We start from the raw sequence: 115,068 nt of genomic DNA, 5'->3' as shown, positions 1-115,068 counted from the left end.
GCCCGGTTCGCCACCGGGCGGCCCAGGATCCTCTACTGCGACCACGCCTTCCACGGCCTGACCACGGGCTCGTTGTCGGTGAACGGGGAGGGCGGGTTCCGCGACGGCTTCGCCCCCCTGCTCCCGGACACGAAGATCGCCCTGGGTGACCTGGGAGCCCTGGAGCGGGAGCTCCGCAAGGGCGACGTCGCCGCCTTCGTCGTGGAGCCGATCCAGGGCAAGGGGGTACTGGAGGCCCCGCCCGGGTTCCTGCTCGCCGCGCAGGAACTGCTGCACCGGCACAAGGCGCTGCTGATCGCGGACGAGGTGCAGACCGGCCTCGGACGTACCGGGGACTTCTACGCGTACCAGCACGAGCCGGGCGTGGAACCGGACCTGGTGTGCGTGGCCAAGGCGCTGTCGGGCGGCTACGTGCCGGTCGGCGCGACCCTGGGCAAGGACTGGATCTTCAAGAAGGTCTACTCGTCCATGGACCGGGTGCTCGTCCACTCCGCGAGCTTCGGGTCCAACGCGCAGGCGATGGCGGCCGGGCTGGCGGTGCTGTCGGTCATGGAGGACGAGGAGCTCGTCGCGCACGCCCGGGCCACGGGTGACCTGCTGCGCGGGCGGCTCGCGGCCATGGTGGACGAGTACGAGCTGCTGCACGAGGTGCGGGGGCGCGGGCTGATGATCGGCATCGAGTTCGGCCGGCCGTCCTCGCTGGGGCTGCGCAGCCGGTGGACGATGCTGCAGGCGGCCCGCAAGGGGCTCTTCGCCCAGATGGTCGTGGTGCCGCTGCTCCAGAAGCACCGGATCCTCACCCAGGTCTCCGGGGACCACCTGGAGGTCATCAAGCTCATCCCGCCGCTGGTCGTGGACGAGCGGGACGTCGACCGGTTCGTCGGCGCCTTCCGCGCGGTCATGGACGAGGCGCACGGCGGGTCCGGGCTGATGTGGGACTTCGGCAGGACGCTGGTGAAGCAGGCCGTCGCCCAGCGCTGACGGCCCGCTCCGGGCGGTCTACTCCAGCAGTTGGTCGCGCAGCCGGCCGAGGGTCTCGGGCTTCAGCCCGAGGCCCTCCGCCAGGTAGGGGTCCACCCCGCCCCAGGTCTCGTCGATGGTCTCGAACGCGGCGACCAGGTACTCGGCACGGGCGTCGAAGAGCGGCGCGAGGAGCTCCATCACCTCGGGGGAGCGGGCCTCGTCGGACGCGCCGCTGCGGCGCACCCGGTAGCGGCGGTGCGGGGCGTTTGACTCCAGGTAGTCCGCCACGATCGCCTCGCGCCCGACGCCCAGCGCGAGCAGGGTCACGGCGATCGACAGGCCGGCCCGGTCCTTGCCGGCCGCGCAGTGCAGGAGGGCGGGGACGCTGTCCTCGGCGAGCGCGTGCACGACCCGGCTGTGCTCGGCGGTGCGCTGCTCGATGATCCTGCGGTACGAGTTCGTCATCCGGGCCGCGGCCTTGCCGTCGCCCAGGATCGCGCGCAGCTGCCCGAGGTCGCCGTCGCGCACCAGCCGCCAGAACTCCCGGCCGTCGGCCGGATCCGAGAGCGGGATGTTCACGTTCCGTACGCCGGGCAGTTCCACGTCCGGCCCCTCCAGCGCGTGGTCGGCGCCGTTGCGGAAGTCGAAGACGGTGTGGAGGCCGAGCGAGGCGAGGAACTCTGCATCGGTTTCGGTGGCATGTGCGAGATGTCCGCTTCGGAAGAGTCGTCCCGTCCTGACCCTTCGTCCATCAGAAGTCGGCAATCCGCCCACATCACGGAAATTGCGCACTCCGGTCAGCTCCGGCTCCTGTATCTGCTGGGTCACGTGAGCTCCTCCGCTTTCTGGTGAGACATCTGTCCGAATTGAGCTGGTTGGCGCCAACTTGCCATATCCGGAGGCGAGATCGGGCACGTCCCCGTGAGCCAGATCATACGGTGACCGTGAGTGCCTGATCGCGAATGCCGAATGGCCCCGTCAGGGGGGTTGTTGACGGCGGGTAATGGACGGAGGGTGACCGGAATTTCGCCGATTCCCCATCCCTGTGATTCCGTCAGGAAATTCGTGGCTTGTTCCCTGCTGGCGCAAGGGATTACCTTCGCGATCGATCCGGGTGGATCGCCGAATCCTGCCGCCGCCCGGAAACCGCACCCGACCATTCGTGCGGCAGGAGCGGGGGAACCAGGTAAGCCGCTGTTCCGGAGATCTTTTCGCCGGGACGGCTCGGGGTGAAGACGTACATGTGCCGTTCATGTACGTCCGGACATCTCCAGTCCGAACCCGACAGCTCACCTCGCAGGCGCCGGAGAGGAATTCGCCATGCCTGCAAAGGGTAAGCACCGCCGACCCAAGTCCCTTTCGATATCGCGCGGTTTCGCCGTCGCAGGCACCGGCGGCGCGGCCCTCGCGCTGCCGCTGATCGGCGCGGCCGGCGCCCACGCGGGCGGCTCGCCGGCCGCCGCGACCGCGGTGGCCCCCGCGGTGGCCCCGCAGCTCCCCGTAGCACTGCAGGCCGCGCCCGCCGCCGCCGTGCAGAGCGCGCCGAGCGTCTACACGGTCGTGCCGGGCGACTACCTCTCCAAGATCGCCGCCGAGCGGCACCTGTCCGGCGGCTGGGAACAGCTGTACGCCGACAACCGCGAGGCGGTCGGCGCCAACCCGTCGCTGATCCACCCCGGCCTGAAGCTGAACCTCGGCGGTGCGGCCGAGGCGGCTCCGGTGGAATCCGCTCCCGAGGCCGCTCCCGAGGCCGAGGCCGCTCCGCAGTCCGCCCCCGAGGCGGCGCCGAAGGCGGCTCCCAAGGCGGCTCCCAAGGCGGCCCCGAAGCCGGCCGCGAAGGCCCCCGCGCGGCCGGACCCCGCCGCCGAGGCTCCCGCCGGGCAGCAGTCGGCCTCCGGCTTCGTCGCCCCGCTCGGCGGCGGCATCTCCACCCAGTACAAGGTCGCGGGCAGCATGTGGTCCTCCGGTTACCACACCGGCGTCGACTTCATCGCGAGCTCCGGTACCACCGTCAAGGCCGTCGGCGCGGGCACCGTGGTCTCCGCCGGCTGGAGCGGTGCGTACGGCAACGAGGTCGTCATCCGGCACGCGGACGGCAAGTACTCCCAGTACGCCCACCTGTCCCAGTTGTCCGTCTCCTCCGGCCAGAGCGTCACCGCCGGCCAGACCCTCGGCCTCTCCGGCTCCACGGGCAACTCCACCGGCCCGCACCTCCACTTCGAGATCCGCACGGGCCCCTCGTACGGCTCCGACATCGACCCGCTGGCCTACCTCCGCTCCAAGGGCGTGAGCATCTGACGGCACCCGCCGTCGGAGCACGGACACGCGTGAGGCCGGGACCCGAGGGGGGTCCCGGCCTCATGTGTACTTATTCCTTATCCCCCACGTGGTAGAGATCACGGTCCGTCAACCCCTCATTACGTTGGCGTAGGTTGGTTACGGGAGTGAAGGATGGTGTCCCGTGGCAGCGACGACGACCAAACTCAAGACCATCGGCTCGTACGCGGCGATCGGGGACAGCTTCACCGAAGGCGTGGGGGACCCGGGACCCGGGGATTCGCATCTCGGCTGGGCGGACCGGCTCGCCGTACTCCTGGCCGATCAGCGCGACGAGCACGACTTCCGTTATGCGAATCTGGCGGTGCGCGGGAAGCTCCTCGACCAGATCGTGGCCGACCAGCTTCCGAGAGCCAAGGCCCTCGCACCGGACCTGGTCAGCTTCTGCGCGGGCGGCAACGACATCATCCGGCCCGGCAGCGACCCGGACCACGTGGCGGAACGGTTCGAGGCGGCCGTGGCCGACCTCGCCGGCGCGGTCGGCCAGGTCATGATCACGACCGGCTTCGACACCCGGGGCGTGCCGGTCCTCAAGCACCTCCGGGGCAAGGTGGCGACGTACAGCGCGCACGTGCGCGCCATCGCCGACCGCTACGACTGCCCGGTGCTCGACCTCTGGTCGCTGAAATCCGTACAGGACCGGCGGGCGTGGGACATGGACCGGCTGCACCTCTCGCCCGAGGGGCACACGCGGGTCGCGCTGCGGGCGGCGCAGGTGCTCGGGCTGGACGTGCCGACCGATCCCGACCAGCCGTGGCCGCCGCAGCGGCCGCGCGGCTCGGTGGACGTGACCCGCGACAACATCCAGTGGGCCCGCGACCACCTCGTGCCGTGGATCGGCCGGCGGCTGCGCGGGGAGTCCTCCGGGGACCACGTCGAGGCGAAGCGGCCCGACCTGCTGCCGCTGTAGACGGAAGGGGACGGGGCGGTAAGCGGAATCCTTCGGGGCCGGTGTGCGTTGGGATGGTCGTAGAGAGACGACCACCCCTTATTCCATCCTCCCTGGAGGCGCTTTGACCGGCTCCCGTCCCCTGCGTCCCCGGCTGCGCGCCCTGCGGCCCGAAGCCTTCGGCGCGGACCCGTCCGGTGCCCGGCTGGACCGCATCCGCCGCTCGCCGAACTTCGCCGACGGCGTCTTCCAGAACCCGGTCGGGGCCCGGAACAGGCCCTCGGGGTCGATGGCGGAGTTCGCCAAGATCTACTTCCACCGGGAGCAGCGGGTACGGCGCAGTCCGGCCGCGCCCATTCCCGTGTACCCGACGACCCTCGCGGAGCTGGCGAAGCCGCCCGTGAGCGGTCTGCGGCTGACCTGGATGGGCCACTCCAGCGTGCTCGCGGAGATCGACGGCCGCCGCGTGCTGTTCGACCCGGTGTGGGGCGATCGCTGCTCCCCCTTTCCCTTCGCCGGCCCCAAGCGGCTGCACCCGGTGCCGGTCCCGCTGGCCTCGCTGGGCGAGGTCGACGTCGTGGTGATCTCGCACGACCACTACGACCACCTCGACCTGCCCACCATCAAGGCCCTGGCCGGTACGGACACGGTCTTCGCCGTCCCGCTGGGCGTGGGCGCGCACCTGGAGCGCTGGGGCGTGTCCGCCGACCGGCTGCGCGAGCTGGACTGGAACGAGAGCACCAAGATCGCCGGGCTCTCGCTGACGGCCACCCCCGCCCGGCACTTCTGCGGACGCGGCCTGCGCAATCAGCAGCACACCCTGTGGGCCTCCTGGGTCGTCGCGGGCGACGAGCACCGGATCTACCACAGCGGGGACACCGGGTACTTCCCCGGCTTCCACGAGATCGGCGCCGAGCACGGGCCCTTCGACGCCACGATGATCCAGATCGGGGCGTACTCGGAATACTGGCCCGACATCCACATGACCCCCGAGGAAGGCATGCGCGCCCACCTCGACCTGCAGGGCGGCACCGCGCACGGCACGATGCTGCCGATCCACTGGGGCACCTTCAACCTGGCCCTGCACCCGTGGGACGAGCCGGGCGAGGGCACGCTGTCCGCCGCCGAGGGCGCCGGCGCGGCCATCGCGCTGCCGATCCCGGGCCAGCCGTTCGAGCCGGGGTCCAGCGAGGCTCCGGCCAAACCCTGGTGGCGGCCGTTCGTCGCGGGCGGCGCGGCCATCGCCCCGGCCGTGACCCCGGGCCCCGTCACCGCGGAGCGGCCGGAGGCCGTGATCCGCGAGGAACCCGAGGCCGTCGGGTCCTGACGTACCGCCGCCCGCCGCGGGCCCGGGGCGGACGGCGGCGCCACCCCGGGGGGCGAGGGCGCGAGGCGGGCGGCTGTCCCCGCCCGGGAGCGCCCGGCGCATTCGGGCTGCTGTGCGAGCGCTCCACCGGGAGCGGGAAGCACCCCCTCGAAGTTCCCCAACTGGCGTTCCGGGGTGGGACGACGGGGTCTAGCGTGGGTATCCGGTGATCAACACCGGGCCCCGGGAACGCTGGGGGCCGGGCCCCACGTACCGAGGACGCCGATGTCCGGACCCCGCGCCGCCCGCCACGCCCCGTCGAGACACGCCGTCACCGGTCCCGGCCGGCAGATGCGCCCCCAGCTGGTGCGCGCGGCCGTCCTGCCCACGCTCGCCGCCGCGCTCAGCGGCGCCGCCGCGGTGATCTTCACCCTCCAGCTCGGAGGGGGCGCGGGCGACCGCGACGCCCGGCTGTGGCCGGTGCTCGCCGGCTGCGCCCTGCTCGTGGTCGGCGCCCTCGCCGCGGCCCTGCTCGGGGCCCAGCGCGCCGCCAAGGCCGTACGGGACCGGTGCGAGGCGCTGCGCCGCTCCAGCGTGCGCGGCCGCCAGGAGCTGCGCACCGCCGCCGACCGGCTGGAGAGGGGCGAGACCCCGCCCCGCCCGGTGCGGGGCGGTCCGGCGCCCGGCGGCGACCCGGCCGGGGTGGACGAGTTCTGGCTGCTCTCCCAGGAGCTGCGCGGCGCCCGCGAACAGGCGCACGCCACCCTCGTACGGCTGGCCGGCCCGGTCACCCCGTCCGACAGCGAGCGCAAGGTCGAGGTCTTCGTCAACCTCGCGCGTCGCCTGCAGTCCCTGGTGCACCGGGAGATCTCGCTCCTCGACGACCTCGAGGACACGGTCGAGGACCCGGACCTGCTCAAGGAGCTCTTCCACGTCGACCACCTCGCCACCCGGATCCGCCGGCACGCCGAGAACCTCGCCGTGCTGGGCGGGGCGGCCTCCCGCCGCCAGTGGACCCGGCCGATCGAGCTGAGCGAGGTCCTGCGCTCCTCGGTCGCGGAGGTCGAGCAGTACACCCGGGTCAAGGTCGTGCCCCCGGCCGGCGGCAGCGTCCGCGGGCACGCCGTCGCCGACGTGGTGCACCTGCTGGCCGAACTGGTCGAGAACGCCACGGTGTTCTCCGCCCCCGACACCGATGTGGTGCTGCGCGCCGAGCGGGTCACCGCGGGGATCGCGGTCGAGGTGGAGGACCGGGGGCTGGGCATGCCGGTGGAGGAACAGCACCGGATGAACGCCCTGCTCGGCGACCCCGACCAGATCAGCGTCCGGCACCTGCTGGCGGACGGGCGGATCGGGCTGTTCGTCGTCTCGGCGCTGGCCCGCCGGCACGGGATCGCCGTCGAGCTCAAGTCCAACATCTACGGTGGCGTGCTCGCCGTGCTCGTCCTGCCGCAGGAGCTGCTGGGCGCCGAGGGGCCGAGCGCCGCCGACGCGGCGGGTGGCTCCCGGTCCACCTCGTGGGGCACGGGCGAGGCCCCGTCGATCCCCCACCTGGAACCGGTCCCCGTGCCGGTGCCCTGGCAGCCGGCCCCGCAGCGCGGCCCCACCCCGCCGGGCCCGGCCCCGCGCCCTTACGCCGGCTCCGGCTCCGCAGCCTCCCCCCTGCCCGCGCCCCGGACCGGCTCCGAGACCCCGCCCGCTCCCGCGCCGCGATGCGTTCCGCCGTCTCCCGCCGCCCCCACGACCGCTCCGGTTCCCGCCCCCTGGGCCGACGCCCCGGCCACGACCGGCCCCGCTCCGCGAGCCGGGGTTCCGGCCGGACCCGTGCCCGGTACGGCGCCGGACCCTTGGGCCGGGGCCCCGGCGGGGCCCCCGCCGGGGCCGGAGGCCGGGTCCTGGCCCGGGCCTGCGCCCGGGGTCGGGCCGTTGATGTGGCTGGAGGGCGCTCCACGGCCCGGGGTTCCGGCCGAGCCCTGGGCCGGCGCCCCGGCCGGGCCCCTGCCGGGGCCGGGGGCCGGGTTCTGGTCCGCGCCCGAGCCCGGGGACGAAGCAGCCGCGCGCGTCGGGTTCCCCACATCTGCCGAGCCCGCGACCGCGCCCGCGACCGAGCCCGCGACCGAGCCCGAGCCCAAGCCCGAGCCCGCGACCGGGGCCGCAGCCCCCTTGGCACCTGCGCCGACCCCTCCTGCCCGGGCGGGGGACACGGATTCCGCCGCGCCCGTGACCGGGACGGTGGCCGAGTCCTGGGCCGGAGTCCCGGTCCTGCCGGGGCGAGGGGGGCCGTCGGCCTCCGGCGCGGCCGGGGGCGCGGCGCTGCCCGCTCAGCGGGTCGGCGAGATGGGTGAGGGGGAGCCGTGGGCCGACGGCCCGGGCCTGCCCGGCGAGCCCGGGGACGAGGAGGAGCGGCCCGCGCTGCCCCGGCGGCGGGCGCAGCAGCATCTGGCGCCGCAGCTGCGCGAGGCGCCCGTACCCCGGCCGGCCACGGACGCCGAGCAGCCGCTGCACGATCCGGGCCTGATGGCCGCCTTCCAACGGGGCTTCGGCCTCGCCCAGTCGGAGAACCAGCTATGACCCCGACACCCCACCTCAGCAAGGAGCACACCCCCATGGGCGGCGAAGTGGCGACGAAGACCGGCAGCCGGCTCTCGGACCTCGACTGGCTGCTCAGCGGCCTGGTGCAGCGCGTGCCGTACACGCGCAGCGCCGTACTCCTCACCGCCGACGGGCTCGTCACCTGCGTGCACGGCCTGGACGCCGACAGCGCCGACCACCTGGCGGCCCTCGCGTCCGGCCTGTACTCGCTGGGCCGCAGCGCCGGCTCCCGCTTCGGGGACGGCGCCGAGGTGCGGCAGGTCGTCGTCGAGCTCGACACCGCGCTCGTCTTCGTCTCCGCGGCCGGATCGGGTACCTGCCTGGCCGTCCTCGCCGACCGCGAGGCCGACGCGGGCGTACTCGGCTATGAGATGGCGATGCTGGTCAAGAGCGTGCGCCCGTACCTGGCGGCCCCGCCGCGGCGGCCCACCGCCGCCCCGGAGCGATGAGGGCCCGCGGTACGGGGGCGTACGCGAAGGGGCGGGACACGCCGTGGCTCGACGACTCGGCGGGCCGGGTGATGCGCCCGTACACCGCCAGCGGCGGGCGGACCCGGCCGGGCGTCTCGCTCGACCTGCTCTCGCTGGTGACCGCGACCGGGGTGCGCCCGCGCATCCCGCTCGGGGCCGAGCACACCCTCGTGCTGCGGCTGTGCGCGGGCGCCGCAGCGGTCACCGTCGCCGAGGTGGCCGGGCAGCTGCGGCTGCCGGCCGCGGTGGTGAAGGTGCTGCTGTCCGACCTGATGGAACACGGGGCCGTCATGGTGCAGGCGCCGAGGTTCCCCGGTATCGGCGGCGACGCGTTCGCCGCCACCGACCAGACACTGCTGAGGGCGGTGCTCGATGGACTGCGCAAACGACTGTGAAGTCCCCGCGCCCGCCCCCGCGACCCTGAAGATCCTGGTCGCGGGCGGTTTCGGCGCGGGCAAGACCACCTTCGTGGGCGCGGTGAGCGAGATCGAGCCGCTGAGCACCGAGGAACTGCTCAGCGACCTCAGCGCCGCCGCCGACCCGCTGCACGGCGTCGAGGCGAAGACCACCACGACCGTCGCCCTCGACTTCGGCCGGATCACCCTGGACGAGCGCCACGTGCTCTACCTCTTCGGCACGCCCGGACAGCACCGCTTCTGGTTCCTGTGGGAGGAGCTGTGCGCGGGCGCGCTCGGGGCGGTGGTGCTCGCCGACACCCGCCGCCTCGCCGACTGCTTCCCCGCCGTGGACTTCTTCGAGCGGCGCGGGATCGGCTTCATCGTCGCCGTCAACGAGTTCGACGAAGCCCACCGCTACACGACCGACGAGGTCCGCGAAGCGGTGGGGCTCGGGCCCGAGGTGCCCGTCGTACGGTGCGACGCGCGCCTGACCAGTTCCGGTACGGGGACGCTGGCCGCCCTCGTCCGGCACCTCCTGTGCATGTCCACAGGCACCGGCACAGCCACTGCGACAGCCAGCTGATCGTCTTCGGAGTCGGGGGAACCGCCATGACGTACTACGAATCGACCGGACACCTGCTGCTCACGCCCGTGGACCGGGAGGCACCCGCGCGCGTCGTCCGGCTGCGCGAGCTGGGTCTGGGGGAGCGGACGGACGCCGAACTGGACGCCTTCGCGCGGCGGGTCGCCGACGTGCTCGACGCCCCGTACGCGGGGGTCAACTTCGTCGGTGAGGAACGGCAGTTCTTCGCCGGGCTGCACCACGCGGCCGAGGCCCCGGCCCGCGGGTACCCGGCGCGGGTCCTGGCCCGCGACCACGGCTACTGCCCGCACGTGGTGGTCCGGCGGCGTGCGCTGGTACTGGAGGACGTACGGGACTTCGCGCGCTTCGCGGGCAACGCGGTCGTGGACGAGAGCGGGGTGCGCTCGTACGCCGGAGCGCCGCTGACGGACCGGCGCGGGATCGTCCTCGGCACGGTGTGCGCGGTGGACGTGGTGCCGCGGCGGTGGGGGACGGAGGGGCTCGCCAGGGTCAAGGCGCTGGCCGCGGAGCTGGTGGCGCTGGTGCACGAACGCGAGGACCGGGCGGAGGCGCGCGCGGCGGACCGGCGGGGGTGAGGGCCATGGTCGGCGGCGGGGGCTACGGTCGTCGGACGAGGGTTGACCGGTGGCTGGAGAGGAGTCTCGGGGATGGCCACGACCGCGCAGGACGTCCGCCTGATCGCGCTGTCGCTCCCGGACAGCAGCGAAAAGCTCGCCTGGGGCATGCCGACCTTCCGGGTGGGCGGGAAGATCTTCGTCGCGCTGGCCGACGACGACACCTCGATCGGGGTGAAATGCCCCAAGGAGGACCGGGCCGAGCTGATCGCGGCGGAGCCGGAGAAGTTCTTCATGCGTCCGGGCCACGACGACAACTACGCCTGGATCCGGGTCCGCCTGGAAGCCCTGCGGGACACGGCCGAGCTGCGTTCGGTGCTCACCGACTCCTGGCTCCAGGCGGCCCCGAAGCGTCTGGTCGCGGCCCATCCGGAGCTGTCCGGCGACGCGGACTGAGCGCGCGGCGCCGCCGTACGGGGGCGGGGACCGGTGGCCGCGGCGGCCGCGGGCCCCGTGGAACCGGTAGCGGAAAAGGTGCGCGCGACCACCCACAGAAATGCGGTATCGTTCTCATGCGCGTTCGGCCAGGGGAAACCCCAGGTCAGCGGGTATCGGGACGTGGCGCAGCTTGGTAGCGCACTTGACTGGGGGTCAAGGGGTCGCAGGTTCAAATCCTGTCGTCCCGACTCGAAAGAGTCGCAGATCAGGGGCCGTTTCAGAGCAATCTGAAACGGCCCCTGATCGTTTTCCGGGGACCTTTCGGGCGGGCGGATGACGGAAGCCCCCGACTGTCAAGTGGAGACACCGCCACGGCAGGTCAGGCGGCCCCCCGAACCCCCTCGCAAGGAGCATCCCCATGGCACGCACCTGGACCCGGCTGGTCCTGCTGTCCGCCTCGACCGCCCTGGCCGCGGGCGGCGCCACGCTCTCCTCCAGTGCCATCGCCGCCCCGGCGACGCCGCATCCCGGCAGCATCACCACGGCCGCGGTTTCCGCGGACGGCGGTTCGACCGTCCGCCCCGGATCCGGCCACGTCGTCCGCCCCCGGGTCCGCACCTACCGGCGCATGGCGTACAGGTGGGGGACCGGTCACCGCTCCTGGTGGTCAGCGGCCCTCGGTATCCGGCGACACCGTGCCCGCCCCTCCCGGGGCGGGCACGGTGTTCTCGTGCACGGCCTAGTGCGGACGCGACATCGCCGGGTGCCTGACCTGCGCGCCGGTTGCGGTCGCGGGGGCGGGCAGCTTGGTCAGGTTGGCGCTGATCATCGACGCCGCGCGGCCCACGGCCTCGCCCAGCGGGGCGATCTGTTTGCCGTCCAGGGCGGTCGCCGCCACGGCGGCCACCACCTGGCCCGATGCGGAGAACACCGGGGCCGCCACGCACGACAGCGTGCTCACGCACTGTCCGTACTCGAAGGCGAGACCCCGCTCCTGGGCTCGTGTGACCTCGCGGGTCCACGTCGGCTTCGTCCACCCCTTGGGCAGCTCGGCCGACGGGCTGGACGCCGCGAGGATCAGCTCCGCCGCGCTCCCGGGCGGCAGGACGGTGCCGGAGTGCAGCGGGAAGACCTCGTCCACCTCGCCCCGCATGCCCCCGACGATGATCGTGTGTCCCGCCTCGGGCACCGACAGGCTGAGACTCAGCCGGCCGCTCACGGCCGCGAGTTCGCGCAGCGGCCGGGCCGAGGCCGCGCGCAGCAGGCGCGCGGGGTGCCAGGCCTGTCCCAGGCGGAACGTGCGCGGCCCGAGCCGGTAGCGGCCCGAGCGGCTCTGCACCGCGCCGAGTGCGACCAGCTGCCCCAGTAACCGGTGGGCCGTGGCTTTCGGCAGTTCGGCGTCGGTCGCCAGGCGGGTCAGGCCGACTTCCTCGCCGTGTGCGAGCACTTCCATGAGGGCGAACGCACCCTCCAGTACACCCCGCCCCTCTGCGCCGGATCTGGCCATGAGCGAGCCCCCTTTCGCACGGAGCCCATCGGTCGGATGGGTCCGTAACTCCCCGTTCGTCCCGGCTCATCAGCGAGAACCGTGGTGTCGCCCTCCGCTTCCGCCGGTCCGTTGAACGGACCCGATCATTGCCCGTGTGTTGCGAACGCGCCAGTGTGTTGTCGCCCGGGGACGAAACGTTTCGGTGTCACACAGGCAACCGGGCGTTCGTCCCACAGCCGACGAAACAAGGAGGATCCGATGAGCGCGATCAAGACCAGCGCCAAGCAGTTCAAGTACGTCATGGGTGCCATGACGGCCGTCTTCTTCGGCAACTGCTCTGCCAGCTGACGCTGTTTCGGGGGGTGGGGGCGGCACGTCGCCCCCACCCCTTTTCTTGACGCCTTAGGGAGGCACGAGTGCTGGAAACCGGTGTCCGGCAGGTCCGGGTGGCGATGGCCATGGTGTTCGGCCGGCGGCTGAACGTCCGGGCCGTGGAGCGGCTCGTCGCCGACGCCCTCGCCACACTGGAGGAGTTCGGCTCGCTCGGCGACGACGTCGACGAACTGGCCGACGGACCGTTCGCCGACCCGGACGAGCGCCGCGACCTGCAGAACCGCGCACTCCAGCGGACCGTCAACCGACTCGCCAAGCGCTCCCCCTTCTACCGCGAACGCCTCGCCGGCATCGACCTCGACGGGCTGACCACCGAGACGCTCACCCGGATCCCGGTCACCCGCAAGGCCGACCTGATCGAGCGCCCCGCCGACTTCCTGTGCAGCACGCCCTACCTGGCGACCCAGACGACCGGCACCACCGGCCGGCCCGTGCAGATGTGGCTCTCCCGCTACGAGATGGAGCTCTGGCCCGCGCTGATCGCCCTGTCCGTCGTGCTGCGCGGCGACATCCGCCCCGGCGACCGGATGCAGATCAACCTCAGCTCCCGGGCAACGGCCGCCGTCCAGGAGGACGTCGAGGTGTGCCGGATGGTCAACGCCTCGTGCCACGTGGTGGGTCAGGTCCCGCCGGAGGAGTCCGTCGAGCACCTGCTCGGCCGCAACGGCACCCGGCCCACCCTGCTCACCGGCAACCCCAGCTACCTCGCCCGGATGCTCACCGCCGCACGGCAACGCGGCTACGGGCCGGACGACTTCGGCCTGCGGGCGATCTACGCCGGCGGAGAGATCGTCTCCCCGGCCTTCGTCCGGGCCCTGCGCGAGACCTTCGGCGCCGAGACCATCGGCGACAACTTCGGCATGACCGAACTGCTGCCCGTCGGCGGTCGCACCTGCAGCCGGCGCCACCTCCACATCGACCCCAACATGGGGTACACGGAGGTGCTCGACCTGGAGACGGGCGAGCCCGCCGGGCCCGGACAGCTCGGGGAGCTCACCGTGACCCCGTACTACCCCTACCGGGAGTGCATGCCGGTCCTGCGGTACAACACCGGCGACGTGGTCCGCACCCTTGAGGGCGAACCGGACTGCGAACTCGCGGCCGTGCCCGCCGTCTCCCAGATCCTCGGCAAGGCGGGCACGCTGCTGCGCACCGCCGATTCCGTCGTGACGCCGCGCGACATCGTGGAGGCCCTGGACGGCACCCCCGGAATGCCGTGGCCCCTGCGCCACCGGGCCGCGGTCGCCGACGGCCGGCTCCACGTGGAGGTCGCCTCCCGGAACGCCACCGCGGCGGAGGTGACCGAGCGGCTGCTGGCCCGGGGCATCGACGCGCGCGTCACGGTCCTGCCGCTGGACGACGAGGAGGCCGCGCGCCGCTTCCCCCTCCGCTGCGACCTGTTGGAGCACACCTTCACCCGGAGCCACGCATGACGGTCTTCTTCCAGATCGCGGCCACCGCCGTCCTGGCACTCGCGGTCGTCGTCGGCACGATCGCCTACTTCCGCGCCGTACGCGCCGCGAGGCCGCCCGTCGGCGTCTTCAACGGCAAGGACATCGTCATGATGATGGGCTTCGTCCTGGCCCTGCCGTACGTCTACCTCGCCCTCCCCGGCGCCGTCCTCCCGGCCGTGCTCGCCCTGGTCTTCGCGGGCGGACTGTCCGTCGGCTACCAGCCCCTCATCGGCAACGGCCGGCTGCGCTGGGCGCTGATCTCCGTACTGATCGCGAGCGTACTCGTCACCCACCTGGCCTTCGGCGAGACCGCGCCGCCCTACTGGGTGGCCAACAGCTGTGTCGTCGGACTGGTCGTGGTCTCCGCCACCAACCTCAACGTCCAGGGCGGCATGCGCCTGAAGAACGTCGCGTGGTTCCTGCTCCTCCTCGCCGTCTACGACGCCTTCTTCGCCTGGGTCGTACCGCTGACCCAGGAGCTCGCCGAAGCCGTCCAGGGGTATCCGTACGCCCCGGCCGCCGGCCTGCGCATCGGCGAGGGCCTCGGCGCCGTCGTCGGCATGGGCGACCTGCTCGCCTACGCCCTCTTCACCACCACCGCCTACAAGGCGTACGCGAAGCCGGGCCTGCGGACCGGGATCGCCCTGGTGGTGCTGTTCGGAGCCGTGGCCCCCGTCGCCGCCCTGCACCTGATCGCCGCGGCCACCGGTGAAGCCCCCGGCCTCATCCCCGCCCAGGTGTTCTTCGGCCCCGCCGCCTTCATCGGCTACCTGTTCCTGAGCCGGCGCGGCCCGGAGCGGCGGATGGTCGACGTGCCGTTCCGCGGCAACCGCGCAGCGGCCGTGCAGCAGGCCCCGGTGCGCAGCGCCGAGGCCCACCCCGTGGGCTGAGCCGGTCCCGACGGCCGCCCGGGCCCGCCGGAGCACGAGCTGGCGCGGGCCCGGGACACCACCGGACGGCCGTCTGCCCCGGCGGCGGCTAGCCTGGGATTGCGGCACGCACGCACGCACGATCGGAATCGGAGCAGTGCGGTGGATCCTTGGACGGGCCGGTCGTGAGGCCGGCGGACGGCGTCGGCCCCGGCGGCGCCGACTGGCTGCTGGCCTCCGGCGAACGGGGCAACCCGGCGACGCGCCTGGACCGGCGCCGCCGGGACGGCACGACGTGGTCGCGGGGCAACCACGTACGGCCCCTGGTCCACGGGGCCACGTACTTCGCGGAGCTGCTGGCGGAGATCCGCGCCCTGCGCGCGGGCGACCTGCTGCTGTTCACCGACTGGCGCGGTGATCCCGACGAGCGCCTCGACGGGCCCGGCACCGAGATCGGCACGGTCCTGAGCCGGGCGGCCGGGCGCGGAGTCGTCGTCAAGGGGCTGCTCTGGCGCTCCCACCTCGACAGCCTGCAGTTCAGCGAGGCGGAGAACCGCCACCTCGGCGAGGAGATCGAGGAGGCCGGCGGCGAGTGCCTGCTCGACATGCGGGTGCGGCCCGGCGGCTCCCACCACCAGAAGATGGTGGTGCTGCGCCACCCCGGCCGCCCCGGGCTGGACATCGCCTACGTCGGAGGCATCGACCTCTGCCACAACCGCAACGACGACGCCGCGCACCACGGCGACCGCCAGTCGCTGCCGCTGGCCTCCGCTTACGGGCCGCACCCGCCGTGGCACGACATCCAGCTCGCCCTGCGCGGACCGGTCGTGGGCGACATCGAGGCCGTCTTCCGCGAGCGGTGGGAGGACCCGGCGCCGCTCAGCCGCAGCCCGCTCACCCGGCTGCGGGAGCTGGCGCACCGGGAGGACACCATCGCGGACAGCCTGCCCCCGCAGGCCGCCGACCCGGCGCCCTGCGGCACGCAGACCGTGCAGGTGCTGCGGACCTACCCCGACCGGCTGCTGGGCGGCTACCCCTTCGCCCCCGACGGCGAGCGCAGCATCGCGCGCGCGTACGACAAGGCGCTGCGGCGGGCCCGGACGCTGATCTACCTGGAGGACCAGTACCTGTGGTCCCCGCGCGTGGTGGCCTTCTTCGCCCGGGAGCTGCGCGGGCATCCGGGGCTGAGGCTGATCGGCGTCATCCCCACGGTCCCGGAGCAGGACGGCCGCCTCACGGGGCCCATGAACCTGATCGGGCGGATCAACGCCCTGGAAGAACTGCGCCGCGCCGGGGGCGGGCGCGTCGCGCTGTACGGACTGGAGAACCACGCCGGAACCCCGGTCTACGTCCACGCCAAGGTGTGCGTGATCGACGACGTGTGGGCCTCCGTCGGCTCCGACAACATCAACCTCCGCTCGTGGACCCACGACTCCGAACTCAGCTGCGCCGTGTACGACGAGACCCCGGACCCGCGGCTTCCGCGCGACCCCGGCGGCCTCGGCGACGGCGCGCGCGCCTTCGCCCGGGAGCTGCGCCTGGAGCTCATGCGCGAGCACCTGGACGCGCTGGACCCGGGCGTTCCGGCCCCGGCGGGCCGGGAGGCGGCGGGCGTGCTGTGCGATCCGGTGGCCGCGTTCGAGGCCTTCGCGGCGTCGGCCGCCGCGCTGGACGCCTGGCACGCCGGCGGCCGCCGCGGCCCACGGCCGCCGGGACGGCTGCGCCGCTACGTTCCGCCGGACCTGCCCGCCGCGCAGCGGCTGCTCGCCGCTCCGCTGAACCGCCTTCTGGTCGACCCGGACGGCCGTCCGATGGGGATGCGGCGGCGGAATGTCTTCTGAGGTCAAACCGCCGCAACCAGGGACACCTTTACGTCACATAGCGCACGTTCCCGGCCCGGATGGGTACCGCCTCAGGGGCCGGAGCGGCGTCGGGTTAGCATATGAGCACCGCCTAGCTCGAAAGATAATCCTGTGACTGTCAATGAGGACTCGTTCACCAGCTGGAAGAACCGCGAGGAGATCGCGGAGTCGATGATCCCGATCATCGGGAAGCTGCACCGGGAGCGGGACGTCACGGTCCTGGTCCACAGCCGATCCTTGGTGAACAAGTCGGTGGTCAGCATTCTCAAGACCCACCGGTTCGCCCGCCAGATCGCCGGCCAGGAGCTCTCGGTCACCGAGACCCTGCCGTTCCTGCAGGCGCTCACCACCCTCGACCTCGGCCCGTCGCAGATCGACATCGCCCTGCTCGCCGAGGCGTACAAGGCCGACGACCGCGGCCTGTCGGTGGAGGAGTTCACCGCGTCGGCCGTCGTCGGCGCCACCGGTGAGAACAAGATCGAGCGCGGCGACGGCCGCGACGTCGTCCTCTACGGCTTCGGCCGCATCGGCCGCCTCGTCGCCCGCCTGCTCATCGAGAAGGCCGGCTCCGGCAACGGCCTGCGCCTGCGCGCCATCGTCGTCCGCGGCGGCGGCGAGCAGGACCTGGTCAAGCGCGCCTCCCTGCTGCGCCGCGACTCCATCCACGGCCAGTTCCAGGGCACCATCACCGTGGACGAGGCGACGAGCACGATCATCGCCAACGGCAACAGCATCAAGGTGATCTACGCCAACGACCCCTCCGAGGTCGACTACACGGCGTACGGCATCAAGGACGCCATCCTCATCGACAACACGGGCAAGTGGCGGGACCGCGAGGGCCTGTCGAACCACCTGCGCCCCGGCATCGACAAGGTCGTCCTGACCGCCCCGGGCAAGGGCGACGTCCCGAACATCGTCCACGGCGTCAACCACGACACCATCAAGCCGGACGAGCAGATCCTGTCCTGCGCCTCCTGCACCACCAACGCGATCGTCCCGCCGCTGAAGGCCATGGACGACGAGTACGGTGTCCTGCGCGGTCACGTGGAGACCGTCCACTCGTTCACGAACGACCAGAACCTGCTGGACAACTACCACAAGGCCGACCGCCGCGGCCGTTCGGCGCCGCTGAACATGGTGATCACCGAAACCGGTGCCGCCTCCGCCGTCGCCAAGGCGCTGCCCAACCTCAAGGCGCCGATCACCGGCAGCTCGATCCGCGTCCCCGTCCCGGACGTCTCGATCGCCATCCTCAGCCTGCGCCTGGGCCGCGAGACCACCCGCGAGGAAGTCCTCGACTACCTCCGCGACGTCTCCCTGCACTCGCCGCTGAAGCGCCAGATCGACTTCACCACGGCCCCCGACGCGGTCTCCATGGACTTCGTCGGCTCGCGCCACGCGTCGATCGTGGACGCCGGAGCCACCAAGGTCGACGGCGACAACGCCATCCTCTACCTCTGGTACGACAACGAGTTCGGCTACTCCTGCCAGGTCATCCGCGTGGTCCAGCACGTGTCCGGGGTGGAGTACCCGACCTACCCGGTCCCGGCGGTCTGATCCCGGCGCACCGTTCCACCCGCTGTTCCCGTCAGGCCCGGCCGTCAGGCCGGGCCTGACGTGCTCCCCGCGCGTACCGGCCGGCGCAGGAGGTAGGCGGCCGCGCCCGAGACGAGGACGGCCATGCAGGCGATGAAGACCAGCCCGGCGCCCTCCAGGCCGAGCGGGTCGGCAAGCAGCCCCACGCCGATCACCGGCACCGAGATGCCCGCGTACGCCACCACGAACAGCGTCGAGATCACCGCCGCGCGCCGGTCCGGCGGCGAGGCCGCCGCCACCGCGGACAGCGCCCCGCGGAACGCCAGCCCCTGCCCGGCGCCGCCGACGAGCGCGCTCGCCACCACCAGCGCCAGCTGGTCCCAGACCAGCGCGCCCGCGAGCAGGGCCAGCCCGGCGAGGAGCCCGGCGCAGCCCAGCGGGAGCGAGCGCCCCACCCCGACCCGGCCGACCGCCAGCTGCCCGGCGGTCGAGGCGAAGAAGGCCAGCGCGACGACCGCCCCGCTCACGGCCCGGTTGTGCACGTCGAGGGACTGGGCGAGGAAGGCGGGGCTGACCGAGGTGAACACCCCGAACAGCGCGAAGCCCACGAACGCGGCGATCGCCGCGGGCGCGAACACCGCCCGTACCTGCGGGGGCAGGCCGGGCCGCTGCGGGCGTACGGTGCTCAGCGGCCGCCGCTCCGTCACGGTCTCCGGAAGCCCCAGCAGGACGCCGGCCGAGGCCGCCACCAGCACGAGGTGCACGGCGAAGGTCAGGTAGAGGGGCCAGGGGGCGTACTGCGAGAGCACCCCGGCCAGGAGCGGACCGCAGCCCAGCCCGCCCATGTTGGCGGCCGTCGCCACGAGCGTGGCCCGCGAGGTGCCGCTGCGGGGTGCCAGCTCCATCACGTACGCCGTCGCCGCGCCGGTGAACAGCCCGGCGGACAGCCCCGACAGCAGCCGCCCCGCGTACAGCCACCCCATGCCGGTGGCGCACAGGAAACAGACGGCGCTCGCCGCCGCGAAGCCCAGGCCGACCAGCAGCACCGGCCGCCGCCCCACGGCGTCCGAGGCGTTGCCCGCCAGCAGCAGTACGCCGATCACCCCGAAGGCGTACACGGCGTACACCACGGTCACCATCAGTTCGGAGAACCCGAACTTCTCCTGGTAGAGGCCGTAGAGGGGGGTCGGCAGCGTGGTGCCGGCCATGCACACGGCGAAGACCGCCCCGCCGAGCAAGCACTGGCGCCACCTTCGGCGATCACCGTCCATGCCGCCGACGGTAACCCCGCGGCCGCGGCCCGGCGCGCCGGGCGGGGCCCGGCCGTCATGGGCGGCCGGCGTGGAGTTCCAGCGGTCCGGTGCCCGTGGCGCGCGCGGTCAGGCAGGCGGTGATCTGGCGCCGCAGGGCCGGTTTGACCAGGCCCGGGAGGTCCGCGGGTGCGACGGTGCGCCACTGGAGGAGCTCGGTGGGGTCGAGGCGGATCCGGTCGAGGACGGCGGCGTCGAGGACGTCGCCGTCGTAGAGGAAGCGGATGCGCGCCGGACGGCCGGGCTTGTGCGACCAGTTCACGGCGAGCAGCCGGCCCGGGGCGAGGTCGAGACCCAGTTCCTCGTGGACCTCCCGCCGGGCGGCGGCCCGCGGGGTCTCGCCGAGGTCGCTGTCGATGCCGCCGCCGGGCAGGTTCCAGCGGTCGCTCCGGCCGTACGCGGGCTGGACCAGCAGGACCCGGCCGTCGGCGGCGGTGAACAGCACGCTCGCGGCGGTCACGGCCTTGGGCCGGCTGGCCCGGTGGCTGGCAGCGTCGAGGGCGCCGGAGTGTTCCAGGGCGAGGCGCCGGGCCGGGTCCAGGCCGGCCGGGGAGCCCGGCTGCGGCACGCCGTCGACGAGGTGGGCGAAGGAGCCGGTGTGCAGGGCGGCCAGGCCGGCGCGCAGCCGGGGAGCGATGCGGGCCGGCAGGGCCTCGCAGGCCTCGTCCGGCCGGAGCCAGCGCGCCTCGGTGATCCCGCCGTCCCGGAAGGAGAGCGCCGCGGCCTCCTCAGGGCTCAGCGGCCCGACGAGGTGGACGTGCACCACCAGGGCGCGGCCGAGGGCCCCCGGGGGCCGCGAGTCCACCGCCAGCAGCCGGCCGACGGGCAGGTGGAGGTCGAGCTCCTCCCGCAGCTCGCGGGCCAGCCCGGCCTCCGGGGTCTCGGCGGCCTCGACCGTGCCGCCCGGGAGCTCCGGATCCGCCTCGCCCGAGGTGGCCAGTACGAGGATCCGCCCACGGGTGTCCAGGACGATCCCGGTGGCGGCCACGAGCGGGGCCGGCCGGGCGGCGTGGTAGGCGCGCACCGCGTCGGGGGAGGGGCGGTCGGGCACGGCGGGCTCCTGGGGAGGTCTCGTCGGTCGGGTCGTCGGCAGGAGCACTATGCCGGGCCCCGGCCGGTGCCGGTCACCGACATGCGGCTCAGGCGCGGGCCAGCAGCAGGCCGCCCATGGTGACCATCGTCGCCGCGACGAGCCCGTCCAGCACCCGCCAGGCCGACGGGCGGGCGAGCACGCCGCTCAGCAGCCGGGCCCCGTAGCCCAGGCTGACGAACCAGGTCAGGCTGGCCAGTGCGGCCCCGACGCCGAAGACCCACCGCAGGTCCCCGCGGTCGGCGGCGAGGGAGCCGACGAACAGGACGGTGTCCAGGTACACGTGCGGGTTGAGCCAGGTCATGGCCAGACAGGTCAGCACGGCCCGGCGGCCGGATCCGGCGGCGGCCCCCTCTGTGGTGAGGGCGGCGCCCGGGACGGGGCGCAGCACCCGGCGGGCGGCCAGCACTCCGTAGCCGAGCAGGAAGAGGCCCCCGGCCAGGCCGACCGCGGTCAGGGCGGCCGGCCAGGCGGTGACGAAGGCGCCGACGCCGGCGACGCCGAGGGCGATGAGCAGCGCGTCGGACACGGCGCAGATGGCGACCACGGCGAGGACCGCGTGGCGGCGCGCGCCCTGGCGGAGGACGAAGGCGTTCTGCGCGCCGATGGCGACGAGGAGGGAGAAGCCGGTGCCGAAGCCGGCGAGGGCCGCGGTCAGGGTGCCGTGTGTCATGTCGTCGACCGTAGGCAGCGATGACGGTTCAGTACAGCTAATGATTTTTACGTACCATTAGCACTCGTGATGGACGAGCTACCCCTGGACCAGGTGCGCACGCTGCTCGCGGTGGTCGACGAGGGCACCTTCGACGCGGCGGCCGCCGCCCTGCACGTGACCCCCTCCGCCGTCAGCCAGCGGGTCAAGGCGCTGGAGCAGCGGACCGGGCGGGTACTGCTGATGCGGACGAAACCGGTGCGGGCGACGGAATCGGGGGAGGTGGTGGTCCGCTTCGCCCGGCAGCTGGCCCGGCTGGAGCGGGACGCGCGGGCCGAGCTGGGCATGGCCGACGGGACCGGCCCGGTGCGGCTGCCGATCGCGGTGAACGCGGACTCCCTCGCCACCTGGTTCCTGCCGGCCCTGACCCGCGTGCCGCAGGATCCGCCGGTCTGCATCGAACTGCACCGCGAGGACGAGTCGCACACGACGGCACTGCTGCGGGAGGGGCAGGTCATGGCGGCGGTGACCTCCTCGCCGGACCCGGTGGCGGGGTGCAGCGTACGGCTGCTGGGCCTGGCGCGGTACCTGCCGACGGCGAGCCCCCGGTTCGCGGCCCGGTACCTGACGGGGGCGCCGGAGCGGGATCTGCGGGAGGCGCCGACGATCGTGTTCGACCGGAAGGACGACCTCCAGGACGCCTTCGTCCGGTCGCTGACGGGGGACCCGGCAGCCGGGGCGGGAAGGGTGCGGCACCACATTCCGACCTCGGAGGGGTTCCGCGACGCGGTGGTCGCGGGACTGGGGTGGGGGCTGGTGCCGGAGCAGCAGGCGCGGCCGCTGGTTCGGACGGGTGAGCTGGTGCTGCTGGAGCCCCTGCGCCCGTTGGACGTACCGCTGTACTGGCAGCAGTGGAAGCTCGACTCCCCGGCCCTGTCGACGGTGGCGGAGGTGGTCGCGGCGGCGGCCCGGGAGGCCCTGCGCAGCCCCCCGCACCGGGGGCTCTAAGCTGCCGGCCATGGAGTCCTACACGATCGGACAGGCTGCCCGGCTGCTCGGCGTCAGCGTCGACACGGCCCGTCGCTGGGCGGACGCGGAGCGGTTCCCCACCCGCCGGGAGGGCACGCGCCGGATGGTGGACGGTCCGGACCTGGCCGCCTTCTGCGTCGAGGCCGCGCGGGAGGCCGGCGACGGCGAGGAGGCCTCGTACACCTCGGCGCGCAACGCCTTCCCGGGGATCGTCACCGGCGTGAAGCTGGGCACGGTCGACGCGCAGGTGGAGATCCAGGCCGGGCCGCACCGCATCGTCTCGCTGCTGACGCGGGAGGCGGTGGAGGAGCTCGGGCTGGAGGTGGGGGCGCGGGCCACGGCGCGCGTGAAGTCGACGAGCGTGTTCATCGACCGCACCTGAGGCCCGGCGGGGACGCCCCGGCGGCGATGGCAGACTGGCCGCTGATCCGCCGAAGGGAAGTACGTCCTTGTCCATGTTCAGCAACCTGCGCCGCGCCGTGCGCCGCGGCTACCGGCGGGCCGTCGACCTCAGCCATCCGGCCCGCTCCCCGCTCGGCAGCGCGGTGGTCAACTGCATCGTCTACCGGGACGGCGTACGCCAGGAGGACTGCGGGGAGGTCGAGGAGGCGCTGCGCCGGGTCCGCAAGGCGGGCGACGGCTTCGTCTGGATCGGCCTGCACGAGCCGTCCCAGTCCGAGCTCGCCAAGCTCGCCGAACTGTTCGGCCTGCACCCGCTCGCGGTCGAGGACGCCGTGCACGCACACCAGCGTCCCAAGGTGGAGCGCTACGACGGCACGCTGTTCTCCGTCTTCAAGACCGTGCGGTACGTGGAGCACGAGGAGCTGACCGCGACCAGCGAGGTGGTGGACACCGGCGAGCTGATGGCCTTCACCGGCGAGGACTTCGTCATCACCATCCGGCACGGCGGCAGCGGCACCCTCGGCCCGGTCCGCGAGGAACTGGAGGCCTCCCCGGACCAGCTGGCCAAGGGGCCCGCCGCGGTTCTGCACGCCATGGCCGACCACGTGGTCGACGACTACGTGGCCGTGACGGACGCCGTGCAGAACGACATCGACGCCGTCGAGACGGCGGTGTTCAGCGAGGACGGCGGCCGCGGCGACGCCGGCCGGATCTACCAGCTCAAGCGCGAACTCCTGGAGCTGCGGCGGGCGGTGGCGCCGCTGAGCCGCCCCCTGGAGCAGCTGGCCACCCAGCCTATACCGGTCATCCCGCCGGAGAGCCGGGCGTACTTCCGGGACGTGGCGGACCACCTGACCCGGGCGACCGAGCAGATCGGCGCCTATGACAACCTGCTCGACTCCATCCTCCAGGCGCACCTCGCGCAGGTGACCGTCGCCCAGAACGAGGACATGCGCAAGATCACGGCGTGGGCGGCCATCGTCGCCGTCCCGACCATGGTCTGCGGGGTCTACGGCATGAACTTCGACCACATGCCCGAACTGCACTGGACCTACGGCTATCCGCTCGTCCTCGGCGTCATGGCGCTCGCCTGCTTCGTGATCCACCGCGGCTTCCGGCGCAACGGCTGGCTCTGACCTGCGAAATCCCTGATGAGGCAGACGCGGACGCCGGATAGGGTCCGCCTGTCACTGATCATCGGCAGGGAACGGGCGGGTCGCACATGGAGCGGACGACGGGGCAGCGGGACGGCGGCACGGCGGCGGGAGGGGCGGCCGACGGGCTCGCGGGCGACCGGGTCCGGCTGGAGCCGCTCGCGCACCGGCACCACGACGGCCTGTGCGAGGCGATCCGGGACGGGCGGTTGTGGGAGCTCCCGGTGACGACCGTCCCGCACCCCGACGAGGTGCGCGGCTTCATCGACGACGCGCTGGCGGCGCGGGCGCAGGGCACGCAGATCGCGTACGCGACGGTGGACGTCGCAACGGGCCGGATCGCCGGCTCGACCCGGCTCATGGCCATCAACACCGCGTACCGGCGGCTGGAGATCGGCTTCACCTTCCTCGGCGGGACCTGGCAGGGGACGGGCACGAACACCGAGGCCAAGCTGCTCATGCTCACGCACGCCTTCGAGGGCATGGGGATGAACCGCGTCGAGTTCCTCACCGACGTGCGCAACAGCAGGTCGCGGGCGGCGATATCCGGGCTCGGCGCGACGCACGAAGGAGTCCTGCGCCACCACATGGTGATGCGCGACGGCCGGATCCGCGACAGTGCGGTCTACAGCATCACCCGCCCCGAATGGCCGGACGCCAAGCGGGAACTGACGGCCCGTCTTGCTCACCGGGCCTGACGCGGAGCGCGCGGCCACCGGGGATCGCCGTGTGACGCACGGGTCTTGAGCTGCCGTCAGCTCTGGTAGTAAAGTTTCCTAACGAAATAGGGACGCCTCAACTACCCCACGGAGGCCTTGTGTTCACCCCCCACCGCAAGATGCTCGCGATGGGCGCACTGCTCGGCAGCGCGCTCATCGCCGTCCCTGTCGCCGCCCACGCCACCGCGGCCCCCGCCCCGACGGCGGAGACCGCGGCGGCAGCGGCCGCAGGACTCGACGATCCGGCGAAGAAGGAGATCGCCATGAAGATCGTCTCCAGTGCGGAGAACTCCTCGCTGGACTGGAAGGCGCAGTACAAGTACATCGAGGACATAGACGACGGTCGCGGCTACACGGCCGGCATCATCGGCTTCTGTTCCGGCACCGGCGACATGCTCGACCTCGTCGAGTACTACACCCAGGTCAAGCCGGGCAACGTGCTCGCCAAGTACCTGCCCGCCCTGCGCAGGGTCGACGGCAGCGACTCCCACGCCGGCCTCGACCCGAACTTCACCAAGGACTGGGCGAAGGCGGCCCAGGACGCCGAGTTCAAGAAGGCCCAGGACCACGAGCGCGACCGGGTCTACTTCAACCCGTCCGTGCAGCAGGGCAAGTCCGACGGGATCGGTGTCCTCGGCCAGTTCATCTACTACGACGCCATCGTCATGCACGGTGACGGCACCGACTCCACCAGCTTCCGAAACATCCGCAAGCGCGCCCTGTCCAAGGCCAAGCCCCCGTCCCAGGGCGGCAACGAGACCGCCTACCTCAACGCCTTCCTCGACGCGAGGGTCTGGGCGATGAAGCAGGAGGAGGCGCACAGCGACACCAGCCGGGTCGACACCGCGCAGCGGGTCTTCCTGAAGAAGGGCAACCTGAACCTCAACACCCCGCTCGACTGGAAGGTCTACGGGGACTCGTTCCACATCGGCTGAGGCCCGCCGCGGCCCGGGGCCGGACCCTCCTTCCGGCGGCCCGGGCCGCGGTGTCGCGGTGCGGTAACGATGTGGGTAACGATCGAGGTGGCTGCCGGGGTGTCAAGTAGGCGCGCCGGAGGGACTTTTCGGACTTCCGGGGACACGACGCCACTCCTGTGCTCCCCAGTCGCACATTCGGTGCCGGAAATCTTCCCGTCCAGCCCATTTGGCTTCGCGCCAACTGGCTTGACCGCGACGTAAGGGGGGCATAAGTTCTGCCCCGGCTTGCTCCAGCAGGACGGGCCGACCAACCGTCCTCTGGGGGGACCCATGAACTACTACGTCGACGTTCTCAAGAAGTACACCGTCTTCTCCGGCCGCGCCCGCCGCCAGGAGTACTGGATGTTCTTCCTCTTCAACGTGGCCGCGCTGATCGTCGTCTCGATCCTGGACGCCGTCATCGGCACCTCCCCGTGGCTGTACGCGCTCTACGCGCTGGGCACCTTCCTCCCGAACCTCGCCGTGACCGTGCGCCGCCTGCACGACACCGACAAGTCCGGCTGGTGGGTCCTCATCAGCTTCGTGCCGCTCGTCGGCTTCATCTGGCTCATCGTCCTGCTGGCCACCGGCGGCAACGACCAGCCGAACCAGTACGGCGTGAACCCGAAGGCCGTCCAGGCCTGACCTGGCGCGTAAGCCTTCACGGCTGAGCGCCGCCCCGGCTGGGAACAGCCGGGGCGGCGCTTTTCGCCGTTCGGGGGGTCCGCGTGACACGCGTCTCCCGGACTGGCGGCAGGGGGCTGTCCAGACCGGCTCGATCACGAGATATCTTGATGTCGAGCAATGTTGCAGACGAGAGACGCAGACTGTGGAGCGGAGCATCCGGTGACTGACTCGACCATCATCTACACGCACACTGACGAGGCCCCGGCCCTCGCGACGTATTCCTTCCTGCCTGTGATCCAGGCGTACGCGTCGACGGCCGGTGTGAATGTCGAGACCCGTGACATCTCCCTGGCCGGTCGGATCATCGCCAGCTTCCCCGAGCACCTGGAGGAGAGCCAGCGGATCGCCGACGCCCTCCACGAGCTCGGTGAGCTGGCGAAGACCCCCGAGGCCAACATCATCAAGCTGCCCAACATCTCGGCGTCGATCCCGCAGCTCAAGGCCGCGGTCGCCGAGCTCCAGGGCCAGGGCTACGCCCTCCCGGACTACCCGGACGACCCGAAGACCGACGAGGAGCGCGAGATCCGCGCCCGCTACGACAAGGTCAAGGGCAGCGCCGTCAACCCGGTCCTGCGCGAGGGCAACTCCGACCGCCGCGCCCCCGCCTCGGTCAAGAACTACGCCAAGGCGCACCCGCACCGCATGGGCGCCTGGACCCCCGAGTCGAAGACGAACGTCGCCACCATGGGCGCGAACGACTTCCGCTCCACCGAGAAGTCCGCCGTGATCGCCGAGGCCGGCACGCTCCGCATCGAGCACGTCGCCGCCGACGGCGCCACCACCGTCCTGCGCGACTCCGTACCGGTCCTCGCCGGTGAGGTCGTGGACGCGTCCGTCCTGCACGTCGACGCCCTGCGCACCTTCCTGAACGACCAGATCGAGCGTGCCAAGGCCGAGGGCGTGCTGTTCTCCGTGCACCTCAAGGCCACGATGATGAAGGTCTCCGACCCGATCGTCTTCGGCCACGTGGTCCGCGCCTTCCTCCCGAAGACCTTCGCCCGCTACGGCGAGACCCTCGCCGCCGCCGGCCTGTCGCCCAACGACGGCCTCGGCGCCATCCTCAACGGCCTGGGCGCGCTGCCCGACGGCGACGCGATCAAGGCGTCCATCGACGCCGAGATCGCCGAGGGCCCGGCCCTGGCGATGGTCGACTCCGACAAGGGCATCACCAACCTGCACGTGCCGTCCGACGTCATCGTCGACGCCTCCATGCCCGCCATGATCCGCACCTCCGGCCACATGTGGGGCCCGGACGGCGCCGAGGCCGACACCCTGGCCGTCCTCCCGGACAGCAGCTACGCCGGTGTCTACCAGGTCGTCGTCGACGACTGCCGCGCCCACGGCGCCGTCGACCCGTCCACGATGGGCTCGGTGCCGAACGTCGGCCTCATGGCCCAGAAGGCCGAGGAGTACGGCAGCCACGACAAGACCTTCGAGATCGCCGCCGCGGGCACCGTCCGCGTCGTCGACGCCGCGGGCAACACGGTCCTGGAGCAGGAGGTCGCCGCCGGTGACATCTTCCGCGCCTGCCAGACCAAGGACCTGCCGATCCAGGACTGGGTCAAGCTCGCCGTCACCCGCGCCCGCGCCACCGGCGTCCCGGCCGTCTTCTGGCTGGACGAGGACCGCGCGCACGACGCGCAGCTGATCGCCAAGGTCAAGACGTACCTCGCCGAGCACGACACCGAGGGTCTGACCATCGAGATCCTCTCCCCGGTCAAGGCCACCGCGTACTCCCTGGAGCGCATCCGCCGCGGCGAGGACACCATCTCGGTGACCGGCAACGTGCTGCGCGACTACCTGACCGACCTGTTCCCGATCCTGGAGCTGGGCACCAGCGCCAAGATGCTGTCGGTCGTCCCGCTGATGAACGGCGGCGGCCTCTTCGAGACGGGCGCCGGCGGCTCCGCCCCCAAGCACGTCCAGCAGCTGGTCAAGGAGAACTACCTGCGCTGGGACTCCCTCGGTGAGTTCCTCGCGCTGGCCGTCTCCTTCGAGCACCTCGCCACCACCACCGGCAACGCCCGCGCCCAGGTGCTGGCCGACACCCTGGACCGTGCGACCGGCTCCTTCCTCAACGAGGACAAGTCGCCGAGCCGCAAGCTGGGCGGCATCGACAACCGCGGCAGCCACTTCTACCTCGCCCTGTACTGGGCGCAGGAGCTGGCCCGGCAGACCGACGACCCGAAGCTGGCGGCGGCCTTCGACCCGCTGGCCAAGACGCTGGCCGAGTCCGAGGAGAAGATCGTCGGTGAGCTGATCGCGGTGCAGGGCTCCCCGGCCGACATCGGCGGGTACTACCAGCCCGACGCCACGAAGGCCGCGGCGATCATGCGCCCGTCCGCGACCTTCAACCAGGCGATCGCGACCCTGGGCTGACCCCAGCCCCAGGCAGTCGTACCTGTTCCGCCCCGGCCGGCATCGCGCCCGGCCGGGGCGGACCCGTATCCCGGACCCGTATCCCGGACCCGTATCCCCGGACCCGGTGGCCGGGGAGGGGACCCTGCGCTAGCGTTCGCGGTCCGTGACCTCGAGGGGGGATCTGTGGGACGTCGCTCCGACACGTCGTGCGCCGGCATCGGATGCGTGGGGCTCCTGCTCGTGGTGTTCGTCCTGCCCACGGTTGGATATCTGCTGGCCGTGCCGCTCGCCCTGCCCGATCTGCTGGCGGAGCAGACCCCGCCGCAGCAGATGCACGGTGTCACGCAGTACCTCGTCGCCTATGCCGTTCCGGCCGTCGTGGCCCTGGCCCTGGCGCTCTTCGCGAGCCGCCGCCGGACCAACGCGCGGTGGCTGGTCCTGGCCCGGGCGGCGGGCCTGCTCGCCCTGGTGGCCGCGGCACTGTGGTGGACGGAGAGCAAGGTCGGCGCCCACCCGGTGTGGAACGTCCGCGCCACGGCGGAGAGCATGGCCGCCGGGCTGGTGGCACTCGCCTTCGTCGTCGCGGTCCGCCGGTGGGACGCCTCCCGGGGCGGCCGGCCCGTTGCCGCGTCCCCCCGCCGGCCGGCCCCGGGGGAGATCTGGCTGGCCATGGTGCCGCTGCGCGAGGACCCGGCGCGGCAGCTGCGCCACTACTGCGTGGTGCTGGCGGCCCGCGCCGATCACGCGGAGGTCGCCCAGATCACCAGCAAGGACAAGGACGGGCGCTCCGACCACATCCGGATGCCGAACGACGGATGGGACAAGCACTCGGGACGCGACCACTGGGTGGAGAGCGGCCTGCCGCCGCGCCGGGTCGACTACCGGATGTTCCTCACCTCGCGGCCCCAGGGGCGCTGCCCGGCCCCCGTGTGGCGCGAGCTCGGCCGGCAGCTCGACTGACGCCGGGAGCCCGCGGGTCAGAGGCGGTGGATCCGTTCCTGCTCGAACGCCAGCGGGGACCGCCCGGCGGCCAGGATCCGCAGCCCGGGAGCCACGGACAGCAGGTTCCGCAGCCAGGCCAGGGCGTCCGGGCCGAGCTGCTCCGCCCCGTCCAGGACGAGCAGCATGTCCCGTTCGGCCAGCCACGAGGCGGCGTTCGCCGTCCCGCGGGGCGGCACGGGCATGTCGGGTACGGAGCGCAGCTCGGCCGTCAGCTCGCGGATGCCGTAGCCGCCGTGGAGCGGGTCCATGGCGACGACGGCCACCCCGTCGTAGAAGTTGGACGCGAGGCGCCGCGCGATCTCGCGCACCAGCAGGCTCCGCGGCTCGCGCAGGCCCCCCGCCACGGTCAGAACCCGTCCCCGCCGGACCGCGGTGAGCAGGCGGGACATTTCGCTGGATGTCGCCGGAAGCATGGTTGTCCGTAATTCCCTCATGGCACGATGGCCCCCCATCGCATGCGTGACCAAGGGCGGCAAGAGGGTTCGACCGAGCCGCGTGACGATGATTATGCGCCACTTGCGCCGCAAGACCAGGGGAATGTCGCATTCCGGCGAGTGGCTCCAGAGCCTCGCAGGTCAGGCCCACGCGGGGAGATGCGGAGCCGGGGGCAACAGCCGGCCCCGGCCCGGCGGATTCGGCGTCACGGCGCCCGCCGCCACGGCCGGGCGGTGCGCGTGGTGGCGCTTCAGGTCCTCCTCCCGGTACCGCCGCGTCTCCGCGTGCCAGACGGCGATCCCCGCGATCCACTGCTTCAGCTCGTCCACGTGGCGGTCCAGGGCCGCGCGGGCCGCCGCGTCCAGCCCGTGGTCCGCGTACATGACGGGGAGTTCGTTCGCCACCACGTGCTCGAACTGCTTCATCCGCGACGTCATCAGGTCGTTCACCACCCGCAGCGCCGTCGGGTAGTCGCAGTCGAAGAAGTTCTCCACGACGATCAGCAGGTTGTGCAGCTCGCCCTCGTACTCCGCCTCCTTCTGGTACGAGAACACGTCGTTCATGACGGCCGAGTAGTCGAAGGCCGCCGCCTGCAGGGACTGCATGGCCGAACTCCCGTAGACCTCCTCCGGAACGACGTCCATGTGCGCCATCCGCGCGAGGGAGATGGTCATCGGCGACCCGAAGGTCACCCGGCGCATCTCCAGGTAGTCCACCGGGTCCGGGACCCGGTTGGCCGCCTGGTTGTCCAGCTCCCACAGCCAGCTGTCGAGCACCTGGTCCATGGCCGACCGGAACATCTCCCGGCCGCGCGTCCCCATCGGCGCGGCCGTGCGCCGCCACAGGTCGGCCAGTCCCCGCTCCATCGCGTTGACCGCGGCCGGCGGCGCGGACAGGTCGAGCGGCATGCAGGCGCGCAGCCGCCGCGTCTGCGCCCTGGCCGCCGCCAGGGCCCGGGGGGTGCCGAAGACCAGCGGATAGACGTCGTCGGCGTACGTGCCCCAGCTCAGCCAGCCCGCGCTGATGTCCAGCGCCTCCGCCGAGCACGCCGGGTCGATGCCGGCCGAGGCCAGCGCAAAGTCGTACCCCCGCGCCTTGTCCTCCCACCAGATGCCCTCGTCCAGGATGCCCATCGCCCGGTCCCACTCGATGAGCCGCTCCCGGGCGCCCGCCAGGTGCGGGTTGAGCACGTTCCGGTACGGCAGGTAGAACTCCGGGATCACCGAAGGGCCCACCGGATGCGGGACGTTGGAGTGCCGGCGCCGCCGTCGCGCGCCGCCGGTCACGCCCAGCAGCGCCTTGACGTTGGCGCCGGTGGTGCCCAGCCCGGAGGGGCCGCGCAGCCACCCGGGCAGGCCCGCCTCCGTGCGGCCCGGCCGGGCCTTCATGTACCGGCTGGAGCGCATGTGCCACTCGTGGCCGCCGGACTGCCAGTCCTGGAGCCCGCGCGCGTAGGTGAGGACCGCGAGGATCCCGTCCGGGCCGAGGCCCTTCTCCGCGAACAGCACGGGCAGTTCGGTGAAGAAGGTGCTCTCGAACTGCTGGAGCCGCGAGGTGATCATGTTGTTCAGCTGGTCGGCGGCCTCCTGGGTGGTGCATCCGAAGAACCGCTCCAGGACCAGCACCCCGTTGCTCAGCTCCCCCTCCTTCCCGATCTCCCGCTCGTACGAGAACAGGTCGTTGCGGAAGTGGACCGAGTCGGCGAAGCAGTCGCGGAGCACCCGCAGCGCCCGCTCCCCGGAGACCGGTGCGGGCACCTCCACGCCCACCGCGTGCTCGACGATCCCCGCCGACCAGGGCGCGCCTCCCACCTTGCGGCGCTGTTCGACGTACTCCATCGGGTTCGACACCCTGCCGATGTTGATGTTGTCGAGCTCCCAGAGCGACTCGTCGAGCAGATCGCGGGTGGTGCGGGTGAAGCGCGCGATCCAGTCCGCCGAGTGGCCCGGCACCGTACGCCGCCACAGGTCGGCGAGGCCCGCCTCGACCGGATTGGCGGGCTCGGGCACCGGGGCGTGCGGATCGGCGGGCATGAACGGCGTGAGCCGCTCCAGCGCGGCCCGTCCCGCCGCCCGGTCACCGGTGCGCTTGAACCGCTCCAGGAACCAGTCGTCGAAGAAGAACACCCACACGTACCAGTCGGTGACGAGCGAGAGCATCGGGCCGTCGCACTCGGGGTGGGTGTAGGCGCACAGCAGCGCGTAGTCGTGCGCCTCCAGATCGGCCGGGCCCCACACGCCCGAGCCTTCCAGCATTCCCTGCTCCGCGGCCCACGCGCGGGTGTGCGTCCGGGCCTCCTCCAGATGGGGATTGAGGCGGGCGGGATGCGGGAGGTAGAACTCGGGCATTTCGAAGGGCTGCCCCGAAGCGCTCTCCTGCCGGCCTGTCTCCTGCCGGCCTGTCTCCTGCCGAGCGGTCATGACGAGGCCCCCTCAGTCGTCGAATCGGGAGATCTCTACGTTCTCCAGCACCCCGACGGCATCGGGCACCAGGATCGCGGCGGAGTAGTAGGCGGTGACCAGGTAGGAGATGATCGCCTGCTCGTTGATGTTCATGAAACGGACGGACAGGCCCGGCTGGTACTCGTCGGGCAGGGCCACCGGGTGCAGACCGATGACCCCCTCGTTGTCCTCGCCGGTGCGCAGGACGAGGATCGAGCTCGTCCGCTCCGGCGTCACCGGGATCTTGTTGCAGGGCAGCAGCGGCACCCCCCGCCAGGACGGGACCCGGTGCCCCTGGAAGTCCACGCTGTCCGGGTACAGGCCGCGCCGGCTGCACTCGCGGCCGAAGGCGGCGATGGTGCGCGGATGGGCGAGGAAGTACTGCGACCCGCGGCGGCGGCTGAGGAGTTCGTCCATGTCGTCGGGGGTGGGCGGACCGGTACGGGCGTAGACCCGCTGCTCGTAGTCGGCGTTGTGCAGCAGCCCGAACTCCGCGTTGTTGATGAGCTCGCTCTCCTGACGCTCCCTCAATGCCTCGACCGTCAGACGGAGTTGCTGCTCGGACTGGTTCATCGGCTTGTTGTAGAGGTCGGCGACCCGGGAGTGCACGCGCAGCACGGTCTGCGCGACGCTGAGCTCGTACTCGCGCGGGTCCAGGGCGTAGTCCACGTACGTGCCGGGCAGCATCACCTCGCCCGTGTGGCCGGCGGACAGGTCCACGGCGTCGCTGCCCCGGCGGCCGACGCGCTCGGCCTCCAGGTAGGCCTCGGCGTGCCGGCGCAGCGCGGCGGAACTGTTCAGCGCCGCGTCCCAGTCACCCCGGTTGAAGGTCATCGTCACCACGTCCGTCTGCGCCCGGGCGGTGAACTCCCACGTGGCGTCGGGCAGCGGGTGGTGGCCGAAGTGGTCGCCGTCGCTCAGCACGTCCAGGCTCGCCTCGTCCCCGTAGGCGCCGGTGCCGAGCCGTTCGATCCGCCCGTGGGCGATGAGGAAGATCTTGTCGACGGGCTCGCCGCGCCGGACGATGACGTCGCCCTTGCGGAACTCCTCCTTGACGAACCGGTCGGCGATCGCCTTGACCACCTGGTCGTCGGGGAAGTTCCGCAGCATGCCGAGCTCGCGCAGCATCGGCGGGATGACGCGGAGTTCGGTCCCGGTCTTCACGAAGGTGATGCGTCCGTCGCCGACGGTGTAGCTCACGGTGCGGTTGACCCGGTAGGTGCCGCCGCCGGTCTGCACCCACGGCAGGATCCTCAGCAGCCACCGCGAACTGATCCCCTGCATCTGCGGCGCGGACTTGGTCGTGGTGGCCAGATTCCGGGCGGCCTCGGTGCTCAGGCTCTGCCGGGCGGTGGCGGTCAGGTGGTCGGCGCTCACTTCGGTGCTGGGGTCGACGGACATGGCGGGCCTTCCTCTCGGTCGGTCTTCCTGGGAGTGGCGCGGGTGCCGTGCGCGACGGTGGGGTGTTCTGCCGGTCGGTGCTCCCTCCGGGGCCGGGCGGGGGGTGGTGTACGGGAGTGACCGGAAGGGACGGTCCCGCTCCGCGCGATCTGCTGTGCTCCCGTACGCCAGGGCCACGCGGTGTGACCGTGCGCCGCTCGGCGCACACGTCTAGTTAGGGGCAGGACGGCCTCACCCGGTACATCCGTCCCGGCCCCCCCGTGTTGAATGTCCGACCGCGTTGAATGGATGGACACGTGTACGAGCTGGGCGGTTCTGATGGCCAAGCGTGAACCCAACGGACGACTCCGCACCCTCCTCACCGACGCGCGCTGGAGCGGGCAGGACTTCGCACGCGCCGTCAACGGCGTCGCCGCCGAGGCCGGCCTCACCCTGCGTTACGACCGGACCTCCATATCCCACTGGCTGGCCGGCACCCGGCCTCCCGCGCACGTCGTCGCCCTCGCCGCCGAGGCACTGAGCCGCCGTACCGGACGGCGCGTCAGCCCGGCCGACACCGGTCTCGCGAGGCCGGCCGGCACCGCCCGCGGGCGGGACCGCACCGGAACCGGCCCGCACGGCGCGGACGTCCTCGCACCGGACCTCTCGGCCGTGGTGGCCGACGTCGCCGAGGGCGCCGCGGGTGCCGCCGGCCCCGGCCTCGAGGCGGCGGCCCTGCTGGGGGAGGTCCCGGTCTACTCCTCCGCCTGGCGGCCCCCCGGCTGGCCGCCGCCGGAAGGGGCCGGGGCGCCCGCCCGGCCGGCCGGGCGGATCGGCCTGCACCACGTGGAGGCCGCCGAGGCCGTGCTGCCGGTCTTCCGCAACGCCGACATGATGTTCGGCAGCGGCCTGGCCCGGCCCGCCCTGACCCGCTACCTCGCCACCACCGTGGCGCCCTGGCTGCGCGCCGGCGCCGCACCCGCGGTACGCCACCGGCTGCTGGGCTGCGCCGCGCGGCTCGCCTACACCGCCGGCTTCCTGTGCTTCGACGGCAACCAGCAGGGCACGGCCCAGGCGTACTACCGGGCGGGGCTGCGGCTCGGCCAGGAGGCGGGGGATCCGCGGTGCTGGGCGCCCGTACTGCGAGCCATGAGCGTCCAGGCCCACCACCTGGGCCACCGCAAACAGGCGTGGGAGCTGGCGGCGGCGGCCGCCCGGGAGGCGGGACGGCTCCCCACCCTGCAGGCCGCCTTCGTCACCGGACAGCTGGCGGTCGCCGAGGCCGGCTGCGGCGACCGGCGGGCGGCGGTGGCCCGGCTGGGCGAGGCGGAACGGCTGCTGGAGCGCTCGGCGGGGCAGCGGGCGGCCATCGGCGACTACCACCACGCCGCGCTCGCCCACCAGCAGGCCGAGGCGCTGGCGGCCCTCGGGGACGCGCGCGGTGCGATCGCCTCGCTCGGCACCTCCCTGCGGCACCGGCCCCCCAACGAGCGCCGCGCGCGGGCCATCACCCTGGCGCGGCTCGCCGAACTCCACCTGAACCAGGGCCATCTGGAACGGGCCTGTGCCACCTGGCACGAGATGCTGGACGCGGTGCCCCAGCTGGACTCGGCGCGGGTGCACGACGCCGTGGGGCGCCTGCGCGGCCGCCTCCAGACCGTCGGGGGCAACCGCACCGCGCGGGCGCTGCTGGTCCGGGTCCGCGGGCTCGGCTGAGGCCCCTCCAGGTCCTCCGGCCGACCGGCGCACGGCTTCGGATCACTAAGGTCGACCGCACCGAGTGAAGGGGGAGGGCCCGTGGGGACCTATCGGCAGACCGTGGTGGACCTGGACGCGTCGGCGGAGGAGGCGGCCGCCCGGGGCGAGCGCGGCAGGGGGTGGCTGGAGGCGGAGGGGTTCATCCGCCCGGTGCCGTGGCAGGGCGACGTGGCGTACCTGGCCGGTCCGCGATGGCGGAAGTCGGTCGACCTGGTTTCCTGGGACTGGCGTGCCCGGCTCAAGGGGCTGGAGGAGGAGCCCTGCGACGAGCTGCGCGTCGTCGTGGGCCGTACGGTCTTCTACGCAGGCCAGGGCGATGCCCCTTCCGCGCTCTGCCCCCACTGCCGAAGTGCCACGCCCGACTGGCCCCGCGAGGCCCTCGACGCCTGGTACGCGACGGGCGCGGCCGATCTCGACTGCCCGGCCTGCGCCCACCGCGCCCCGCTTGCGGAGTGGAACTGGACCGACGACCACTTCGCCTTCGCCCACCTCGGCTTCGAGTTCGACGACTGGCCGCCTCTGCACCCGCGCTTCACCGAGGCCTTCGGACGGGCACTGGGCCACCGGATCCGGGTGGTCGAGGGGAAGATCTGAGAACGGGGCAAGGGGGAGGGACGAGCCGGCTTCTGCGCGGTGCACGGCTTCTCTGCGGTGCACGGCCTCTATGCGGTGCACGGCTTCTGTGCGGTGCACGGCTTCTATGCGGCGCCGCCCTCCGCGGGGGCGTGGTAGCGGGGGCTCGTGGCGTGCCACTCCTTCGCCCCGCCCATCCAGTTCCAGATCCCCTCCAGGAAGCGGCCCAGCGCTGGTGAGCCGAGGGCGGCCAGGGCGGCCGACTCCGACTCGACGGTGTGCATGATCTCATCGTGGACCTCGGCCGTCAGGTTCACCGCCTCCTGGAGCGAGCAGTGCTCCTCGGCCGCGATCAGGCGGGGGAAGCTGGTGTCGCCGGGATCCTCCCGGGCCATCGAGTACAGGTCGTTGAGCAGGCAGGTGGCGACCCCCGCGTACATGTACGTGCGCCGCACCCGGGCGTCCGCGAACTCGTGCGCGGGGACCTCGTAACCGCCGACCGGATCGGTGAGGCCCATGCAGGGGAAGAAGCCGTTCTCGTACCGGTGCAGCAGGTACTCCCAGACCGGCGGCCGGCGGGCGGACGTCCGCCACTCGGCCTCGTGGTTGTACCCGACGAACATCACCGCCAACTGGTAGCGCAGGCGTGTCACCTGGGTCGGGGAGGCGAACTCGGCGAGGTGCTCCAGCGCGGAGCGGAAGGCGCGCAGCACGGGTTCGGCGTCCACCTGCTCCTCGAACCGCCGCTCGTAGCGCGGCGGCAGCCGCACCGGGTCGACCACGGCGTGCGCGAGCGCCAGGCGCGGGCCGATCAGCCGCGGGTCGGCGTCCTCCCCGGCGTCGGCCCAGTGGTCGTCGACGGCCCACTCGGAGAGCCCGCACCGGGCGGCCGCCAGCAGCCGGCCGGCGTCGTCGCAGTCGGGGTGCGCGAGCATCATCAGCCGGCCGAAGTGGCACGAGCGCAGCACGTCCAGGCGGCCGGCGTAGATCCCGATGCCGTCGGCCCACCGGACGAGTTCCTCGTTCACGGCGCCGGCCAGCGCCGGGTCGTCCCGTACGGCGTCGGGGCAGTACAGCGGGGGGATGACGATCCCCGTGCCGGTACGCGTCCCCGTACGGGCGTCCGTACCGGTGGGGCCGGGATCGGCGCGCGGGGGCGCGGCCCCCAGGCCGCTCCGGCCGCCGAGCAGCCGGCTCAGCACCTCCGCCGGACCGGCGGCCGCGGCGCCGGCGCGGCCCGGGGCGTGAGCGGGGGCGGGGTACACGGCTCCTGCCGTCATGGCTCCTCCTGCGGGTCGGCACACCCACCCATGGAGCGGGGGCGGCCCCCGGCCCGGAAGGTCCGGGGCCCGGTCCGCCCGTTGAAGATCCGGCGGCGTTGAAAACCTGCACGGGTGTACGCACGCCCGGGAGTTCGCACACGCGTGCAGGCCTTCAACCGCCGGGGATTTTCAACAGCCCCCGGGCCGGGGCGGCTACCGCGCCCGGCGCCCCGCGCCCCACGGTGAGCGTGCAGCACGCTCCGCGTGGACCGACGCAGGGAGGAACCCCGCATGACCGCAGAGGCGCAGCCACTCCTGGACCCCGCAGACGACCGGCAGCTGAGCCTGAGCACCGCCGCGGCCCGCAATCTCGCGACGACCACCAAGTCCGTCCCCCAGATGCAGGGCATCAGCTCGCGCTGGCTGCTGCGCATGCTGCCCTGGGTGGACCTGGGCGCCGGCACCTACCGCGTCAACCGGCGGCTGACCCACGCCGTCGGGCGCGGCCGGGTCTCCTTCGTCCAGGCCGGCGCGGACGACGTACGCATCCTCGCCCCCACCCTCACCGAACTGCCCGTCCTCAAGGGCTACGCCGAATCCGCCGTCCTGGAGGAGCTGGCCCTGCGCTTCGTCAAGCGCGACCTGCGCGCCGGAGACGTCCTGGTCGAGGCGGGCGCCCCCGTCGCCGAGGTGTTCATCATCGCCCACGGCCGCGTCGAGAAGCGGGCGTCGGGCAAGTACGGCGGCAGTGAACTCCTCGGCGTGGTCGCCGACGGGGACCAGCTCGGCGACGACGCGCTCGGCCAGGCCGACCCGCGCTGGGCGTACACCGTCCGGGCCGCCACCGCGGGCACCGCCATGGTGCTGCGGTGGAGCGCCTTCCAGGAGGTGCTGGGCCGCTCGGAGAGCCTGCGGACCCACCTGGATCAGTACGTCGAGAACGGCCGGCGGCCCGTCAACCGACGGGGCGAGGCCGACATCGAACTCGCCTCCGGCCACGCGGGCGAGGCCCGGCTGCCCGCCACCTTCGCCGACTACGAGCTGAGCCCGCGCGAGTACGAACTGAGCCTCGCCCAGACCGTCCTGCAGATCCACACCCGGGTCGCCGACCTCTACAACGACCCGATGAACCAGTTCGAGCAGCAGTTGCGGCTGACCGTCGAGGCGATGCGCGAGCGCGAGGAGTCCGAACTGCTCAACAACCGGGAGTTCGGCCTCCTGCACAACGCCGACTACGGGCAGCGCATCAGCACCTGGTCCGGCCCGCCCACCCCCGACGACATGGACGACCTGCTCAGCATGCGCCGGGGAACGGCCTTCTTCCTCGCGCACCCCAAGGCCGTCGCCGCCTTCCTCCGCGAATGCAACAAGCGCGGCCTCACCCTCGACACCGTGGACGTGCACGGCAAACAGGTGCCCGCCTGGCGCGGAGTCCCGCTGCTGCCCTGCGGCAAGATCCCGGTCGTGGGCGGCCACACCAGCTCGATCCTGGCCCTGCGCACCGGGGAGGACAACGGAGGGGTCATCGGCCTGCGCCCGGCCGCGATCCCCGAACAGATCGAACCGGGCCTCAACGTCCGCTGCATGGGCATCGACCAGAAGTCGGTCATGTCCTACCTGGTCAGCTCCTACTACTCGGTGGCGATCCTGGTACCGGACGCCATCGGGATCCTGGAGAACGCCGACATCGCCGCCGCCCGCTGCGACTGAACCCTCCCGTGGGCCGTGGGCCGTGGGCCGTGGGCCGTCGGCCGTGCGTCGGCGCGGCGGCGTAGTTCCGGTGGTGCGGGTGACGTACGTGCCCGGGCCCGGGCGCCCGGGAACGGTTGTCCGCACGCCGGTAATGGGCTCTACTGCTGTGCAGCCCCCGCTCGGGGCATATGCGCGGGAGGGACCAGGATGACAGCGGACCGTCGAACGGAGCACGGGACGGGGCACGGGAGGGGCCGCGGGAGGCGGCGCCCGACGCGCGCCTCCGGTGCGGCCGGCGCGCCCGGCGTGCCCCGGCCCGTGTCGCACCGGCGTCGGCCGGCCTTCCGCGGCCGAAGACCGCTGCTCGCCATGCTGCTGTCCGCCTTCTTCCTGGTCGGTGTCTGCGCTGCCACCGGCATCGCCTGGGACCCGTACAACGGGGCCTCCGTACAGAGCGGTTCGGCCCCGGCCGTCGACCTCCCGCCGGCCACCGGGCCCGACGGCGGCGCCGCGGCCGCAGCCACCGGCCCGGCCACCCCGCCACCGGCCGGGACCCCGGCGCCCACCAAGGGCGCGGCCGCCAAGGGCAACCCCGAGGGCGCCGTGGACACCGGGGCCGAGCGTCCCTCCGGGGCCCTGCCCTTCGACATGCCGCAGCCGGCCGCCCTGCGCTCCGGCGAAGCGGGCAAGAAGCTGGTGTTCGCCCACTACTTCACCCCGTACCCGCTCTCCCTCGACAACGCGGGCGCGGACAACGACTACTACACCCGCAACTACCTCGACCCCGACGGCGAGAGCGGGAAGCACGGCAGGTACGGCGGCCTGCTGCGCGACCGGCCGCTGCCCGTGGCGCCGAAGAGCGGCGACTGGGAGTACGCCAACCTCCAGCAGGAGGTGCGCACGGCCCGCGCGGCGGGCATCGACGGCTTCACCCTCGACCTGCTCTCCCTCTCCGGCAAGAACTGGGACCGCTCCAACCTGCTGATGGCCGCCGCCCGTTCGGTGGACCCGGCGTTCAAGATCATGCTGATGCCGGACATGACCTCGCTGAAGACCGACGACCCCCGCGAGCTCGCGAAGGCGATCGCCACGCTCGCCGACGCCCCCGCCGCGCACCGGCTCCCCGACGGCCGCCTCGTCGTCTCCCCCTTCAAGGCGGAGGCGAAGGGCGTGGCCTGGTGGACCGAGGTGATCGGCGCCCTCAAGTCCGAACACGGCATCCGCACCGCCTTCGTTCCGCTCTTCCTCGACTTCGGCGCCCACAGCGGGGAGTTCGCCCCGATCAGCCACGGGTTCTCCGAATGGGGCAGCCGCAGCTACGTCGGCCAGGAGAGCTCCACGCGCGACGTCCAGCGGGCCCACGGCATGGGCAAGATCTGGATGCAGCCCGTGTCGGTCCAGGACGCCCGCCCCAACCAGGGCATCTACGACGAGGCCGGCAACACCGCGACCCTGCGCTCCACCTGGACGCACGCCATCGAGGACGGCGCCGACTGGGTGCAGCTCACCACCTGGAACGACTACTCGGAGGGCAGCCAGTTCGCACCCTCCCTGCACAACGGGCACGCCTACCTGGACCTGAGCTCGTACTACCTGACCCGGTTCAAGACGGGCAGCTGGCCGAAGATCGTCCGGGACACCCTCTACCTCACCGCGCGCACCCAGTTCGCGGACGCCGACCCGACCGGCGACCAGTCGCTGGTGATGTCGCTGCGCAAGGGGAGCGCCCCGCCCCGGGACACGGTGGAGGTGCTCAGCTTCCTCTCCGGGACCGCCGTGGTCCGTACGACCGTCGGATCCGCCAAGGGCAGCCACGAGGCCCCGGCCGGAATCCACTCCCGGCTGCTGCCGCTGAAGGCGGGCACCAGCTCGGCGCAGATCGTCCGGGACGGCAAGGCCGCGGCGCGGGTCGACCTGCCGTACCGGGTGGACCACGCGGTGGAGGTACAGGACCTCCAGTACTACGCGGCCACGAGCGGCCGCGAACCGTAGGCCCCGGCGCCTGCCTCGCGGCTGTCGGGGGCTCCGCGCCCGAACCCTCCCGCAGACTTCGTCCGGGGGCTGACATGTAGCCCCGCCGGCGTGTGAGGCGCGGGATCTGGAACGCAGCCCCAGGGGCACGCGCGGCAGCGCGGCCCGTCGGTGGTGGTCTTCCGGCTTCGGCGGGCGCCGGGAGATGATCCGGGCGACAGCCGCGCCTCACACCCGGAGGTCAGATGCCCGAGCCGACACGTCCCGCCGATGCCGATCCCCCTGGTGAAATCCCCGCCGAGCCGCCCGCAGGGCACCCCGCAGGGTTCCCCGGTGGACCCGAGCTGTTCCGCCTGGACCCCCGCGTCGCCCACCTGAACCACGGCTCCTTCGGAGCCGTCCCCGTCCCCGTCCAGCAGGCCCAGGCCGCGCTCCGCGCGGAGGCGCACGCCGATCCCGACGCCTTCTTCATCGCCGTCCCGGACCGCCTCGCCGCGGCCCGCGCGCGGATCGCTACGCACCTCGGCGCCGACCCCGACGGGCTCGCGTTCATCTCCAACGCCACCGAGGGCGCCAACCTCGCCCTCGACGCCGTCCCGCTCGCGGGCGGCGACGAGATCCTGGTGACCGACCACGGCTACGGCACCGTCGTCGCGGCCGCCGCCCGCCGCGCCCCGGTCACCACCGTCGCCCTGGATCCCCATCTGCCCGACGAGGACGCCGTACGCGAGACGGTGCTGGCCGCGCTGACGCCCCGTACGAGGGTGGCCGTGCTCGACCACGTCAGCTCGCCCACCGCCCGGATCATCGCCTCGCCGCGGCTCCTCGCCGACCTGCGCGAACGCGGCGTCACCACCGTCGTGGACGGCGCCCACGCCCCCGGCATGCTCGCCGACCCCCTCGCCGGCGGCGCCGACTTCTGGTTCGGAAACCTCCACAAGTGGGGCTACGCGCCCTCCGGCAGCGCGATCCTCGCCGTCGCCCGGCAGCACCGCCACCGGATCCGCGCGCTCGTACCGTCCTGGGAGGACCGGCACGGCTTCCCGAGGTCCGTCGAGAACCGCGCCACCGCCGACTACACCGGCTGGCTCGCGGCTCCCGACGGACTGGACCTCATCGAACGCCTCGACGCGGCCAAGGTCCGCGCCCACAACAGCGCCCTCGCCGCCCACGGCGCGGCGCTGCTCGCCGGGATCCCCGGGCTCACGCCCCTCCCGCACACCGACGGCCTCGCCATGCGCGCCCTGCGGCTGCCGCCCGGAGTCGCCGAGACCCCGGACGGCGCCCGCGCCCTGCGCGAGGAGCTCGCGGCGCGGCTGCGCGTCCGTGTGCTGGTCTGGCCCTGGCCGGGCGGCGGCGGCATCCGTGTCTGCGGGCAGATCTACAACCGGCCCCGGGAGTACGCCCGGCTCGCCGCCGCCCTGCCCGAGTACCTCGCCCGGGCCGTCAGCCGCGCCTGAGCAGGTACGTGTCCATGATCCAGCCCTTGCGGGCGCGGGCCTCGGTGCGCAGCTCCTCGATCCGCCCCGCGACCTCCGCCAGCTTCCCCGAGACCAGGATCTCGTCCGGGGTGCCCACGTAGGCCCCCCAGTAGATGTAGAGGTCCTGGTCCAGGTGGGCGGTGAAGGCGTGCCGCGCGTCCAGCATCACGACCACGTCGTCCACGTCGTCCGGCCAGCCCTCGGCGAGCCGGCGCCCGGTGGTGATCTGGACCGGGCGCCCGACCCGGTTCAGATTGGTCCGGTGCCGCGCCAGCAGCGCGGAAATGCTGCTGATGCCCGGCACGACCTCGTGCTCGAAGGCCACCCGGCCGGCCTCCAGCACCTCGTCGAGGATCGCGAGCGTGGAGTCGTACAGGGAGGGGTCGCCCCACACCAGGAACGCCCCGGTCTCGCCGTCCGCGAGGTCCTCCGCGACGAACCGCTCGAAGATCTCGGCCCGCGCGCTGCGCCAGCCGTCCACCGTCGGTGCGTAGTCGGCGGGGGTCCGGTCCCGGTCCGGGTCGCGGCCCTCCACCAGCCGGTGGCCGGGCCGGGCGTGCGCGTCGAGCATCGCGCGCCGCAACCCGGTCAGATCCGCCTTCTCCTCGCCCTTCTCCAGGATGAGGAATGCGTCCGCCGCGCCGATCGCCCTGACCGCCTGGAGGGTCAGATGGTCCGGGTCGCCCGCGCCTATGCCGATCACTGAGAACTTCTTCACCCGGCTATTCTGCCCGTCATGCGTGTCGCCCTGTTCGTCACCTGCGTCAACGACGCGCTGTACCCGCGGACCGGCATCGCCGTCGTACGTCTGCTGGAGCGGCTCGGCGTCGAGGTGGACTTCCCGGCGGGCCAGAGCTGCTGCGGGCAGCCGCAGTACAACACCGGCTACCGGCACGAGACGGAACCACTCGTCCGGCGTACCGCGGAGGCCTTCGCCGGCTACGCGTACGTGGTCACTCCCTCCGGGTCCTGCGCCGCGATGATCCGCGAGCACTACCCGCGCATCGGCCGGAAGGCGGCCGCCGAGGGGCGCGGCACGGCGCTGGCGGACGCGGCGCGCTCCCTGGCGCCCCGCGTGTACGAGCTGACCGAGTTCCTCGTCGACGTGCTCGGGGTGACCGACGTGGGCGCCTACTTCCCGCACAGCGTCACCTATCACCCGTCCTGTCATGGTTTGCGCGGCCTTGGTCTCGGGGACCGGCCGCGGCGGCTGCTGGCCGCCGTCAAGGGCCTGGAGCTGGTCGAGCTGCCGGGCGCCGAGGAGTGCTGCGGATTCGGCGGCACCTTCGCCGTCAAGAACCCGGACGTGTCCACCGCGATGGGCACCGACAAGATCACGGCTGCCGCGGCCACCGGTGCGCAGGTGCTGTGCGGGGCGGACAACTCCTGCCTGGCCCACCTCGACGGCCTGCTCCGCCGCGCGGACGCCCCGCTGCGGACCGTGCACCTCGCGGAGATCCTGGCCGCGACCGAGGAGGAGCCGCTGTCGTGACCGGCGTCCACCTGGGCATGCCCGCCTTCCCCGCCTTTCCCGGGGCGGCCCGTGAGGCCGTACGGGACGAGGTGCTGCGCGCCAACCTCCGGCACGCCACGCACACCATCCGCGACAAGCGGGCCCGGGCCGTCGCCGAACTGGCGGACTGGGACCGGCTGCGCGCCGCGGGCAAGGCCGTCAAGGATCACACGCTGCGCCATCTCGACCACTACCTGCTGCAGTTGGAGGAGGCAGTGACGGCGGCCGGCGGCACCGTCCACTGGGCCGTCGACGCGGACGAGGCCAACCGGATCGTCACGGACCTCGTCCGGGCCACGGGGGAGCGGGAGGTCGTCAAGGTCAAGTCGATGACCACCCAGGAGATCGGGCTCAACGAGGCCCTGGAGGCCGCCGGGATCGCGGCGTACGAGACCGACCTCGCCGAGCTCATCGTGCAGCTCGGCCGCGACCGCCCCTCCCACATCCTGGTCCCGGCCATCCACCGCAACCGGGCCGAGATCCGCGACATCTTCCGTGCGGAGATGGGGAACTGGGGCCGCCCGGCGCCCGAACCGCTCGGCGACGACCCGCGGGAACTCGCCGACGCGGCGCGCCTGCACCTGCGCGAGAAGTTCCTGCGCGCCAAGGTGGCCGTGTCCGGCGCCAACTTCATGGTCGCCGAGACGGGCACGATGGTCGTCTTCGAGTCCGAGGGCAACGGGCGGATGTGCCTGACCCTGCCCGAGACCCTGATCTCGGTCGTGGGCGTGGAGAAGGTCGTCCCGACCTTCCGGGACCTGGAGATCTTCCTCCAGACACTGCCGCGCTCCTCGACGGCCGAGCGGATGAACCCGTACACGACGATGTGGACCGGGCTGGGCCCTTCGAGAGGGGCGGCCGGCGACGGGCCCTCCGCCTTCCACCTCGTCCTCCTCGACAACGGCCGCACCGACACCCTCGCCGACGAGACCGGCCGGCAGGCCCTGCGCTGCATCCGCTGCTCCGCCTGCCTCAACGTCTGCCCGGTCTACGAGCGCGCCGGCGGGCACGCCTACGGCTCCGTCTACCCGGGCCCCATCGGCGCCATCCTCAGCCCCCAACTCCGCGGCACCGGCAGTGAGATCGACGCCTCGCTGCCCTACGCGTCCACCCTGTGCGGGGCCTGCTACGAGGTCTGCCCGGTCGCCATCGACATCCCCGAGGTCCTGGTCCACCTGCGCGAACGGGTCGCCCAGGGCGGCCCGGTGACCCGGGACGGCGTGCGGGTACGGATCCGCCCCGCCCACGGCCACACCGCCGAACGGGCCGCCCTGCGCGCCGCCCGGCTGCTCCTGGACCGTCCGGGGGCCCTGCGCGCCGGGGAGCGGCTGCTGGCCCGGGCCCGACGGCTCGCGCCGCGCAGGCTGCCCGGCCCCGGCCGGGCCTGGACCGACACCCGCGAGCTGCCCTCCGTACCCGCCGAATCCTTCCGCGACTGGTGGACCCGAGAACGGGGGAACCCGCAGTGACCAGCAAGGACCGCATCCTGTCCCGCATCCGCCGAGCCCTGCTTCAGCCGGCACCCGGGCCGGCACCCGGGCCGGCATCCGAGCCCGGCACCCGCCGCGGCCCCGGCCCCGGATCCGGGGTGGCACCCGTCGCGGCGGACATCCCCCGCGACTACCTCCGTGTGCACGGCGACCGCACCCCGGCCGAGAGCGCCGACCTGCTGGCCGCCCACCTGTCCGAGTACCGTGCGAAGGTCCACCGCACCGACGGGGCGGGCCTCCCGGAGCTCCTCGCCGGCCTCCTGGCCGCGCGCGGCGCCCGGACGGTCCTCGTCCCGCCCGCCCTGCCCGCGCACTGGCTCGCGGCCGCCGACGCGGCCCTCGTCCAGGACCGCGCCGAGTCCACCCCGTACGAACTGGACGCCGTCGACAGCGTGGTGACCGGCTGCGCCCTGGCCGTCGCCGAGACCGGCACGATCGTCCTGGACGGCGGCCCGGACCAAGGCAGGCGCCGCATCACCCTGATCCCCGACCACCACGTCTGCGTGGTCCGCGTCCCCGACCAGCTGGTCGACTCCGTTCCGCAGGCACTCGCGCGCCTCGACCCCACCCGCCCGCTGACCTGGATCTCCGGCCCCTCGGCGACCAGCGACATCGAACTGGACCGGGTGGAGGGCGTCCACGGCCCCCGCACCCTGGAGGTCGTCCTCCTCGGCGCACAATAGGGGCCATGTCCTCCCACATCGCCCTCACCGCCCTGGTCGTCAACGACTACGACGAGGCCATCGACTTCTACACCCGCGCCCTCGGCTTCGACCTCGCCGAGGACACCGCGCGCCCGGACGGCTCCCGCTGGGTCGTGGTCCGCCCGCCAGGCGCCACCGAAAGCGCCCTGCTGCTGGCCCGCGCCAAGGACGACGCCCAGCGCTCCCGGGTCGGTGACCAGACCGGCGGCCGCGTCGGGTTCTTCCTCTACACCGACGACTTCACGCGCGACCACACCCGGATGACCGCCGAGGGCGTCCGCTTCCTGGAGGAGCCGCGCCACGAGGCGTACGGCTCCGTCGCCGTCTTCGAGGACCTGTACGGAAACCGCTGGGACCTACTCCAGCCCGCCGCCGGCTAGCCGCGGCGCCTCCCGTACGGGATCGACCGCCGGGCCGCCGGCCTCCACCCGGCCGGCCAGCTCCCGCGCCCACCGCACCAGCCCCGGCACGTCGATCCCGTACGCGTCCCCGTCCAGCCCGTCGATCCCGGCGGCCCCGCGCCGCAGCAGCCGCGCCCCGCCGACCGCGTTCCCGCGCGCGGCGTGCGTCAGCCCGACCGCGAGCTGCGCCAGCCCCCGCCAGAGCGGGGCGCCGTCCTCGGGCCCGGACTTCCAGGCGTCCTCGAACACCTCGTGCGCGTGGAACGGCATCCCGGCGTCCAGCAGCCGCTGCGCCTCCCGCACGGTCTCCCCGGGCGAGCGCACCACCCCCTCGGGCTGCCGCTCCACCCCGGCGTCCCCGTAGGGCAACGGCCGCCCCAGCCCATCCCTGGGCCGCGCACTCCGCGCCCGTCCTTCGTCATCCCGATCCCGTGCGTTCACCTCCCCATCCTCCCCCCACGCCGATCACCGGTGCATGGACACCCCCCGGCGTGCGGTAATGTTCTGCATGTGCCGCCGAGCACGGGGAAACCCGCAGGTCGAGGGCACAACGGGACGTGGCGCAGCTTGGTAGCGCACTTGACTGGGGGTCAAGGGGTCGCAGGTTCAAATCCTGTCGTCCCGACTCGAAAGAGTCGCAGGTCAGGGGCCTTTCAGAGCAATCTGAAACGGCCCCTTGATCATTTTTGGGGACCAGTTGGGGACCAGCGCGCTTGACCGCGTCAGTTGGTGACGACGAGCGGTACCGGTAGCGACCTCGGGGCCCGCGGCACGCTCAGGTGGGCGGAGAGAGCGGCGCCGGCGGCGGTGATCTTGTGCACGTCGGGGTGCAGGTAGCGCTGCGTGGTCGCGAGTGAACCATGCCCGGCGATCTTACGCAGGACGTGCACCTGGACCCCGGCGTCGGCGAACCAGGTCAGGCCCGTGTGCCGGAGGTCATGCCGGCGCAGGTGCTCGTACCCGAGCTTGGTGACCACCTCGTCCCACCCGCGGTGCTCGCGGCGAAGAGGACCACATCGCCCCAGCCCCGGTAGTTGTCGTACGAGGCGGCAATGAGGGCTTCGGCCAGCTTTACCAGCATCTCCCAGTCCGGCAGAGCCAGTGCGCGCGGGTCGAGGAGTTCGTCCTCCGCCTGCTTGTACAGCTTCTGCCACCCGGTGACGCGGGCCGGGTTGACCTTGATGATCCCGTCGCGGACTGCTTGCGCCATGACGTGGACCAGGACGGCAATGGTGTTCTTCCGTCGGGCGGCCTAGCTCGTCGGCGATCCAGTTCTGGACGGTGCGGTCGACAGCTCCGTTCGTGATCATTCGCACGGGAAGGTGCCCGAGCGTGGGAGTCGCACGCAGCCGCCATCCGGACAGATGGGGGTCGCGGGTTTTCAATTTCGAGCCCCGTAGGGCCAGTTCGATGTTGGCGTCGCAGTACTCGGTGAGCTTCATGGTGGCGAGCGATGGGCTGAGGCCAGCCTGCGCCGCCTCGATGATGGCCTGGATCCATGCCTGCGCCTCTTCTTCGCTGTCCTTTCCCTCGGAAAGGGACTGCCGACGCTTGGTGGTCGGATCGAACCAGCGGACACGGGCTCGGTACGGGTTCGCTCGATTGGGGCGATATTCGATGTCGGTGGACAGCCGTACACCAATGTCGTGGACCCTGCGCCTTGGTTCACTGGATCGGCACCAGGGTGGCCGTTCGAACTGGCATTCCCAATCCGGTCGTTCACCTCGTTCAAGGGACAGAAGAACTTCACGGGCGAGTACTGGGCAGCGACGTCGCGGGCCCAGGTGGGCTACGAGTCATGGGTCGAGCGGGATGCGGCGGTGGCCCTGGACTTCGACCCTGCCGTCGTCGCTCTGGCGTCTCAGCCCTTCCAGTTGGCCTCGACGGACGGCCGGTGAGGACGCGAGCACACCCCGGACTACTTCGCCCGGCTTGTGGATGGCACAGGTGTCGTCGTGGACGTCCGTCCTCAGGACCTGGTCGGCTGAGGTCTCGCGTTCACCGCGCGAGTATGCGAGGCCGGTGGGCGGGCAGTTCTGCCATGTCGGCGACCTGGGACAAGCCCTATCGCGTGAACTTGCGCTGGCTGGCCCGCTACCGCCACCGCCGCTGTTTCCAGGCACCGGTGCTCCCTTGCCTTCGTGGGCATAGCCGCAGCCCTCATCTTGGCCCGCCCCCCGTCCTGTGGTGCGTCCTGCGCGTAGCGGGGCTATGGGCGGCACACGCGGCCAGCAAAGTAAGAGTGATTTATTAGGCCATCCAGTGATTTGAGTATGCAATGGCGTTATCGGACGCTACCCGGCGACATTTATGAGTGTGTAGAGCCACTTTGCCCTGCTCGTTCGGGCCTGGACTCATGTGAGAAGTGTGGAGAATTTGGCGACGTCGTCGATGTGGCGTGGCGCGCGGGCGGCCGGCACAGCCTCCGCTGCCGTCGCTGTGTTCCCTCGTCTGGGCGACTGGCCCGGCCATGCTCTTCGCGGGGCGACAGGAGTGGTCCCACCCGGAGGCGGTAGGGGTGGAGCAGCCTCGTGGCTCGAAAACCATTGACCACCGAGTTCTCCGGGCGGCTGCGACACCTGCGCGAGCGTCTCAGGTTCATCGAAAACACGGGGCGGTCTTCAAGGACGGAGCCGGCGCGTCGCCGATTCCCACGGCCTCGTGCCCGGCACGTGCTGTCGGCCGTCGCCGTCCTGTGTCTTGCCCTAGCGGGTTGGATCGTGGGCACCGGTCTGCTTGCCCGGACGGAGTTGCTGGCCGCTCAGCGGTCGCTGGATACGCTGCGGCACTCGGTCGTGGATACGACGGGCAACGCCGCCTCGGGGGCAGCGATGAGCTCTGCGGCGGCGCACGCCGCCCGGGCGCATCGCCTGACCACCGGACCCGCCTGGTATCTCTTCGCGCAGGTGCCGTTCTTCGGCCGACCCGCGGAAACGGTTCGCGGCGCGGCGAGCGCCGCCGACCGGTTGACTCACGACGTACTCCCGCCGTTCGCGCGCATCGCTCCCGAACTCGCCGATGACTCTAGTGAGGGCGGTAGGGGAGCCCTGCTGTCCGCCTTCGGCGGCAAGGCTCCGGCTCTCGAGCGGGCGGCGCGGGTGGCCGCCGAGACGCGCGCGAAGGCCGGCCGTCTTCCCCGTACCACCTGGCTGCCGGCGGCCGACCACGCACGCACGCAACTGTTGGGGTTGCTCGACCGGATTGCCCCCGTCACGTCTGATGCCGCTGTGGCCGCCCGTGTGCTGCCGGAGATGCTGGGGGAACAGGGGCCTAGACGATATTTCGTCGGCGTCCAGAACACGGCGGAAGCCCGCGGCACCGGCGGCATGCCGGGGGCCTTCGCCGTGCTCACCGCAGAACGGGGCCAACTGCACTTCGAGACCTTCGATAATGACGACGGGGTGACGGGTGGCAGTCCTGTGGTCGATCTGGGATCCGAATACAACGCCCGCTATGCTCGGTACCAGCCCACCCGCTTCTGGGCCAACTCCAATCTCAGCCCGCATTTCCCCTACGCCGCCCGTATCTGGGCGGCAACCTGGCGCCAGCGCAGCGGCAAGAGGGTGGACGGGGTCATCGCCCTGGACCCCACCACCTTGGGCCGATTGCTGCGAGTGGCGGGCCCGGGACGACTGCCTGACGGCACGGCGCTCACCGGCGACAACATGCTGGACCTCACGGAGCGCACGGCCTACGCACGCTACTCCGACGACGCGACGCGCAAGGCGTTCCTCCTCGGGGTGGCGCGCACGGCAGTCACCACCCTGGTGGACGCATTCCACGATCCGCGACGGATTCCCGGACTGCTCAAGGCGGCGTACGGTGACGCGGCGACTGGACGGCTGAAGGTGTGGAGCGCCCGGGAGAACGAGCAACGTCTGCTGTCGACCCGTCCGTTGAGCGGCACGTTTCCGCAGGAGACCGGTTCCTTCGCCGGACTCGTCGTCAACAACGCTGCGGGCGGGAAGCTGGATTACTACCTGGAGCGAGAGCTGAGCTGGGTTCCGGGCCGCTGTACGCCGCAAGGTCGGCTCGTCACCGCTCGGATCACTCTCACCAACCGGGCGCCGAGGTCGGGGCTTCCTGCCTACGTCACCCAGCGAAGCGACAAGCCGGCGTACCCCATCCGGCCGGGAGACAACCGGGTGCTGGTTTCCTACTACGCCAGCACGGGCGCACAGCTCACCGGTGCGGCCCTCGACGGCCGGACCGCCTTGGTGGGCATCGGCGAGGAACTCCGACACCCGGTCTACACGCTGGACCTGGAACTGCCCGCGCAGCGCGCCCGTACCCTGACGCTTCAGCTCCTGGAGCCGGTCAGCGACCATGCGCCCGTGCTGTGGCGCCAGCCGCTGGTCACACCGCTGCGGGCTCATGTGGAGCCGTACCCGGCGTGCGGCGACTGACGCCGGGCACCACAGAAGGCAGCGGTGACCGAGGACGCGGAGGAGTCAGCGGACCTGTGCTCCTCCTGGGACGGCGTCTCCTCGACTTTTCCGGGCTCCGCTCGCCAAGGTGGCGTAGACGTTGTCGAACCATGCGGCGGTGGAGGCAACGTCCACCGAGGTGGTGTCGGCGAGCGCTCGGGCGGCGAGCGCGGAATGAACCTCGGGCCGCATGGCGCGCAGGATGCCTTCCGCCAGACGTTGTGGTGAACCGGGCTGGACGAGGATGCCGTTGTCGCCGTCGCGGACCAGGTCGGGGATTCCCCCTACCCTGGTGGCCACCACCGGCACAGCGGATGCCAGTGCCTCCATGACCACCACGGGCATCGCTTCGTAGTGGGATGCCAGAACCAGGGTGTCGGCAGCCGCCACCAGCCGGCCGGCCTGCTGAATCCGTCCCAGATACGGCATCCGGTCCTGTAGTCCGCGTCGGCGGATGTCCGCGAGCACCTGCTCGCGCAGAGGGCCGGCCCCGGCCAGGACGAACAGCGCGTCAGGACGCCGCTCGAGTACCAGAGCGGCTGCTTCGACCAGCAGCGCGTGGTTCTTCACCGGACGGAAGTTGGCCACGAAAGCCAGCACGAAGGCGTCCGCCGGGATCCCGAACTCCTCCCGCACCTTGTCCGCTCGTTGCGCCCAGCTGCGCTGCGCGGCCACGTCCACCCCGTGGATGCGCGTACGGACCTGGCGAGCGCCCCGCACGGATCCGGAGGCGGCCACTTGTGGTGAGACGGCCACCGTCAGATCGTCAAGGCGCCGCGTCGGCCGTTCGAGCAGCCTCGTCAGCGGGTGACACCGCACATAGTGCACCGTCGAGATCAGTGCCGGGCGCGGGCGCATTAGGTGCAGGGCGGGGCGCAGCACCGCGGCGGGCAACGGGGAGTGAACATTGACCACGTCCGGAGCCAGGCGGCGCACGGCACGGAGCAGCCCGAGGTAGCGCAGCCTCCGCGGACAAGACCGGAGATCGACGAGTGTCACTCCGCAGTCCCGGAGTGCATCCACCAGTTCCTGCGTCTCGGCTTGGAGGAAGACCACGGTGTAGTCGCGGTCGGACCGGGGCGCCCTGCGCAGGCGTTCGACCAGAAGGACCTCGGCACCGCCGACGTCGAGGGTCTTGATCACTTCGCAGATACGCGTCGTGGTCATCGAGCCGCCTTCCGATGCCGACGAGGCCTTGCGCCGTCGCGGGTCAGCACCATAGGTGCTGAGTGGCGCCCGAATATGAGGCCTTGGCCCGGGCGCGGGTTTTTCGCGGAAGCATCACCCGAATGCCGCCTCTTCTACGACATCACTGCGGTGCGACCGGAGTGCCCGCTGGCGGGGACAATGTGCTGGCCTTCTGGGCTTCCCGTGAATGCGGCACACCCATCGGCCGGACCGCCCTGTGGTGGCGTCCGGACCCACCACTGTGTCTCAAGCGGAGTGCTGTACGAGCAACCCCGTTGGCCAGGGCCCCGGCCGGGACCGCGACGCGCGGCGAAGCGGTGGCCACAGCGGGGACTTTGAGCAGTAGCCGCACCGTCCCGATCCCCACCGCGGAGGCGGCGAGGAGGGCGATGCCGGGAGCAAGCAACCCGTAGGTCACCAGCATGGCGGCCAGACAGCCCACCACAGCGAACGCGCTGAGTGTCCGGACGACCTGCGGCACCGTCAAGCCCATGCGCCGCAACCGGTGGGCGATATGGTCCGTGCCGCCTTGCAGCAGGGGCCTCGACTCCCGGTAGCGGGACAGCATCACCAGCGTGGTGTCCAACGTCGGAACCAGGGTGGCGAGCAGCAGACTGGCGGGTCCGGACAGGCCGGCGGTGTCATCGTGGCGCACCATCATCGCGGAGGCCAGCGTGAAGCCGAGGAAGAGGGAGCCGGCGTCACCGAGAAAGATCCGTGCCGGATTCCTGTTGTGGAACAGGAAGCCGAGACAGGCTCCGGCCAGGGCCGCCATCACCACACTCAGGCCGTCTGGATCGCCTGCCAGGGCAGTCAGGCAGAAGAATCCGCCGATGACGACGGACAGCGATGACGCTGCGCCGTCCATGTTGTCCAGCAGGTTGAACGCATTCGTGATGAAGACGATCCACAGGACGGCGAGCACCGCGTCGACCGCGCCGCCGAAGACGGTCGGATGCCCTCCTGTCACCACCACCAGCGTGGCGGTCGACGTCTCGACGAACAGCCGGATCTTTGGGCCCAGCTGGCGCAGATCGTCTATGAGCCCGAGGACGCACACGATGGCCGCGCCGCCGAGCAGCACTCCGAGAACCGGGTCGAAGACACCCCGGGCGAGCGCGACGGCCGTACCTGCGGCAAGGGTGGCGAGCGCGACGGCGACACCGCCGAGATAGGGCGTGGGCCTGGTGTGCGCCTTACGGGCGCTGGGACGGTCGGTGATCCCATGGCGCAGGGCGAAGCGCCGCATTGGTTCCGTCAGCAGCCCTCCGAGCAGCAGGGCCGCGACGCCTGCTCCGGCCATCGGCAGTGCTGCGCTGATGCCGGTCACCGTCCCGCCAGAGTGGTTCCGGGAACGGGCCCGTCGGTCACGGGGAGACGTTGCTCCGGGGCGCCCGGCACGTGTGCGGACTGGATGTCGCGCCGTGCGGCACGGGCGTCCGCGATCGCGTCCGCGAGCACGTCGGCGAGGCTGTGCCGGGGCTGCCAGCCCGTCACTGCGCGGAGTTTCGTGGTGTCGGGGACTCGTCGTTCCATGTCCTCGAAGTCCGCTCCGTATGCCTCGGCGTACGACAGATGTTCCACCCGTGAGACGCTTCCGGTCTCGGCGATGATCCGGTTGGCGAGCTCGAGGATGCCGATCTCGTCGTCCACGCCGATGTTGAAGGTCTCTCCCACCGCCTCGGGATGTTCCAGCAGGAGCAGCATCGCCGCGACGGCGTCGGCGACATGCAGAAAGCAGCGTCTCTGGCGGCCGTCCGCATGGATCGTGAGGGGTTCCCCGAGCACTGCCTGCCGGGCGAATCGCGGAATGACCATTCCGTACGCCGGACTCTGGCGGGGTCCCACGGTGTTGAAGAACCGGACCACGGTCGACCTCAGCCCTCGCTCGCGGTGGTAGAGGCAGGCCATGATCTCGTCCACCGCCTTGGCGGTGCTGTACGACCACCGGGCCACGGACGGGCTGCCCAGGATGCGGTCGGAGGTCTCGCTGAGCGGTCCGGAGGAATTCTTCCCGTAAATTTCCGAGGTGCTGGCGAGGAGAATCCTGCGATCGTGGCGCTGCGCGGACTCGATGACGGTCTCGGTGCCCTTTGTGTTCGTGATGAACGACCTCAACGGCTGCTCGACGATGAGTTTGACCCCTACGGCGGCAGCCAAATGGATGACAGTCTTGCACTCCTGCACCAGCTCGTCGACGAGCGGCGCATCCAGCACGGACCCGTGGACGAAGCGGAAGCGCGGGTTCGCCCGTGCCTGGGTGAGGTTTTCCTGCCGTCCGGTGGTGAGGTTGTCGAGGACTACCACACTGTTTCCGTCGGCCAGCAGTGCGTCCACGAGATGGGAGCCGATGAAGCCGGCTCCGCCGGTGACCAGGTACTTCGAACAACGATCCATGTGCGGCGTCACTCCGGTTCGGGTGGTGTGGTCGGGTCGCGGTTCCGAGGATCTCGATCACATTGCCGAGCCAACGGTCACCTATGCGATGAATAGCGGAGATTGGAAGTTCGTCGGGTGATGACGGAACGCTCGGCGAGTCTGCCGTTACGGAATGCGGGTGAGTTCGGTCGGACACATCCCGAGGGTGCGCGTCGGAGCTGCCGCGCATGCGTCAATAACTCTGGCATATGCCGATTCCTCAAAAACATCGGAGTGATGAGGGTGCGTCAGAGCAGCCACACCGACAGGCGCAACCTGATCGTCGTAGGATTGGGCTACGTAGGCCTTCCGCTGGCCGTCCGGGCGGTCGAGGCGGGATATTCCGTCCTCGGCGTGGATACCGACGAGTTGCGCGTCAAACGCCTGGGCGCCTGCGACTCCTACATCGAAGGCGTCGACGACGCACGCCTCATGGCCATCACGGACAGCGGCCACTTCCGTGCCGCCACCGACTACGACGCGATCGACGGTTTCGACGTATGCGTCATCACCGTGCCGACACCTCTGCGTGAGGGTGTCCCCGATCTGAGTTTCGTGGAGTGCGCCGGTCGGAGCATCGCCCCCCACATCTCACCCGGCGCCACCGTGGTCCTCGAGTCCACCACGTATCCCGGGACGACCGAGAGCCTGCTGCTGCCGCTGCTGGAAGCGGGCAGCGGACTGAGGGCCGGAGCGGATTTCCACCTCGGCTACAGCCCCGAGCGCATCGACCCGGGCAACCCCGACTGGCACCTGGAGAACACGCCCAAGGTGATCTCCGGAATCGACGACGCGTCCCTGCGCAGCGTCGAGAAATTCTACGGCGACATCGTGGAGCGGACTGTGCCGGTGAGTTCGTGCCGAACTGCCGAGCTGACCAAGCTGCTGGAGAACACCTACCGGCACGTCAACATTGCGATGGTCAACGAAATGGCCATGGTGTCCCGACAGTTGGGTGCCGACATCTGGGAGGCCGTGGAGGCCGCCAGCAGCAAGCCGTTCGGCTTCATGCCGTTCAGACCGGGTCCCGGCGTGGGCGGACACTGCCTGCCGGTGGACCCGTCCTATCTGTCGTGGCAGGTCAAGAGGCTGCTGAAACAGGATCTCCGATTCATCTCCCTGGCCAATGAGATCAACGATCACATGCCGTCCCATGCCGTCTTGCGGATCACCCGCGGACTGAACGAACGTGGTAAGTCGGTCAAGGGCTCGCGCGTACTGCAACTCGGGCTGGCCTACAAGAAGAACACGGGCGACATCCGTGAGTCGCCGGCCCTCGCCATCGCCCGGTCGCTGCTCGATCTCGGCGCCCGGCTGGTGGTGGCGGAGCCGCACACCGACTCGTACCTCGTTCCCCCGCAGATCACCCGAGTCGAAGTCACCGAGGCGGAGGTCCGGGCGGCCGACGTGGTCGTCGTGGCGACCGACCACGATGCCTTCGACTACGCGCTCATCGAAGAGGCCGGTGCCTACGTTTTCGACACGCGCAATCGCTGCCGGGGTGAGCGTGTCGAGATCCTCTGACCCGTGCGCGTCCGCGCCCTTCCCGGGCCGGGGAGGATCCGGGCCGACCGGATCCTCCTGATCCGCCGAGGCCGGGACGACTTCGCCAGGTCAGACCGGCCGTTGGGCGGTTGCGGTAGAAGGACAACCGACGCCCGCCACACGCGCCGAGTGACGAGGAGGTACAGCAGCAGGTGAGACGTACACCGTCAAGGGCGGCGCCGCTGGATGCCACAGGCGCCGGGACCGACCCCGGGAGATGGGTGAGGCGCTTGGCGAGGCGCCTGCCCTGGCAACGGCATCTGAGGACCTTCGGCTCGCTCACCGCCGCCAGCCAGATCGAGGCGGCACTCTCGTTCGCCACCACCGTCACACTGGTCCGGCTGGTCGGGAGCACTGAGGCGGGGGAGGTGCTTCTGGCCCAGGCCATGGCAGCGGTCTGGTTCCTGCTGTGGGATCCGCGCTTCGAGGACGCGCAGCAGCGGTTCGTTCCCATGGAACAACGTCGCGGCCCCGGTCACGGAACCCGGCTGTACTGCCGGCTTCTCCGGCTGGACATCCGGGCCGGGCTGCTGGCCACGGTCTTGGGCGTGGCGGCGGCGCTGGCCGCCGCGGCCCTCGGATGGATCCCCGCCGAACGGCTGCTGCTGCTCGTGCCTGCCGTGCTGGCGGCAGGAGCGGCCACGCCCTGGGGCAGTGCATCGGTCGGTTTCGCGATCTCCGACCGACTTGAGCGGCTCGGAGTGATCCGCGTGGCGCTCGCCGTCTTCGGCTTCCTCGTGACGCTGACGGCATTGATGACGGCCGGCACGGGCGGCTACCTGGTGGCCACCGTGATCACCGGCCTGGTTTCCACCGTATCCGTCACCGTGATCGCCTGGCGGCAGGTGAGGCAGGCGTGCGGCCCTCCCGCTGACGGCCCCGCTCCGATGCCGGCAGGCTTGTTGCCCTTCCTGGTGAAGAGTTCGGCGACCCAATCCGTCTCCCTGGCCTCGGACAGCGGCGTCTCCCTTCTGGCCGGACTGCTCGGTGGCCCCACCCTGGTGACGTACCTGAAAATCGCCGGCGCTCCGGGCCGGCTCTTCGGGAGCGTCGTCAACCCGGTGGCGTCACAGCTCTACCCGCGTCTTGCACGGGCCGGAGCCCATGGGCGCCGATGGGCGGTGATGCGCGACGTCCGCCGCTGCAGTGCACTCGTCGGCGCCATCGGACTGGTCGCGGTGGTGGTCGCGGTTCTCCTCCTTGGCCTGCTGATCGGCCTGATGTACGGCTCCCAGTACACGATTCTGTCCACGGCGGCGGTGGTCATGCTGGCGGGGGCCGCGCTGCGTGGCACGGCGATCTGGTCCAAGGTCCTGCCGTCGGCTCTGGGCTTCCCCGGTGTCAGGCTGGTCTTTCTCACCGCCGAGGGCGTCTGTCAGCTCGGGATGCTGGCCGCCGTCATTCACCTCTGTGCCGGTGCGTCGGGCAGGACACTGGCCTGGGCATGGGGAAATCTGGGCCTCATGGTCCTGAGCACGGCCGGCTGGTTCATCGTGCTGAGGTGCCTCACCCGGTCGATGTCGGATCCGGGTGTCCAGGCCGGGCGGGGTCCGGTGGGCACCGGCTCCCGAGTCCATGAGGTCGGCGCGGCCCGCGGCGGAGACCACTGAGTTCCCGCCCGCGAGGCCGCCGTACATCGGCTCCGCTACGCGTACACCGGCAGGGAGCGGAACCATCGGACGGTCTCGGCCAGTCCCTCCTCCAGCGGAACCGCCGCGAGAGCCGGGAAGAGAGTGCGGAGCAGTCCGTCGTCGGCCTGCGAGTCGCGCACGTCGCCGCGGCGGGGGTCCTCGTGGCGGATGTCGATCGCCAGCTCCAGCGTCTTGGCGAGGTGATGGGCGAGCTCCAGGACGCTGATCCGGGTGCCGAAGGCCAGGTTGACGGGGCTCGTACTCGTGACCTTCCGCAGGACGGCGTCTGCGAGTACCCGGGCGACCGTTCCGACGTAGGTGAAGTCGCGGGTCTGGTGACCGTCGCCGAAGACCGTCAGCGGCTGACCGCGCAGCGCGGCGTCGATGAAGGCGGGAACGACGGCTGCGTAGGCGTGTCCGGCAGGCTGCAGCGGGCCGTAGACGTTGAAGAACCGGAAAACGAGGGCCGGAAGGCCGAAAGCCGATCCGTAGGCCAGCGCATAGGCCTCGGTAGCGAGCTTGCTGGCGGCGTACGGGCTGAGGGGACGCGTCGGCAGGCCCTCGTGCTTGGGCAGGTCGGCGACTGAGCCGTACACCGACGACGAGGACGCGGCGACCAGGTGGGTGTTTCCGCGGCGGCACGCTTCGAGGACGCGCATGGTTCCGGTGGCGTTGACTTCGTGGCTGGCGAACGGATCCGCCAGGGAACGCGGCACGGACGGCCGCGCGGCCAGATGGACCACCGCGTCTGCCCCGGCCACCACGGCCTCGAGCAGTTCGCGGTCGAGGATGCTGCCCTCGACCAGCTCCACGTCCGTGCCCGCGAGATTGGCCGCTGTACCGGTACTCAGGTCGTCCAGGGCGACGACCCTGCCGATGGAAGGGCGGGAGGTCAGTTCACGGCACAGGTTCGCTCCGATGAACCCGGCGCCTCCGGTCACTACGACGTTCAACGGTTCGTACCTTTCAGTGGGGGTCCGGCCACCAGCCGTGCTCCACGGCGATGGAGGCATAAAGGTCGTGGGTGTCCTGCACCAGGCGCTCGGCCCCGAACCGCTGCGCTGTCCAGGCGCGGGCCTCCTCGCCCATCCGGCGGCGGAGCGAGTCGTCGCCAAGAAGCCTGACGGTATGGCGGGTGAGCTCGTCGGCGTCGCGCCGGGCCAGAAGCCCGGTCCGCCCGTCCTGGACCACCTCTGCCACGCTGCCCACGTTCGTTGCCACGGCGGGCACCCCTGCCAGCCCCGCCTCGATGAGGCTGACCGGCATACCCTCGTTGTCCGATGTGAGCAGCACCATGTCCGAGGCGGCGTAGACGGTCTCCACGTCGGCGCGCCAGCCCAGCAGGTGGAGCGAGTCGCGCAGATCGCCGGCCGCTTCCAGATCGCCGCGAAGGTCTCCGTCCCCGCACACCAGGAATCGAGCGGCCGGAAACGCGTGACGCACCTCTCGGGCCACCGACAGGAACCGGTCGGGCCGTTTGATCCTGGTCACCCGCCCGACATAGGCCACGACGAGGCTGTCCTCCGGGAGGCCGAGCTGTTTGCGCGCCTGCGAGCGGCCCGGAGCAGCGGCCGGCGTGGTGCCGGGCGGCACCACGGCGTACTGCCCGGGTCGGCCGATGCCGGCGGCCAGGAGGTCGTCGCGGACGCTGCGTCCCACCGCTACCAGCCGGTCGGTGACGGTCGCGAGGCTGCGCTCGGCCTGCACCACCAGGTGGGTCTTCGCCGGTGAGAAGTAGCCCTGCAGGAGGTGGCCGTGGAAGGTGTGCACGCGTACCGGCACCCGCGCGAGCACGGCCGCCATACGTCCGAGTGCTCCCGCCTTGGCGGTGTGCGTGTGCACGATGTGTGGCCGGAACCGGCGCATGGCGGCGGTCAGTGCCGACAGGGCACGCAGATCATCGGTGGGCCGTACGGCCCGGCCCAGGGTTCGCACCGGGCAGACCTGCACATGCGGGGCCCGCTGCTCCACGTAATCGGCCTCGTCCGGGCCCACGAAGCCTGCGAAGAGCCGGTGGTCGAAAAGCTCGCTGTCGAGCCCCCCCATGAGTGTGGAGACCTGGAGGGCCGGACCGCCCACGTTCATCCGGGCGATGACCCTCATCACCCTGATCCGAGAGGGAGCCGCGTCGTGGGTGTGACCTCGGGCAATCACCATTCAGCCTCACCGCGTTCCTGGCCTATCGCCGAGTCGGGCACTGATACAAGCTCACGGCGAGCACTCATGGTGACCTGACAGGACCAAGCGACGACACCGGCGCGCCGCCTGCACGGTGAGGGACACACCTATGGTCTAGTAGCGACCTCGGGGGAAATAGCGATCGTCCCGGTCGGGCCGTGAGACGAGAAGAACCGCAGGGGTTTGGTGCGTTGTGAAGCGCGTGCGGTCTGTTCCCATCCTGCCCCGTCCGGTGTCTCCCGCGCACATTTCGACGAGTTGTTCCCTGAACTCGCCGGACCTTGGGAAGCGGCCCGCCAGTCCGCGCTGCGTGCGGCACGGGGTGGCCCGCGCCGACGGGCTGAAGGAGCTGGGCGCAAGCCGAAGCTGGTCCTTTTCGACCGGCTGCTGGTCACCCTGATCCACCTGCGCCGCCAGTTGCCGCAGGCGGTCCTCGCCGAACTCCTTCGCCGTGGACCGCCCCGCCGTCGCCGAGGCCGTCCGTCGGATCCGTCCGCCCCTCGCGGCCCGCGGGTTCGCCGTACCCGACCGGGCGGGACTGCGGCTGAAGACGGTGGAGGACGTCTTCGCCTACGCCGAGGCCGAGGGCGTCGAGCTGCGGATGGACGGGGTCGAGACCCAGGTCCGCCGCCACTCAGGCGGGGCGCCCGGGCCGCCGGGCGCTCGTCTCCGGCAAGCGCAGGCAGCACACCGTCAAGACCACCACGTTCAGCGACGGCCGGGGCCGCATACTGCTATCCGGCGCGGTCCGGCCGGGGACCGCATGCATGATCAGACCGGCTTACGCACCGAGGGCATCGCCGAGCAGTTCCGGACCCGCCCACGGTCAAGGCCCGCGTCGACTCCAGTACCAGGGGGCTGGCCAAGGAGTTCCCCGACCAGGTCAGCGCACCGCCGAAGTAGCCCGCGGACGAGGCGTGCGGCGGGTATAAGTACGCTTGGCGGGAGGCCAGACGTCCAGTCCTCGGCCCGGATCTGCCTCGGGCACACCAACGCCGAGCTCCGCCAGTGGGCGCCCCTGCGCAGGTTCAGCCGGACGGCGCGCCTACGCCGAGACCCACCACGCGATCGCCGGTCTTGTCCCCGACCGATCCGCCCAGCGGGCCACCCGCCGACAGACGGGCACCGAGCTCGTCCTCACCCGCGGCACCGCGTGCTGATCACCCACCAGCCGAACTGCCAGGCCAACACGCCCAGGTCTCGATTTCCCCCAAGGTCGTAAACGCCCGCGCGCCGAACGACCGGTCATCGACCATTCCAGCGCCAGAATGTTCCCTCAGGGCGTTTTCACCCTGCTTCATGTCAGATCACCAGAGACAGACGATCCACGCGTGATGCCGTTGCCGCGGATCGCGGAGGAATCCAGTGAGGCGGACCGCAATCACGCTGACCGGTTTGAACGTGGTCGGCACCATCGTCCCGGTGTTCTTTGCCCTTCTGGTCTGGGCCGGGCGGACCGAACTCGCCCTCAGCATTCTGTTGCCCTCCGCAGCGGTGCTGTTCATGGCCATCGCCCCGCCCTGGCTGATTCTCCTCATGACCGCCGTCGTCGTGGTGATCAGCCCGACGGCGTGGCCGCACCTCGGCGTGGTTGGGGGAGCCGACGTCTATCTCGGCGATGCACTCCTCGTGTTGTTCAGCCTGGCCGGGCTGCTGCGCATCCGTGATCGCTCTGGCAGGCCCGTCCTCGGCGCGGTCGGTGCGTTCCTGCTCTACGGGCTGGTACGCGACGTCCTGGGCGGGCACGCCGAGAGCACGATGACCTTCCTGCGCATCATGGAGCCCGTCATGGTCTGCGCGGCCGTAGGACTGCTCCTGCCCCGCGGGTTCGACCTGTGGCGCACTGCGCGCTGGGCACTGCTGGGCGTGCTGGCGACGGTCCCCCTCTTCGGGGATACACGGATCCGCTGGTCAGGCCTGCCCGGCGGCCCCAACGACGTGGCTCTGGTCGCTGCGGTACTGGTGGTCCTCGGCGTCGCGGCCACCAGCAAGCCGCTCAGAGCACTGTTCGTTCTGAGCGGTCTGTGGGGGCTGGTCGGAACCCGCGGGATCACCGCGTCGTTGGCCGCACTTGCAGGAGTGGCCGTGCTCAGCCTGGGCCGGCGCCAGCAGGCGCGGAGCGGGGAAAGGGGCTTGCTCCACCCACTCACGCTTGCCTGTGCGGCGACGGTTGCCTGTCTGGCGATTCCGAAGATCCGTCCCGACCTGGACGTGACCCTCTACGTGCACACCACTCAGGCCCAGTCCTTCTGGTCCGCCATGGCATCGACCAACCCGCTGATCGGCGGGGGCTGGTCGATTGTGGACAGCGAGGCGCTGGTGAACGCCTACCGGCACACCTACCTCCTCGGTCTGCACAACGTGTATCTGGACATGGCCGTCTTTCTCGGCATGGTCGGGATGGGCCTGTTCCTCTTCGTACTGTGGCGCGCATGGCTCACCTGCGACCGGCTTACCCGCGCGGTACTTGTCGTGGTAACGGTGTGGTTCAACACCACAGGCGCCTTTCCGGGCGTGGGCTGGGGGATCCTCGGCCTGGTGGTGGCGGCCTGTGCCGGTCGGGCGTCACGGAGTGCCGCCTCGGGCGGCGTCGCGCCGCCCGAGGCGGTCACCGACCCAGCGGCACTGGTACCAGTGGTGAGACCTGTGGCGGTGAATCGCTCGAGGCCGGCCCTGGAGACGTCGGACACGTAGCAACAGCCAGAGGCAAGCCGCTCTTGGTGTGCTCCGCAGTCTTCCAGGGGTAAGCCGCGAACTGCGCATACGCCGTTGGGGTGCAGCGGCTTTCCCGAGCGGCCCGTCGGCGTAGCCGTCCGGCTTCGCTGTGCGACGCTGAGGCAGACGCCGCGATCTCGGGGGCCCGGATGCACAGCACAGATCGGCGGGCTGCCGTCCGGCGGCCCGCCCAGGAACTGCATCGCCTCGGCGACATGACGGACGAACTACTCGGCCCGCTCGCCGAGTTGGAGCAGCGCGCGCACGAGGCGAGCAGCCACTACGACAATGAGCCGTGGCAGGCCGAGAACTTCGCCCGACACCTTCCCGGAAAGCGCGAGCTGAGCCTCGTCGCGACCGTGGGCGGGAAGCCGGTCGGATTCGTGATCGCCTCCCGGCGTCCCGAGGGCGCGCACATTCACCGCGTGGCCACCGACCCTCGTCACCAGGGCACCGGTATCGCCTCTCGGCTGCTCGCCCTCCTCCTGGCGCGAACGCCCGGCATCGTCACTCTCATCTGCGACCCCCGCAACCAGCCGGCACTTGACCTGTACGCACGTGCGGGCTTCCGCGTCACCGGCACCACGCCGGAAGGCAAGTTGTCCCTGGCGGCCGGCACCCCACTCCATCGGTGACTGTTTCCCGAGAGGACGACGTGATGTTCTGCAGCAACCCGATGTTTGAGCGCAGCCTGTTCGTGGGGGCTCACCTCGACGACATCGAGCTGGCGGCCGGAGGGACCGCCGCTCGTCTCGTGGAGGCAGGAGCACGGGTGCGTTTCCTGGTGATGAGCCCGTCGGACTACACCAGCTACGACGGGAGCCACTTCCGCGCCGCCGACGTGGCGGTCACAGAGGGCCGGGAAGCCGCCGCCACTCTCGGGGTCAAGGAGATCGACGTTCTGTCGTTCCCCGCCAAGGACGTGGAGAACCACTCGACCGTCGTGGAGTCGATCAACAAGGTCGTCGACGACTTCCGCCCGACGATGGTCTTCACACACTGGCCGTTCGACACCCATCGGTCTCATGCCAACACCGCGCTCGCCACCATCGCGGCGAGCCGGTACTACAACTCCGTCGTCATGTACGAGCCCATCACCCCGTCGGGGCGCAGCTACGTCGGTTTCCGCCCGCAGCTCTACATCAACATCGACGACACCATCGAGAAGAAGCTGCAGGCCCTGCGTCAGCACAAGTCCGAATACACCAAGTACGGGGAGCAGTGGATCGAAGGCGTCGAGGCCCGTTCCCGATACCGCGGCTACGAGATGCGTGCCCGGTACGGCGAGGCGTTCGAGGTGTCCCGCCTGGAAGGCGTGCTTGCATGAGGGTCACCATCCACCAGCCCGAGCACCTGCCGTGGCTCGGCCTCCTGGCCAAGGTCGCCGCGTCGGACCTGTGGATCGTTCTCGACGCCGTGCCGTACCGGAAGAACTACTTCCAGAACCGCAACCGGGTCCTGCTGGACGGCCGGCCCACCTGGTTGACCGTTCCGGTGACCGCCCCGTTCGGCACGCGGATCTGCGATGTGCGGATCTGCGAAATGCCATCCTGGCGGCGGCGCTACCGCGGACGCCTGATCCAGGCGGTGTCCGGGACCCGGGGCGTGGACCGTACCGGCGACCTGCTGTCGGTGATCGATGCGGCACCGCCCGGCGGCTCCCTGGCCGATTTCAACCTCGACCTCGCGGACTGGATGCTGTCACAGTTCGACGTCAAGGTGCCGACGGCTCGTTCTTCCGAGCTCGACGCCACCGGGACCAAGTCCGAACTGATCCTCAATCTGTGCCGGGCGGTAGGCGCCGACGAGTACCTCGCCGGGCCCTCGGGGCGCGACTACCTGGACCTTGACGCCTTCGCCGAGCACGGGATCACCGTGCGCTTCTTCGACTTCGACCACCCGACGTACGCCCAGGGCTGCGATCCCTTCGTACCACGTCTGTCGGCCGTCGACGCCTGGTCGCGGGTCCCCCCGGCCGAGCTGGCGCCCCTGCTGACCCGCTACCGGCTACAGGACGTGTGATGACCACCCACTCCACCGTCCCCATGGAACGGCAGCGCATCACCGTCGTGACCATCTCGGGCCACCGGCAGCGCGGCGTCGAGGACTCCGCCGACTTCCGCTCGTGGAACGCGCTGGCCGACCGGCTCGGTCACGCCTGGTGCATCTGGGCGGGCCCGCACCTGGAGTGCGACCGCGGCTCGATGCACGTGGTACGGCACCCGCGCCGCCCCGGGCCGCAGTCCCTGCTCTGGGTGGCCGGATCAGTCCGTCTCGGGGTGCGCCTCGCGCGTGCGGCAGCCCGCAGGGGCGAGACCGTCGTCCTCAACGGGGCGGAGCCGTGGGGCTGGCTAGCAGCCTGGATCGTGGCACTGGTCATCAGGCGTCCCTGGCTCATGGACGTCCACGGCGACTATCTCGCCCTGCCGGTCGCCTCCCTCGGCCGCTGGCGGAAGGCCGTCCTCGAGCGGGCCGTGCTCGCGTTCGCCCGCCGAGCCACCGAGCGCAGAGTGGTGGCCCAGTCGATGGTCGACGCGTTGTCGCAGCGCGGCATCCCGTCCGCTCTTGTGCCGCCGCGGCTCCAGCCGGTCTGGGAGGATCCGCCGGTCCGCACCGCCCCGCCGCTGGCCGGACCCGGTCTGTCCCTCCTGGCGGTCGGCCGCCTCGTGCCGTCCAAGGGATACGACATCCTCCTGACGGCGCTGGCCACGCTGCTCGAGACGGTTCCGACGGCTCGGCTGCGCATCGTCGGTGACGGTCCCGAGAAGGCGAGGCTCGTGGCCCTTGCCGAACGGCTCGGCCTGGCCGACAGGGTCACGTTCCTCGGAGCGCGCGGCATCGACGACGTGCGGGAGGAGTACGCGCGTGCCGACCTCTTCGTCGTCTCGTCGAGGGACGAAGGGCTGCCGAGAACACTGCTGGAAGCGGCGTCTGCGGCCGTCCCCGTCGTGGCGACCCGTGTCGGGGGCATTCCGGCTGCCGTGTCCGGCTGGCCCGGCATCATGCTGGTTCCGCCCGGCGCCGCGGCACTCGCCGAGGGGCTGCGCCAGGTGGCGGCGTCCCCGCCCCGGCCCGAGGACCTGGCCGCCGTACGCCGAAAGGTCCTCGCGGTCCACGCCTTCTCCGCCAACATCGAGGAGCTCGGCCTCCTCTATCGTCGTGTCACGGCCCGGGCTCCGGCGTAGCGATCGCCGTCCGCTGCGAGACGCCGCGGCGACGCAGCACGCGCGCGGGGTTGCCGGCGACCACGGCGTACTCGGGGACGTTGCGTGTGACGACCGACCCCGCTCCGATCACGCTGCCCGACCCGACGGTCACCCCGTCCAGCAGGATCGAGTGTGCCCCGATCCACACGTCGTTCTCGACAACGACGCCTCGCGCCGTGATCGGCTGGCAGCGGATGGGGAGGGAGAGGTCGTCGACCCCGTGGTTGAAGGCGACGATGACGACGCCGGTCGCGATGCGGCACCCGTCCTGCACGGTGATCCCGCCGGCGCCGTAGAGGACGACGTGGTTGTTCAGTGAGCAATCGCTGCCGATCGTGATGGAACCGCCCTGCGGGACCAGCTCCACGTGGCGGCCGACCAGGGTCCGCTGCCCGATGGCGATGCGGGCATGCTCCTGGACCACTGCGCGCGGAGAGATGTACGACCCGGTTCCGATGCGTGCGCCGCGCAGCCGAGGGGGAACGTTGGCGCAGGCTCGTAGCCACCTCACGGCACCAGCCCCTTGTGAATCGCCATGGCCTGCTGCTTCCCTTGGTGGTCTCAGGTGCCGTATGTCCGGGCGCGCCTGCGCGCTTGGACGCCGACACGTCGTGCGGCCCGCTCGTAGACGGACCCCGGCAGCGCCATTCGGGCAACGGAGGCCGACCACGTACGGCGATGAAGAGAGGCATGTCCGTCGCGCTCCTGCTCTCATGCCGCCACCGGTCGGGGCGCGGCCGGAGTAGCAGCCCCATTCTTAACTCTCGATGCGATATATCCGGTTCAGACATGCTGGGAAGGGGCAATCCGTGCCGGCGCGCGGCGCACTGAAGGAGCGCGGCCTTCCCAGCTTCTGCCGCCCGGTCGGCCCGTCCCCTCGAAGGCTTCGACCTGCTGCTCGCGGCGCAGCTCAACTGGCCTCGGTACGCGACCGCGTCCTGGCGACCCATGGCTTCGACCCCAACATCGGCATGCTGGCCGCACTTTTCGGGGACGTCAGCGCCGACTGACTCCAACCCCCCGTGTTGTTGGGGATAAACCCGATATGACCCGATACGTTGTGTGGCGCAGACACCAGGTAACACTGAGGAGGGCGCCGTGAGCCGAGTATCGACCGTTCGCCGTTGGGTCAGGCACTCTGGAATGAGGCCTGTGGCGTCAGTGCTGGGCGGGTACGTCGCCATGCGTACGCTCGGAGCCGGCATCCGGCGGTACACGGCGCCGAGCGTCATGGACTTCACCCGCTCCGGAGGGAAGCTGACCACATCGGCGGCGGGATTTCTGCGGGAACTGGGCTGGGAAGCGACAGTGATCGAGCGCGTCCTGGGCGAGCACCAGGAGGTTACCGAAGAACTGACCACCCGCTACGCCGACACGGCGCTCTGCTACCCCCGGACTCACGGGGTGGAGGCGGAGACCAGCGCGGTGCTGTACGGACTGAGCCGGCTGCTCAAGCCTCAGTCAGTGGTGGAGACCGGTGTGGCCGACGGCCGATCCTCATGGCTGATCCTCGCCGCACTCGAGCGCAATGGCTCAGGGGTGCTGCACAGCTTCGACGTCAACCACACCGCAGGTCGGCTGGTCGGCGAACACCCGCAGTGGCAGCTGGAGATCCTCGACCCGAAGGACCCCGCGGCAGGCTTCAGCCGGGCGCTGGAGCGCGTGGGGTCCATCGATTTGTTCTTCCACGACAGCGACCATCTGTATCTTCCGCAGATGTTCGAGTACGGGCAGGCCTGGCCCAGGATGACCCAGAACGGCGTCTTCGCCAGCGACGACGTCAACTGCAGCAGGGCCTTCCTGGACTTCTGCGGGCGCCGCCGTCAACGCCCGGTCTTCCTCTTCGACTCCAGAAAGATCACGGGCGCGGTGCGGTTGCCGGGCGTTCCGCAGCGGCGCGCTGCACAACTCTCGCAGCAGGTGGGATAGATGGCCGACGTGATGCAGGGCAGGACACACAGCGAACCGGACTCCGCCCAGCCCGGTTCGCGCCCGCGGCTCGTCTATGTGGTGCCCCACCTGTCTGAAGACGAGTCCGAACACTTCGCGCACATCCCGGCGTTGCTGGCGGCTCTGGGACAGCGTGTCGACGTCGCGGCCGCTGTGGAGCGCGGCAATCCTCCGGCACAACTCGCCGGGGTCCGTCTCCTGATGCGCGTACCCGGCCGAAACCGGATCGGCCGGATGCTGGGCACCGTCCTCACGGTCCACCGCCTGTCCCGAGCCGGCTACCGGACCTACTTCCTGCGCTACTCCACCCTCTTCGTGATCGTTCTGATCCTGACCTACCCGGTGTACCGCCACCGCATCCTGCTGTGGCGCAGCGGCCTCGCCAATCTGCGGGAACCGGGGCAGCGCACGACGGTGCGGGAAAGGGTCCAGCGCGCCGTCAACCAGTTGACGGCGCGATCGGTGCATTGCCTGGTGACCGGCCCCGAGACCATGGTCCCTCTCATGGCCGGGCTGTGGGGCGTGCCGCCGCACAGGATGCGGCTGCTCTACAACGATGTCGATGCCGAGCGGTTCGTTCCTCTGCCCTCAGAGGAACGCAACGAGGTGCGAGCGAGGTTCGGTTGGGCCGAGGACGAATTCGTCCTGCTCTTCGTCCACCGACTGTCGTTCCGGAGAGGGACCCGCCTTCTCACGCCGCTGCTCAAGGCGGTCGGCTATGCCGCCGAAGGCCCGGGCTCCGGTGCGCGTGTCCGGCTTGTCATCGCCGGAGACGGTCCGGACCGGCCCCTTCTGACACGGGAGGCGGCCGACCCCGAGCTGGGCGGGCGGATGGTGCTGCTGGGCGCGGTCCCCAACCGCGAACTGCCCGAGCTGTACGCGGCGGCGGACTGCGTTCTCATGCCCAGTTATGAGGAAGGCTTCCCGCGGGTTCTGCTGGAGGCGATGGCCTGCGGCACACCTGTGGTGACGACTGACGCAGGCGGGTCCGCCGACGTGGTGGGAGCCGACTATCCGCTTGTGGCGCCCGTCGGCGACCTGGATGCGCTGGCCACCCATGTCCGGTCTGTGATGATCATGTCGTACTCCGACCGCTGCGAGCTGGGGCTGCGGTTGCGGCACCGGGCGCAGACTGAATTCTCCCCCGAGCGCGTGGCCGCGATGCTCCACGCGCTGCTGTGAGGGTGCGCCGCCGGCCACATGCGCGGCGGCGCCCCCCGGCCGGATCAGCCGCGGTCGGCTCCGGTCCGTTGCCGGGCCTGGGCGCCGAAGCGGCGCGCTGCGAGCGCGTAGACGGGTCGCGGCAGCGCGGCCCGCGCGGCGTGCGTGGCCCAGATGTAGGGCGGGCGGTGGAGTCCGAGACGGTAGCGCACCGTGCTCGCCGCGGCGGGCGAGTGCGGGCTCACCAGGACGAGCCACTCCCGCACCGCGGCGCCGCCTCCGTGACTCTTCAGGGAATCGGGCGTGACGAACCTCTGGCCGTGGTGTCGCAGTCTGTCCTCCACGATTGCGTGCCGATGGGCCTGACTGGGAATCTTGCGGACGTCGAAGTCGACGTAGATGCTCCGCAGCCGGCTGATCACGCCGCTGTCCAGGAGGTCCTCGAGTACGTCGCACTCACTGCCTTCGCAGTTGAGCTTGAGGTAGATCTCGTCGTCGTCCGACGTGTTCGCCCGCAGCCAGTCCGTGGCGCGCAGCAGGGAGATGGTCTCCGCCCGGACGTGCGCGTCGCCCAACTCGCCCTTGTCGGCATACACACTCGCTCCGAGCAGACCCGCCCCGAACAAGGTAGCCTGCCCCGTCCTGCTGGACAGGCCGGCCGGCACGATGTGCACCCGGGAGTCGCGGAACCCCCGGAGAATGCGCCGGCAGGGTTCCGCCGGCTCGAACGAGTAGATCTTCTCGAAGCCCCAGCGGGGGTCGAGGGCTACATCGAGGGACTCGCCGTAGTGTCCGCCGACATCAAGGAAGACGCGCATGCCGCCCACCGCTCTCCGTGTCACGCCGTCACGGCAGCAGCGTCGTGGAGAGGGCCACGGGAACGGGTGGACAGCCATTTCCACTGGCGCTCGATCCCCTCGGTCAACGTGATCGAGGGGACGTAACCGAGCAGCTCACGCGCCTTCGTGAGATCCGCTTCGGTCACCTGCACATCGCCCGGCTGGTGGGTGTCGTCGCGCACCGGAACCTCCGCCCCGGTGATGTCGGCGATCCTCCTCAGCACATCGAGCACCGAAACGCTGTCGCCTCCGCCCACGTTGACCGCCTCCGCGGTCGCATCTGCGGTCGCTGCAGCGACCGTGGCTGCCGCGGCGTCCGTGACGAAGGTGAAGTCCCGGCGCTGGTGGCCGTCCCCGTAAAGCTGCAGCGGCTCTCCCGTGAGGATTCCGCGCAACATCCGGCCGATAGCCATGTCCGGCCGCTGGCGGGGGCCGTACACCGTGAAATAGCGCAGCGCGACCACGCTCGTGGGGCTTGCCGGGGCGAGCGCGTAGGCAAGAGCAAGACGTTCGGCCGCGAGCTTGGTCACCCCGTACGGTGACAGAGGAGCGGTGGCGTCCTCCTCGCGCAGGGGGCCCCTGCCGACGGCGTCCCCGTAGACGCTGGATGACGAGGCGAGGACGAGGCGGCGGACACCCGAGGACTGGCATGCGTGCATCAACCGCTGCGTCGCCAGTACGTTGCACGCGAGGTACTCGCCGAAGCTGTCCCCCCACGACGGCCGGACGCCCGGAATGGCCGCGAGGTGAAACACGGCGTCCGCGGCGTGGACCCAGGGCTTGAGCTCGTCGGTCACGAGGTCGCCCTGGACCAGGCGGAAACCTGGGTGTCCCATGACGCCCTCGAGGTTCTCCGCCGCCAAGGCGTTGTCACGGGGCGAGCGCCGGTCGACGCCGAGAACGGTGACCCCGCGTTGCAGCAGGGCCTCTACGACATGGGAGCCGATGAAGCCCGCCGCCCCGGTCACAACAGCGCGTTCGATGCAATGAGCCGCACTCATCACGATTCCCTTCCGTCGGCGCAACTCGCACTGCGCCGGGCAGTTGCGGGCCGTCACCAGTGAATTAGACACCCTCTTTTTACTGCCCTGGGCGCCATTTCCGGTTCAGACATTCTCGGGAATTTTCGTGATGTTCGGCAGGGTGGAGTGAAGTGAATGCCGGATTCGGTTCTTATATTTCCGCGTCAGACCGCAGCATGACCGCAGCGGCGAGCCGCGCTTCCACCTCCGGCCGTCGGCGGCGGCACACAGCCAGTACATCGGGCCCCGCGGAGAGCTGATCCGGCGCGGGTACGAGCCGGTTGCGGTCCGGGTCGTAGAGCACCATGTCGTAATCGTGGTCATCGAGCCACCGACGGACCTCACGGGCCGTGGAGCCGAAGCGGTGGAGGAACTTGTCGACGAGTTCGAGCATCCACACCGCCGGCTCGCCCCGGGCGATGAGTCGGTCTGCACCACGGAGAGCCAGGTGTTCCGTGCCTTCGACGTCGAGCTTGCCCATCGCGAAGGAGCGTTCGGGCAGGGTGTCGTCGAGCCGGCCGAGCCTCACCTGCACGGCGCTGTCGCTGTCGCTGTCGGCCTCGGTCCGGATGCGTGAACCAGAGCCCCGCACAACGAACGACACAGTGCCCTGCTCGGCTCCGATCGCCATTTCATGGACCGTCACACAAGGCAGGGAATTCACGCCGACGTTGTCCTGCAGCCGTTTCGCAAACGCGGGCACGGCCTCGAAGGCGTGTACGGCTCCGCTCGGCCCCACGAGCTGGGCGGCGAGCAAGGTGAACATTCCTTCGTTGGCGCCGCCGTCGATAAACCCGTCTCCAGGCCGGAGATACCGCTTCATGAAAGTCATTTCTTCGTAATCCGGAAGGCCGCCGAAATAGACGAAACGACCCGGCTGCGTGCTGTCAGGATAGGCGCGGAACGACATACCGTCGTATACGGACAAGTCCCGTGGCCGCCCGATCACCCTCTTCCAGGCTTGCCATCCCGCCATGGCGGCGAAGGCCTGAGCCCGCCGCCCACGGTTGGCGGGATGTTCCCAGACCATTTTGGCCATGCCATGAATTGTCGTCGGCATTCGTTTGCTCCCTTTCAGCGCCCGTCATGCGAAGGAGTGCAGCTGTTCCGGCGCCGTTCGGTACCACTTCTCGACGCGCTGTGCGACCCGGGACCAGTCCAGCTCCGCGGCCGCACGTACCCCGAGCTCACTCATCCGGTTGCGGCCCGGTTCGTCGTCGAGCACGGTTCTCAGACCATGCACCAGGTCCGCCTTCGAGCCTGATGGGAAGACCCGATAGGCCTCCCGGTCGGTGACCACCGGATCGAGCGAGGCGTCCGAGGAGACCACGACGGGCGTGCCGAGCGCGAGCGCCTCCAGCGCCGCCGTGGGCACGCCTTCACCCTTCCCGGAGAGTCTGCGTGACGCGAGGACGAACACTTCGGCTCGCCGGACCAGCTCGTAGACCTTCTGCCGGTGCAGCGGACCGACCAGTTCGACTCCCGGACCTGCCGCTGCGAGTCGGTCGAGGCGGTCCCGCTCCGGGCCTTCTCCTGCGATCACCAGACGCATGCCCGGCCGACTGCGTGCCAGTTCGTGGAACGCCTCGATGAGCAGATGGTGGTTCTTCATCGGGTTCAGCGCGCCGACGCTGACGATCAGGCCGGGCTCACGGGCCACAGCATCGGCGGGCGACGGCATGGCGGACAACTCCAGTCCGCTGGACATGGTGAGGATGCGTTCCCGGTCCACGCCGCGCGCCGCGAGGTCGGCAGCGGTCGCCGACCCCAGGGCGATGAAGGCCCTCACCTGCCGGAAAGCGTGCCGTGCGAGCCACTGATGCCGGTCGGTGAGTGCCGCATGCACCGTCAGGAAGAGCGGAATTCCCAGGCGCCGGCACACGGGACCCAGCGCGGCGGCCTCGATGTGGTCGCCGTGGAGATGCACCAGGTCCACGTTGCGTCGGACGGCGCAGAGGTCCTTGATCGCCGCAGCGGTTTCCGCCGCGAAAGCGAGCCGGTCGGACACCGGCCCGAGCATCCGGGACCGGGGGATCCTTCGCAGCGGCAGTCGCGTGGCTCCGACCGGTACCGTCGCCCCGTGCCGGAACGACATCGTCACCCGGTTTCCGGCGCTCACCTGATGACGCGTCAGATATTCGACATGGCGTTCCATTCCCCCCGGCATTGGGGGGACCCGGTAGCTCACCCGCACGATGTGCATAGTCGTGTTACTCCACCTCGCGTGTCGGCTCGTCACGTGACCACCGTTGCCGTCGTCGCTGCCGACGGCTGCCCGCGACCTGGCGCGCATCGAATATCACCGAAGGATCGCGGCACAGCGTGCTGCCTGCCGTCCGCCTCGCCGATCCTCACCGGAAAGGACCAGCGAGGGGCCACGCGGCGCAGGCTCGGGTAGCAGGTACGCACAGGCGAGGGGGCGGGGTCGCAGTGCGCGACCCCGGCCCCTCGGCGGTGTACGAACGCCGGTTACTTCACCGGCTCCGGCTCGCTCTTTGTCTCCGCTTCGCCCACCGGGTCGATCGGCGTCCTGACGGAGTCGAGGAGCAGCTGGGCGACGCCCACGACCTGGATGGAGTCCTCGGCCTTGCCGCCCGCGACGGTGACGCTTTCGGATGCAGCCTTCTTGCCGTTGACCGAGTCGGTCAGCATGACCCGGTGTGCGTCTCCAGGCCGGGCTAGCAGTGTGTTCCTGAGCACGCGACGGCGGCCCGGTGCCCCCTCGCGGGAGCGGCCGGGCCTGCGCATGCGGAAGGCGTTTCGGCCGGGGCCGGGACGCCGTGTACCGCCGTGCTGATGTCGTGCTCCGTCATGCACTGCGGCGACGGCGCACGGCCAGCATCGTTCCCCCGCCGGCCGCAATCACCCCGGCTGCGAGGTTCTCACTGCCGGTGTCCGCGAGGTCCGGGCCGTGGTCGGGGCGCTCCGGTCGGTTGTGTTCGTTCTGTCCGTCGTCTCTGTCGTCTCCGTGTCCGTGATCTGGCCGACCGCCCGCGGCCCACACCTTGATCCGAGCGGAGCAGGTGAGGTCGGGATTGCGCGCGGTGACCTTGAAGGTGTGCCAGCCGGCGCGGACCCTCTTCGGGATGGTCACGGTCGCATGCGTCGTCCCGCTGGCGTCGGCCCGGTACCGGCCGAGGACGATCGGGTCCGATGCCAGCAACGCCGTGACAGGCTGCCGGGGGGCGAACCCCGTAGCCCTGAAGTTCACGGTACCTCCGGCCGTTGCCGTACTGGCGCCCAGGGTGAGGCATGGGGGTGACGGCGGGTACGGTGGCGGCGGGTACTGCGCATGGGCGGTCTGCGCCCCCACCAGGGGTGCGACGACGAGCACGACAGCCGATGCTGCCGATGCCAGACAAACCCGCCATCTGGGTGATGTCGTCATCTTCTCACTCTCCTCGACTTCAATCTGGGCCAGGCTGCAGCGTCGGCCGTCATCAAGATCCAGATACGTGGATATATGAGGAAAGGGGACATTAGGGCGTTGACTGGCGGTGTGTTGCCCAGAAGTCACCGGATGGTGCAGTGTCCGCTCTCCGATGGCCCACGCTGCCACTCCCACGGGGTGGCCGGACGGCGTGACGCCAGGGTCGTTCGACTGGCCGGCATGGGGGTGTCTCCCCCCGTTGAAACGCGCGAGTCCCTATCGTCAGCTGCATACATAGGGAACACAACATTCCATTTTGGGTGGTTCCCTCGGTCCCATGAGGGGTGCAGCTTGGATCTCCACGGATTCCTGAAGGCTCTTGCCAGACGCTGGCCGACCGTCGTGGTCTGTCTGGTTCTCGCGATCGGGGCGGCGCTCGCCGCGACGAGCTTGAGCACACCCGTCTACGAGGCGAGGACCCAGCTCTTCGTCGCCACCCGCACCGGTGAGGACACCGCCCAACTGAACCAGGGGCAGAGCTTCTCGCAGGCGCGCGTGCAGTCGTACGCCGCGATCGTGACCACCCGTCAGGTGACCCGGCCCGTGGTGAAGGAGCTGCGGCTGCGCACCACCCCGGAGGAACTGGCGTCCCGGATCACCGCCGTCGCCCCGCTCAATACCGTGCTCATCGACATCACCGTCCGGGACACCGAGCCCAAGCGTGCGGCGCGCATCGCCAACGCCGTGGCGCAGCGGTTCAGCGCGGTCGTCGAGCGACTGGAGGCGCCCAAGTACGCGCCCGACTCGGAGCGGTCCCGAAACAGCCGTACGGGCGACGGCGCCTCGCCCGTCTCCCTGGGCGTTACCCAGGAGGCCGTCGCCCCCGTCGGTCCGGTCTCGCCCCGCCCGCTGCTGAACCTGGCCGCAGGAGTGCTCGGCGGCCTCCTGCTCGGTGCCGGACTCGTTGCCCTGCGCGAGAACCTCGACACCACGCTCAAGACGAGCGAGGCGTTGGGCGAGTTCACCGCGCTGCCGGGTCTCGGCACCATCCCGTACGACAGGAACGCCTCCAGGCAACCGCTCGTCAGCGCCGATGGGCAATCCAACCGCGTCGAAGCCTTCCGCAAGCTGCGCACCAACCTGCAGTTCTCGCAGGTCGACGACCCGCCCCGGATCATCGTAGTGACGAGTTCGGCGCCCGGTGAGGGCAAGACCAGCACCGCGGTGAATCTTGCCCTCTCGCTCGCCGAGGCAGGTGTCTCCACCTGTCTCGTGGACGGCGACCTGCGCCGTCCGAGTGTGGCCTCGACCTTCGGTCTCGTCCAGGACGCCGGTCTGACCACGGTGCTCATTGGACAGGCCCGCATCGAGGACGTGATGCAGCAAGTCGGCGGCGGACTCTCGGTGCTTGCCAGTGGCGCCGTACCACCGAATCCCACGGTGCTGCTCGCCTCGGCGCGGATGGAAGCGGTGCTGCGCGACCTGGCGGACACCTACGAGGTCGTGATCGTCGACAGCGCGCCGCTGCTGCCCGTCGCCGACACCGTCGGACTCGCTCCGCTCGCCCATGGCGCACTGCTCGTCGTCCGCGCCGCCAAGACCAGCCGGGAACAAGTCCGCACTGCTGCGGAATCGCTGGACCGTGTGGGTGTCCGCGTCCTCGGCACCGTCTTCAACATGGCTCCGGTCCCCAGGGGCGACCGCTACGGCGCCTACGGGTCGTACGGCGAGCTGCCCGCTCCCCGCGGGGCGGAACGCCGGAGGGAGGCCGCTGCGGCGGCGCATCTCGCGGGCGAGAAATGACCTGTGTCCTGTTCGTCTGCACGGGCAACGTGCACCGCTCGGTGCTTGCCGAGCGGCTGCTGGCCGCGAAGCTACCGCCCGGCTCGGCCGTGCGGCCGGAGAGCGCTGGCACAGAGGCGTGGCCCCGGCCCGGCATGGAGAGCTCCACCAGGGCGGTGCTGGAGAAGCGGGGAGGTGACGGCTCCGGCTTCGCGGCCCGCCCGCTCACCGCGCAGCTCGTCGTGGGAGCGGCGCTGGTCCTCGGGCTCGCCATCGAGCACAGGGAGGCGGCCGTGCGGCTTGCGCCGTCGGCGATGCGGCGCTGCTTCACTTTGAAGGAGTTCGTGCGTCTCGCCGCGGGAGGAGTGCGGGGCGGGGGAGCGGGCCGGGAAGGCCCGCGGGACGTGGACGGTTTCGACATGGTCGTGGCGGCCGCGGCCGGCCGTCGGGGTGCCGCCGCCCCGGTCCCGCCAGTCGAGGACGACGTCGCAGACCCGTGGGGGAGGCCGCACCCTGTGCTGTACGAGTGCGCCCGCGAGATCGACGGGGCGGTGAGCACGCTCGCCCGGCTGCTGGGCGGCGGGGCGAGCGTCTGAATCGAGGGTGCCTGAGGCCCCACAAGAAGGGGCACGCGGAAGCTCTGGAAGGAGCCGCCCGCCTGATCCAGTCCTGGGAGGACGAAGCCTGCGCCGGCGCTGCGGCGACAGATTCGACACCGACGGTGTGGGTCACGGCGCGCTTGCCGGAGGCCGCGGAGGAGCCTTCGTGCGGAGGTGCGCCCGGCGTCCTGGACGGCCTCGATCGGTGAGTCCTTGGCGTGGTGGTGACGTGGACCGTGACCGCCGACCGGGGTCGGCGCACGCTGACGCTGAGAGTTCCGGCCCTCGTCGCCGACAGACTCCGGGACCCCTCGGGCAGCCTCGCGTGCGAGCCGGGCGGTTCCGAAGCTGTGACTACTGAAGCGGGCCAAGGGCAGCCGGACTCTGTCCGGCCCGGGGTTTTCGACCACACCGCTGTCTTCGACCGCCAGCCCGTTACCCCCGCTCACCTCCGTGCGCTGCGGAACTCCTCGTACGCTGCCGACCAGCTCTACATCGTCTTCTCGACGAGCGGGGAGCCGAGGTTCTGCCTCTCGACGAGGTCAAGGACCTCCCCGAGAGCGTGATCAACCCGTGGATCAAGGAGGTCGTCCCCGCGCCAGAGGCTGACGATGACCCGTCCTCGGGCCACGGCGGTGCGCGGCAGGGTGGCCACTTTGGTGCTGACCTGGGCCTTGCAGCCGGGGCGAAGGAAGTTGCCCGGCGGACGTGTCGGGAGCATGACAAAGAACGCAATCTGCGTCTGCTCGCCATGGCACGTGGTGTTTCCGACTTGCGGAGCCTCGACACCGGCCGCTCCGGCATGCTGCCCCTTGCGGTGTGGGAGGGCCTGCTGGCGCCTGCTGCCTTTGAACTCTCACCGTTCCGGCCGCCCAGCGCCGACCGCTGGCGCAGCGGTAGCGACCTTCCGCTGGGTGTCTTGGGTCAGGCGCAGATCTACGCCACGAACTCGGATCCCAAGTTCGAAGGCAAGGGGCACTCACCCCTGTGCCGGCATACACGGGATCGAGGCCTCGCGACGAGCGACGACCTCCTGACCCTGGCCGACCTGCTGGCCCGTGACGACTGGGACTGGTGCAGCAAGTGTGGCGGCTACGCCGTACGCCGGCTCACCGACACCCAGCTGTCCCACTACCGTGCTGCTCACCGGCTGCACGACATCGCAGGGCGGCTCGACGACGAGCGTACACACCGTGTACCTGTCGCCCTGATCAAGCAGCTGGACGAGCTTGTGGACTGGGAGCCCGGCAGGCACGAGGACTGCGACTGGGACGGCTCCTGGCGTTGGTATGAGGTCATTCGCGACCTGCGGCGCCGAGCCGAACGGAAGCGGGGACACACCGCTTCCCGAGCCGCTTTCCCCCTGGTGGCCGTCTGCAGCGGCTGGCAAGCCCGAGGGTCATGTGGTGCCCTTTGGGGACCAGTTGGGGACCAGCGCCTATGTCGATGGGCGCACAGCATGTACGGATGTGCACGCTGCGCGCCCTGAGATTGTGCTGTATGTCAGGATTTTTCCTCCGACCCATCGATCTGGGGGTCAAGGGGTCGCAGGTTCAAATCCTGTCGTCCCGACTGTGCGGAAACGCAGGTCGGAGGCCGTTCTCCCATCCACGAGAGGGCGGCCTTTCGTGCGTCCGCCGGCCTGGTGGTCGCAGCCACGCCGGGCGTCTGCACGCGTGTTGGTCTACTCGGAGCCGGTGGAGCCGGTCGAGTTGTCGCCGCCGCGGAGAGTGCGCAGCGGACGTAGAGCACGCTCTCGCGCAGGTGGCGCCGTCCCGGTGGAGGCCGAGCGCTTCACGGATCGTGCCCGACCCGCACTCGCCGTGGTCGCGGCCCACGCGGCCGGTCCGCTCCCTCCCGCTCCACTCCCTGCGCGAGACCGTCAGGGTCCCTCGAAGGCGGGGCGCCGGCGCCGAGCCGTTGGTGCAGGCGCTCAGCAGTGCCCTCCGCTCAGCAGTGCCCTCGGAGCAAGGGCAGCGGTCTAGCATGGAGAGGAAGCCTTCATCTCCAGGCCCGGCCACAGCGGCAGGGAGGCCGGTATGGCGTTCGATACGACTGGTTTCGAGCAGGCGGACGGCGGCCGTTACACCCCGATCTCCGAGCACGGCCTGATCGGCGATCTTCGTACGGCGGCCCTGGTCGGTACGAACGGCACCATCGACTGGTACTGCTGCCCCCGCTTCGATGCGCCCAGCGTCTTCGGGTCCATCCTCGACGCCGACCGGGGCGGGTCGTTCGAGTTGGCCGCCGAGGTCCCGACCCGCACCAGACAGTTCTACTTCCCCGACACGAACGTGCTGATCACGCGGTTCTTCGCCGCGGACGGCGTGGCGGAGATCCAGGACTTCATGCCCGTGGTCGACGAGTCGCGCGAGGCGGCCCGGCACCGGCTGATCCGACGGGTGATCTGCGTCCGCGGAACCCTCCCGTTCAGGGCACGCATCGCCCCCCGCTTCGGCTACGGCACCGAAGCGCACACCACACACCTCGAAGGCCACACGGCGGTGTTCCGCTCCCCGTCACTGACGCTCGCGCTGACCGCCACCGCACCCCTGGAAAGCGACGGCCTGGACGTGTGGTCGCACTTCAAGCTCCTCGAGGGCGAGTCCAACGTGTTCGCCCTCGACCAGATCGGCGACGACGCCCCGCCCCGGTCGTGCCCGCGCGCCGAGGCGCAGGAGCAGGCCGACGCGACCGTCCGGTTCTGGCGGCACTGGCTGGCCGGTTCGCGCTACCACGGGCGGTGGCGGGAGATGGTGAACCGCTCCGCGCTGGTGCTGAAGCTGCTCACCTACGCGCCGACCGGTGCGATCGTCGCCGCACCGACCACCAGCCTGCCCGAGCAGATCGGCGGCGAACGCAACTGGGACTACCGCTATGTCTGGGTCCGCGACGCCGCCTTCTGCGTCTACGCGATGCTGCGCCTGGGGTTCACCTCGGAGGCCGAGGCGTTCATGGGGTTCATCTCCGAGCGGGGCCTCCTGCGCGGCAGGGGGGAGACCGGTCCGCTGCAGATCATGTACGGCATCGACGGGCGCACCGAGCTGCCCGAATACGAGCTTCCGCACCTGGAGGGATACCTCGGCTCCGCACCGGTCCGGGTGGGCAACGCCGCCACCGGCCAGCTCCAGCTGGACATCTACGGCGCGCTGATCGACTCGATCTACCTCTACGACAAGTGGGGGCAGCCGATCAGCAGTGACCGCTGGGACGAGGTCGGTGCCGTGGTGGACTGGCTGTGCGAACACTGGGACCAGCCCGACGAGGGGGTGTGGGAGACCAGGGCGGGCCGGCGGAACTTCGTGTACTCGCGGCTGATGTGCTGGGTGGCGCTGGAACGCGCGATGCGCACGGCGAACCGCCGCGGTCTGCCGGCGGACCTGCCCCGCTGGCGGGAGTCCCGGGACGCGATCTACCGGCAGATCATGCGACGCGGCTGGTCGGCCGAGCGAGGGGCGTTCGTCCAGGGGCTGGACGACCACGTGCTGGACGCCTCGCTGCTGATGATGCCGATGGCCAAGTTCATCTCGCCCACCGACCCCAAGTGGCTCTCCACCCTGGACGCCCTCACCACGGACCTGGTCTCCGACTCGCTGGTTTACCGCTACGACCCGACCGCCAGCCCGGACGGCCTGCACGGCCCCGAGGGCACCTTCTCGATCTGCTCCTTCTGGTACGTGGAGGCGCTGGCCCGCGCAGGCCGGCTGGAGGAAGCCAGGCTCGCCTTCGAGAAGATGCTCACCTACGCCAACCACCTCGGTCTGTTCGCGGAGGAGATCGGCCCGACGGGCGAACAGCTGGGCAACTTCCCCCAGGCCTTCACCCACCTGTCGCTGATCAGCGCCGCCTTCAACCTCGACCGCGCGCTGGGCTGACGCAGCATCGTGGGTTGAGGAACATCGGAACGAAAACCGGCGCTGAGGATCTGTCGGCCCTGGTGGGCGGCTGACGGGTCGTCGGACGCAGGACCGGTCTGAAGTCGTCCCGCAGATATCGCCCCACGGATGCTCTGCGAAACCGTCGCCCGCGCCGAGGAGATTCTGGGCGTCAACATCGAGGAGCTCGACCTCGCCGGGCGCCGGGCGCCTGGCGCCGGTGAAGGCCAAGGGCGCTCGTCCTCGTACGCGTCGCCGCGGCGCCGTCCGCGAGGACTTCGTACCGGAGACGGTCTACTGGGACGCGGGCACCGCCCGGCTGCTGCCCCGCCTGCTCAAGGGCCGTACGCGCGGACCGGTGTTCGTCACCCACCGCAAGCCCGGCCCCGGAAGGGTCATCGGCCCGAGCGACATCTGCCCGGACACCGGGCTCGCCCGCCTCCCGTACGGGCAGGCCCGGATGCTGCTGGACGAGCACACGGCCCTCGGCGGCGAGCCGGAGGTGATCGCCGAAGTCAGCGGCCTGCTCGCGCCGGGCGACCGCCGACGCAACTGCGCGGTGCCGTGCTGTCCCGTGAAGCCATGGCGAGCTGTTGGTGCTGGTGCTCTCGCGCTTGGCAGTCAGGATGGCTGGACTTGGTCGAAGAGGGCGAGGGCTTCGGCGGGGTCCGGGCTCACGAGGCGCTCCAGACCGGCCGTCGTGATCTTCGCCCACCTGCTGGCCCGTGCCCACATCTGTTCCTCGAAGGCGCGAACGGCCTCGTCCAGATCTTCAGGGCCGGTGGCGATGGACTCGGCGAGTTCGGCGCCTTCCAGCATCGCGAGATTCGCGCCCGCCCCCAACGGGGGCATCAGGTGGGCGGCGTCGCCCAGTAGCGTCACCCCGGGGACGTGGGTCCAGGTGTGGGACACGGGCAGGACGTAGAGGGGGCGGTGGACGAAAGCGGTGCCGTGGCGGAGGAGGTCGAGGACGGGAGCGGTCCAGCTGTCGAACAGAGCCAGCAGGCTCGATCGCACGGCCTCGACGTCAGCCAGGTCCAGGTTCGTGTGCCAGTCCAGCGGTGCGCGGAACTGGGCGTACAGCTTGACGTGGCCGCCGCCGTTGCGCTGGGCGACGAGCGCGCGGTTCACGCCGTACACAGCTACGGAACCGTCGCCGATCAACCGGGCGAGGTCGGGGTGGCGGGTGTCGACGTCGTCGAGGCAGGTCTCGACCAAGGTGACGCCGGTGTAGTGCGGCGTCACCGACGAGACTGCCGGGCGGATCCGGGACCAGGCGCCGTCCGCGCCGACCACGAGGTCGAACGTCTCCTGTCGCCCGTCCGCGAAATGGACCAGCACGCCGTCCCGGGTCCCCGGCACCACCTGCGTCACGCCCCGACCCCACTGGACGTCGAGAGGGCCGAGCAGCAGGTCACGGAGTTGCCCGCGGTCGATCTCGGGATTGGCCCGGTCATATGGACGGGGTTGCCAGTCGCGCAGGACGGCCCCCTCCGTGTCCAGGATGCGCATGGCCTGGCCCTCGGGACGGGACAGCACCTGGAACTCCGCCAGCAGCCCCGCCTTGTCCAGCGCGAGCTGGCCCAGCCCTTCGTGCAGGTCCAGGGTGCCGCCCGGGGGGCGGGCGTCCCGGGCGGGATCGCGTTCGAGGACGGTGACCGGGTGACCATGACGGTGCAGGACGCGGGCGAAGGTGAGGCCGGCAGGACCGCTCCCGACCACTGCGATGCGGTGTCTCATGCCGATACACCGTATTGCTCGTATACGGTGCAGCGCAACGGTACGGTGTGGGCATGACTGTCTGGGACCGGCCGGAACCGCCGACTCGCCCCGTGCCGCTCGACCGGGAGCGGATTGTCGCCGCCGCCATCGCACTGGCCGACGAGGGCGGGCTGGAGGCGGTGTCGGTGCGCAAGGTCGCGGCCCGCCTGGACGCCGGCCCGATGCGGCTGTACCGGTACATCTCCACCAAGGAGGAGCTGTTCGACCTCATGGTGGACGAGGTCCAGGCCGAGATCCTCCCCGAGGGACAGCCCGGTGACTGGCGGGAGGCGCTGCGCATCCTTGCCCATCGCACCAGGCAGGCCGCTCTCCGTCACGAATGGCTGGCCGACCTGCTCGGCGGTCGCCCGGCCCTGGGTCCGAACGGCCTCGCCGTGACCGAGGCCACGCTGGCCGCCTTCGACGGCCTCGCCGATGTCGACACCGTCATGCGCGCCGTGGAGACTGTCAGCGCCTACTTCATCGGCGCGATCAGGCGCGAGATCGCGAACCTGCGGGCCGAGCACGCCACGGGCCTGTCCAAGCACGAATGGCAGCGCGCCCACGGCCCGCATGTGACGAGAATACTGGCCACCGGCCGCTTCCCGGCGCTGGCCAAGGCCGTGTACGAGGGCACGGACGTGGACGCCGAGACATCCTTCGCAACCGGCCTGGACTGGGTCCTCGACGCCGTGGCCACCAAACTCACCCGACCGCCGACGTGACGCTCAGCCCCTGCCGAATGTGAGCGAGGCCAGGGTCGGTGTCCACGGGCCGTGCGGGCTCGCGCCACCACCACCACTTCATCACGTTGGTGCTGCCATCAAGTGGGCGGGCCCCTACCTGGTCCCGCCCGCCGGGTGCGAGGACGCTCCCATCTTCGGCAGGGAGCGGGTCGTCAGCGCCCTGCGCCCGCTGAAGGAGTACCGGCCGAGCATGTCGATGTGCTGCCGTACAAACGGCGAGAGACGGGCGAGGTCCTCGTCGCGGACGTCGAAGCCGTCCGCGCGCAGCTGGTTGACCGCGGCGTCCATGCAGCGGGTGTGGAAGAGGACGACGGCGTTGAGGACCAGGCCGAGCGCGCCGATCTGGTCCTCCATGCCGTCCAAGGTAGCGCTGGGAGAGCTGCCCGGAGCGGCCGTGGCGCCGAGACGTCAGGTAGACCGCCAGCTCACCCGTCCCGAAGCCGTCGATCTCCTCCGCCCGCTGAAGCGCCCACTTCGTCTGAGGGCCGGAGATCCGTACCGGGCTGCGCCGCAGCCGGCCCAGCTCCGACACCCGCGCGCCGGGCAGCAGCACCCGCCGCTCGCGCAGCCACCCCACCGCCGCGTCGAACAAAGCCTTCGGGCCCTCCCCGGTCGTCCAGGCCGGCGCGTCCGCCCACACCCGCAACTCGGCTTCCGCCTCGCCGAACTCCGTGTACTCCAGCACCCGCCGCAGCTCACGCACATGGACCAGACGGGTGTTCTCCCGCTCCCCGTACGCCTTCAGCACCGAGGAGTCCTCGACGCGAGCTGCTCGGCGAGGTATTCGACGACTTCAGCCGGCACGTCGGTCGGGTCGTCCGGGAACACCCAGAGATACCGCACGGGCGTGAACTGGGCCGCAAAGCCCAGGCGATTGTGGGACCGCCGTTTCCCTGTCCAGGTCAAAGTGGTCTCAGGTGCGCGGGGTGATCAGGAAGGCCCTCTCCGACTCCGACACGGCCTCCCATTCTTGCTCGCACACGAGGTCATCCTGGCAGAGCCGGGACGAAGCCTTCCGCGGCAACGGACCGAGCGGTTGGGGCTGTAGGAGTGCCATGCCGGAAAATTCGATGGCAAAGGCCCTCGGGCTTCGCCGAGAACGCCCCCTCGGGCGCCTTCGGCGGGGCCTTCGTGCTGCTCCGCTCCCTGCGGCGGGCTCCCGGAGCGGCGGCCTCGGCAAAGCCGTGGACGCGGTCACCTGAGACCTTGCCGCACATGGTTTGACCTGCGTGTTTACCGTCAAATACCTAGGATGGGCACGCACGGGCGACGGCGTGGAAGCAGCGTAGGCTCCTTCGGCCACCCCCGCCCGCAAACGTGCTCAGGACGGCCCAGGGAGGGTGCTTCATGACCGAGTCCGGCAATCCCAGTCAGCCCGCGAACGTGAACGAGTACGCCGGCGCGCACATCCAGGTACTCGAAGGCCGCGAGGGGGTCCGCAGGCGCCCCGGCATGTACATCGGCTCGACCGGCGAACGCGGCCTGCACCACATGGTGTACGAGGTCGTCTCGTACGCCGTCGACGAGCACCTGGCCGGCCACGCCGACGCCATCGACGTCACGATCACCGCGGAGGGCGGCATCCGCGTCGCGGACAACGGGCGAGGCCTGCCCGTCGAGGCGGAGGAGCCCACCGGCAAGTCCGCCGTCGAACGCGAACTGACGGAACTGTCCTTCGGCTCCAAGCCCCACACCGGCTACGGGATCTCCGGCGGCCTCAGCGGCCTGGGCCTGTGCGTGGTCAACGCGCTGTCGAGCCGTCTCACGGTCGAGGTCCACCGCGACGGCCACCGCTGGACCCAGGAGTACGAGAGGGGCGTCCCGGTCACCCCCTTGACGAGGAACGAGGAGACGAGCGAGCACGGCACCACGATCGCGTTCCTGCCCGACGCCGACATCTTCGAGACCAGCCGGTACTCGTTCACCACGCTGTCGGAGCGTTTCCAGGAACTGGCCTTCCTCAACGGTGGCTTGGCCGTCTCGCTCACCGACGAGCGTCCCGAGCGGCCGGTTCGCTACCACCACGCGGACGGCCTCCGGGCCTTCGTCGCCCGGCTCAACCCCTACCCTGCGAGTCTCCTCCACTCTCCCGCCATCGCATTCGAGTCGGAGAACGAGAGCCGGACGATCCTCGTGCAGGTCGCCATGCAGTGGAACACCTGGTCCCCGGGAGAGCTCCACTCCTTCGCGAACAGCACCCGCACCCGCGAGGGCGGCACCCACGAAGAGGGCTTCCGCACCGCGCTCACGGACCTCGTCAACGACTGCGCGCGCCGGCAGGGGCAGCTGTCTGCGGACGGCGAGGACATCACGGCCGGGGCCGTCCACGAGGGCCTGACCGCGGTCGTCTCCGTAAAGCTCGCCCATCCCGTCTTCGAGGGCCCCACCAAGACCAGGCTCGGCAATCCCGAAGCGAACGCCTACGTCCAGGAGGTCGTCCGCGAACACCTCACCGACTGGCTGGACCACAACCAGAAGGAAGCCGCGTCCATCATCCGCCACATCCTCATCGCCTCACCATCACGGTGATCGTCGGCGTCGGCGTCGGCGTCGGCGTCGGCGGCACGGTGATGCTGCTCCTCGGGCTCGTCCGGATCCGCCGGATGTTCGCGGCCCACGACCTGGGCCGCGTGGTCGGCCCAAGCGGGCCCATGGCCCTGCTGGAGGGCACGGTCACGTCTTCGACGCCACCGGCAAACTCCTGACGGACCTGCCCATCAGGCCGGAGGCGCTGCTCTGAGCAGCGGCCGGCGGCCGGTGGCCTGCCGGCGCGGATCGCACGGTGGCCCTGGGGGATGAGGGCGCACGGCAGCTCGATGCTCCTGAACGAGCCCCGGAGCACGGGAATCGTGCGGACGGCGGAGTGCGGGGCGCCGGATGCCGATAGCCTCTGTTCCTGTCACCGTGGCGTCGGAGAGTGGGCGGGAGAGGCGTGGCGAGCGATCTGGCGGCGTTCCGCCGTATGGAACGTCAGTTACGGGGCGAGGCTGCCCAGGCCGACTACCTGATCGACCTCTCGAACGTGGTCCGCGACAGGGAGCTCGGCGGCGGAACTCCGAGCTCGCTCGAACGACTGCGGCTGGTCCTGGCGGCGCTGCGGGAGTGGACCGGGGACGGGGAAGTAACCGTCCACGCGATCGCCGACGACAACCTGCTGGGCCCTCGGTCCGATGCGGACTTCCCCGCCCCCGCCGAGGTCGCGCTCCTGCGCGCGTGGCGGGACCGCGGCCTGATCGCCGTGATCGCCAAGGCGGACCCGGACCTGCTCGACCATGCGAAGGTCCTCGGCACCAGGGTCATCAGCCACGACTACTTCCGCGGGCACCGGGGAGGGCACCCGTGGATCCAGGGCGACCGCGAGCACTTCCTCGAGCCGCGGCGCCGTGCCGACGGCTCGGTCCGGCTGGTCCTCCGGGACATGCGGGTGTTCGCGGACCGGGTGATCTCCCAGGAGGGTGAGCGCGACGACCTCAAGGCGCGCAACCTGCTGGACTTTCGGGGCCGCCCGCGCTCGGAAGTGCTCGAACGCTCCTGGCGCTGCCCGCGAACGCCCTGCAACCCCAGCCCGGCGTTCCGAGCAGGCAAGGTGGTCTGCCGGTCCCACGGGACGCTGCTGACCGACCTCGGACCCCGCCGCCCCCGGCTGCAGCTCAAGATCGTGGTCGACGGCGTCTGTCAGGCCTGGGAGAACCTCACCGAGGACGACAGCCGGGAGTTCGTCCTCGGGCGCGGTCACCTCGCCTCGATCGAGGAGCGCCATCTCCCGGACGACCGCCGGGGCAGGATCAGTCGGCACCATCTGGTGCTCGTCTCGCGTCGGGGCGCCCTCAAAGTCCTCGACGCCAGCACCGCGCGCAGCCGGATCCGCACCCTGCGGCCTGGGCGTGAACCCACGCCGTGGCAGCCCCTTCCGCATCTCGACGAGAGCTCCGAAGGCGTGCCGAGGGAGCGACTGTTCCGGGGATTCGGTCCCGACGACGAGATCGAGCTCGTCCGCGGGGTCGTCCTCCGGCGCAGTGGCCAGCGGTGGCCCGGGGAACGCGGAGACGGCGTACGGGCGAGGCCGCCCGGGCGCGCGCGAGGTAATGACGAGCTGACCAGCACGGACTGAGCGCGGCCCGCGAGCCGTCCGGCGGCGCGCCCAGCACGACGGTACGAGTGTTCGAACTGCCCTGCGGGGCCGGCGGGTCGATCCCGGTACGCGCCCCGCGGGGTGCCGTGACGGCCGGTGGACCGGTGGGGGAGTGAAGTTGGAGTCACTGCGTGAGGACGATCCCGAGACGATCGGTCCGTACCGGCTGTTCGCCCTGCTGGGCCGGGGCGGCTGGGGGAACGTGTACTTCGCCCGCAGCGAGTTCGGCCGCGGGGTGGCGCTCAAGACGATCAGGCCCGAGCACCTGGCGGGTGACCCGGAGCGCTTCCGCCGCCGGTTCGCCCGCGAGGCCGAGGCGGCCCGTGCGGTCGACAGCGCCTACACCGCCCAGGTGGTGGACGCCGACATGCATGCCGCCGAACCCTGGATCGCAGCCCGCTACATCCGCGGGGTCGACCTGGCGGACGCGCTCGACCACTGCGGGGCCCCGCTGCCCCAGCGGACGTGGCGGGTCCTGGCGACCGGTCTGGCCGACGCCCTGCGGAGCATCCACGCCGCGGAACTGGTGCACCGTGACCTCAAGCTCGCGAACATCCTGCTGGCCGGAGACGGACCGTACGTCATCGACTTCGGGATCGCCCGGAACCTCTCCCCGGCCGACGGCGTCACCCTGACCGGCTCCGGGGCCGCCCCGCGCACGGCCACCTGCTCCTCGCCCGAACAGCTCCGGGACGAGCGGGTCGGGCCGGCGAGCGACGTCTTCGCCCTCGGCATGGTGCTGGCCTACGCGGCGCTGAACCGGCACCCGTTCGGGCCCGGCTCCGCGGCCCAGATCCAGGCGAACATCCTGCATGGGCACCGCCGGCTGGACGGGCTGCCGTCCGGCGCGGAGAAGATCGTCCTCTCCTGCCTGGAACCGAGGCCGCAGAACCGGCCGACGCCGGCGGAGCTCGCCCGCCTGCTGCCGTCGAGCGCGTCACCGAAGGAGCACGAGTGGCTGCCGCCCGGGCTGCGCAGTGCGCTCGCCGGGCTGTCGGACCTCGCGGTGGACCTTGCGGAACCGATGCGCTACCGGCGCCCCGAGCATGAACCACCGGCCCTCCCCGGCCCCGGACGCCCTCCTGCCGCCCCGTCCACTTCGTCAGCCGTCCGACCGGCCCGTGAGCGCGATCTCCCGCCTGCGCCGCCCAAGGTGTCGTTGCACGAGGCGACCACCCAGCCCCCGACCGCCCGGAAGGCCGCCGCCGGCAACGCGTACGCCGGGGAGCCCGGCGCCCGGTACCGGGCCGCCGCCGAGGCCGGGAACTCAGAGGCCATGCGCCAGGTGGCCTCGGCCTGCCGTTCTGTCCGCGACTGGCGGCAGGCGCTGTCCTGGCTCCGTCGAGCGGCCGAGGCCGGAAACCCGACCGGTGCCAGGGAGGCGGCGCAGCTGATCGAGCAGCACTTCCCCGGACAGCGGGACCAGGCCGTGGCCCTTTACCGCAGGGCGGCCGAGGGCGGGGACCTCCACTCGGCGATGCGGCTGGGAGGCCTGCTGGAGCAGGAGTCCGGCGGGCTGGCGGAGGCCCTCGCGTGGTACGAGAGGGCTGCGGGGCGCAACCACGAGAAGGCCCCCGAGGCGGTGGCGCGCGTCCGCGCCGCGCTGGCCCGCGCCGAGGCCTCCAACGCGAACGATGCGAAGGTCGCGGAGGACGCGGAGGCACAGCTGATGCGCGAGCATGAGGCGACCGCCCGCGATGGCCAGGTGAAGTCGATGCTGGCGCTGGCAAGTTGGCACCTGGGGGCGAAGCGTGAACAGAAGGCCCTTACCTGGTACCGGAACGCCGCCAAGGCCGGCCATGTCCACGCCATGGTCATATCCGCCCAGCTGCTGGCCAGGGATCCGAAGAAGCAGGCCGAGTCCCTCGACTGGTACCGCCGGGCCGCAGCCGCCGGCAACACCGACGCCATGCACTGCGTGGGGCGTTCGCTGAAGCAGCAGGGCAACCTTCCGGACGCGCTGGCCCACTTCCGCGTGGCCGCCGCCAAGGGCCACCAAGCCGCCATGATCGACGCGGCGGAGATCCTGGAGCGGACGGTACGGGCACCGGAAGCGCTGAAGTGGTACCAGCGCGCAGCCGAGAAGGGACACCCCAAGGCGGCCCTCGAAGCGGAACGCCTCCGCGCGGTGCTGGCCGGCACCAGTCCGGCCGGTTCCACCCCGCCGAAGTCGGTGCCGGCCAAGCCCACGCCGAAGAAGGCCGCAGTCGAGCCCGCCCCGAAGAAGGCAGCAGCCGGGTCCGCCCCGAAGAAGGCCGCACCCGGGGCCGCCCCGAAGAAGGCAGCAGCCGGGTCCGCCCCGAAGAAGGCCGCACCCGGGGCCGCCTCGAAGACGGCCGCAGGACCGACCCCGCGGAAGCCCGTCGCGCCGAACGAGGGGGCGAAGCAGGATCCTGCCTCGCTGCGGGCCGCAGCGGTGCAGCACGAGCGGAGCGACCGGCCGTGGGAGGCCCTGCAGTGCCTTCTTCGGGCCGAACAACTCGGTGACCGTACCGCCAAGAGGGACATCGCCCGGCTGCACCTCGTGTTGCGCGACGTGACCAACCGCTCCGTCGACCGCAAACAGCACCTCAGGCAGGCGCTGCAGCACTACCGCGACCTTGCCGAGGGCGGCGACGTCGGGGCCATGCTCGCCCTGGTGGGGCTGGACACCGCCAATTCGTCCGCATGGCGGCAGCGGGCTGCGGAGGCAGGCAACACCCGGGCCATGCGGCAGATCGCCCGGGCCCAACTGAAGGCGGGCAGCGGCGAGCAGGTCCAGGCGGCGCTGTCCTGGCTGCTGGAGGCCGGCAAGGCCGGCGACAACGCGGCCATCCTGGAGGGCGCCCGGGCCCACGAGCAGCGCGGCGCGTACGGGAATGCCATCGACTGGTACCGCTGGGCCGAGGAGAACGGGGTGGCGGGCGCGGCCAAGGAGGTGGCCCGCGTGACGGCCGAACACCCGGGGTCCGTCCTCTGGCACCGGTGGTCGGAACGCCTGCGCCGGTTGAAGGGATGACCGTGGCTTCGTAGTCGCAGAGCAGGGGCCGTTCCGGGGAGATCCGAAACGGCCCCTTGGTCATGTCCGGGAGCGGTGCACGCGGGGGGAGGGGTCAGACGATGCCCTCGGCGATCTCGGCCTGTTCGCGGGCGTTGCCGTACGCCGACGGGGTTCCGTACGAGCGGCGGGCGGCGTACCACCAGGCGCTCGCCAGGACCAGGACCACCGCCAGGGCGATCACCGCGTAGTTCATCGAGTCGATGGTGACCGGCGACTTCTGGGGCAGGCAGAACAGGACGGTGACCACGGCCACCCAGACGACGGCGGTCCAGCCGATCGGCTTGCTCCAGCGGCCCAGGTTCCACGGACCGGGCTGGAAGCGGTTGCCGGCGCGCAGGCGCAGGTAGATCGGGATGGCGTAGGCCGGGGTGATGCCGATGACGTTGATGGCGGTCACGGCCCCGTAGGCGGTGGCGGAGTAGAGGGAGGGGAGCGCAAGGACGCCCGCGACGACGACCGAGAGCCAGACGGCCGGGACCGGGGTCTGGGTACGGCTGCTGACCTTGCGCCACAGGGCCGAGCCGGGGAGGGCGTTGTCGCGGCTGAAGGCGAAGACCATCCGGCTCGCGGCGGCGACCTCGGCGTTGCCGCAGAAGAGCTGCGCGACGATCACGACGAGGAGCAGGGCGGTGGCGCCGCCGGAGCCCAGGGCGTCGAGGAAGATCTGGGCGGGCGGTACGCCGGTGGCGCTGCCCTGTACGGCCGCGTAGTCCTGGATGGCGAAGGTCAGGCCCGCGAGCAGCGCGAACCCGGCGATCCAGGAGACCCAGATGGCCCGGACGATGCCCTTGGCGGCGGAGACGGAGGCGTTGGAGGTCTCCTCCGAGAGGTGCGCGGAGGCGTCGTAGCCGGAGAACGTGTACTGGGCGAGGAGCAGGCCGACCGCGGCCACGTAGAACGGGTTGGCCCAGCCGGTGTCGTTGACGAACTCGGTGAAGACGAACGAGGGCGACTGGTGCTGGTCGGGGACGAAGGCCAGGGCGCCGACGATCACGGCCACGCCGGCCAGGTGCCACCAGACGCTGATGGAATTGAGCACGCTGACGAGGCGGACGCCGAAGAGGTTGAGCACGGCGTGCAGCAGCAGGATGCAGAGGAAGATCAGGAAGGTCGAGCCCGCGGTGGGCACGAAACCGAACTGGAGGTTGAGGAAGGCGCCGGTGAACAGGGCGGCGCCGTAGTCGATCCCGGCGATGGCGCCGAGCAGGCCGAGCAGGTTGAGCCAGCCCGTGTACCAGCCCCAGCGGCGCCCGCCGAGCCGGTCGGCCATGTAGTAGAGCGCGCCGGAGGTGGGGTAGGCGCTGGTCACCTCGGCCAGGGCGAGGCCCACGCAGAGGACGAAGAGGCCGACGCCGACCCAGCCCCACATCATCACGGCCGGACCGCCGGTGCCCAGGCCGAAGCCGTACAGGGTCATGCAGCCGGACAGGACGGATATGACCGAGAAGCTGATGGCGAAGTTGCCGAAGCCGCCCATCCGGCGGGCGAGGACGGGCTGGTAGCCGAGTTCCCTCAGTCGTTCCTCCTCGTCCTGCCGGGGTGGGGCCTTGCGGTCCTGGCGGACGGTCGGCGCGGTTCGGGACATGGGGAGGTACCTCCGGGGGTTCGTGGAGCGCGGGGACGGAGCGGGGGTGGGGCGGTGGGGCCGCGGGGGAGCGGAGATCAGTCCCGGCCGGCGAGGCTGCGGGACCGGGCCTGCAGGAAGACCTCCGCGGCCAGTTCCTGGTCGGCCGGGTCGCGGGTCCGGTAGGCCCAGGGCAGGGTGGTCCAGTACCGGTCGATCGTGTCGAAGACCTGGGCCGCCTCGCCGAAGCGGTTGGCTCCCCACAGGGCGTGGGCGAGATGGTTCAGGTCGAGCGGGGAGGCACGGCGCAGGTCGGCGTACCGGAACCAGGTGTCCAGGGCGTGGCCGGCGTCACGGACGGCGTCCTCGGCGACCCAGTGCAGGTCGAGCGCCCTCTCCTGGCCGCGCTCGCGGCGGTAGCGTTCGATGCTCAGGTAGAGCGGCAGGAGGTGGACGGCGGACCCGGGCGCAGCCGAACCGGCCGCCCAGTGAACGAAGTTGGCCGCTTCGGTGAGCGGTCCGGGGGTGCCCGCGCACACGAACTGGAGCATCCGGTGGTACGCCTCGCGGTTGTGCGGGTCGCGCTTGTCGGCCTGGGCGAGGATGCCCCAGGGGCCGGGGGGCAGCATCACGGCGGGCGCCCGGAGCCGGTGCTCGTCCATCGAGCGGTGTTCGTCGAGGGAGGCGAGGGCGAGCAGGCAGACCCAGGGCACGGGGTCGGCGGGGCTGGCCTCGGCGGTGTCGCGGCAGGCCTCCCAGGCCTCCCGCCACAGCTCGCGCGTGCGCGGGTGCCGTGCGCGGTGGGCACGGACGGCCCGTTCGACGACGACACGGGTGTGCATGACGGACGCGGCGACGCTGCGCGGTTCCTCCGCGCGCCAGGCCTGGACCACGTCCGAGCCAGCGGCGACCGCGGCGAGCACCTGGGTGCGCTGGGTCCACAGACCCCACCCGTCCGTCCGGTCCAGTAACTGCGCCATCGACACCCAGCGGCCGGTGCGCAGGTCCTGCACGGCGACGCGCAGCTCGTTGTCGTGACCGGCGGGATGGTAGACGGGCCGGAAGTCGCCGCCCGCCATCACCTCGCCCCGGTCGACGGGTGGCCGGGACGGGCGCGTCTTGCGGTGGTCGTGGTCATCGGTCCTCGCATCGCATGGCCTTCGCGCCTGGTGATCGGCGATCACTATAGATCGAGTGTGAGCGTTCGGGTCAGGGAACATTTCAAATGCAACTATCAAGCCACATGTAAGATATGAATTCACGTCAGCTCTGTCGGTGTGCGATCGCCGGCCGCGCGGGCGGATCTTGACGGGCGACGTCCGCTGGTGAAGGCTTCCGAGCGACGATCACACGCATGCCGATACCAGGGACGGAGTGGTGATGACGGGCCCGGTGCTCGCTGTGGACCAGGGCACTTCGGGAACCAAGGCCCTCGTCATCTGTCCCGTACGCGGGGTCATCGGCTCCGCCTCCGCCCCCGTGCGGCCCCGGTACCTGCCGGGCGGCCGTGTGGAGGTCGACCCCCGTGAGCTGCTGGACTCGGTCGTCGACGCGGGGCGCGCCGCACTGGCCGCGGCCGGCGAGCCGGTGGTGGCGGTGGGCCTGGCCAACCAGGGCGAGACCGTCCTCGCCTGGGACCCGGCGAGCGGTGAGCCGCTGACCGACGCGATCGTCTGGCAGGACCGCCGCGCCGAGCAGCTCTGTACGGAACTGGCCCCGCACGCCGCGTCGTTGCAGGAGCTGACGGGTCTGCCGCTCGACCCGTACTTCGCCGCGCCGAAGATGGCCTGGATACGCCGTAACCTGACCCGCCAGGGAGTCGTGACGACCAGCGACGTGTGGCTGGTGCACCGGCTCACCGGCGCCTTCGTCACCGATGCGGCGACCGCGGGCCGCACCCAGCTCCTCGACCTCGACACCGTCGACTGGTCCCCGGCGGCGCTCGACGCCTTCGGCCTCACCGGCGAGCGGCTGCCGGAAGTCGTCGACGCGGACACCCACGTCGCCGCCACCACCGCCTTCGGGCCCCCGCTGCCGCTGACGGGACTCCTCGTCGACCAGCAGGCCGCCCTGCTCGCACTGCGCGTCACCGAGCCGGGCACCGCCAAGTGCACCTACGGCACGGGGGCGTTCCTCCTCGCGCAGACCGGCCCGCTGCCCCGGCGCAGCACCTCCGGACTGGTCGGCTGTGTCGCCTGGCGGCTCGGCGGGGAGACCAGCTACTGCCTGGACGGGCAGGTCTACACGGCAGCCTCCGCCGTGCGATGGCTCACCGACCTCGGCGTGATCTCCGGCGCCGAGGACATCGACACCGTGGGAGGCAGCGCCCCGGACGCCGGCGGCGTCACCTTCGTCCCCGCGCTCGCCGGGCTCGCCGCCCCGTGGTGGCGAGGCGATCTGCGGGGTTCGGTCACCGGCCTCGGCCTCGACACGACCGCCGGGCACCTCGTGCACGCGCTGTGCGACGGCATAGCCGCGCAGGTGGCGGAGCTCGCGGACGCGGTCGCCGCCGACCTGGGCGCGCCGCTGGCCACCCTGCGCGTCGACGGCGGACTCACCCGGTCCGCGCTGCTCATGCAGGCCCAGGCCGATCTGCTCCAGATCCCCGTGGAGGTCTCGGCGCTGCCGGACGCCACCGCACTCGGCGTCGGGGCGGTCGCCCGGCTCGGGCTCGACCCCTCGCTCACGGCCCACGAGGCCGTCCCGCAGTGGAAGCCGTCCGCCGTCTACGAGCCGAGGGCCGGCTCCGCGCACGCGGCGGAGCGGCGCGCACGGTTCCGGACGGCGGTCTCGGCCCTGCTCGACGGCCCGGCATGACGCTCACCACCGGCGGCCCGGCATGACCGTCACCACCAGCGGCCCCCTGCCCGGCGGCGACGAGCACGGCGGGCACGGCGAGCGGGACGCGTGCGGCGAGCGGGACGCGCACGGCGAGCGGGACGCGCACGGCGCGTACGACGTGACGGTCATCGGCGCCGGCGTCGTGGGCTCGGCCATCGCCCGCGAACTGGCCCGGCTCCCCCTGCGCATCGCCCTCGTCGACGCGTCCGACGACGTCGGCAACGGCACCTCCAAGGCCAACACCGCCATCCTGCACACCGGTTTCGACGCCGTGCCCGGCTCCCTGGAGTCCCGGCTCGTCCGGGAGGGACAGCGGCTTCTCGCCTCGTACGCCGCCGACACCGGCATCCCGGTGGAACCGCTCGGGGCGCTGCTCGTCGCCTGGAACGAGGAGCAGCTCGCGGCACTGCCCGGGCTCGCCGGGAAGGCCGTACGCAACGGCTACCGCGCGGCCCGGATCCTGCCGGCCGAGGAAGTACGGGCCCGCGAGCCGGAGCTCGGGCCCGGCGTCCTGGGGGCGCTCCACGTGCCGGACGAGTCGATCATCTGTCCCTGGACGACCACCCTCGCCTACGCGACCCAGGCCGTGCGCGCCGGCGTCGACCTGCACCTCAACTGCCCGGTCCGCTCGGTCACTTCGGGTGATCCGCACACGCTGGCCACCGGCCGGGGCCCGCTGCGCACCCGGCACCTGGTCAACGCGGCGGGCCTGTACGCCGACGAGATCGACCGGCTGCTCGGCCACGCGGACTTCACCGTGACGCCCCGGCGCGGCCAGCTGATCGTCTTCGACGAACTCGCCCGCGGCCTCGTACGCCACATCCTCCTGCCCGTGCCGGACGCGCGCGGCAAGGGGGTGCTGGTGACGCCGACCGTGTACGGGAACGTGATGCTAGGCCCGACCGCCGAGGACCTGGACGACAAGACGGCCACCGGGTCCACCGCCGAAGGGCTCGCCCTGCTGCGGGAGAAGGGCCGGCGGATCCTGCCGGCGCTCCTGGAGGAGGAGGTCACCGCCGTGTACGCCGGGCTGCGGGCGGCCACCGGGCAGGAGGACTACGCGATCCGGGCACATCCCGCCCAGCGGTACGTGAGCGTGGGCGGGATCCGCTCCACGGGGCTGACCGCCTCCCTGGCGATCGCCGCCCACGTGGTGGAGCTGCTCGCGGACGGCGGTCTGCCGGTGTCCGGCGCAAGGGAGCTGGAACCGGTGCGGATGCCGAACCTCGGCGAGGCGTTCCCCCGGCCGTACCGCGACGCGGCGATGATCGCGGCGGACCCGGAGTACGGCCGGATCGTCTGCCACTGCGAGCGCGTGACCCGCGGGGAGATACGCGACGCGCTCGCCGGGACCGTCCCGCCCGGTTCGACCGACGGCCTGCGGCGGCGTACGCGCGCCCGGGCCGGCCGCTGCCAGGGCTTCCACTGCGGGGCCGCCGTCCGCGCGCTGTTCGAGGAGGCCCGCCGGTGAACCGTACGGTCGACGTGCCGGCCGACGTGCCGGCCGACGTGCCGGCCGACGTCCTGATCGTCGGCGCCGGACCCGCCGGACTGGCCCTCGCCGCCCGGCTGGCGGCAGCCGGCGCCGGGCGGGTCGAGGTACTGGAACGTGAGGAGGAGGCGGGTGGAATGCCGCGGCACCTCCACCACGGCGGTTTCGGCCGGCCGCCGCGCCCCTGGCTGCGCGGTCCCGCGTACGCACGGCGGTCGGTGCAGGCGGCGCTCGCCGCCGGGGCCACGGTCCGCACCGGCGTCACCGCCACCGGCTGGGCCGGCCCGCTGATCCTGGAGACCACCAGCCCGGCGGGCCCGGAGCGGATCACGGCCCGGGCCGTGGTCCTCGCCACGGGCGCCCGGGAGCGCCCCCGCAGTGCCCGGCTGGTGCCGGGCTCCCGCCCGCAGGGCGTGCTGACCACCGGAGAGCTGTTCCAGTCGGTCCACCGGTACGGCCTGCCCGTCGGGCGGCGGGCCGTGGTCGTGGGCGACGAGGCGGTGGCCCGGCACGCGGTGGGCACTTTGCGGCGGGCGGGTACGGAGGTGGTGGCGATGGTCACGGAGCGCCCGCGCGCCGCGGCCGTGCCGGGGGTCCCGCTCCTCACGGCGACCACGGTCGGCGAACTGCGCGGCCGGAGCCGGCTGACCGGCGTGGCCGTCCGCCACCGGGACGGCCGGTCGGGGGTACTGGCCTGCGACACGGTGGTCTTCACCGGCGACTGGATCCCCGACCACGAACTGGCCCGCCGCGGCGGCGTCCCCCTGGACCCCGGCACCCGGGGTCCGGGCGTGGACGCGTCCTTCCGTACGTCGACGCCGGGCGTCTTCGCGGTCGGCAACGCCCTCCACGGCATCGAACGCGCGGCCACCGCCGCCGGGGAGGGCGCCGCCGCGACGGCCCCGGTCCTGGCGCACCTGGCCGGCGCCCCCTGGCCGGAGCCCGGTCCGCCGCTGGAGGTCCGGGCCCCGCTCCTGTGGGTGACGCCGAACCGGGTCACGGGCACCGCCGGGCGGCCGCTGCTCCTGCGGTCCGGGGAGCCGCTGACCGGCCCGGTGGTGACGGTCCACCAGGACGGCCGCCCGCTGTGGCGGCGGCGGTTCGCGGGCCCGGTCTCCCCGTCCCGGTCACTGCGGCTGCCCCCGGGGTGGACGGCCCGCGTCGACCGGACCGGCGGCCCGGTCGTGCTGGCCGTCGGCTGACGCGGGCCCGTTGCCGCCGGCGCCTCAGGAGGACTGGTTCGTGAGGATGCCCGGGTCCGACAGGCCGGCCGCGCCCGTTTCGACCTTGCCCGCGAAGCGGCGGCCGAAGTCCGGGGTCTCCGAAGCGGTGACCGTCACGTCGTACCAGCGCCGCGTGTTCTTCAGCGAGACCGTGTACGCGACGGTCGCGCCCTTGGCGACGGTGAGGCGCTTCGGTCCGCCGGCGTAGGCGTTGGTGACCGTCAGGGTGGCGGTCGACGCCCCGGCATTGGTGAGGGTGAGGTCCAGGTTGCCGGTGGCGGCGTTGTGGCGGGCCGTGACCTCGGGACCGGGGGTGGTGCCGGGGTTGCGGAAGCCGCGCAGGAAGCCGTTGGGGCCGTGCACGGTCAGGTCGGTGACCCCGGCCGAGTAGCGGGTGTTCCAGGTGTCCGCGATCGACTTGCCGGCCTCGGTGGTGTAGGTCCAGGGGGCGTCGGTGCGGTTGCCGGAGGTGACGTAGAACTGCGCGCCCAGGTCCGGGCCGCCGCTGAACGTCAGCCGGAACCTGCCCTCTGCCACGAGCGCCGCGCCGTCCACGTACGGGGCGTACTTCAGCGGACGGGTCTGACGCAGGCCCTTCTCCTGGCGCGGCATGACGCCCTCGGCCGGCGGGGTGGCCCGGAAGTCGGGGTGACGCTCGCGGTCCTGCGGGAACCAGGCGCCGGTGTCGGGCAGCGGGGCCGTGCCGGTGTCCTTGCGGGCGAAGTCGAAGGCGGAGGTGAGGTCGCCGCAGACGGCGCGGCGCCAGGGCGAGATGTTGGGCTCGGTCACCCCGAACCGCTGCTCCATGAAGCGGATGACGGAGGTGTGGTCGAAGGTCTCGGAGCAGGAGTAGCCGCCGGTGCTCCACGGAGAGACCACGAGCATCGGCACGCGCGGGCCCAGGCCGTACGGTCCGGCGACGTAACCGGGCTTGCCGGGGAAGACGTCCAGGGCGGTGGGGGTGGTCGACAGGCCCTGCGCGGCACTGGCGGGGGCGTACGGCGGGACGACGTGGTCGAAGAAGCCGTCGTTCTCGTCGTAAGTGATGAACAGGGCGGTACGGGCCCACACGTCGGGATTGGAGGTGAGGGCGTCCAGCACCTGCGAGATGTACCAGGCGCCGTAGTTGGAGGGCCAGTTGGAGTGCTCGCTGAAGGCCTCGGGGGCGGCGATCCAGGAGATCTGGGGCAGGGTGCCGGCGGCGACGTCGGCGCGTAGCCGGTCGAAGTAGCCCTCGCCGGCCTTGGCGTCCGTGCCCGTCCGGGCCTTCTCGAACAGGGGGCCGCCGGGCTGGGCGCCCCGGTAGGTGTTGAAGTAGAGGAGGGAGTTGTCGCCGTAGTTGCCGCGGTAGGCGTCGTTGATCCAGCCCCAGGAGCCGGCGGCGTTCAGGCCGTCGCCTATGTCCTGGTAGACCTTCCAGGAGATCCCGGCCGTCTCCAGCCGCTCCGGGTAGGTGGTCCAGTCGTAGCCCGCCTCGGCGTTGTTGAGGACCGGGCCGCCGCCCTTGCCGTCGTTGCCGGTGTGGCCGGACCAGAGGTAGTAGCGGTTGGGGTCCGTGGAGCCGATGAACGAGCAGTGGTACGCGTCGCAGATGGTGAAGGCGTCGGCCAGGGCGTAGTGGAAGGGGATGTCCTCGCGCGTCAGGTGGGCCATGGTCGTGGCCGTCTTGACAGGCACCCAGTTGTCGTACTTGCCCTTGTTGAAGGCGCTCTGTCCGCCAGCCCAGTCGTGGTTGAGGCCCTGGAGGAACTCCATGCCGAGGTCGTCGGACGGCGGGCGGAAGGGCAGCGTCACCCTCGTGCCGTCGGACTGGTGGAAGACGGACTTGCCGCTGGGCAGGGTCACCGGGCGCGGGTCGCCGAAGCCGCGGACTCCGCGCAGCGCGCCGAAGTAGTGGTCGAAGGAACGATTCTCCTGCATGAGCACCACGATGTGCTCGACGTCGGCGATGGTGCCGGTGGTCCCCTGGGCGGGGATGGCGGCGGCCCGGGCGATGCTGTCGTTCAGCATCGTCAGCGCGGTGGCGCCGCCGGCGAGCTGCAGGAAGCGGCGGCGGTTGAGTTCTGCCATGGCGGGAACGACCTCTGCGGTTGGGGGTGGTTGAGCGCCCTCAGCAGAGCGCGCCCGGCGTACCGGAAGGGGAGCCTGGCGTGACGGTGGCGCATACGCCAGGCGAACGGCAGCCGGATTCCGGCGGAGTTCGGCCAGAACCCACCGGCGGGGATGGGCGGGCCGACGGTCCGTTCCGGGCGGCGGGGGCGGGCGCCGACGGTCCGTACCTGCCGGGCGGTGGGGGCGGGCGCCGACGGTCCGTACCTGCCGGGCGGTGGGGGCGGGCGCCGACGGTTCGTATCGGGCGGTGGGGGCGGGCGCCGACGGTCCGTACCTGCCGGCCGCCGCCCCGGCCGCCCTGCGGGCCCCCGCTCCCCGGCGCGAGGCGGGGTGTCGCCCGGCGCGCCCGCTCCCCTACAGTGCGTGATGACCGCACCCGGTGCCGCCGAACAGGAGCACGCCCGTGGCCACCCACGCCCGCCCCGGCCCCCTGCCGAGTCCGTCCTCCGCCGGCCGCCGGGTCCCCGAGCTGGATCCCGGCACCGTCGGGCAGTGGCGGGACGGGGGAGGGGAGCTCGTCGAACTCTTCGCCCAGGCGCAGCAGCGGCTCGGCGGTGTCGCCGCGTTCCGGCTGGGGCCGCGCCCGACCGTGCTGGTCACCGGCGCCCAGGCCGTGCAGCACGTGCTCGCGCTCCATCCGGACCGGTACGTCAAGCGCTCGCACCGGGCCCGGCTGCTGGTGGGCGACGGCGTCCTGTCCGCGACGGGCGAGGCGTGGCAGCGGCAACGGCGGCTGCTGCAGTCGCAGTTCACCGGTCCGGGAATGCGCCGCTACGAGCGGCGGATCACCGAGGCCGCCCGGACCACCGCGGCGCGCTGGACCGCGTACGCCCGCTGCGGCCAGGTCCTCGACGTCGGCGAGGAGATGCGCCGCTTCGCCCTGGACACCATCTGGCGTTCCCTGACCGGGCACCCCCTCGACACCGCCACGGAGCGTGAACTGGCCGCCGTACCCGCCGTGGTGGCCGCAATGCCCCAGCTGCCCGCCGACGGCGCCGCCGCCCGGGAGGCCGTCTCCGCCGAACTGGGCAGGATCGACGCCGTGGCGAGCCGTGCCATCGCCGCCGCCCGCGAGGGCGAGGCCGGACCCGACGGTCCGGGACTGCTGCACGTCCTGCTGGACGCGGCCGGGACGCGCCCCGAGTACACCGACCGGCTGATCCGCGACGAGCTGGTCACCCTGCTGCTCGCCGGCCACGAGACCACCGCCACCACCCTGACCTGGCTCTACCTCCTGCTGGACCGCAACCCGCAGGCGCGGGAGCAGGCCCTTGCCGCCGGCGCCGAAGGGTCACCCCAGCGACGGCAGGCCATCCAGGCCCTCGTCAGCGAAACGCTGCGCCTCTACCCCTCCGCGTGGGTACTGCCGCGCTGCGCCGCGCAGGACGACCTCCTCGCCGGGTACGAGGTCGAGGCCGGCACCGACGTCATCGTCTGCCCCTACCTCACGCACCGGGACCCCGGACTGTGGGAAGACCCCGCCCGGTTCGACCCGGGGCGCTTCACCACCCCCGGCCGGCGCCCCGCCCACCCCGGGAGCTACCTCCCCTTCGGCATCGGGCCCCGGGCCTGCCTGGGCCTGCAGTTCGCCCTCCGCGAGTCGACCGCCCTCCTGGAGCGCCTGCTGCCCGCGCACGTCCCGCGCTTCCGGTCCCTCCCCGCCAAGGCCGCGTACAGCATCACCGTCCGCCCCGACGGCCCGACCCCCGCGGTGCTGGCGGGCGGTTAGGCGAAAAACGCTTCGCCGGGTCCCTGACCAAGCGGGTCCTGAGCTTCGCCTCACGCTTCGAGGAGTTCGTCGACACGCTGACGTTCTCGCTGGTGGGCAGGTTCGTACCGCTGATCTTCGGATCGGTGGTGCTGTGGCACTACGAACCGCTGCTCGTGGTCGCCCTGTTGGCGCCGATCGTCCTGACGGCATTGTGCGTGGCCCCCCTGATCCGACGCCGCCAGGCGCTGGTCGTCCAGCGGGAGGCGGCGATCGCCCGGGTCTCGGGCCACGTCGCCGACAGCCTGATGAACATCGACACGGTCCGGGCGTTCGCCGCCGAGGACCGCGAGGCCGCCGAACACCGCTCGCGGGTCGCGGAGTCGCGGCGGCTCACGCTGCGTTCCTGGGACTACGGCAACCTGCGCATCGACACCATCGTCGCGCCGATGTCCGTCCTGACCAACGCGCTGGGCCTGCTGCTGGCCATCGCGCTCGCCGGCAGCGGACGCGGCGTGGAGGCGGTCGTGGTCGCCTTCGCCTACTACTGCAGCGCCACCCGCATCATGTTCGAGTTCAATAGGCTCCGGGATTCCTTGCGAGTTCACATGCATGTGCATTCCTCTCTCTCCGCGATGGCAAGCTCCTGTCTGTGACCCCTGGTCCGTGAAATCCGCCATGGCCCCCCCTGGACGTCGGGGCGGTCAGAGCCCTCCTGCGGCGGCATCGGCGGCGACGGCGCGATCAGGTGGCTGGGAACGGTCAGGCGCGTCCTACCCGTGGTCGACGCGTTGGATCGTCGCCACGCTGGCTCCTGGCTGGGTGTCGGCCTCCAATGTCAGGTGCCAGCCGCTATCGGTTCGTCGGTGCTCGGGCACGTACAGAGCAGGCAGGGGGCGTTGGACCTGCCCGATGGGCACACTCTGACCGAAGATCTCGGTTTCGAAGTTCGGATGGTTCTGCCGCAGTCGGAGCGGAGTTCCGGACGCAATCAACTCGCGTACCTGCGGGGTGTCGTCCCATACCAAGGTGCGCCCGTCACCACTTCCTCAACCAAGCCTCCCATGAGGAGTGTGTGCGTCTTTTCGATGGCGCGAAGGTCTTCTCCGGCCGGGTCCCTGGGCACGATGAGGGTCGTCACGGCCAGTTGCTCTCTGGACACCAGCTGTTCGAGGGCGCGGAGCACCCAAGCGACCCCGCCGTTGTCGAGCGTGCTTTGGAAAGGAGCGGAGTCGTTGAGCGGGTGACCCGCCAGAGTCATCTGCATGCATGCTCCGGGGACGGCATGCGCAGCGAAGCGAACCACATCCAGCCACTGGGCCGGCTGGAGGGCATCGGGAACGCTGACGTCGATCTTGATGGAGGACTCCCGCGTCGTGCGGTCCACGCGGAGTTTGCAGGTAATGGACCCTGTCGCATCAGCGCCGGTGAGAACCCCACCCCTCGTGCCCGAACGAAGCGACGTCATGTGCAGACCGAGTACGGCGAGGCGTTTGCCGCTGGGGTCGGTAAGGATCAGCTGCGCAGGCAGATCGCGGGGCTCCGGGTTGGCCTGGATGCGGACGCGCTCGGAGCCTTGGGGTGGGGCGAGAGAAGCCGGTCCAGAGAATCGGACGAACTGGGCCGGGATGTCGATCGGGTCGCCGTACCGCTGGCACCGCTCGAAGTCCGCGGCGGCACGCACGCCTTCCGAAGAGTCCGGGTCCGTGATGCCCGGTGCGATGTGGAGCGGTTGGTCACGGTCGGCCCCTCTGTACGCCGGCAGCACCTCGACGCCGGTATGGGGGCCTGGGCCGACCGTGATGCGAAAGGCGTAGTGCGGGTCCAGCTCTGCCAGGCGATCGCACAACTGGCGAAGCCTTGCCGCTGCCTCTGCTGCCGTGTTGACGGGGGAGATGCGTGTACGTGCAAGTTCCCGAAGCAAGTGGCCGAGTTCGGCATGGTGGTCGGCGAAGTAGAACCTGCGTACTGCCGGATGCTCGACGAGCCGAGCCTTCTCGAACGCGACGGTGTCCTCGATGCCCGCGGCCCGGCACCGTTCCCGGTCATCGGTCCGTGACGTGGCCAGATACAGCTTGCGGTCGATCAAAGTGCGGCCATGAGTACCGGCATAGGCGAGGAAGACACCGACCTGGCAGTTCTCAGTCCGGCCCGCCGTTCCGGAGTACTGGCGCTGGACGCCGGCGGACCGGACACCCTTCTTCAGGAAGCCGGTGTCGTCCACGATCAGGACCGCTTCGGGATCGCCGAGATGCCCGATCCAGTCGCATCGCTCAACAGCCGGTGCATCCGGTCGGGAGCCGTGTGACCGGCCTCCTCGACAAGACTCCACCCCCCTCTGCGCAGTCCAGCACGATCCGGGACCGCTGGGAGGACAACGGCGGAATCTTCGGACCAGGACGACTCATACCCAACTCACGACACACCTCAGACCCAGGTCACTAGCGCAGGGCAGGCACGGACGCTGCCGGTGTTCTGGCAGCTGCCGCTCCGCTGCCGGATGTGGTGGCCGAACTGGCGGTGGCGCGAGGGGTTGCGAGACGTTAAAGGGGAGCGCCACCGACCGGTACTTGCCGCTCAGCCGACTCGTGCAACCCTGCCGTTGTACGCTTCCCAGCTGCCGACACCAGAGCCTGCATCACTGCATGGTCGGCACTCATCTCGGGGTGCCACTGCACGCCCAGGGCGAAGTGGTGCCGGATGCTTTCGATGGCCTCCACTGTGCCGTCTTCGGCGTAGGCCGCGACCGCCAGGCCTGCGCCGAGGAGGTCGGCTGCCTGGTGATGGTGGGTGGCCACCTGCCTGGTTCCGGGCAGCAATGCGGCCAGACGGGTGCCCGGCACAGTGGTGATGGCATGTGGCGCGAAGAACCCGAGACGGACGTTGTGGGCGTCGTGCCCGACCTTCTCGGGCAGGTGCTGGATCAACGTGCCGCCCGCGTGAACGTTCATCAGCTGCATGCCCCGGCAAATTCCGAGGACGGGAATGTCGCGGTCCAGACTGTTCTTGAGGACTGCGCACTCCCACCGGTCGCGGGCGGGGACCGGAGTGCCCGCAAGCGGGTGGGGCTCGGCCCCGTAAAGGGCGGGATCCAGGTCCTCACCTCCGGCGAGGATGACGCCGTCCAAACGCGCGACGACGTCGGCCGCCGCGCCCGGTGCATCGGGCGGCAGCAGGACGGCCCGGCCTCCTGCAGCCTGAACGCATGTGGCGTACGCCGCAGGGAGCAGTGCGGCGGGCAGCTCCCACTCTCCCCATCGCGCGTCGGCGAGGTAAGTGGTGATTCCGATAACTGGCTTGCGCACGCAGCGCCCCTTTCACATGCATCAGTCAGATCACTGGCCGTCCGCCTGAACTCCGGCGCCGGCGAAAGCTGCGGTCCGCGCTGCGCGGTGGGGCGGCAGGCTCCGTTGCACGGCACGGCACACTGTGGGTGCACGGGCGCACCTCGCGGCGTGGGAAAGGGGACGGCCACGGCAGGGAGCGAGATGGATCACGCTTTGCCCGGTGGCAGAATCCTGCTGGCGTTCCTCCTTAAGCACAAGAAATGACATCTTCCCGATAGGTAAGCCAGGCTTAACCCATGCAGATGCCAGACCCCCGCTTGCTCGCCACCTTGGAGTCCGTGGTGCGCCACGGCTCATTCGCCGCCGCCGCCGGCGAACTCGGTTACAGCGCCCCCGCCGTCTCGCAGCAGATCGCCGAACTCGAACGCCGCGCAGGACTGCGAGTCTTGGAGCGCCGTCCCGTGCGTCCCACGCCTGCAGGCCAGGTCCTCCTCGATGCCGAACAAGGGGTACGCTCCGCGCTGGCCGCAGCTGCCCTGGAACTCGACGCCCTGCGCGCCGGCACCTCCGGCCGGATCCGGCTTGGCGCTTTCGCCTCGGCCGCCACGAGTATCGTCCCGAAGGCTCTCGCGCAGTTGCAAACGTCGTACCCCGACGTCCGGGTCAGCCTCTCTCAGCTGGAGCCCGAGGCCGGATACGGCCGGATCAAACGGGGAGACGCCGACCTTGCCCTGACTTATGACTACGACTTTATTCCCCAGCCGCCGCCGCGCACGCTGCGCCGGACCCTGGTTGCACGGGACCCCGTCGTGGCGGTGCTTCCCGTCGGCCACGAGCTGGCCAGCCATAAGGTCATCGACTTGGCGAGCCTGGCCGGCGAGACGTGGGTCGCCGCGCCCGAGGCCGCGCTGCGGCTGGAGCTGCTTGCTCAGATGGCCAAGACATCAGGCTTCGAGGCCCGACTGGAGTACGAGGGCGACGACTTCAACACCATCCTGGGCTTCGTTGCCGCGGGCCTGTGTGTCGCGGTACTGCCCCGCCTCGCCCTGCCCCGCGGTGTGGCCAATGTTGTCGCGAGACCGCTGGCCAACCCGGAGCTGACACGGTTCATCTACACCGTACGCCTCGACACCCGCCACGCCCCCGAAGCACTGCTGGCGCTCGAACGCATGCTGACAGCACAGGTCCGGGCAGTAATTGCCTGAGCCCCCGCCAGCCGTTCTGCGGTGCACTCAGACATTCGATCATTTGTGGATGCATACATCGTGGCGCCCGTCGCCCAGGTCGAGTGCTGCCAAACAATCGCCCTCGGGAGGCTCCTGGGGTGCTGACCGCTGTCGTGTGGTGACGCGACACGGAAACCTCTTTCCGCATGGGTGCTGCCGTGATTCGACGTTGCGACATCGTGGCGCTGACTGATCACCGGTCTCGTGGCCGCGAACATGGCAGCCCGGCGTGGGCATAAACGTCGCCCCCTGACATGGACGCGTCCGCGGTGGAGGAACACCGCCGATCACGCCGGTGGGCGGTCGAGCCGGACTGGTCGACGTGACCGATCAGGACTGGCCATGGGCATGAAGACTCGATCTCCGCCGGCCACGACCGAGTCGAGCCATGCGCCCGCCACGATGAGTACTCCCGCCGTGCCCGGCCGTCCCTGCCGGCTCGCAACCCGAGGCCCCAGCACGCGCAGGAAATGGGTGGCGGCTGTGAGCGGGCGCATCATGAGGGTGAGGCGTCGGATGCGGCCCTCGTCGTCGAGCTCGAGATACTGGGTCTCCTCCAACCGCAGGCGACCGACATGACCCGCGGCGCGCAGAACCGCGTGCTGCCCGTCCTGGAACTGCGCCTCGTAGCGGATGCCGGTGAACACTTCGAATACGCTCGTCAGGAGTTCCTCGAGCTCACGGCGCCCCCGAAACGTGAACCGGTCGGTCAGTGGCGAAACGAGCTCAACGTCCTGGGACATAGCGGCCACTGCGGCTCTCGGATCCCCCGCCTCGCCGGCCATTCGCCAAGCGGCGACGTGATCAGTCATGCCATCCCCGCAAGGCGCTCGGCAATGACGAGAGTGCCGGGCGCTGCGCGCCCGCCCGGGCCCGGCTGGACCGAGACCCCATCCGGATGAACCGCTCCACTGCAGGTACGACGCGTGATCGACACCTTTAGGACCTCTCCGCAGTGGTGCCGAAACACCATCGGTGGCCCATCCGGCGCGTGCCAGCGGTCGCCCCGCTGGGTGAGTGCCAAAAGCACCGTCACGAGCTCCCGTCTTGATGCGGTGAGCAGGTAACGGAACCGCTGGGGACGCGCGGAGCGCTCGACTCGTTCCAGCACATCGCCGTTCACGAATCGGTCGGGCCGATCCTTCAGCAGTGCGCGGGACACGCCAAGGTTGCGGACAAGCTCCTCAAAAGTGTCAATGCCGAGAGAGATGTCGCGCAAGACAAGCGGCGACGACCAGTCACCCATGACATCCAGGGAGCGCGACAGAGAACAGTGGAACGCTGCGATTGAGGCACGAGGCATGGTCGCAATCTAGTGCATTCATATTCTGAACGCACTCGCGAACCCGTTCGGCTGCTGCTGCGATGGGGCAGCTCTTGGAATTGCCGTCACCCCCACGGGCGCGAGAGCCAGCACTTTGCGTGCGACCGGTGGTTTGCCCTGAGCTGCATCGGGCGGCAGCCAATCGTCCTGCCAGCGCCCACGATCAGTCCGGAAATATTGTGCCGCCCGACTCGTGTGGTGATCAAGTGGGAGTTTCCGAATAATACCGTTGGAGAAAAATGACTGTTTATGGTCGTGTTATGTTTGCCGTCGCACTGCTGGGGACGGGGCCGAAGTGGGTTTGCGAGGCGGTATCCGCACGGGAAACAGTAAGCGGGACGACTGCCGACCATGCCCGAGTAGGCCGCTGAAGCAATGCCCATCGACCTGCCCCGATTCCGGGCAGGTAATAATGACGAAATGAAATGACTGGAATGACTCGCCATCAGTACCGCTGCTCAGTCCGTTGGTCGGACATGGACGTCTACGGGCACGTCAACAACGCCGTCTTCCTCACCTATCTCGAGGAAGCGCGCAGCGACCTACTCGGTGGCCAGGCCGCAATAGCCGGTGTGGACACCTTCACAGCGGGCTGCGTGAGCGCGAAGCACGAGATCGAGTACAAGGCGCCCTTGGAGTGGCGCGAAGCGCCAGTCACCGTCGAGGTCTGGGTTACCGGCTTCAAAACGGTGTCCTTCAGCCTCGCCTACGAGGTGAAGGACGAAGGGACTCTGTACGCGAGGGCAGCCTCCACGATGGTTCCCTACGACCTGGAGGGCAAGCGCCCGCGGCGCCTCACCGGGGCTGAACGCGCCTACCTCACAGGATTTCTGACGCAGCAATGACCGCTTGACCGAGCCGGCCGGATTCCCACTCACATAGGCGACGACCGCCGACCATACTCGAGTGGGCCAGCTGAACAAGCGCCATCGCGATCCCGTGATGCCGGGCAGGGAATAACGACGTAATGAAATGACTCGAATGACACCCTGCTGCTCGGCCTGGGGTGCGACCTCGCCGTCTAAATCCGTCTCCGCCCCGCGGCTCGTCAATCCTGCTGCAGGAAGATTAGGTCACAACCTCCGATTAGGCAGGAACTCTGACCCGCCTCCCTCGCACAAGAAAGAAACAAGTGAAGAATCGCTTTGCCCTCTTCTGTGTTGTGTGTCTGTTGAGCCTGAGTGCGTGTTCCACGAATGGTCAGGTAATGCAACCCACCGAGACGTCGTCGAGCACAACTCAGGCGGCACAATACCCGAACACGGATGCAGGTTTCCGGAAGCTGATCATAGCTGCACGTTTTGACAAGGATGTGGTGGCTTCACTGGAGCCGAACGCCGCCGACTATGCAGCGGTCTTCGAGCCGGAGTTCGCGGCCAAAGCCGAGAAAATGTACGACGAGTGGATCTGGTCCAAGCCCACCGCCACGCTTGACGTTGACCCTGAAAAGACCGAAATCAAGGTGGCGAAGGCTACCACAGACGCCATCAGGGATTGGCCGAATGAGGTTAGCGAAGAATTCCCCGGTGGATACGAGAGGGTGGCCCCTTACCTCAAACCGGGAACGACGATCTATCAGTGGGAGTATCTGGAGCCGGGCGAAGTGCTCGGTATGGCGTACGACGGCATGGCACACGTCAATGGGCGCTGGGTGTGGTTCCCGAAGCCGTGGCGCGCCCTCGACTAGCCCGAGCCGAGCCCGTGTCCACGTGGTGAGGCGTCATTGGCCTCGAGTCTGGGGCGGGGACGCCTACGCGCTGGTCAGTGGTTGCGCCTGGCGGGCGCCCGGTGCCGCCGGCGTCTGCGATCAGTCCGCCCGGGGAGGCTCAGGGCGCCCGGACCGTCGGCGGCGACGAGGGAATCACGGCAGGCAGCGTTCGGAGGGCAGAACTTGGCGATGAGGGGAGGCAGCCCGCGCTGTGCGCTGCGCGCCGATCAGGCACCTCATCGACTCCAGGGCCTGGGCGGCCGTTCCGCGGACGGGCCCGGTTGGCGGCGGTCGGGTCACACGCCGCTGGTGCGGCAGGCTGGGGCACGGCCCGCGGCGATGTCGAGCTGGTTGAGCCTGTTTTGTCAGGCCGGCTGAGCTCTGGTCGTCGACAGCAGCGCGGTTTCCGGGCACCGTGGAGGCGAGAGACGGGGGATTTACCGCGGCGGCGCGCAGTAAGCATGGCTTATCCAACACGAAGGTGTCTTTATTTGCGCTTACTTCTGTGCGACTGCAGGATTCTGCCGCGGGCAGGAGCGTGAGTCGCACGTGCCACCGCGACCTCTTCGTCGAGCGTGCCCGTGGTTCCCGTGTGTGATGCCTGCTCCGAGTCCGGAAATGTCACCTCCCTCACAGGTCGGGCAGATCCGGCATCCCGGGCGGGGGATGACGGGCTGAGAGCACCGGCGGGAGCCCTACGTGCAAGAAGGGACAACGAGTGCACCCACCACCACGGTCGGCCGTTCCTGCACTGTCGGCCGTCGCAGCGGGGGAGTTGCCGCAGTTGACGGCAACTGGCCTGGGGGAGTGGCGACTTGGGCGCCGTTTCTTCATCGGAGCGGGCGGGGTGCGGGCACCTCGTGAGTGCGTGGGGGACCAGTTCTGACGGACCGTGTCGGTGGCCGGTGCCGGGACAACCGGTGAGTCCGGGCTGTAGCCGAGAGTAGTCATCGACGCCTGGTGGGCTACGTCCAGTCTGTCTCGTGACAGGGGTCCGGACCAGCAGACGAGGAGACGGCTTGCTGTGCCGGCTGCCGGATTGATGCGATCTGTCGCCGAATTCTCTAAACAGTTGAGCGTTTGACCTCTGATGTTCACGCTTTACCTGTCAAGTGCCCAGAGGCACGGCCTCGGGCCCCACCGATTCAGAAGCGAGTCGAGCATGGTGCGTGTCCGTTCATCCTTGACACAGCTGCCCGCCTATGTCCCGGGCCGCAAATTGCCCGGTGCGGTAGTGCTGGCCAGCAACGAATCCCCCTACGGGCTGTTGCCCGGTGTAGCCGCAACGCTTACGGAGCTGGCCGGCGGCGTGTCGAGGTACCCCGACCTGAGCGCCACTTCCCTCGTGCGGGCGATAGCCGGGCACCACGAGGTCGAGCCGGAGCGGATCGCGGTGGGCGCGGGATCCTCGGAGGTCTGCGGACAGCTGCTGCACTCGGTCGTCGGCTTCGGCGACGAGGTCGTCTTCGGCTGGCGGTCCTTCGAGGCGTATCCGATTCTCACGGCGGTGGCAGGCGGTGTGGCGGTACGGGTTCCGCTGCGCGACCATGCGCTGGACCTCGACGCCATGGCCGCCGCGATCACCGACCGGACCCGGCTGGTCTTCGTGTGCAACCCGAACAACCCCACCTCGACCGCAGTCGGTGAGCGGGCGCTGCTCGACTTCGCGGACCGTGTCCCGGAAGACGTGCTGATCGTCGTCGACGAGGCCTATCGTGAGTACGCGGATCCGGCGCTGGTCCCCGATGCCCTGGCCCTGCTCGGCGACCGCCCGAACGTGGTGGTTCTGCGGACGTTCTCCAAGGCCTACGGACTGGCGGGACTGCGCGTCGGCTACTGCGTGGCGGCGCCGTGGATCGCCGCTCATGTGCGCAAGGCGCAGGTACCGTTCAGCGTCAGCGCCTTCGCCCAGGAGGCCGCCGTCGTCGCCCTCGGCGAGCGCGCGGAAGTCGCCCGGCGGGCCGCCCTCACGGTTGTCGAACGGGAGCGCGTGACCCTGATGCTGCGCGCCCTCGGCTTCGAAGTTCCGGGCTCGCAGGCCAACTTCGTGTGGCTACCGCTCGCGGACGAGAGCGCTGACTTCGCCGTCCACTGCATTGGGGGGCACGTCGTGGTCCGCCCGTTCCTCGGAGAAGGTGTCCGGGTGACGATCGGACTGCCGGAGGAGAACGAGGCTTTCCTCGATCTCGCCGCGACCTGGAGAGGCTGAAGGCCGTGCGCCCCAGTCCTTATGAGCGGCATCGCGAACTGCTTCAGCAAGCCGTGCGGGCCCTCGCCGCCGGTGAATGCCGGCGGCCCTTCACGGAGGCGACCGGACAGGATGCTGCCGACGCGGGCATGAGATCGGTCCGAACGGCTGTGAAGGTCTTCGACTCCCTGCTGGGACGGCCCTTCGAGCTCGACCAGCCCGGCGAGCTGGGCCGGGTGTGCACCGAGTCCTCGCCATACGGAATCGGCATGGGCATCGGTTACCCGCGATGCGACCCCGCAGCCCTGGTGGCGGCTGCCGCCCAGGCGACGGCCGGGTGGCGCGCCGCCGGCCCCCACCGACGCGCCGGGCTGGCCGTGGAGATGCTGCGCCGACTGAACACCCGCAGCCATGAGCTGGCCCTTGCGGCGCAGCACACCACGGGGCAGCCGCCGCAGGCGGCGTTCCGGTCCGCGGGGCCGCGCGCTCAGGACCGTGCGCTGGAGGCCGTGGCCCTTGCCTTCGCGGAGTCGGAGCGCGTTCCAGCGGACCTGAGCTGGGAGAGCGGTCAAGGGACCCAAGGGAGCGGGCAACCGTCACCGATGCGGGGCACCAGCACCCTGGTGCCCCGCGGAGTGTCGCTGCTCATCGGTTGCCCCGACTATCCGCTCTGGAACGGCTACCCGGGCCTGTTCGCCAGCCTGGTGACCGGCAACCCGGTGATCGTCGCCCCGCATCCGCGTTCCGTGCTGCCGCTGGCCATCACCGTGCGCGTCGCCCGGCAGGTGCTGGCGGAGGCCGGCCACGCACCGGACATCGTGACCCTCGCGGTGGCGGAACCTGCGGAACGGCTGCACGAGAGGCTGGCCACGGACCCGGGGGTGCGCATCGTCGACTTCACCGGATCGGCGCAGTTCGCCGGCTGGCTGAAGGAACACGCCCGCCAAGCCGCCACGTTCGTCGACCGGACCGGCCTGAACACGGTGATCGTCGACTCCACCGGTGACTACCGGGATCTCGTGCGGGGCCTCGCCCACTCCCTGTGCCGGTGCAGCGGCACGGTCCGCACCACGCCGCAGAACATCCTGGTGCCGACGACGGGCATCGCGACCGATGAGGGGCGCAAGAGTCTGGGGGACTTCGGCGCCGACCTGGGCGAGGCCGTGGACCGCCTGCTCGGGCATCCCGCACGTGTGGCCAGGCTGCTGGGCGCGATCGCCAGCGATACGGTGCGGGCGGGGCTGGCGGAGGCCACGCGGTACGGCACCGTGCTCCATGCCTCCGGAGCGCTGCGCCATCCGAATCATCCGGCCGCCGATGTGCGCAGCCCCCTGCTCGTCCGCCTGGCGGCGCAGGACGAACGGATCTACGCCAGGGAGTGGCCGGGACCCGTCTCATTCCTTGTCGGTACCGACTCGACGTCGCACAGTCTGGCTCTCTTCCGCCGCACGGTGGGCCGCCACGGGGCGTCGTACGCCACGGTGCACTCGACCGACCCGCTGGTGCTGGCGGTCGCCGAGGCGGCAGCACTGGACGCCGGGGTGCACCTGGTGCAGAACCTCGCGGACGACTTCCCCGCGGACCCCTCCTCAGCAGGCGCAGACCTGCACCCCGAGGGCGCCTACTTCGTCACCGGGCGGTTCCGGGTGGTGCGGTCTCGGCAGCATGCGGCCGGGACGGCCCCGGCTCCTGTCGTGGAGGCGGCCCCGAGACCGACCTCCATCGGGGCTGCGGAGTCGCCTCGGGCTCCGGCGCCGGACGCGGGTTCCGCAGCCGAGCTGGTCGACGTCTGAGTGACCGAGCAGTCAGGCAGTCCAGTGCGTCCCGCTTCCCCGCACCTCGTCGAAGACCAGCCAGGTGCGGGTCGAGCGCACTCCCGGTACCGCCTGGATGCGCTCCAGCACGACCCGGCGCAGCACCGAGTTGTCCGGAGTGCGGACCAGCACCAAGACGTCGAAGTCGCCCGCAACGAGGGTGACATGCTCGACGTAGGGGATCTCGCGCAGTACCCGGGAGGTGTCCCGCCACGCATTCTGGTCGATCGTCAGCGTCACGTACGCGCTCGTGCCGAGGCCGGCCCGCTGCGGATTCAGCTGCGTGCTGAAGCCCGTGATGACCTCCTCGGCCATGAGCCTGTTGATGCGCGTGTACGCGTTGGCGCGCGAGATGTGCAGCTTGTCTGCGAGGGCCTTGATCGACACCCGGCCGTCGTCGAGCAGCCCCGCCAGGATGTGCCGGTCGGTGTCGTCGAGCCGGACGGCAGTTCGTCCGGTCATGGACTCCGCGGATGAGTTTTGTTCGGACACTTTGCCCTCCAAGAACGCGTTGTTCGGCAGTCCGTCGCTGGTTCGCCTGAAACCTTGAACAGATATTCCGCACTAGCGACGATACTCGCGTCAAGTGTCCAGAGAAAGTGAGTGGCCTCCATGCCCGTGAAGAACCTTCGCCAGACGGTCCAGGGCCTCCTGCCGTCCCTCACGCCCGTGCGGTTCGTGGCCGAGGACGGCACGCCGGTGGCCAAGCCCGCGCCCGGCTACACCGAGCCTGCGCCGGAGGCGCTGCGCGAGGCCTACCGGCGGATGGTCGTGGGACGCCGGTTCGACACCCAGGCCACCGCGCTGACCAAGCAGGGGAGGCTCGCGGTCTACCCGTCCAGCCGCGGCCAGGAGGCCTGCCAGATCGGCGCCGTGCTCGCGCTGCGCCCGGACGACTGGCTGTTTCCGACCTACCGCGACTCCGTGGCCCTGGTCGCCCGGGGCATCGACCCCCTTGAGGTGCTGACGCTGCTGCGCGGCGACTGGCACTGCGGATACGACCCGGCCGCCACCCGCGTCGCCCCCCAGTGCACCCCGCTGGCCACTCAGGTGCTGCACGCGACCGGCATGGCGGAGTCGTTGCGGCGCACAGGCGGAGACGGTGTGGCGATGGCCCTCGTCGGGGACGGGGCGACCAGTGAGGGGGACTTCCACGAGGCGCTGAACTTCGCTGCCGTCTTCCGCGCGCCGGTCGTCTTCTTTGTCCAGAACAACAAGTACGCGATCTCCGTGCCGCTGGCCCGGCAGTCCGCGGCGCCCGCCCTCGCGTACAAGGGCATCGGACACGGGATGCGTTCCGAACAGGTCGACGGCAATGATCTGGTCGCCGTGCTGGCGGTGCTGACCGCGGCGGTCGAGCACGCCCGTGCCGGGCACGGACCGGTCCTGGTCGAGGCGCACACCTACCGCATGGACGCGCACACCAACGCCGACGACGCGACCCGCTACCGGGACGCGGCGGAGGTCGAACGGTGGAGCGCCGCCGATCCGGTCAGCCGTCTTGAAACGTACCTGAGGGCCCGCGGCGCCCTCACCGACGAGGACGTAGCGGCGGTGCGGGAGGAGGCCGAGGCCCTGGCGACAGAGCTGCGCGGGGGCATGAACGAGGAGTCCGTGCCCGACCTGCTGGAGCTCTTCGACCACGTCTACGCCGAGCCGACTCCGCAGCTGCGCGAACAGCGCGCCCTGCTCGCGGCCGAGCTGGCCGAAGACGCTGCTTCCCCCGCACTCGACACCCAGGAGAACTGACGGCCATGGCCAAGGTCACGATGGCGCAGGCGCTGAACACCGCACTGCGCGACGCACTGCGCGAGGACGAGCGCGTGCTCGTTTTCGGCGAAGACGTCGGTCCGCTCGGCGGCGTCTTCCGGATCACCGACGGGCTGACCCGCGACTTCGGCGAGCAGCGCTGCTTCGACACCCCGCTGGCCGAGGCCGGCATCGTAGGACTGGCCGTCGGCATGGCGATGGGCGGCTTCCGGCCCGTGGTGGAGATGCAGTTCGACGCCTTCGCCTATCCGGCCTTCGAACAGATCGCCTCACACGTGGCCAAGCTCCGCAACCGGACCCGGGGGCGGCTCGCGCTGCCGATGGTGATCCGTATCCCCTACGCGGGCGGCATCGGGGGAGTCGAGCACCACTGCGACTCCAGCGAGGCGTACTACGCGCACACCCCGGGCCTGAAAGTCGTCACCCCGGCGACGGCCGAGGACGCTTACTGGCTGCTGCGCGACGCCATAGCCGACCCCGACCCGGTGGTCTTCCTGGAGCCGAAGAAGCTGTACTGGTCGAAGGAGGACGTCAACCTCGAGCGGCGCGGAGCGCTGCCGTTCGGGCAGGCGGCGATCCGGCGGAAGGGCCGCGACGCCACGGTCGTCG

93 protein-coding genes, 2 tRNA genes, 6 pseudogenes and 1 riboswitch (2 of these 102 only partly in view) are annotated in these 115,068 nt (G+C 71.1%); of the genes and pseudogenes, 65 read left to right on the top strand and 36 right to left on the bottom strand.

All coding sequences use genetic code 11. The annotated features are described in order from the left end of the window. On the top strand, positions 1-981 hold the 3' portion of the coding sequence (locus RIU97_RS06975; RefSeq protein WP_404954217.1) for an aspartate aminotransferase family protein. 435 nt of this gene lie to the left of the window's left edge; 981 of the gene's 1,416 nt are visible here — the last part of the coding sequence; the start codon falls outside the window, past its left edge; the stop codon is at positions 979-981. An 18-nt stretch (positions 982-999) separates the two neighbouring features. Here the strand turns inward: RIU97_RS06975 and RIU97_RS06970 are convergent, their stop codons facing one another. Next, positions 1,000-1,791, bottom strand: a complete 792-nt coding sequence (locus RIU97_RS06970) for a tyrosine-protein phosphatase (RefSeq protein ID WP_404954215.1) — start codon at positions 1,789-1,791, stop codon at positions 1,000-1,002. 282 nt (positions 1,792-2,073) lie between these two features. After that, positions 2,074-2,279, top strand: a riboswitch (cyclic di-AMP (ydaO/yuaA leader). Between the two features lie 4 nt (positions 2,280-2,283). On the opposite strand from RIU97_RS06970, the gene RIU97_RS06965 reads away from it, so the two are divergent. From RIU97_RS06965 to RIU97_RS06920, 10 genes are all read left to right on the top strand, one after another. Next, positions 2,284-3,261, top strand: a complete 978-nt coding sequence (locus RIU97_RS06965; RefSeq protein ID WP_404954213.1) for a LysM peptidoglycan-binding domain-containing M23 family metallopeptidase — start codon at positions 2,284-2,286, stop codon at positions 3,259-3,261. A 163-nt stretch (positions 3,262-3,424) separates the two neighbouring features. Next, entirely contained in the window at positions 3,425-4,210 is a 786-nt protein-coding gene (locus RIU97_RS06960) for an SGNH/GDSL hydrolase family protein (RefSeq protein ID WP_404954211.1), read from the top strand. Positions 4,211-4,313: 103 nt separating this feature from the next. Further along, positions 4,314-5,516, top strand: coding sequence for an MBL fold metallo-hydrolase (locus tag RIU97_RS06955; protein WP_404954209.1), 1,203 nt, complete (start codon positions 4,314-4,316; stop codon positions 5,514-5,516). A 264-nt stretch (positions 5,517-5,780) separates the two neighbouring features. Further along, on the top strand, positions 5,781-8,066 hold the full coding sequence (locus tag RIU97_RS06950; protein ID WP_404954207.1) for an ATP-binding protein: 2,286 nt from the start codon (positions 5,781-5,783) through the stop codon (positions 8,064-8,066). A gap of 35 nt (positions 8,067-8,101) precedes the next feature. Then, a complete protein-coding gene (locus RIU97_RS06945; RefSeq protein WP_404962777.1) occupies positions 8,102-8,536 on the top strand; it encodes a roadblock/LC7 domain-containing protein in 435 nt (144 codons plus the stop codon). Then, the gene (locus RIU97_RS06940) at positions 8,533-8,952 is read left to right on the top strand and encodes a DUF742 domain-containing protein (protein WP_404954205.1); all 420 of its coding nucleotides are present in this window, start codon (positions 8,533-8,535) and stop codon (positions 8,950-8,952) included. Before RIU97_RS06945 ends, RIU97_RS06940 begins: the two co-directional genes overlap by 4 nt. After that, a complete protein-coding gene (locus tag RIU97_RS06935) occupies positions 8,930-9,538 on the top strand; it encodes a GTP-binding protein (protein ID WP_404954203.1) in 609 nt (202 codons plus the stop codon). Before RIU97_RS06940 ends, RIU97_RS06935 begins: the two co-directional genes overlap by 23 nt. 26 nt (positions 9,539-9,564) lie before the next feature. Beyond that, a complete protein-coding gene (locus tag RIU97_RS06930; RefSeq protein WP_404954201.1) occupies positions 9,565-10,134 on the top strand; it encodes a GAF domain-containing protein in 570 nt (189 codons plus the stop codon). Between the two features lie 72 nt (positions 10,135-10,206). Next, on the top strand, positions 10,207-10,569 hold the full coding sequence (locus RIU97_RS06925; protein ID WP_404954199.1) for an MmcQ/YjbR family DNA-binding protein: 363 nt from the start codon (positions 10,207-10,209) through the stop codon (positions 10,567-10,569). A 156-nt stretch (positions 10,570-10,725) separates the two neighbouring features. Then, a tRNA-Pro gene (locus RIU97_RS06920) sits at positions 10,726-10,799 on the top strand. Positions 10,800-11,290: 491 nt separating this feature from the next. Here RIU97_RS06920 and RIU97_RS06915 read toward each other — a convergent pair. Beyond that, positions 11,291-12,058 (bottom strand): IclR family transcriptional regulator, encoded by a 768-nt coding sequence (locus tag RIU97_RS06915; protein WP_404954197.1) that lies wholly within the window; start codon positions 12,056-12,058, stop codon positions 11,291-11,293. 398 nt (positions 12,059-12,456) lie between these two features. On the opposite strand from RIU97_RS06915, the gene RIU97_RS06910 reads away from it, so the two are divergent. The 4 genes from RIU97_RS06910 to RIU97_RS06895 all read left to right on the top strand — a co-directional run bounded on the left by RIU97_RS06910 (position 12,457) and on the right by RIU97_RS06895 (position 18,175). Further along, positions 12,457-13,866: a phenylacetate--CoA ligase family protein gene (locus tag RIU97_RS06910; RefSeq protein ID WP_404954195.1), complete on the top strand. Its 1,410-nt coding sequence runs from the start codon at positions 12,457-12,459 to the stop codon at positions 13,864-13,866. After that, positions 13,863-14,777, top strand: a complete 915-nt coding sequence (locus RIU97_RS06905) for a hypothetical protein (protein ID WP_404954193.1) — start codon at positions 13,863-13,865, stop codon at positions 14,775-14,777. The genes RIU97_RS06910 and RIU97_RS06905 overlap by 4 nt, the downstream gene beginning before the upstream one ends. A gap of 164 nt (positions 14,778-14,941) precedes the next feature. Beyond that, complete coding sequence (locus RIU97_RS06900; protein WP_404954191.1) at positions 14,942-16,597, top strand: phospholipase D family protein; 1,656 nt, start codon at positions 14,942-14,944, stop codon at positions 16,595-16,597. A gap of 132 nt (positions 16,598-16,729) precedes the next feature. Continuing rightward, entirely contained in the window at positions 16,730-18,175 is a 1,446-nt protein-coding gene (locus RIU97_RS06895) for a glyceraldehyde-3-phosphate dehydrogenase (RefSeq protein WP_404954189.1), read from the top strand. 44 nt (positions 18,176-18,219) lie between these two features. On the opposite strand, the gene RIU97_RS06890 is transcribed toward RIU97_RS06895, so the two are convergent. From RIU97_RS06890 to RIU97_RS06880, 3 genes are all read right to left on the bottom strand, one after another. Then, the gene (locus RIU97_RS06890; protein WP_404954187.1) at positions 18,220-19,425 is read right to left on the bottom strand and encodes an MFS transporter; all 1,206 of its coding nucleotides are present in this window, start codon (positions 19,423-19,425) and stop codon (positions 18,220-18,222) included. A gap of 55 nt (positions 19,426-19,480) precedes the next feature. Then, entirely contained in the window at positions 19,481-20,515 is a 1,035-nt protein-coding gene (locus RIU97_RS06885; protein WP_404954185.1) for an NUDIX domain-containing protein, read from the bottom strand. 88 nt (positions 20,516-20,603) lie between these two features. After that, complete coding sequence (locus RIU97_RS06880) at positions 20,604-21,227, bottom strand: LysE/ArgO family amino acid transporter (RefSeq protein WP_404954183.1); 624 nt, start codon at positions 21,225-21,227, stop codon at positions 20,604-20,606. A gap of 69 nt (positions 21,228-21,296) precedes the next feature. Between RIU97_RS06880 and RIU97_RS06875 the strand changes: the two genes are divergently transcribed. The 8 genes from RIU97_RS06875 (at position 21,297) to RIU97_RS06840 (ending at position 29,474) form a co-directional block, all read left to right on the top strand. Next, a complete protein-coding gene (locus RIU97_RS06875; RefSeq protein ID WP_404954181.1) occupies positions 21,297-22,214 on the top strand; it encodes a LysR family transcriptional regulator ArgP in 918 nt (305 codons plus the stop codon). Between the two features lie 10 nt (positions 22,215-22,224). Next, positions 22,225-22,617, top strand: a complete 393-nt coding sequence (locus RIU97_RS06870; RefSeq protein ID WP_404954179.1) for a molybdopterin-binding protein — start codon at positions 22,225-22,227, stop codon at positions 22,615-22,617. 73 nt (positions 22,618-22,690) lie between these two features. After that, positions 22,691-23,773, top strand: a complete 1,083-nt coding sequence (gene corA / locus RIU97_RS06865) for a magnesium/cobalt transporter CorA (RefSeq protein WP_404954177.1) — start codon at positions 22,691-22,693, stop codon at positions 23,771-23,773. An 86-nt stretch (positions 23,774-23,859) separates the two neighbouring features. Continuing rightward, the gene (locus RIU97_RS06860; protein ID WP_404954175.1) at positions 23,860-24,489 is read left to right on the top strand and encodes a GNAT family N-acetyltransferase; all 630 of its coding nucleotides are present in this window, start codon (positions 23,860-23,862) and stop codon (positions 24,487-24,489) included. 140 nt (positions 24,490-24,629) lie between these two features. Continuing rightward, complete coding sequence (locus tag RIU97_RS06855) at positions 24,630-25,445, top strand: chitosanase (RefSeq protein ID WP_404962776.1); 816 nt, start codon at positions 24,630-24,632, stop codon at positions 25,443-25,445. 312 nt (positions 25,446-25,757) lie between these two features. Then, positions 25,758-26,111 (top strand): DUF805 domain-containing protein, encoded by a 354-nt coding sequence (locus RIU97_RS06850; RefSeq protein ID WP_404954173.1) that lies wholly within the window; start codon positions 25,758-25,760, stop codon positions 26,109-26,111. Between the two features lie 201 nt (positions 26,112-26,312). Further along, positions 26,313-28,532 (top strand): NADP-dependent isocitrate dehydrogenase, encoded by a 2,220-nt coding sequence (locus tag RIU97_RS06845; protein WP_404954171.1) that lies wholly within the window; start codon positions 26,313-26,315, stop codon positions 28,530-28,532. Between the two features lie 165 nt (positions 28,533-28,697). Next, positions 28,698-29,474 carry a hypothetical protein gene (locus RIU97_RS06840; protein ID WP_404954169.1) on the top strand — a complete coding sequence of 259 codons (777 nt, stop codon included), beginning with the start codon at positions 28,698-28,700 and terminating at the stop codon, positions 29,472-29,474. 17 nt (positions 29,475-29,491) lie between these two features. Here RIU97_RS06840 and RIU97_RS06835 read toward each other — a convergent pair whose 3' ends face one another. The 3 genes from RIU97_RS06835 to RIU97_RS06825 all read right to left on the bottom strand — a co-directional run bounded on the left by RIU97_RS06835 (position 29,492) and on the right by RIU97_RS06825 (position 33,793). Then, positions 29,492-29,905: a hypothetical protein gene (locus RIU97_RS06835; protein WP_362240324.1), complete on the bottom strand. Its 414-nt coding sequence runs from the start codon at positions 29,903-29,905 to the stop codon at positions 29,492-29,494. 186 nt (positions 29,906-30,091) lie between these two features. Beyond that, positions 30,092-32,371: a germacradienol/geosmin synthase gene (locus RIU97_RS06830; RefSeq protein ID WP_404954166.1), complete on the bottom strand. Its 2,280-nt coding sequence runs from the start codon at positions 32,369-32,371 to the stop codon at positions 30,092-30,094. 12 nt (positions 32,372-32,383) lie between these two features. Continuing rightward, positions 32,384-33,793: a family 2B encapsulin nanocompartment shell protein gene (locus RIU97_RS06825; RefSeq protein ID WP_404954164.1), complete on the bottom strand. Its 1,410-nt coding sequence runs from the start codon at positions 33,791-33,793 to the stop codon at positions 32,384-32,386. A gap of 318 nt (positions 33,794-34,111) precedes the next feature. On the opposite strand from RIU97_RS06825, the gene RIU97_RS06820 reads away from it, so the two are divergent. Together RIU97_RS06820 and RIU97_RS06815 are read left to right on the top strand one after the other, a co-directional pair. Next, the gene (locus RIU97_RS06820) at positions 34,112-35,488 is read left to right on the top strand and encodes a tetratricopeptide repeat protein (protein WP_404954162.1); all 1,377 of its coding nucleotides are present in this window, start codon (positions 34,112-34,114) and stop codon (positions 35,486-35,488) included. 81 nt (positions 35,489-35,569) lie between these two features. Then, positions 35,570-36,124, top strand: a complete 555-nt coding sequence (locus RIU97_RS06815; protein ID WP_404954161.1) for a hypothetical protein — start codon at positions 35,570-35,572, stop codon at positions 36,122-36,124. 104 nt (positions 36,125-36,228) lie between these two features. On the opposite strand, the gene RIU97_RS06810 is transcribed toward RIU97_RS06815, so the two are convergent. Further along, positions 36,229-37,383 carry a family 2 encapsulin nanocompartment cargo protein terpene cyclase gene (locus RIU97_RS06810; protein WP_404954159.1) on the bottom strand — a complete coding sequence of 385 codons (1,155 nt, stop codon included), beginning with the start codon at positions 37,381-37,383 and terminating at the stop codon, positions 36,229-36,231. 273 nt (positions 37,384-37,656) lie between these two features. Between RIU97_RS06810 and RIU97_RS06805 the strand changes: the two genes are divergently transcribed. The 3 genes from RIU97_RS06805 to RIU97_RS06795 all read left to right on the top strand — a co-directional run bounded on the left by RIU97_RS06805 (position 37,657) and on the right by RIU97_RS06795 (position 42,488). Beyond that, complete coding sequence (locus RIU97_RS06805; RefSeq protein ID WP_404954157.1) at positions 37,657-39,075, top strand: family 2B encapsulin nanocompartment shell protein; 1,419 nt, start codon at positions 37,657-37,659, stop codon at positions 39,073-39,075. 300 nt (positions 39,076-39,375) lie between these two features. Beyond that, positions 39,376-41,049 (top strand): glycoside hydrolase family 71 protein, encoded by a 1,674-nt coding sequence (locus tag RIU97_RS06800; protein ID WP_404954155.1) that lies wholly within the window; start codon positions 39,376-39,378, stop codon positions 41,047-41,049. Positions 41,050-41,273: 224 nt separating this feature from the next. After that, positions 41,274-42,488: an aminotransferase class V-fold PLP-dependent enzyme gene (locus RIU97_RS06795; protein ID WP_404954153.1), complete on the top strand. Its 1,215-nt coding sequence runs from the start codon at positions 41,274-41,276 to the stop codon at positions 42,486-42,488. Here the strand turns inward: RIU97_RS06795 and cobF are convergent. Continuing rightward, positions 42,475-43,227: a precorrin-6A synthase (deacetylating) gene (cobF, locus tag RIU97_RS06790; protein WP_404954151.1), complete on the bottom strand. Its 753-nt coding sequence runs from the start codon at positions 43,225-43,227 to the stop codon at positions 42,475-42,477. The two genes, RIU97_RS06795 and cobF, sit on opposite strands and share 14 nt — an antisense overlap. An 18-nt stretch (positions 43,228-43,245) precedes the next feature. Between cobF and RIU97_RS06785 the strand changes: the two genes are divergently transcribed. The 4 genes from RIU97_RS06785 to RIU97_RS06770 are packed head-to-tail and all read left to right on the top strand — an operon-like array spanning position 43,246 to position 46,596. Beyond that, complete coding sequence (locus tag RIU97_RS06785) at positions 43,246-44,001, top strand: (Fe-S)-binding protein (RefSeq protein ID WP_404954149.1); 756 nt, start codon at positions 43,246-43,248, stop codon at positions 43,999-44,001. 17 nt (positions 44,002-44,018) lie between these two features. Next, positions 44,019-45,491 (top strand): lactate utilization protein B, encoded by a 1,473-nt coding sequence (locus tag RIU97_RS06780; RefSeq protein ID WP_404962775.1) that lies wholly within the window; start codon positions 44,019-44,021, stop codon positions 45,489-45,491. Continuing rightward, entirely contained in the window at positions 45,488-46,195 is a 708-nt protein-coding gene (locus RIU97_RS06775) for a lactate utilization protein C (protein WP_404954148.1), read from the top strand. Before RIU97_RS06780 ends, RIU97_RS06775 begins: the two co-directional genes overlap by 4 nt. A gap of 5 nt (positions 46,196-46,200) precedes the next feature. Next, positions 46,201-46,596: a VOC family protein gene (locus tag RIU97_RS06770; RefSeq protein ID WP_404954146.1), complete on the top strand. Its 396-nt coding sequence runs from the start codon at positions 46,201-46,203 to the stop codon at positions 46,594-46,596. On the opposite strand, the gene RIU97_RS06765 is transcribed toward RIU97_RS06770, so the two are convergent. Further along, on the bottom strand, positions 46,573-47,058 hold the full coding sequence (locus tag RIU97_RS06765) for a DUF309 domain-containing protein (RefSeq protein WP_404954144.1): 486 nt from the start codon (positions 47,056-47,058) through the stop codon (positions 46,573-46,575). The two genes, RIU97_RS06770 and RIU97_RS06765, sit on opposite strands and share 24 nt — an antisense overlap. A 110-nt stretch (positions 47,059-47,168) precedes the next feature. Between RIU97_RS06765 and RIU97_RS06760 the strand changes: the two genes are divergently transcribed. Then, positions 47,169-47,242 (top strand) — tRNA-Pro (locus RIU97_RS06760). Between the two features lie 97 nt (positions 47,243-47,339). Here the strand turns inward: RIU97_RS06760 and RIU97_RS06755 are convergent. Both RIU97_RS06755 and RIU97_RS06750 read right to left on the bottom strand, forming a co-directional pair. After that, positions 47,340-47,594, bottom strand: coding sequence for a tyrosine-type recombinase/integrase (locus tag RIU97_RS06755; protein ID WP_404954142.1), 255 nt, complete (start codon positions 47,592-47,594; stop codon positions 47,340-47,342). After that, complete coding sequence (locus tag RIU97_RS06750) at positions 47,534-47,827, bottom strand: hypothetical protein (RefSeq protein WP_404954140.1); 294 nt, start codon at positions 47,825-47,827, stop codon at positions 47,534-47,536. The genes RIU97_RS06755 and RIU97_RS06750 overlap by 61 nt, the downstream gene beginning before the upstream one ends. A 1,510-nt stretch (positions 47,828-49,337) precedes the next feature. Between RIU97_RS06750 and RIU97_RS06745 the strand changes: the two genes are divergently transcribed. Beyond that, a complete protein-coding gene (locus RIU97_RS06745) occupies positions 49,338-51,023 on the top strand; it encodes a DUF4012 domain-containing protein (RefSeq protein WP_404954138.1) in 1,686 nt (561 codons plus the stop codon). Positions 51,024-51,068: 45 nt separating this feature from the next. On the opposite strand, the gene RIU97_RS06740 is transcribed toward RIU97_RS06745, so the two are convergent. From RIU97_RS06740 to RIU97_RS06730, 3 genes are all read right to left on the bottom strand, one after another. After that, positions 51,069-52,211 carry a glycosyltransferase gene (locus tag RIU97_RS06740; RefSeq protein ID WP_404954136.1) on the bottom strand — a complete coding sequence of 381 codons (1,143 nt, stop codon included), beginning with the start codon at positions 52,209-52,211 and terminating at the stop codon, positions 51,069-51,071. 142 nt (positions 52,212-52,353) lie between these two features. Then, complete coding sequence (locus RIU97_RS06735; RefSeq protein WP_404954134.1) at positions 52,354-53,562, bottom strand: MraY family glycosyltransferase; 1,209 nt, start codon at positions 53,560-53,562, stop codon at positions 52,354-52,356. Beyond that, positions 53,559-54,629: an NAD-dependent epimerase/dehydratase family protein gene (locus tag RIU97_RS06730; RefSeq protein ID WP_404954132.1), complete on the bottom strand. Its 1,071-nt coding sequence runs from the start codon at positions 54,627-54,629 to the stop codon at positions 53,559-53,561. The genes RIU97_RS06735 and RIU97_RS06730 overlap by 4 nt, the downstream gene beginning before the upstream one ends. A gap of 258 nt (positions 54,630-54,887) precedes the next feature. On the opposite strand from RIU97_RS06730, the gene RIU97_RS06725 reads away from it, so the two are divergent. After that, positions 54,888-56,174, top strand: coding sequence for a nucleotide sugar dehydrogenase (locus tag RIU97_RS06725; protein ID WP_404954130.1), 1,287 nt, complete (start codon positions 54,888-54,890; stop codon positions 56,172-56,174). Between the two features lie 251 nt (positions 56,175-56,425). Continuing rightward, entirely contained in the window at positions 56,426-57,805 is a 1,380-nt protein-coding gene (locus RIU97_RS06720; protein ID WP_404954128.1) for a hypothetical protein, read from the top strand. A gap of 35 nt (positions 57,806-57,840) precedes the next feature. On the opposite strand, the gene RIU97_RS06715 is transcribed toward RIU97_RS06720, so the two are convergent. Next, positions 57,841-58,779 (bottom strand): NAD-dependent epimerase/dehydratase family protein, encoded by a 939-nt coding sequence (locus tag RIU97_RS06715; protein WP_404954126.1) that lies wholly within the window; start codon positions 58,777-58,779, stop codon positions 57,841-57,843. A 13-nt stretch (positions 58,780-58,792) separates the two neighbouring features. Then, a complete protein-coding gene (locus RIU97_RS06710) occupies positions 58,793-59,929 on the bottom strand; it encodes a glycosyltransferase (protein WP_404954124.1) in 1,137 nt (378 codons plus the stop codon). A gap of 1,470 nt (positions 59,930-61,399) precedes the next feature. Between RIU97_RS06710 and RIU97_RS06705 the strand changes: the two genes are divergently transcribed. The 5 genes from RIU97_RS06705 to RIU97_RS06685 all read left to right on the top strand — a co-directional run bounded on the left by RIU97_RS06705 (position 61,400) and on the right by RIU97_RS06685 (position 65,904). Next, positions 61,400-62,698: a hypothetical protein gene (locus tag RIU97_RS06705; RefSeq protein ID WP_404954122.1), complete on the top strand. Its 1,299-nt coding sequence runs from the start codon at positions 61,400-61,402 to the stop codon at positions 62,696-62,698. A 236-nt stretch (positions 62,699-62,934) separates the two neighbouring features. Beyond that, entirely contained in the window at positions 62,935-63,354 is a 420-nt protein-coding gene (locus tag RIU97_RS06700; protein ID WP_404954120.1) for a GNAT family N-acetyltransferase, read from the top strand. After that, entirely contained in the window at positions 63,351-64,046 is a 696-nt protein-coding gene (locus tag RIU97_RS06695) for a PIG-L deacetylase family protein (RefSeq protein ID WP_389122986.1), read from the top strand. The genes RIU97_RS06700 and RIU97_RS06695 overlap by 4 nt, the downstream gene beginning before the upstream one ends. Next, the gene (locus tag RIU97_RS06690; protein ID WP_404954118.1) at positions 64,043-64,741 is read left to right on the top strand and encodes a WbqC family protein; all 699 of its coding nucleotides are present in this window, start codon (positions 64,043-64,045) and stop codon (positions 64,739-64,741) included. The genes RIU97_RS06695 and RIU97_RS06690 overlap by 4 nt, the downstream gene beginning before the upstream one ends. Beyond that, on the top strand, positions 64,741-65,904 hold the full coding sequence (locus RIU97_RS06685) for a glycosyltransferase (protein WP_404954116.1): 1,164 nt from the start codon (positions 64,741-64,743) through the stop codon (positions 65,902-65,904). Before RIU97_RS06690 ends, RIU97_RS06685 begins: the two co-directional genes overlap by 1 nt. On the opposite strand, the gene RIU97_RS06680 is transcribed toward RIU97_RS06685, so the two are convergent. After that, positions 65,882-66,349: an acyltransferase gene (locus RIU97_RS06680; RefSeq protein WP_404954114.1), complete on the bottom strand. Its 468-nt coding sequence runs from the start codon at positions 66,347-66,349 to the stop codon at positions 65,882-65,884. The genes RIU97_RS06685 and RIU97_RS06680 overlap by 23 nt on opposite strands. Before the next feature lie 806 nt (positions 66,350-67,155). On the opposite strand from RIU97_RS06680, the gene RIU97_RS06675 reads away from it, so the two are divergent. Both RIU97_RS06675 and RIU97_RS06670 read left to right on the top strand, forming a co-directional pair. Next, positions 67,156-67,854, top strand: a complete 699-nt coding sequence (locus RIU97_RS06675; RefSeq protein ID WP_404954112.1) for a class I SAM-dependent methyltransferase — start codon at positions 67,156-67,158, stop codon at positions 67,852-67,854. Continuing rightward, positions 67,855-69,057 (top strand): glycosyltransferase family 4 protein, encoded by a 1,203-nt coding sequence (locus tag RIU97_RS06670; RefSeq protein WP_404954110.1) that lies wholly within the window; start codon positions 67,855-67,857, stop codon positions 69,055-69,057. A 44-nt stretch (positions 69,058-69,101) separates the two neighbouring features. Here RIU97_RS06670 and RIU97_RS06665 read toward each other — a convergent pair whose 3' ends face one another. From RIU97_RS06665 to RIU97_RS06640, 6 genes and pseudogenes are all read right to left on the bottom strand, one after another. Further along, positions 69,102-69,878 (bottom strand): FkbM family methyltransferase, encoded by a 777-nt coding sequence (locus tag RIU97_RS06665; protein WP_404954108.1) that lies wholly within the window; start codon positions 69,876-69,878, stop codon positions 69,102-69,104. Further along, a complete protein-coding gene (locus tag RIU97_RS06660; RefSeq protein WP_404954106.1) occupies positions 69,875-70,933 on the bottom strand; it encodes an NAD-dependent epimerase/dehydratase family protein in 1,059 nt (352 codons plus the stop codon). Before RIU97_RS06660 ends, RIU97_RS06665 begins: the two co-directional genes overlap by 4 nt. A gap of 115 nt (positions 70,934-71,048) precedes the next feature. Further along, positions 71,049-71,936 carry an FkbM family methyltransferase gene (locus RIU97_RS06655; RefSeq protein ID WP_404954104.1) on the bottom strand — a complete coding sequence of 296 codons (888 nt, stop codon included), beginning with the start codon at positions 71,934-71,936 and terminating at the stop codon, positions 71,049-71,051. A 45-nt stretch (positions 71,937-71,981) separates the two neighbouring features. Further along, positions 71,982-73,100 (bottom strand): glycosyltransferase family 4 protein, encoded by a 1,119-nt coding sequence (locus tag RIU97_RS06650; protein WP_404954102.1) that lies wholly within the window; start codon positions 73,098-73,100, stop codon positions 71,982-71,984. A gap of 266 nt (positions 73,101-73,366) precedes the next feature. After that, positions 73,367-73,552 (bottom strand): annotated as a pseudogene (locus RIU97_RS06645) (hypothetical protein); the annotation flags it as partial. 154 nt (positions 73,553-73,706) lie between these two features. After that, the gene (locus RIU97_RS06640; RefSeq protein ID WP_404954100.1) at positions 73,707-74,060 is read right to left on the bottom strand and encodes a hypothetical protein; all 354 of its coding nucleotides are present in this window, start codon (positions 74,058-74,060) and stop codon (positions 73,707-73,709) included. Positions 74,061-74,618: 558 nt separating this feature from the next. Here RIU97_RS06640 and RIU97_RS06635 point away from each other — a divergent pair. The 5 genes and pseudogenes from RIU97_RS06635 to RIU97_RS06615 form a co-directional block, all read left to right on the top strand. Continuing rightward, positions 74,619-76,070, top strand: a complete 1,452-nt coding sequence (locus tag RIU97_RS06635; RefSeq protein ID WP_404954098.1) for a polysaccharide biosynthesis tyrosine autokinase — start codon at positions 74,619-74,621, stop codon at positions 76,068-76,070. Further along, positions 76,067-76,645 (top strand): low molecular weight phosphatase family protein, encoded by a 579-nt coding sequence (locus RIU97_RS06630; protein WP_404954096.1) that lies wholly within the window; start codon positions 76,067-76,069, stop codon positions 76,643-76,645. Before RIU97_RS06635 ends, RIU97_RS06630 begins: the two co-directional genes overlap by 4 nt. 565 nt (positions 76,646-77,210) lie before the next feature. Further along, on the top strand, positions 77,211-78,137 hold the full coding sequence (locus RIU97_RS06625) for a hypothetical protein (protein ID WP_404954094.1): 927 nt from the start codon (positions 77,211-77,213) through the stop codon (positions 78,135-78,137). 550 nt (positions 78,138-78,687) lie between these two features. After that, positions 78,688-80,523: a glycoside hydrolase family 15 protein gene (locus tag RIU97_RS06620; protein ID WP_404954092.1), complete on the top strand. Its 1,836-nt coding sequence runs from the start codon at positions 78,688-78,690 to the stop codon at positions 80,521-80,523. A 126-nt stretch (positions 80,524-80,649) separates the two neighbouring features. Then, a pseudogene (locus RIU97_RS06615) lies at positions 80,650-81,016 on the top strand (site-specific integrase); the annotation flags it as partial. 128 nt (positions 81,017-81,144) lie between these two features. Here the strand turns inward: RIU97_RS06615 and RIU97_RS06610 are convergent. Beyond that, positions 81,145-82,263, bottom strand: a complete 1,119-nt coding sequence (locus tag RIU97_RS06610) for an FAD-dependent oxidoreductase (RefSeq protein ID WP_404954090.1) — start codon at positions 82,261-82,263, stop codon at positions 81,145-81,147. Between the two features lie 53 nt (positions 82,264-82,316). On the opposite strand from RIU97_RS06610, the gene RIU97_RS06605 reads away from it, so the two are divergent. Next, positions 82,317-83,009, top strand: coding sequence for a TetR/AcrR family transcriptional regulator (locus tag RIU97_RS06605; protein WP_404954088.1), 693 nt, complete (start codon positions 82,317-82,319; stop codon positions 83,007-83,009). 114 nt (positions 83,010-83,123) lie between these two features. Here RIU97_RS06605 and RIU97_RS06600 read toward each other — a convergent pair. Together RIU97_RS06600 and RIU97_RS06595 are read right to left on the bottom strand one after the other, a co-directional pair. Next, positions 83,124-83,427, bottom strand: a pseudogene (locus tag RIU97_RS06600) (Tn3 family transposase); the annotation flags it as partial. An 18-nt stretch (positions 83,428-83,445) separates the two neighbouring features. After that, positions 83,446-83,921 (bottom strand): annotated as a pseudogene (locus tag RIU97_RS06595) (DUF4158 domain-containing protein); the annotation flags it as partial. Positions 83,922-84,377: 456 nt separating this feature from the next. On the opposite strand from RIU97_RS06595, the gene RIU97_RS06590 reads away from it, so the two are divergent. The 4 genes from RIU97_RS06590 to RIU97_RS06575 all read left to right on the top strand — a co-directional run bounded on the left by RIU97_RS06590 (position 84,378) and on the right by RIU97_RS06575 (position 90,160). Then, entirely contained in the window at positions 84,378-85,559 is a 1,182-nt protein-coding gene (locus RIU97_RS06590; RefSeq protein ID WP_404954086.1) for an ATP-binding protein, read from the top strand. Next, on the top strand, positions 85,556-85,735 hold the full coding sequence (locus tag RIU97_RS06585; RefSeq protein ID WP_404954084.1) for a hypothetical protein: 180 nt from the start codon (positions 85,556-85,558) through the stop codon (positions 85,733-85,735). The genes RIU97_RS06590 and RIU97_RS06585 overlap by 4 nt, the downstream gene beginning before the upstream one ends. Positions 85,736-85,992: 257 nt before the next feature. Continuing rightward, on the top strand, positions 85,993-87,141 hold the full coding sequence (locus RIU97_RS06580) for an FHA domain-containing protein (RefSeq protein ID WP_404954082.1): 1,149 nt from the start codon (positions 85,993-85,995) through the stop codon (positions 87,139-87,141). A 139-nt stretch (positions 87,142-87,280) separates the two neighbouring features. Further along, a complete protein-coding gene (locus RIU97_RS06575) occupies positions 87,281-90,160 on the top strand; it encodes a protein kinase domain-containing protein (protein WP_404954081.1) in 2,880 nt (959 codons plus the stop codon). 94 nt (positions 90,161-90,254) lie between these two features. Here RIU97_RS06575 and RIU97_RS06570 read toward each other — a convergent pair whose 3' ends face one another. Together RIU97_RS06570 and RIU97_RS06565 are read right to left on the bottom strand one after the other, a co-directional pair. Further along, on the bottom strand, positions 90,255-91,787 hold the full coding sequence (locus tag RIU97_RS06570) for an amino acid permease (RefSeq protein WP_404954079.1): 1,533 nt from the start codon (positions 91,785-91,787) through the stop codon (positions 90,255-90,257). A 77-nt stretch (positions 91,788-91,864) separates the two neighbouring features. Then, positions 91,865-92,845: a hypothetical protein gene (locus RIU97_RS06565; protein ID WP_404954077.1), complete on the bottom strand. Its 981-nt coding sequence runs from the start codon at positions 92,843-92,845 to the stop codon at positions 91,865-91,867. A 301-nt stretch (positions 92,846-93,146) separates the two neighbouring features. Here RIU97_RS06565 and RIU97_RS06560 point away from each other — a divergent pair, with 301 nt between their 5' ends. The 3 genes from RIU97_RS06560 to RIU97_RS06550 are packed head-to-tail and all read left to right on the top strand — an operon-like array spanning position 93,147 to position 97,301. Beyond that, complete coding sequence (locus RIU97_RS06560) at positions 93,147-94,583, top strand: FGGY family carbohydrate kinase (RefSeq protein WP_404954075.1); 1,437 nt, start codon at positions 93,147-93,149, stop codon at positions 94,581-94,583. A 22-nt stretch (positions 94,584-94,605) separates the two neighbouring features. Further along, positions 94,606-96,078 (top strand): FAD-dependent oxidoreductase, encoded by a 1,473-nt coding sequence (locus RIU97_RS06555; protein WP_404954073.1) that lies wholly within the window; start codon positions 94,606-94,608, stop codon positions 96,076-96,078. Next, positions 96,075-97,301 carry an NAD(P)/FAD-dependent oxidoreductase gene (locus tag RIU97_RS06550; protein ID WP_404954071.1) on the top strand — a complete coding sequence of 409 codons (1,227 nt, stop codon included), beginning with the start codon at positions 96,075-96,077 and terminating at the stop codon, positions 97,299-97,301. The genes RIU97_RS06555 and RIU97_RS06550 overlap by 4 nt, the downstream gene beginning before the upstream one ends. Before the next feature lie 24 nt (positions 97,302-97,325). Here RIU97_RS06550 and RIU97_RS06545 read toward each other — a convergent pair whose 3' ends face one another. Continuing rightward, a complete protein-coding gene (locus RIU97_RS06545; protein WP_404954069.1) occupies positions 97,326-99,392 on the bottom strand; it encodes a phosphocholine-specific phospholipase C in 2,067 nt (688 codons plus the stop codon). Between the two features lie 445 nt (positions 99,393-99,837). Here RIU97_RS06545 and RIU97_RS06540 point away from each other — a divergent pair, with 445 nt between their 5' ends. Together RIU97_RS06540 and RIU97_RS06535 are read left to right on the top strand one after the other, a co-directional pair. After that, on the top strand, positions 99,838-101,163 hold the full coding sequence (locus tag RIU97_RS06540) for a cytochrome P450 (RefSeq protein WP_404954067.1): 1,326 nt from the start codon (positions 99,838-99,840) through the stop codon (positions 101,161-101,163). Between the two features lie 11 nt (positions 101,164-101,174). Beyond that, positions 101,175-101,753: pseudogene (locus RIU97_RS06535) on the top strand (ABC transporter transmembrane domain-containing protein); the annotation flags it as partial. A 1,388-nt stretch (positions 101,754-103,141) separates the two neighbouring features. Here RIU97_RS06535 and RIU97_RS06530 read toward each other — a convergent pair. Both RIU97_RS06530 and RIU97_RS06525 read right to left on the bottom strand, forming a co-directional pair. Continuing rightward, positions 103,142-103,485 (bottom strand): annotated as a pseudogene (locus RIU97_RS06530) (transposase); the annotation flags it as partial. Between the two features lie 200 nt (positions 103,486-103,685). Further along, complete coding sequence (locus tag RIU97_RS06525) at positions 103,686-104,447, bottom strand: gamma-glutamyl-gamma-aminobutyrate hydrolase family protein (protein ID WP_404954065.1); 762 nt, start codon at positions 104,445-104,447, stop codon at positions 103,686-103,688. A gap of 278 nt (positions 104,448-104,725) precedes the next feature. Here RIU97_RS06525 and RIU97_RS06520 point away from each other — a divergent pair, with 278 nt between their 5' ends. Continuing rightward, entirely contained in the window at positions 104,726-105,634 is a 909-nt protein-coding gene (locus RIU97_RS06520) for a LysR family transcriptional regulator (RefSeq protein ID WP_404954063.1), read from the top strand. A gap of 308 nt (positions 105,635-105,942) precedes the next feature. Here the strand turns inward: RIU97_RS06520 and RIU97_RS06515 are convergent, their stop codons facing one another. Both RIU97_RS06515 and RIU97_RS06510 read right to left on the bottom strand, forming a co-directional pair. After that, the gene (locus tag RIU97_RS06515; RefSeq protein WP_404954061.1) at positions 105,943-106,398 is read right to left on the bottom strand and encodes a hypothetical protein; all 456 of its coding nucleotides are present in this window, start codon (positions 106,396-106,398) and stop codon (positions 105,943-105,945) included. A 65-nt stretch (positions 106,399-106,463) separates the two neighbouring features. Further along, a complete protein-coding gene (locus RIU97_RS06510; protein ID WP_404954059.1) occupies positions 106,464-106,901 on the bottom strand; it encodes a winged helix-turn-helix transcriptional regulator in 438 nt (145 codons plus the stop codon). Positions 106,902-107,404: 503 nt separating this feature from the next. Here RIU97_RS06510 and RIU97_RS06505 point away from each other — a divergent pair. The 4 genes from RIU97_RS06505 to RIU97_RS06490 all read left to right on the top strand — a co-directional run bounded on the left by RIU97_RS06505 (position 107,405) and on the right by RIU97_RS06490 (position 112,668). After that, a complete protein-coding gene (locus RIU97_RS06505) occupies positions 107,405-107,824 on the top strand; it encodes an acyl-CoA thioesterase (protein WP_404954057.1) in 420 nt (139 codons plus the stop codon). 362 nt (positions 107,825-108,186) lie between these two features. Continuing rightward, positions 108,187-108,666, top strand: coding sequence for a hypothetical protein (locus RIU97_RS06500; RefSeq protein ID WP_404954055.1), 480 nt, complete (start codon positions 108,187-108,189; stop codon positions 108,664-108,666). A gap of 1,183 nt (positions 108,667-109,849) precedes the next feature. Beyond that, complete coding sequence (locus tag RIU97_RS06495; protein WP_404954053.1) at positions 109,850-110,896, top strand: histidinol-phosphate transaminase; 1,047 nt, start codon at positions 109,850-109,852, stop codon at positions 110,894-110,896. Then, the gene (locus RIU97_RS06490; RefSeq protein WP_404962774.1) at positions 110,884-112,668 is read left to right on the top strand and encodes an aldehyde dehydrogenase family protein; all 1,785 of its coding nucleotides are present in this window, start codon (positions 110,884-110,886) and stop codon (positions 112,666-112,668) included. Before RIU97_RS06495 ends, RIU97_RS06490 begins: the two co-directional genes overlap by 13 nt. Before the next feature lie 12 nt (positions 112,669-112,680). On the opposite strand, the gene RIU97_RS06485 is transcribed toward RIU97_RS06490, so the two are convergent. Then, on the bottom strand, positions 112,681-113,151 hold the full coding sequence (locus RIU97_RS06485) for an Lrp/AsnC family transcriptional regulator (protein ID WP_404954051.1): 471 nt from the start codon (positions 113,149-113,151) through the stop codon (positions 112,681-112,683). Between the two features lie 150 nt (positions 113,152-113,301). On the opposite strand from RIU97_RS06485, the gene pdhA reads away from it, so the two are divergent. Both pdhA and RIU97_RS06475 read left to right on the top strand, forming a co-directional pair. After that, a complete protein-coding gene (gene pdhA / locus RIU97_RS06480; protein WP_404954049.1) occupies positions 113,302-114,438 on the top strand; it encodes a pyruvate dehydrogenase (acetyl-transferring) E1 component subunit alpha in 1,137 nt (378 codons plus the stop codon). Between the two features lie 5 nt (positions 114,439-114,443). Further along, positions 114,444-115,068: the 5' portion of an alpha-ketoacid dehydrogenase subunit beta gene (locus tag RIU97_RS06475; RefSeq protein WP_404954047.1), read on the top strand. Its footprint extends 395 nt past the window's final position; 625 of the gene's 1,020 nt are visible here — the first part of the coding sequence; its start codon is at positions 114,444-114,446; the stop codon falls past the right edge of the window.

The sequence above is a fragment of the Streptomyces sp. 147326 genome, from assembly GCF_045000215.1.
Taxonomy (GTDB): Bacteria; Actinomycetota; Actinomycetes; order Streptomycetales; family Streptomycetaceae; genus Streptomyces.
The sequence above is the reverse complement of the archived record's forward strand: the minus strand, read 5'-3'. Positions and strand labels throughout refer to the sequence as shown.

Bases quoted from the DNA above. Each gene is read 5' to 3' on its own strand.
- RIU97_RS06850 (WP_404954173.1), top strand. From the start codon at position 25,758: ATGAACTACTACGTCGACGTTCTCAAGAAGTACACCGTCTTCTCCGGC.
- RIU97_RS06870 (WP_404954179.1), top strand. From the start codon at position 22,225: ATGGAGTCCTACACGATCGGACAGGCTGCCCGGCTGCTCGGCGTCAGC.
- pdhA (WP_404954049.1), top strand. From the start codon at position 113,302: ATGCCCGTGAAGAACCTTCGCCAGACGGTCCAGGGCCTCCTGCCGTCC.
- RIU97_RS06630 (WP_404954096.1), top strand. From the start codon at position 76,067: ATGACCTGTGTCCTGTTCGTCTGCACGGGCAACGTGCACCGCTCGGTG.
- RIU97_RS06690 (WP_404954118.1), top strand. From the start codon at position 64,043: ATGAGGGTCACCATCCACCAGCCCGAGCACCTGCCGTGGCTCGGCCTC.
- RIU97_RS06620 (WP_404954092.1), top strand. From the start codon at position 78,688: ATGGCGTTCGATACGACTGGTTTCGAGCAGGCGGACGGCGGCCGTTAC.
- RIU97_RS06930 (WP_404954201.1), top strand. From the start codon at position 9,565: ATGACGTACTACGAATCGACCGGACACCTGCTGCTCACGCCCGTGGAC.
- RIU97_RS06945 (WP_404962777.1), top strand. From the start codon at position 8,102: ATGGGCGGCGAAGTGGCGACGAAGACCGGCAGCCGGCTCTCGGACCTC.
- RIU97_RS06570 (WP_404954079.1), bottom strand. From the start codon at position 91,787: ATGTCCCGAACCGCGCCGACCGTCCGCCAGGACCGCAAGGCCCCACCC.
- RIU97_RS06710 (WP_404954124.1), bottom strand. From the start codon at position 59,929: ATGAGGGTCATCGCCCGGATGAACGTGGGCGGTCCGGCCCTCCAGGTC.
- RIU97_RS06590 (WP_404954086.1), top strand. From the start codon at position 84,378: ATGACCGAGTCCGGCAATCCCAGTCAGCCCGCGAACGTGAACGAGTAC.
- RIU97_RS06950 (WP_404954207.1), top strand. From the start codon at position 5,781: ATGTCCGGACCCCGCGCCGCCCGCCACGCCCCGTCGAGACACGCCGTC.
- corA (WP_404954177.1), top strand. From the start codon at position 22,691: ATGTTCAGCAACCTGCGCCGCGCCGTGCGCCGCGGCTACCGGCGGGCC.
- RIU97_RS06825 (WP_404954164.1), bottom strand. From the start codon at position 33,793: ATGTCCGTCGACCCCAGCACCGAAGTGAGCGCCGACCACCTGACCGCC.
- RIU97_RS06670 (WP_404954110.1), top strand. From the start codon at position 67,855: ATGGCCGACGTGATGCAGGGCAGGACACACAGCGAACCGGACTCCGCC.
- RIU97_RS06935 (WP_404954203.1), top strand. From the start codon at position 8,930: ATGGACTGCGCAAACGACTGTGAAGTCCCCGCGCCCGCCCCCGCGACC.
- RIU97_RS06725 (WP_404954130.1), top strand. From the start codon at position 54,888: ATGAGGGTGCGTCAGAGCAGCCACACCGACAGGCGCAACCTGATCGTC.
- RIU97_RS06510 (WP_404954059.1), bottom strand. From the start codon at position 106,901: ATGGGTGACTGGTCGTCGCCGCTTGTCTTGCGCGACATCTCTCTCGGC.
- RIU97_RS06795 (WP_404954153.1), top strand. From the start codon at position 41,274: ATGCCCGAGCCGACACGTCCCGCCGATGCCGATCCCCCTGGTGAAATC.
- RIU97_RS06890 (WP_404954187.1), bottom strand. From the start codon at position 19,425: ATGGACGGTGATCGCCGAAGGTGGCGCCAGTGCTTGCTCGGCGGGGCG.
- RIU97_RS06700 (WP_404954120.1), top strand. From the start codon at position 62,935: ATGACGGACGAACTACTCGGCCCGCTCGCCGAGTTGGAGCAGCGCGCG.
- RIU97_RS06940 (WP_404954205.1), top strand. From the start codon at position 8,533: ATGAGGGCCCGCGGTACGGGGGCGTACGCGAAGGGGCGGGACACGCCG.
- RIU97_RS06830 (WP_404954166.1), bottom strand. From the start codon at position 32,371: ATGACCGCTCGGCAGGAGACAGGCCGGCAGGAGACAGGCCGGCAGGAG.
- RIU97_RS06925 (WP_404954199.1), top strand. From the start codon at position 10,207: ATGGCCACGACCGCGCAGGACGTCCGCCTGATCGCGCTGTCGCTCCCG.
- RIU97_RS06855 (WP_404962776.1), top strand. From the start codon at position 24,630: ATGCTCGCGATGGGCGCACTGCTCGGCAGCGCGCTCATCGCCGTCCCT.
- RIU97_RS06565 (WP_404954077.1), bottom strand. From the start codon at position 92,845: ATGGCGGGCGGCGACTTCCGGCCCGTCTACCATCCCGCCGGTCACGAC.
- RIU97_RS06555 (WP_404954073.1), top strand. From the start codon at position 94,606: ATGACCGTCACCACCAGCGGCCCCCTGCCCGGCGGCGACGAGCACGGC.
- RIU97_RS06675 (WP_404954112.1), top strand. From the start codon at position 67,156: ATGGACTTCACCCGCTCCGGAGGGAAGCTGACCACATCGGCGGCGGGA.
- RIU97_RS06520 (WP_404954063.1), top strand. From the start codon at position 104,726: ATGCAGATGCCAGACCCCCGCTTGCTCGCCACCTTGGAGTCCGTGGTG.
- RIU97_RS06605 (WP_404954088.1), top strand. From the start codon at position 82,317: ATGACTGTCTGGGACCGGCCGGAACCGCCGACTCGCCCCGTGCCGCTC.
- RIU97_RS06485 (WP_404954051.1), bottom strand. From the start codon at position 113,151: ATGACCGGACGAACTGCCGTCCGGCTCGACGACACCGACCGGCACATC.
- RIU97_RS06805 (WP_404954157.1), top strand. From the start codon at position 37,657: ATGACCGCAGAGGCGCAGCCACTCCTGGACCCCGCAGACGACCGGCAG.
- RIU97_RS06730 (WP_404954132.1), bottom strand. From the start codon at position 54,629: ATGGATCGTTGTTCGAAGTACCTGGTCACCGGCGGAGCCGGCTTCATC.
- RIU97_RS06685 (WP_404954116.1), top strand. From the start codon at position 64,741: ATGACCACCCACTCCACCGTCCCCATGGAACGGCAGCGCATCACCGTC.
- RIU97_RS06820 (WP_404954162.1), top strand. From the start codon at position 34,112: ATGGCCAAGCGTGAACCCAACGGACGACTCCGCACCCTCCTCACCGAC.
- RIU97_RS06860 (WP_404954175.1), top strand. From the start codon at position 23,860: ATGGAGCGGACGACGGGGCAGCGGGACGGCGGCACGGCGGCGGGAGGG.
- RIU97_RS06785 (WP_404954149.1), top strand. From the start codon at position 43,246: ATGCGTGTCGCCCTGTTCGTCACCTGCGTCAACGACGCGCTGTACCCG.
- RIU97_RS06545 (WP_404954069.1), bottom strand. From the start codon at position 99,392: ATGGCAGAACTCAACCGCCGCCGCTTCCTGCAGCTCGCCGGCGGCGCC.
- RIU97_RS06880 (WP_404954183.1), bottom strand. From the start codon at position 21,227: ATGACACACGGCACCCTGACCGCGGCCCTCGCCGGCTTCGGCACCGGC.
- RIU97_RS06500 (WP_404954055.1), top strand. From the start codon at position 108,187: ATGCAACCCACCGAGACGTCGTCGAGCACAACTCAGGCGGCACAATAC.
- RIU97_RS06515 (WP_404954061.1), bottom strand. From the start codon at position 106,398: ATGTCCCAGGACGTTGAGCTCGTTTCGCCACTGACCGACCGGTTCACG.
- RIU97_RS06750 (WP_404954140.1), bottom strand. From the start codon at position 47,827: ATGGCGCAAGCAGTCCGCGACGGGATCATCAAGGTCAACCCGGCCCGC.
- RIU97_RS06560 (WP_404954075.1), top strand. From the start codon at position 93,147: ATGACGGGCCCGGTGCTCGCTGTGGACCAGGGCACTTCGGGAACCAAG.
- RIU97_RS06650 (WP_404954102.1), bottom strand. From the start codon at position 73,100: ATGCACATCGTGCGGGTGAGCTACCGGGTCCCCCCAATGCCGGGGGGA.
- RIU97_RS06495 (WP_404954053.1), top strand. From the start codon at position 109,850: ATGGTGCGTGTCCGTTCATCCTTGACACAGCTGCCCGCCTATGTCCCG.
- RIU97_RS06905 (WP_404954193.1), top strand. From the start codon at position 13,863: ATGACGGTCTTCTTCCAGATCGCGGCCACCGCCGTCCTGGCACTCGCG.
- RIU97_RS06610 (WP_404954090.1), bottom strand. From the start codon at position 82,263: ATGAGACACCGCATCGCAGTGGTCGGGAGCGGTCCTGCCGGCCTCACC.
- RIU97_RS06770 (WP_404954146.1), top strand. From the start codon at position 46,201: ATGTCCTCCCACATCGCCCTCACCGCCCTGGTCGTCAACGACTACGAC.
- RIU97_RS06655 (WP_404954104.1), bottom strand. From the start codon at position 71,936: ATGGCCAAAATGGTCTGGGAACATCCCGCCAACCGTGGGCGGCGGGCT.
- RIU97_RS06915 (WP_404954197.1), bottom strand. From the start codon at position 12,058: ATGGCCAGATCCGGCGCAGAGGGGCGGGGTGTACTGGAGGGTGCGTTC.
- RIU97_RS06580 (WP_404954082.1), top strand. From the start codon at position 85,993: ATGGAACGTCAGTTACGGGGCGAGGCTGCCCAGGCCGACTACCTGATC.
- RIU97_RS06505 (WP_404954057.1), top strand. From the start codon at position 107,405: ATGACTGGAATGACTCGCCATCAGTACCGCTGCTCAGTCCGTTGGTCG.
- RIU97_RS06965 (WP_404954213.1), top strand. From the start codon at position 2,284: ATGCCTGCAAAGGGTAAGCACCGCCGACCCAAGTCCCTTTCGATATCG.
- RIU97_RS06740 (WP_404954136.1), bottom strand. From the start codon at position 52,211: ATGACCACGACGCGTATCTGCGAAGTGATCAAGACCCTCGACGTCGGC.
- RIU97_RS06835 (WP_362240324.1), bottom strand. From the start codon at position 29,905: ATGTCCCGCCTGCTCACCGCGGTCCGGCGGGGACGGGTTCTGACCGTG.
- RIU97_RS06810 (WP_404954159.1), bottom strand. From the start codon at position 37,383: ATGACGGCAGGAGCCGTGTACCCCGCCCCCGCTCACGCCCCGGGCCGC.
- RIU97_RS06875 (WP_404954181.1), top strand. From the start codon at position 21,297: ATGGACGAGCTACCCCTGGACCAGGTGCGCACGCTGCTCGCGGTGGTC.
- RIU97_RS06780 (WP_404962775.1), top strand. From the start codon at position 44,019: ATGCCCGCCTTCCCCGCCTTTCCCGGGGCGGCCCGTGAGGCCGTACGG.